Annotated in this window: 102 protein-coding genes and 1 tRNA gene (2 of these 103 cut by a window edge); 53 read left to right on the forward strand and 50 right to left on the reverse strand. The window is 64.8% G+C overall.

Going from position 1 to position 113098, the window contains the following annotated elements:
- From mglC to BN1136_RS10560, 5 genes are all read right to left on the reverse strand, one after another.
- Positions 1–395, reverse strand: partial view of a galactose/methyl galactoside ABC transporter permease MglC gene (mglC, locus tag BN1136_RS10540; RefSeq protein ID WP_043764024.1) — the 5' end (the start) only. 616 nt of this gene lie to the left of the window's left edge; only the first 395 of its 1011 coding nucleotides appear in the window; its start codon is at positions 393–395; its stop codon lies off the left edge, out of view.
- Between the two features lie 14 nt (positions 396–409).
- Complete coding sequence (gene mglA, locus BN1136_RS10545; protein ID WP_043764025.1) at positions 410–1930, reverse strand: galactose/methyl galactoside ABC transporter ATP-binding protein MglA; 1521 nt, start codon at positions 1928–1930, stop codon at positions 410–412.
- Positions 1931–1984: 54 nt separating this feature from the next.
- A complete protein-coding gene (mglB, locus tag BN1136_RS10550; RefSeq protein ID WP_043808467.1) occupies positions 1985–2971 on the reverse strand; it encodes a galactose/glucose ABC transporter substrate-binding protein MglB in 987 nt (328 codons plus the stop codon).
- A 218-nt stretch (positions 2972–3189) separates the two neighbouring features.
- Positions 3190–6264, reverse strand: a complete 3075-nt coding sequence (locus BN1136_RS10555) for a beta-galactosidase (protein ID WP_043808468.1) — start codon at positions 6262–6264, stop codon at positions 3190–3192.
- A 667-nt stretch (positions 6265–6931) separates the two neighbouring features.
- On the reverse strand, positions 6932–7936 hold the full coding sequence (locus BN1136_RS10560; RefSeq protein ID WP_043764033.1) for a substrate-binding domain-containing protein: 1005 nt from the start codon (positions 7934–7936) through the stop codon (positions 6932–6934).
- A 216-nt stretch (positions 7937–8152) separates the two neighbouring features.
- Here BN1136_RS10560 and galE point away from each other — a divergent pair, with 216 nt between their 5' ends.
- From galE to bacA, 6 genes are all read left to right on the forward strand, one after another.
- A complete protein-coding gene (gene galE, locus BN1136_RS10565) occupies positions 8153–9166 on the forward strand; it encodes a UDP-glucose 4-epimerase GalE (RefSeq protein ID WP_043764034.1) in 1014 nt (337 codons plus the stop codon).
- A 49-nt stretch (positions 9167–9215) separates the two neighbouring features.
- Positions 9216–10262, forward strand: a complete 1047-nt coding sequence (locus BN1136_RS10570) for a UDP-glucose--hexose-1-phosphate uridylyltransferase (protein ID WP_043764035.1) — start codon at positions 9216–9218, stop codon at positions 10260–10262.
- On the forward strand, positions 10259–11407 hold the full coding sequence (galK, locus tag BN1136_RS10575) for a galactokinase (RefSeq protein WP_043764036.1): 1149 nt from the start codon (positions 10259–10261) through the stop codon (positions 11405–11407). Before BN1136_RS10570 ends, galK begins: the two co-directional genes overlap by 4 nt.
- Complete coding sequence (locus BN1136_RS10580; protein WP_043764037.1) at positions 11404–12414, forward strand: galactose-1-epimerase; 1011 nt, start codon at positions 11404–11406, stop codon at positions 12412–12414. Before galK ends, BN1136_RS10580 begins: the two co-directional genes overlap by 4 nt.
- Before the next feature lie 22 nt (positions 12415–12436).
- The gene (locus BN1136_RS10585; protein WP_043764038.1) at positions 12437–13432 is read left to right on the forward strand and encodes an aldo/keto reductase; all 996 of its coding nucleotides are present in this window, start codon (positions 12437–12439) and stop codon (positions 13430–13432) included.
- Between the two features lie 263 nt (positions 13433–13695).
- A complete protein-coding gene (gene bacA, locus BN1136_RS10590) occupies positions 13696–14511 on the forward strand; it encodes an undecaprenyl-diphosphate phosphatase (RefSeq protein ID WP_043764039.1) in 816 nt (271 codons plus the stop codon).
- Between the two features lie 64 nt (positions 14512–14575).
- On the opposite strand, the gene BN1136_RS10595 is transcribed toward bacA, so the two are convergent.
- From BN1136_RS10595 to BN1136_RS10605, 3 genes are all read right to left on the reverse strand, one after another.
- Positions 14576–15241, reverse strand: coding sequence for a ChrR family anti-sigma-E factor (locus tag BN1136_RS10595; RefSeq protein ID WP_043764040.1), 666 nt, complete (start codon positions 15239–15241; stop codon positions 14576–14578).
- Positions 15234–15803: a sigma-70 family RNA polymerase sigma factor gene (locus tag BN1136_RS10600; protein WP_043764041.1), complete on the reverse strand. Its 570-nt coding sequence runs from the start codon at positions 15801–15803 to the stop codon at positions 15234–15236. Before BN1136_RS10600 ends, BN1136_RS10595 begins: the two co-directional genes overlap by 8 nt.
- A 120-nt stretch (positions 15804–15923) precedes the next feature.
- The gene (locus tag BN1136_RS10605) at positions 15924–16490 is read right to left on the reverse strand and encodes an LON peptidase substrate-binding domain-containing protein (RefSeq protein ID WP_043764042.1); all 567 of its coding nucleotides are present in this window, start codon (positions 16488–16490) and stop codon (positions 15924–15926) included.
- 314 nt (positions 16491–16804) lie between these two features.
- Here BN1136_RS10605 and argS point away from each other — a divergent pair, with 314 nt between their 5' ends.
- The 13 genes from argS (at position 16805) to cysG (ending at position 32954) form a co-directional block, all read left to right on the forward strand.
- Positions 16805–18550: an arginine--tRNA ligase gene (gene argS / locus BN1136_RS10610; RefSeq protein ID WP_043764043.1), complete on the forward strand. Its 1746-nt coding sequence runs from the start codon at positions 16805–16807 to the stop codon at positions 18548–18550.
- 3 nt (positions 18551–18553) lie between these two features.
- Positions 18554–19402 carry an SPOR domain-containing protein gene (locus BN1136_RS10615; RefSeq protein ID WP_043764044.1) on the forward strand — a complete coding sequence of 283 codons (849 nt, stop codon included), beginning with the start codon at positions 18554–18556 and terminating at the stop codon, positions 19400–19402.
- A gap of 185 nt (positions 19403–19587) precedes the next feature.
- Entirely contained in the window at positions 19588–20121 is a 534-nt protein-coding gene (gene hslV / locus BN1136_RS10620; protein ID WP_042078734.1) for an ATP-dependent protease subunit HslV, read from the forward strand.
- A 54-nt stretch (positions 20122–20175) separates the two neighbouring features.
- A complete protein-coding gene (gene hslU, locus BN1136_RS10625; RefSeq protein ID WP_043764045.1) occupies positions 20176–21504 on the forward strand; it encodes an HslU--HslV peptidase ATPase subunit in 1329 nt (442 codons plus the stop codon).
- Between the two features lie 160 nt (positions 21505–21664).
- Complete coding sequence (locus tag BN1136_RS10630; RefSeq protein ID WP_043764046.1) at positions 21665–22297, forward strand: TetR/AcrR family transcriptional regulator; 633 nt, start codon at positions 21665–21667, stop codon at positions 22295–22297.
- A 162-nt stretch (positions 22298–22459) separates the two neighbouring features.
- On the forward strand, positions 22460–23428 hold the full coding sequence (gene hlyD / locus BN1136_RS10635) for a secretion protein HlyD (RefSeq protein ID WP_043764047.1): 969 nt from the start codon (positions 22460–22462) through the stop codon (positions 23426–23428).
- Positions 23425–25197, forward strand: coding sequence for an ATP-binding cassette domain-containing protein (locus tag BN1136_RS10640; RefSeq protein ID WP_043764048.1), 1773 nt, complete (start codon positions 23425–23427; stop codon positions 25195–25197). Before hlyD ends, BN1136_RS10640 begins: the two co-directional genes overlap by 4 nt.
- 26 nt (positions 25198–25223) lie before the next feature.
- The gene (locus BN1136_RS10645) at positions 25224–26309 is read left to right on the forward strand and encodes an ABC transporter permease (RefSeq protein ID WP_369440779.1); all 1086 of its coding nucleotides are present in this window, start codon (positions 25224–25226) and stop codon (positions 26307–26309) included.
- A gap of 2 nt (positions 26310–26311) precedes the next feature.
- A complete protein-coding gene (locus tag BN1136_RS10650) occupies positions 26312–27400 on the forward strand; it encodes an ABC transporter permease (RefSeq protein WP_043764049.1) in 1089 nt (362 codons plus the stop codon).
- Between the two features lie 300 nt (positions 27401–27700).
- Positions 27701–30247, forward strand: coding sequence for a nitrite reductase large subunit NirB (nirB, locus tag BN1136_RS10660; RefSeq protein ID WP_043764051.1), 2547 nt, complete (start codon positions 27701–27703; stop codon positions 30245–30247).
- A 106-nt stretch (positions 30248–30353) separates the two neighbouring features.
- On the forward strand, positions 30354–30671 hold the full coding sequence (gene nirD / locus BN1136_RS10665) for a nitrite reductase small subunit NirD (RefSeq protein WP_043764052.1): 318 nt from the start codon (positions 30354–30356) through the stop codon (positions 30669–30671).
- A 57-nt stretch (positions 30672–30728) separates the two neighbouring features.
- Positions 30729–31541: a nitrite transporter NirC gene (gene nirC, locus BN1136_RS10670; RefSeq protein ID WP_043764053.1), complete on the forward strand. Its 813-nt coding sequence runs from the start codon at positions 30729–30731 to the stop codon at positions 31539–31541.
- Between the two features lie 12 nt (positions 31542–31553).
- Positions 31554–32954, forward strand: coding sequence for a siroheme synthase CysG (cysG, locus tag BN1136_RS10675; protein WP_043808471.1), 1401 nt, complete (start codon positions 31554–31556; stop codon positions 32952–32954).
- A 32-nt stretch (positions 32955–32986) separates the two neighbouring features.
- Here cysG and pdxR read toward each other — a convergent pair whose 3' ends face one another.
- Positions 32987–34465: a MocR-like pyridoxine biosynthesis transcription factor PdxR gene (pdxR, locus tag BN1136_RS10680; RefSeq protein WP_043764054.1), complete on the reverse strand. Its 1479-nt coding sequence runs from the start codon at positions 34463–34465 to the stop codon at positions 32987–32989.
- A 273-nt stretch (positions 34466–34738) separates the two neighbouring features.
- On the opposite strand from pdxR, the gene BN1136_RS10685 reads away from it, so the two are divergent.
- From BN1136_RS10685 to BN1136_RS10700, 4 genes are read left to right on the forward strand one after another with little or no spacing between them, the layout of a single operon-like run.
- Positions 34739–35605, forward strand: coding sequence for a transporter substrate-binding domain-containing protein (locus BN1136_RS10685; RefSeq protein WP_043808473.1), 867 nt, complete (start codon positions 34739–34741; stop codon positions 35603–35605).
- A gap of 49 nt (positions 35606–35654) precedes the next feature.
- A complete protein-coding gene (locus BN1136_RS10690; RefSeq protein ID WP_043808477.1) occupies positions 35655–36296 on the forward strand; it encodes an amino acid ABC transporter permease in 642 nt (213 codons plus the stop codon).
- Between the two features lie 12 nt (positions 36297–36308).
- Complete coding sequence (locus tag BN1136_RS10695) at positions 36309–36974, forward strand: amino acid ABC transporter permease (protein WP_043808479.1); 666 nt, start codon at positions 36309–36311, stop codon at positions 36972–36974.
- Positions 36967–37731: an amino acid ABC transporter ATP-binding protein gene (locus BN1136_RS10700; RefSeq protein ID WP_043764057.1), complete on the forward strand. Its 765-nt coding sequence runs from the start codon at positions 36967–36969 to the stop codon at positions 37729–37731. Before BN1136_RS10695 ends, BN1136_RS10700 begins: the two co-directional genes overlap by 8 nt.
- A gap of 67 nt (positions 37732–37798) precedes the next feature.
- Here the strand turns inward: BN1136_RS10700 and BN1136_RS10705 are convergent, their stop codons facing one another.
- Positions 37799–38563, reverse strand: a complete 765-nt coding sequence (locus tag BN1136_RS10705) for an SDR family NAD(P)-dependent oxidoreductase (RefSeq protein ID WP_043764058.1) — start codon at positions 38561–38563, stop codon at positions 37799–37801.
- Positions 38564–38595: 32 nt separating this feature from the next.
- A complete protein-coding gene (locus BN1136_RS10710) occupies positions 38596–39321 on the reverse strand; it encodes a sulfite exporter TauE/SafE family protein (protein ID WP_043764059.1) in 726 nt (241 codons plus the stop codon).
- Positions 39322–39506: 185 nt separating this feature from the next.
- On the opposite strand from BN1136_RS10710, the gene BN1136_RS10715 reads away from it, so the two are divergent.
- Positions 39507–40826, forward strand: a complete 1320-nt coding sequence (locus BN1136_RS10715) for an aspartate aminotransferase family protein (protein WP_043764060.1) — start codon at positions 39507–39509, stop codon at positions 40824–40826.
- Between the two features lie 114 nt (positions 40827–40940).
- Positions 40941–42365 carry a magnesium transporter gene (mgtE, locus tag BN1136_RS10720; protein ID WP_043764061.1) on the forward strand — a complete coding sequence of 475 codons (1425 nt, stop codon included), beginning with the start codon at positions 40941–40943 and terminating at the stop codon, positions 42363–42365.
- A 78-nt stretch (positions 42366–42443) separates the two neighbouring features.
- Here mgtE and BN1136_RS10725 read toward each other — a convergent pair whose 3' ends face one another.
- Complete coding sequence (locus tag BN1136_RS10725) at positions 42444–44297, reverse strand: methyl-accepting chemotaxis protein (protein WP_043764062.1); 1854 nt, start codon at positions 44295–44297, stop codon at positions 42444–42446.
- 143 nt (positions 44298–44440) lie between these two features.
- Between BN1136_RS10725 and rraA the strand changes: the two genes are divergently transcribed.
- A complete protein-coding gene (rraA, locus tag BN1136_RS10730; RefSeq protein ID WP_042077135.1) occupies positions 44441–44926 on the forward strand; it encodes a ribonuclease E activity regulator RraA in 486 nt (161 codons plus the stop codon).
- Between the two features lie 272 nt (positions 44927–45198).
- Here the strand turns inward: rraA and BN1136_RS10735 are convergent, their stop codons facing one another.
- The 3 genes from BN1136_RS10735 to BN1136_RS10745 form a co-directional block, all read right to left on the reverse strand.
- Positions 45199–45873, reverse strand: coding sequence for a 7-cyano-7-deazaguanine/7-aminomethyl-7-deazaguanine transporter (locus BN1136_RS10735; RefSeq protein WP_043764063.1), 675 nt, complete (start codon positions 45871–45873; stop codon positions 45199–45201).
- 151 nt (positions 45874–46024) lie between these two features.
- Positions 46025–46312, reverse strand: coding sequence for a DUF3630 family protein (locus BN1136_RS10740; RefSeq protein ID WP_043764064.1), 288 nt, complete (start codon positions 46310–46312; stop codon positions 46025–46027).
- 10 nt (positions 46313–46322) lie between these two features.
- Positions 46323–47750: a protein adenylyltransferase SelO gene (locus BN1136_RS10745; RefSeq protein ID WP_043764065.1), complete on the reverse strand. Its 1428-nt coding sequence runs from the start codon at positions 47748–47750 to the stop codon at positions 46323–46325.
- Positions 47751–47855: 105 nt separating this feature from the next.
- Here BN1136_RS10745 and BN1136_RS10750 point away from each other — a divergent pair, with 105 nt between their 5' ends.
- Positions 47856–48158: a c-type cytochrome gene (locus BN1136_RS10750; RefSeq protein ID WP_043764067.1), complete on the forward strand. Its 303-nt coding sequence runs from the start codon at positions 47856–47858 to the stop codon at positions 48156–48158.
- Between the two features lie 92 nt (positions 48159–48250).
- Here BN1136_RS10750 and recQ read toward each other — a convergent pair whose 3' ends face one another.
- Positions 48251–50086: an ATP-dependent DNA helicase RecQ gene (recQ, locus tag BN1136_RS10755; protein WP_043764068.1), complete on the reverse strand. Its 1836-nt coding sequence runs from the start codon at positions 50084–50086 to the stop codon at positions 48251–48253.
- A gap of 132 nt (positions 50087–50218) precedes the next feature.
- Here recQ and BN1136_RS10760 point away from each other — a divergent pair, with 132 nt between their 5' ends.
- Both BN1136_RS10760 and BN1136_RS10765 read left to right on the forward strand, forming a co-directional pair.
- Positions 50219–50683 (forward strand): thioesterase family protein, encoded by a 465-nt coding sequence (locus BN1136_RS10760; RefSeq protein WP_043764069.1) that lies wholly within the window; start codon positions 50219–50221, stop codon positions 50681–50683.
- A 123-nt stretch (positions 50684–50806) separates the two neighbouring features.
- Entirely contained in the window at positions 50807–51334 is a 528-nt protein-coding gene (locus BN1136_RS10765; protein WP_043764070.1) for an AbiTii domain-containing protein, read from the forward strand.
- A gap of 261 nt (positions 51335–51595) precedes the next feature.
- Here the strand turns inward: BN1136_RS10765 and BN1136_RS10770 are convergent.
- The 9 genes from BN1136_RS10770 to BN1136_RS10810 form a co-directional block, all read right to left on the reverse strand.
- Positions 51596–51672: transfer RNA gene (locus BN1136_RS10770), tRNA-Pro, on the reverse strand.
- Positions 51673–51813: 141 nt separating this feature from the next.
- On the reverse strand, positions 51814–52539 hold the full coding sequence (locus BN1136_RS10775; RefSeq protein ID WP_043764071.1) for an MOSC domain-containing protein: 726 nt from the start codon (positions 52537–52539) through the stop codon (positions 51814–51816).
- An 84-nt stretch (positions 52540–52623) separates the two neighbouring features.
- Complete coding sequence (locus BN1136_RS10780) at positions 52624–53466, reverse strand: ABC transporter permease subunit (RefSeq protein WP_043764072.1); 843 nt, start codon at positions 53464–53466, stop codon at positions 52624–52626.
- A 73-nt stretch (positions 53467–53539) separates the two neighbouring features.
- On the reverse strand, positions 53540–54445 hold the full coding sequence (locus BN1136_RS10785) for an ABC transporter permease subunit (RefSeq protein ID WP_043764073.1): 906 nt from the start codon (positions 54443–54445) through the stop codon (positions 53540–53542).
- Positions 54442–55596: a polyamine ABC transporter ATP-binding protein gene (potA, locus tag BN1136_RS10790; RefSeq protein WP_043764074.1), complete on the reverse strand. Its 1155-nt coding sequence runs from the start codon at positions 55594–55596 to the stop codon at positions 54442–54444. Before potA ends, BN1136_RS10785 begins: the two co-directional genes overlap by 4 nt.
- Positions 55597–55671: 75 nt before the next feature.
- Entirely contained in the window at positions 55672–56751 is a 1080-nt protein-coding gene (locus BN1136_RS10795; RefSeq protein WP_043764075.1) for a polyamine ABC transporter substrate-binding protein, read from the reverse strand.
- A 126-nt stretch (positions 56752–56877) separates the two neighbouring features.
- Positions 56878–57975, reverse strand: coding sequence for an extracellular solute-binding protein (locus BN1136_RS10800; RefSeq protein ID WP_043764076.1), 1098 nt, complete (start codon positions 57973–57975; stop codon positions 56878–56880).
- Positions 57976–58028: 53 nt separating this feature from the next.
- Complete coding sequence (locus BN1136_RS10805) at positions 58029–59390, reverse strand: aspartate aminotransferase family protein (RefSeq protein WP_043808482.1); 1362 nt, start codon at positions 59388–59390, stop codon at positions 58029–58031.
- 258 nt (positions 59391–59648) lie between these two features.
- On the reverse strand, positions 59649–60980 hold the full coding sequence (locus BN1136_RS10810) for a glutamine synthetase family protein (protein ID WP_043764080.1): 1332 nt from the start codon (positions 60978–60980) through the stop codon (positions 59649–59651).
- 462 nt (positions 60981–61442) lie between these two features.
- Between BN1136_RS10810 and BN1136_RS10815 the strand changes: the two genes are divergently transcribed.
- The 9 genes from BN1136_RS10815 to malZ all read left to right on the forward strand — a co-directional run bounded on the left by BN1136_RS10815 (position 61443) and on the right by malZ (position 70049).
- Positions 61443–61829 (forward strand): TraR/DksA family transcriptional regulator, encoded by a 387-nt coding sequence (locus tag BN1136_RS10815; RefSeq protein ID WP_043764081.1) that lies wholly within the window; start codon positions 61443–61445, stop codon positions 61827–61829.
- A 162-nt stretch (positions 61830–61991) separates the two neighbouring features.
- Positions 61992–62855, forward strand: a complete 864-nt coding sequence (locus tag BN1136_RS10820; RefSeq protein ID WP_043764082.1) for a type 2 periplasmic-binding domain-containing protein — start codon at positions 61992–61994, stop codon at positions 62853–62855.
- Between the two features lie 91 nt (positions 62856–62946).
- Positions 62947–63393, forward strand: a complete 447-nt coding sequence (locus BN1136_RS10825; protein WP_043764083.1) for an Mpo1 family 2-hydroxy fatty acid dioxygenase — start codon at positions 62947–62949, stop codon at positions 63391–63393.
- Between the two features lie 21 nt (positions 63394–63414).
- Positions 63415–63894: a CreA family protein gene (locus BN1136_RS10830; RefSeq protein ID WP_043764084.1), complete on the forward strand. Its 480-nt coding sequence runs from the start codon at positions 63415–63417 to the stop codon at positions 63892–63894.
- 77 nt (positions 63895–63971) lie between these two features.
- Complete coding sequence (locus BN1136_RS10835; protein ID WP_043764085.1) at positions 63972–64961, forward strand: 2-hydroxyacid dehydrogenase; 990 nt, start codon at positions 63972–63974, stop codon at positions 64959–64961.
- A 102-nt stretch (positions 64962–65063) separates the two neighbouring features.
- Entirely contained in the window at positions 65064–66425 is a 1362-nt protein-coding gene (yegD, locus tag BN1136_RS10840) for a molecular chaperone (protein WP_043764086.1), read from the forward strand.
- 210 nt (positions 66426–66635) lie between these two features.
- A complete protein-coding gene (locus tag BN1136_RS10845; RefSeq protein WP_043764087.1) occupies positions 66636–67055 on the forward strand; it encodes an META domain-containing protein in 420 nt (139 codons plus the stop codon).
- A gap of 69 nt (positions 67056–67124) precedes the next feature.
- Positions 67125–67973, forward strand: coding sequence for an HDOD domain-containing protein (locus BN1136_RS10850; protein ID WP_043764088.1), 849 nt, complete (start codon positions 67125–67127; stop codon positions 67971–67973).
- 246 nt (positions 67974–68219) lie between these two features.
- Positions 68220–70049: a maltodextrin glucosidase gene (malZ, locus tag BN1136_RS10855; protein ID WP_043764089.1), complete on the forward strand. Its 1830-nt coding sequence runs from the start codon at positions 68220–68222 to the stop codon at positions 70047–70049.
- Between the two features lie 116 nt (positions 70050–70165).
- Here the strand turns inward: malZ and BN1136_RS10860 are convergent, their stop codons facing one another.
- Positions 70166–70699, reverse strand: a complete 534-nt coding sequence (locus BN1136_RS10860; RefSeq protein ID WP_043764090.1) for an ATP--cob(I)alamin adenosyltransferase — start codon at positions 70697–70699, stop codon at positions 70166–70168.
- A gap of 94 nt (positions 70700–70793) precedes the next feature.
- Entirely contained in the window at positions 70794–71909 is a 1116-nt protein-coding gene (locus tag BN1136_RS10865; protein ID WP_043764091.1) for a DUF5610 domain-containing protein, read from the reverse strand.
- A 179-nt stretch (positions 71910–72088) separates the two neighbouring features.
- On the opposite strand from BN1136_RS10865, the gene trmA reads away from it, so the two are divergent.
- The 4 genes from trmA (at position 72089) to BN1136_RS19880 (ending at position 75729) form a co-directional block, all read left to right on the forward strand.
- Positions 72089–73195 (forward strand): tRNA (uridine(54)-C5)-methyltransferase TrmA, encoded by a 1107-nt coding sequence (trmA, locus tag BN1136_RS10870; RefSeq protein WP_043764092.1) that lies wholly within the window; start codon positions 72089–72091, stop codon positions 73193–73195.
- Positions 73196–73349: 154 nt separating this feature from the next.
- On the forward strand, positions 73350–74057 hold the full coding sequence (rstA, locus tag BN1136_RS10875) for a two-component system response regulator RstA (protein WP_043764107.1): 708 nt from the start codon (positions 73350–73352) through the stop codon (positions 74055–74057).
- Between the two features lie 116 nt (positions 74058–74173).
- Complete coding sequence (gene rstB, locus BN1136_RS10880; protein WP_043764093.1) at positions 74174–75499, forward strand: two-component system sensor histidine kinase RstB; 1326 nt, start codon at positions 74174–74176, stop codon at positions 75497–75499.
- A gap of 53 nt (positions 75500–75552) precedes the next feature.
- Positions 75553–75729 carry a hypothetical protein gene (locus BN1136_RS19880; RefSeq protein WP_081843914.1) on the forward strand — a complete coding sequence of 59 codons (177 nt, stop codon included), beginning with the start codon at positions 75553–75555 and terminating at the stop codon, positions 75727–75729.
- A gap of 89 nt (positions 75730–75818) precedes the next feature.
- On the opposite strand, the gene BN1136_RS10885 is transcribed toward BN1136_RS19880, so the two are convergent.
- The 3 genes from BN1136_RS10885 to rpmE form a co-directional block, all read right to left on the reverse strand.
- Positions 75819–77075, reverse strand: coding sequence for a malic enzyme-like NAD(P)-binding protein (locus BN1136_RS10885; RefSeq protein ID WP_043764094.1), 1257 nt, complete (start codon positions 77073–77075; stop codon positions 75819–75821).
- A 179-nt stretch (positions 77076–77254) separates the two neighbouring features.
- On the reverse strand, positions 77255–78688 hold the full coding sequence (locus BN1136_RS10890; protein ID WP_043764095.1) for a DUF2867 domain-containing protein: 1434 nt from the start codon (positions 78686–78688) through the stop codon (positions 77255–77257).
- Between the two features lie 116 nt (positions 78689–78804).
- Positions 78805–79020 carry a 50S ribosomal protein L31 gene (gene rpmE, locus BN1136_RS10895; protein WP_010676078.1) on the reverse strand — a complete coding sequence of 72 codons (216 nt, stop codon included), beginning with the start codon at positions 79018–79020 and terminating at the stop codon, positions 78805–78807.
- A 147-nt stretch (positions 79021–79167) separates the two neighbouring features.
- Here rpmE and priA point away from each other — a divergent pair, with 147 nt between their 5' ends.
- Positions 79168–81375, forward strand: coding sequence for a primosomal protein N' (priA, locus tag BN1136_RS10900; protein ID WP_081843915.1), 2208 nt, complete (start codon positions 79168–79170; stop codon positions 81373–81375).
- Here the strand turns inward: priA and BN1136_RS10905 are convergent.
- The gene (locus BN1136_RS10905; protein ID WP_043764109.1) at positions 81372–81911 is read right to left on the reverse strand and encodes a TetR/AcrR family transcriptional regulator; all 540 of its coding nucleotides are present in this window, start codon (positions 81909–81911) and stop codon (positions 81372–81374) included. The two genes, priA and BN1136_RS10905, sit on opposite strands and share 4 nt — an antisense overlap.
- A 92-nt stretch (positions 81912–82003) precedes the next feature.
- Between BN1136_RS10905 and BN1136_RS10910 the strand changes: the two genes are divergently transcribed.
- A complete protein-coding gene (locus BN1136_RS10910; RefSeq protein ID WP_043764110.1) occupies positions 82004–82456 on the forward strand; it encodes an HPP family protein in 453 nt (150 codons plus the stop codon).
- 55 nt (positions 82457–82511) lie between these two features.
- Here the strand turns inward: BN1136_RS10910 and ompA are convergent, their stop codons facing one another.
- From ompA to ilvG, 6 genes are all read right to left on the reverse strand, one after another.
- Positions 82512–83633: a porin OmpA gene (gene ompA / locus BN1136_RS10915; protein WP_043764096.1), complete on the reverse strand. Its 1122-nt coding sequence runs from the start codon at positions 83631–83633 to the stop codon at positions 82512–82514.
- Between the two features lie 246 nt (positions 83634–83879).
- The gene (ilvA, locus tag BN1136_RS10920) at positions 83880–85412 is read right to left on the reverse strand and encodes a threonine ammonia-lyase, biosynthetic (protein WP_043764097.1); all 1533 of its coding nucleotides are present in this window, start codon (positions 85410–85412) and stop codon (positions 83880–83882) included.
- 3 nt (positions 85413–85415) lie between these two features.
- Positions 85416–87257: a dihydroxy-acid dehydratase gene (gene ilvD / locus BN1136_RS10925; RefSeq protein WP_043764098.1), complete on the reverse strand. Its 1842-nt coding sequence runs from the start codon at positions 87255–87257 to the stop codon at positions 85416–85418.
- A 146-nt stretch (positions 87258–87403) separates the two neighbouring features.
- Positions 87404–88348, reverse strand: a complete 945-nt coding sequence (locus tag BN1136_RS10930) for a branched-chain amino acid transaminase (RefSeq protein ID WP_043764100.1) — start codon at positions 88346–88348, stop codon at positions 87404–87406.
- A gap of 12 nt (positions 88349–88360) precedes the next feature.
- On the reverse strand, positions 88361–88630 hold the full coding sequence (ilvM, locus tag BN1136_RS10935) for an acetolactate synthase 2 small subunit (protein WP_043764101.1): 270 nt from the start codon (positions 88628–88630) through the stop codon (positions 88361–88363).
- On the reverse strand, positions 88627–90273 hold the full coding sequence (gene ilvG, locus BN1136_RS10940; RefSeq protein ID WP_043764102.1) for an acetolactate synthase 2 catalytic subunit: 1647 nt from the start codon (positions 90271–90273) through the stop codon (positions 88627–88629). The genes ilvM and ilvG overlap by 4 nt, the downstream gene beginning before the upstream one ends.
- A gap of 385 nt (positions 90274–90658) precedes the next feature.
- Here ilvG and BN1136_RS10945 point away from each other — a divergent pair, with 385 nt between their 5' ends.
- The 3 genes from BN1136_RS10945 to BN1136_RS10955 all read left to right on the forward strand — a co-directional run bounded on the left by BN1136_RS10945 (position 90659) and on the right by BN1136_RS10955 (position 94151).
- Positions 90659–92176, forward strand: coding sequence for a YifB family Mg chelatase-like AAA ATPase (locus tag BN1136_RS10945; RefSeq protein WP_043764104.1), 1518 nt, complete (start codon positions 90659–90661; stop codon positions 92174–92176).
- 120 nt (positions 92177–92296) lie between these two features.
- Positions 92297–93196 (forward strand): acyltransferase, encoded by a 900-nt coding sequence (locus BN1136_RS10950; protein ID WP_043764105.1) that lies wholly within the window; start codon positions 92297–92299, stop codon positions 93194–93196.
- 7 nt (positions 93197–93203) lie between these two features.
- Positions 93204–94151 carry an acyltransferase gene (locus BN1136_RS10955; RefSeq protein ID WP_043808485.1) on the forward strand — a complete coding sequence of 316 codons (948 nt, stop codon included), beginning with the start codon at positions 93204–93206 and terminating at the stop codon, positions 94149–94151.
- Here BN1136_RS10955 and BN1136_RS10960 read toward each other — a convergent pair.
- Together BN1136_RS10960 and BN1136_RS10965 are read right to left on the reverse strand one after the other, a co-directional pair.
- Positions 94094–94579, reverse strand: a complete 486-nt coding sequence (locus BN1136_RS10960; RefSeq protein WP_167332250.1) for a 2-thiouracil desulfurase family protein — start codon at positions 94577–94579, stop codon at positions 94094–94096. The genes BN1136_RS10955 and BN1136_RS10960 overlap by 58 nt on opposite strands.
- Positions 94579–95229: an NUDIX hydrolase gene (locus tag BN1136_RS10965; RefSeq protein ID WP_043764255.1), complete on the reverse strand. Its 651-nt coding sequence runs from the start codon at positions 95227–95229 to the stop codon at positions 94579–94581. The genes BN1136_RS10960 and BN1136_RS10965 overlap by 1 nt, the downstream gene beginning before the upstream one ends.
- Before the next feature lie 74 nt (positions 95230–95303).
- On the opposite strand from BN1136_RS10965, the gene BN1136_RS10970 reads away from it, so the two are divergent.
- The 5 genes from BN1136_RS10970 (at position 95304) to phnE (ending at position 100382) form a co-directional block, all read left to right on the forward strand.
- Positions 95304–95939 (forward strand): nicotinamidase, encoded by a 636-nt coding sequence (locus BN1136_RS10970; RefSeq protein ID WP_043764253.1) that lies wholly within the window; start codon positions 95304–95306, stop codon positions 95937–95939.
- Between the two features lies 1 nt (position 95940).
- A complete protein-coding gene (gene pncB / locus BN1136_RS10975; protein ID WP_043808487.1) occupies positions 95941–97119 on the forward strand; it encodes a nicotinate phosphoribosyltransferase in 1179 nt (392 codons plus the stop codon).
- Between the two features lie 124 nt (positions 97120–97243).
- On the forward strand, positions 97244–98089 hold the full coding sequence (locus BN1136_RS10980; protein ID WP_043153390.1) for a putative selenate ABC transporter substrate-binding protein: 846 nt from the start codon (positions 97244–97246) through the stop codon (positions 98087–98089).
- The gene (locus BN1136_RS10985) at positions 98086–98847 is read left to right on the forward strand and encodes a phosphonate ABC transporter ATP-binding protein (RefSeq protein WP_043764113.1); all 762 of its coding nucleotides are present in this window, start codon (positions 98086–98088) and stop codon (positions 98845–98847) included. The genes BN1136_RS10980 and BN1136_RS10985 overlap by 4 nt, the downstream gene beginning before the upstream one ends.
- Positions 98835–100382 (forward strand): phosphonate ABC transporter, permease protein PhnE, encoded by a 1548-nt coding sequence (phnE, locus tag BN1136_RS10990; RefSeq protein ID WP_052365706.1) that lies wholly within the window; start codon positions 98835–98837, stop codon positions 100380–100382. The genes BN1136_RS10985 and phnE overlap by 13 nt, the downstream gene beginning before the upstream one ends.
- Positions 100383–100461: 79 nt before the next feature.
- Here phnE and BN1136_RS10995 read toward each other — a convergent pair whose 3' ends face one another.
- The 9 genes from BN1136_RS10995 to rph all read right to left on the reverse strand — a co-directional run bounded on the left by BN1136_RS10995 (position 100462) and on the right by rph (position 109974).
- A complete protein-coding gene (locus BN1136_RS10995) occupies positions 100462–101070 on the reverse strand; it encodes a thiol:disulfide interchange protein DsbA/DsbL (RefSeq protein ID WP_043764114.1) in 609 nt (202 codons plus the stop codon).
- Positions 101071–101204: 134 nt separating this feature from the next.
- Positions 101205–102194, reverse strand: a complete 990-nt coding sequence (locus tag BN1136_RS11000; protein WP_043764115.1) for a serine/threonine protein kinase — start codon at positions 102192–102194, stop codon at positions 101205–101207.
- Between the two features lie 128 nt (positions 102195–102322).
- Positions 102323–103771 carry a cytochrome c oxidase accessory protein CcoG gene (gene ccoG / locus BN1136_RS11005; RefSeq protein ID WP_043764116.1) on the reverse strand — a complete coding sequence of 483 codons (1449 nt, stop codon included), beginning with the start codon at positions 103769–103771 and terminating at the stop codon, positions 102323–102325.
- Between the two features lie 197 nt (positions 103772–103968).
- Complete coding sequence (locus BN1136_RS11010) at positions 103969–104232, reverse strand: YihD family protein (RefSeq protein WP_005306857.1); 264 nt, start codon at positions 104230–104232, stop codon at positions 103969–103971.
- A 31-nt stretch (positions 104233–104263) separates the two neighbouring features.
- Entirely contained in the window at positions 104264–105418 is a 1155-nt protein-coding gene (locus BN1136_RS11015; RefSeq protein WP_043764117.1) for a GGDEF domain-containing protein, read from the reverse strand.
- 153 nt (positions 105419–105571) lie between these two features.
- Complete coding sequence (gene cueR, locus BN1136_RS11020) at positions 105572–105961, reverse strand: Cu(I)-responsive transcriptional regulator (RefSeq protein ID WP_043764118.1); 390 nt, start codon at positions 105959–105961, stop codon at positions 105572–105574.
- Complete coding sequence (locus tag BN1136_RS11025; RefSeq protein ID WP_043764119.1) at positions 105958–108369, reverse strand: heavy metal translocating P-type ATPase; 2412 nt, start codon at positions 108367–108369, stop codon at positions 105958–105960. The genes cueR and BN1136_RS11025 overlap by 4 nt, the downstream gene beginning before the upstream one ends.
- Before the next feature lie 159 nt (positions 108370–108528).
- The gene (pyrE, locus tag BN1136_RS11030) at positions 108529–109182 is read right to left on the reverse strand and encodes an orotate phosphoribosyltransferase (RefSeq protein ID WP_043764120.1); all 654 of its coding nucleotides are present in this window, start codon (positions 109180–109182) and stop codon (positions 108529–108531) included.
- Positions 109183–109257: 75 nt separating this feature from the next.
- Positions 109258–109974: a ribonuclease PH gene (rph, locus tag BN1136_RS11035; protein ID WP_043764121.1), complete on the reverse strand. Its 717-nt coding sequence runs from the start codon at positions 109972–109974 to the stop codon at positions 109258–109260.
- Between the two features lie 146 nt (positions 109975–110120).
- Here rph and BN1136_RS11040 point away from each other — a divergent pair, with 146 nt between their 5' ends.
- The gene (locus BN1136_RS11040; RefSeq protein WP_043764122.1) at positions 110121–110984 is read left to right on the forward strand and encodes a YicC/YloC family endoribonuclease; all 864 of its coding nucleotides are present in this window, start codon (positions 110121–110123) and stop codon (positions 110982–110984) included.
- 187 nt (positions 110985–111171) lie between these two features.
- Here the strand turns inward: BN1136_RS11040 and BN1136_RS11045 are convergent, their stop codons facing one another.
- Both BN1136_RS11045 and waaA read right to left on the reverse strand, forming a co-directional pair.
- Positions 111172–112050, reverse strand: a complete 879-nt coding sequence (locus BN1136_RS11045; protein WP_043808492.1) for a DMT family transporter — start codon at positions 112048–112050, stop codon at positions 111172–111174.
- Positions 112051–112185: 135 nt separating this feature from the next.
- Positions 112186–113098: the 3' portion of a lipid IV(A) 3-deoxy-D-manno-octulosonic acid transferase gene (waaA, locus tag BN1136_RS11050; protein ID WP_043764123.1), read on the reverse strand. It continues 353 nt past the right edge of the window; 913 of the gene's 1266 nt are visible here — the last part of the coding sequence; its start codon lies beyond the right edge, outside the window; the stop codon is at positions 112186–112188.

The raw sequence follows: 113098 nt of genomic DNA on the forward strand, positions 1-113098 counted from the left end.
ACGTTCAGGTAGGCCACGATCAGGCCGTTGATGAGGCCGATCAGGGCACCCACGGCGCAGACCAGCAGGATCACCGCCGGGATGGGCACTTCACCCAGGCTTGGGAACACCTTGTTGACGTTGGTCAGGGCCTGCAGCATGGTGGCCGCAATGAGCGCAGCCAGGCCGACCTGACGACCGGCCGACAGGTCGGTCCCCTGAGTGATGATGATGCCCGCCACCCCCAGCGCGATGATGATCCGCACCGAGGACTGGGTCAGGATGTTGCTGAAGTTGGTGAGACTGAGGAAGGAGGGCTCCTTGATCACGATGACCATGAGCAGCACCAGCAGTACCACATAGATGCCGTTCTCTTTGAGCGCCTGCATCAGATTGAATTTTTTAGCCGACTCCATAATGTCTTCCTGTCTTATAGGTACAGAGATGCCAGGCGCAGGATCTCGCTCTGGTCAGTTTCTTTGGTGTTGACGATCCCCGCGACCCGGCCATTGCTCATGACCAGGATGCGATCCGTGATGCCGAGCAGTTCGGGCATCTCGGAGGAGATGATGACGATCCCCTTGTCCTTCTTCGCCAGCTCGAGGATGAGCTGGTAGATCTCGAACTTGGCCCCCACGTCGATGCCGCGGGTCGGTTCATCCAGCATCAGGATCTCGGGCTGGGTCAGCAGCCAGCGGCCGATGATGACCTTCTGCTGGTTGCCGCCGGAGAGGCTGCCGATCTGGGTCTGCTGGGTCGGTGTCTTGACCCGCATGGAGTCGATGACCCACTGGGTATCGCTCTTCATCTTGTTGTCGCTGAGCAGCCCCATGGAACCCTTGTAGTTGTCCATGTTGGCGATCAGGGAGTTGAAGGCGATGTCGAGACGGGAATAGATACCGGTGGAGCGCCGTTCCTCGGTCACCAGGGCGAAGCCATTCTGGATCGCCTCGTGGGCATTGTGGTTCGCCACCTCTTTGCCGTGCAGCTTGATGGTCCCCTCGCTGCGTTCGCGGATGCCGAACAGGGTCTCGACGATGTCCGTGCGCTTGGCCCCCACCAAACCGGCGATGCCGAGGATCTCCCCCTTGTGCAGGTTGAAGGTCACGTCCTGGATGGAAGGCTGGTTCTTGGCCGTCAGGTGCTCGACTTCGAGGATCACCTCTTTGGGCTGGTTGGTTTTCTCCGGGAAGCGCTGGGTCAGCTCGCGACCGACCATCATGCCGATGATCTGATCCATGGTCATGCCCTTGAGTGGCTGGGTCGCCACCCACTGCCCATCCCGCAATATGGTGATCTCGTCACAGAGCTGGAAGATCTCTTCCATCTTGTGGGAGATGTAGACGATGCCGCAGCCCTTCTCCTTGAGCTTGTTGATGATCTTGAAGAGGTGGTTGACCTCTTTCTCGGTCAGGGAGGAGGTGGGCTCGTCCATAATGACGATCTTGGCGTCATAGGAGAATGCCTTGGCGATCTCGATCATCTGCATCTGGGAGACGGAGAGGGTACCGACCTTGACCCTGGGGTCGATGTCGATGTCCAGTTCGTCGAAGATCTGCTTGGTCTCTTCATACATCTTGCCGTGATCGATGAACCACCCCTTGGTGGGGTAGCGGCCGAGCCACATGTTGTCCATCACGGTGCGTTGCAACACCAGGTTCAGCTCCTGGTGGACCATGGAGACACCGTTCTCCAGCGCCTCCTTGGAGGAGGTAAAGTTGATCTCCTCCCCCTTGAAGAAGATCTTGCCCTCATCCTTCTCGTAGATGCCGAACAGGCACTTGAGCAGCGTGGACTTGCCTGCGCCATTCTCGCCCATCAACGCATGCACAGAATGAGGACGGACCCGTAAATTGACTTTATCGAGTGCCTTGACGCCAGGGAAACTCTTACTGACGTCAATCATCTCCAACAGCCATTCTGATTGTTGCCGTGTTGTCATATCAGCCATCACATCTGGTTGGAACAGAGGGCAAGGGGATCACCCTTGCCCGGGAGGAGGGAATTACTCGAACTGGGACAGGTTGTCTTTATCCACGCCCACGTAAGGAACACGCACGATCTTGTTGTCGATCTTCCAGTTGGTGCCTTCACCGGCCGGCTTGCCTTCCGCCAGGTTCTTGGACAGATCGAAGGTCGCCTTGGCCTGGTTGGCCGCGTCGTTCAGCACGGTACCCGCCATGGCGCCGCTCTTGACCATGGCCAGGGCTTCCGGCAGGGCGTCAACGCCGAACACCGGGATGGCGCTCTTGCCTTGTGCCTTCAGGGATTCCACAGCGCCCATCGCCATGCCGTCGTTGTTGGCGATGACCACTTCGATCTTGTTGGCGTTCGGGCCGGAGATCCAGGCGTCCATCTTGTCCTTCGCCATGGCGGTATCCCACATACCGGTATCCATGTGCAGCTGCTCGGTCTTGATGCCGCCGTCGTTCAGGGTCTTGACGACGTAGGTGGTGCGGGCTTCTGCATCCGGGTGGCCAGGCTCACCCTTGAGCAGCACGAACTGGATGACGCCATCCTTGTTCAGATCCCAGGCCGGATTGGCTTTCCAGTGCTTGGCGATCAGCTGGCCCTGGATGATGCCGGACTCTTTGGAGTCGGTGCCCACGTAGTAGGCCTTGTCATAGCTGGCCATGTCCGCCGCGCTCGGTTCCTTGTTGTAGAACACGACGGGGATCTCGTCGGCACGGGCCTTTTCGATCACGACAGAGGCCGCAGCCGGGTCGACCAGGTTGATGGCCAGCGCTTTCACACCCTTGGCCAGCAGGACGTCGATCTGGTCATTCTGCTTGGATTGGTCGTTCTGGGAGTCGTTCATCAGCAGCTCGACACCCGGGTTGGCTGTCGCTTCCTTCTCGATGGCCTTGCGCACCACGGCCATGAAGTTGTCGTCATACTTGTAGACGGTGACACCGATACGGGTATCGGCCTGGGCTTGGGCTCCCGCCATCAGTCCCATCAGCAAGGTGGCAACTGTCGTGAGTTTTTTCATTGTTATGCTCCGATCTCTATCTGTTTTTGTAGGGAATGCTGTACACCATGTGAACTGGCGCCAGCCTAATGTAATCAGTTTGTTGTGTGACGGTCTGTGATCATGGCAACAAAATGAAAACGTTTACACTCTGTTACATAGCGACAATGTTGTTAAAAATTAAATAGTTATGCCCACAACAGCCTCCTTCGAGGCCTTGCCATAAGAGACTAGACTATCTAGCGCAAAATGCAGTTCCAGCTGTAACTTCCAGGCAACAACCAGAATTCGGGCCGCACACTCTGGCTCCAGGAGTCATCCCCGCCCACCCCCATATGGAAGCCATCGAGGCAGAGGTGAGTCCCCCCCAGGGCCACCAGATCGGTCTGGTGACGGGCCTGAGCGAGCTGCTGCTGGCTGTAGCGGCTGACGCTGAAGTGGAAGCGTCCCTCCACCGCCAGATCCCCCAATTGCAGCTGACGGGTATCGCAGCGCAGGCCGTTGTCGGTCGGGAAGACATAGGGGGTGTGCAGGGCCGAGGCGGGCCGTTGCCAGCGCTGCACGTCGGCGGCCAGCAGCCTGTCCGGGTAATTCTCGTGGGGACCGCGTCCCAGCCAGCTCACCTCGTCACCGTCAGCCAGCTCGTCAGCCAGCCAGAGCCGGGCGCCGATGCGCGGCAGGGAGGGCATGTCACCGGCCACCTCCACTTCGATGGCGAGGTGCATGGCTCCGTCGCTGGCAAACTTGTGGTGCCAGCGGGTCAGCAGCTTGAGTTCGGCCCCGACGAAGTAGCCGTGTCGCACCGTCACCGTCCCTTGATCAGGGCTCACCGTCAGGTCGAGACAGCGGTGCGCCAGTGCGTTGAGCCCGGCCTCCTGCCAGCGAGCGATCCAGGCGTTGGGATCGGCGTGATCCGCCTCGCTGGTACCGATGTCGTTGTCGAGTGGCGCCCGATAGAAGTGGTCGGCAATAGCGTCTTTCAGCCGCTCCCGGCCCTGCTTCTGCCAGCTCGCGACTCGGCCGCTGGCCTTGTCGAGCCGCCACTCTCCCCCTGTCGTACGCACTTGCCAGTGATCACCCTGTTCGCTCAGGGTGGCGGGGCTGAACGCCGCCGGAATGGCCAGGGGCGTCGGCAGCATGCATTGCTGGCGCGCCACCTCGTGCCCCGCCTCGGCCCAGGCCGTGGCGCCGTGCTGTACGATGGCGAGATCCAGCCACGCAAGGCTCCCCGCCGCAAAGGCAGGCAAGCGCTCCAGCAGGGTCAGGGTCACGCAGGCCAGGGGCGCCAGCTCAAGCGAGCACTCACCCTGACTCACCACCACGCCGTCCTCGCACAACCGCCAGTGCAGCGTTTCGTTGTCCGTCCTGCGGAACAGGTACTCGCTGGTGATCGCGACCTTGAGCGGCTGCTGGCTGGCCAGGGTCAGCACGAAGGGCTGCTGGGCACGCTTGGCCTCGAACAGCGACGGATGGGGCGTGCGATCGGGGAACAGCAGGCCGTTGCAGCAGAACTGGCGGTCATTGGGGGTATCGCCGAAGTCTCCCCCATAGGCCCAGAAGTGGCGGCCGTCGTCGGTCTGCTTGTCCAGCCCCTGATCGACCCAATCCCAGACGAAACCGCCCTGCAGGCGGGGGTGATCACGAAACGCCTGCCAGTAGTGGGCATAGCCTCCCAGGCTGTTGCCCATGGCGTGGGCGTATTCACACAGGATCAGCGGCCGGGTCTCCCCAGGCAGGCCGATCCACTTGGCCAGCGCCCACTTGGGCACGGCCGGGAAGGGTTGATCCTGATGGGTCCGGGCATACATGGGGCAGATGATGTCGGTGGCCGGGGTATCGGCTCCGCCCCCCTCGTACTGCACGGGACGGCTGGGGTCGCTGCCCTTGACCCACTGGTACATGGCGTCGTGGGCCGGGCCGTAGCCGGATTCATTGCCGAGGGACCAGATGATGATGCTGGGGTGGTTGAAGTCCCGCGCCACCATGCGGGTGACCCGCTCGAGGAAGGCGGTGCTCCAGGCGGGATCCCGCGCCAGCCTCCCCATGGGGGTCATGCCGTGGGTCTCCAGGTTCGCCTCGTCCACCACGTAGAGACCGAGCCGGTCGCACAGGCGATAGAGCTCGGGGTGGTTGGGATAGTGAGAACAGCGCACCGCGTTGAAGTTGTGCCGCTTCATCAGCAGCAGATCCTGCTCCATGTCGGCAGGCGTCACCGCATGCCCCGTGGCGGGGTGGTGCTCGTGGCGGTTGGCACCGCGAATGAGCAGGGGCTGGCCGTTGACCCGCAGCAGACCGCCGCGGATCTCCACCGCCCGAAAGCCCACGTCATAGGCCTCGCTCTCGATGGACTCCCCCTGCTCGTCCAGCAGGGTCAGGGTCAGACGGTAGAGATGGGGGGTCTCGGCGCTCCACTTGTGCGGTGCCGCCACCTCCAGCCAGAACTCGCTCCTGTCTCCGTAGGCCCCCTTCTCGTCGATGGCCCCGGTGCCGAGCGGCTGGCGTCGCTCGGCGATCAGCGTCTCACCGAAATAGAGCCTGGCCTCCACAGCCAGGCCGCTGCCCTCATTGACCTGCAGATCGATCTTGAGGTGTGCATCCCGGTAGCAGGCGTCCAGCACCGGCGTCAGCCGTACGTCCAGCAGGCGGCGCTCGGGTTTGTGCAGCAGGCTGACGGAGCGGAAGATGCCGCTCATGCGCCACATGTCCTGATCCTCCAGGTAGGAGCCATCGGACCAGCGCAGCACCAGGGCCGCCAGCCGGTTTTGCCCGGCCTGCAGGAAGGGAGTCAGATCGAACTCGGCGGGCAACCGGCTGTCCTGGGAGTAGCCGACCCAGCGGCCGTTGCAGAACAGGTGGAAGGCGCTGTCCACCCCGCCGAAGATGATCCGGGTCTGGCCATCAGCCAGCCAGTCGGCCGGCAAGTCGAACACGCGGGAGTAGCAGCCGGTGGGATTCTCGGCGGGCACCCGGGGCGGATCGCAGGGGAAAGGGTACTTGATGTTGGTGTAGATGGGCACATCGGTCACAGGCCGCAACCCTGGGTAGGCCGCATCCAGCTGCCAGTTGCCCGGCACCAGGATAGCGGTCGCGTCCCCCAGATCCTCGTTCACCCAGGACTCGGGCACCAATTCCGGCGCATCGAAGAAGGAGAAGCGCCACTCGCCGTCGAGCAGCAGGCAGGAGGGGGAAGGCAAGCCGGCCCGCGCCTCGGCCTCGTCACGCCAACTGGACAAGGGGGTATGGGCGGGCAGCCGATTCACCGACGTAATCGCCTGGGTCTGCCAGTCCTGACGGGCCACTATCTCCCTGAGCATCTCTTTCTCTCCCTGCATGAGCACTGAAAACCATTGCAGTGTAGGGAAGTTTTGGCCGTGGTTCGGCGATCTCGCTCACAACGATGTAAACGATTACACTTATTTTGTTAAGTAAAGCGGAGTAAAAATAGGATAAATGCAGGTAAAAGCCCGTTCCGGTCAGCACGGGGGTAAAAAGCGGGGATTCACGGCTCGGAGACCGGGAGCTGATGGTTGATAAAGATGCGGGCAGGGATGAGTGCTTGACGCCGCCATCCCGCCGCCGGGGTGACCGCGTCGGACAGGGGATCGGAGCCGCCGCGCAGAGGCAGGGGGCGAACGACCACCTCTTGTTACTGCCATCCCCACACCCGGGCCGCAATAGTGGCAGGGGAGCAACACCTAGGTGGATCTCGTGAAAGGGCAATACGATGCCCACCGCCCGGTGGCGGCATCCGCCGTGAGATCGGGGCAGAAGGACAGTACGTGGCTCGGTGCGCTGGCGACAGGCGAGGGCGCCCCGTCACCACCAGGTAGCTACGTCAGTCCTCAGATCTGGGCCGAGAACGGTGCGCAGATATAAACGCAGGCGGCAATCAGGGAGGCGAGGCCGCCACCCCGTCACCAGGGTGGCGGCAACGGGGTCGGGACCGCATGGCAGGCTTGAAAGAAGGTGGGCAGCCCGGGATCAGAGCCTGACGGGCGCCACTGAGTGGCGGTTGATCAGGGTCGGGGTGTAGATGCGGCTCTGCACCGACTCGCCCTCCCCGGCGGCGAGTTGCAACGCCAGCTTGGCCGCCTGGGCCGCCATCAGCTCGATGGGATAGCGCATGGTGGAGAGCTTGGGCCGCAAGTATCTCGCGTAGATGATGTCATCGAACCCCACCACAGAGACCTCTTCCGGCACCTTGAAGCCGTTGTCCGCCAGCACCGAGATGGCCCCCGCCGCCATGGCATCGTTGTAGGCCACCACCGCCGTGATGGGCAGCCCCTTGGCCAGCAGGTTGAGCATGGCGCGCTCACCACCCTCTTCATTGGGCATGCCGCTCTCCACCAGCTCGGGATCGGCGCTCAGTCCCGCCTCCGCCAGCGCATCCTGATAGCCCTGATGGCGCAACAGGGCATCCTCGATGGCGTGATCCGAGCTCAGGAAGGCGATGTGGCGATGACCCAGATCCAGCAGATGGCGGGTCGCAGTCGCCGCCCCCAACCGGTTGTTGAGGGCGATACAACGCCCCCTCAGGCTCGGAATGTCGCGGTTGATCAGCACCATGCCGGGCGCCCGCAGGGCATAGTCGATGAGCTCCTCGTCGTCGAGCGCCTTGCTGTGCACCACCAGCGCCTCGCAACGCTTGCCGATGAGCAGCTCGATCGCTTCCCGCTCCTGCTGGGCACGGTGAAAACCATTACCCATCAGCAGGTGCAGCCCCTGCTCCACCGCCACCGCGGCCACCCCCTTGACCAGGGCACCGAAGAAAGGATCCGCCACGTCGCCCACCACCACGCCCATGGTGTCACAGGTCTGGCTGACCAGAGCCCGGGCGTTGGCATTGGGGGTGTAGCCCAGTTCGGCCATGGCTTTCAGCACCACCTCGCGGGAGGCGGCGCTGGCCTTGGGTGAGTTGTTCATCACCCGTGAAACCGTTGCCACCGAAACGTTGGCCAAACGGGCGACATCCTTGATGGTGCTCATGCTGTTTTCACTTATTTCACGGTTCGATAGATCGCATTATACCGGTCAATGTCCCTGATAACAGTGGAAAAAGTCATATCTCGACATTCATGACGACAAAAAATGGTGTAATCGTTTACACATATTTGTTAAGCGGCTCACAGTTTGCCCGTCTGCCCCTCGGCTAGACTCCTCCTCAGGCTTTTCCTGTGTGAGGAAACAAGGGTGGAGAAGAGGATGAAAGTACTGGTGACCGGCGGTTGTGGCTATATCGGCAGCCACACCTGTCTGGCCCTGCAGGCCGCGGGCATGGAGCCCGTGGTGGTGGACAATCTCTGCAACAGCAAGGCCGGCGTGCTGACCCGTGTCGCCGCCATCAGCGGGCAGGCTCCCCGCTTCTATCAGGGGGACATCCGCGACTCGGTCCTGCTGGATCGCATCTTCACCGAACAGGAGATAGGGGCGGTGATCCACTTCGCCGCCCTCAAGGCGGTCGGGGAGTCGACCCGCATGCCGCTGGACTACTACGACAACAACCTCGGCGGCACCCTGGTGCTGCTGCAGGCGATGAAGCGTGCAGGGGTGCACAACCTGGTCTTCAGCTCGTCGGCCACCGTCTACGGCGACCCGGCCAGTACCCCCATCAAGGAGACGTTCCCGCGCAGCGCCACCAACCCTTACGGCCGATCCAAGCTGATCATCGAGGAGATCCTCGAGGATCTGCAACGGGCTGAACCGCACTGGAGCATGACCCTGCTGCGCTACTTCAACCCGGTCGGGGCCCACGAGTCCGGCACCCTGGGGGAAGATCCCCAGGGCATTCCCAACAACCTCATGCCGTTTTTAACCCAGGTCGCCATCGGCCGCCGCGACAGCCTCTCGGTCTTTGGTAACGATTACCCTACCGTGGACGGCACCGGAGTACGCGACTACATCCACGTGATGGATCTCGCCGAGGGGCACGTCAAGGCGCTCCACCACTGCGCCGGCCGGGGGGGCGTCCACCCCTACAACCTGGGCACGGGCCAGGGCCAGAGCGTGCTGCAGATGGTGGCGGCGTTCGAGGCAGCCTGCGGCCGTCCCCTGCCCTATCGCATCGAGCCCCGGCGCCCCGGCGACATCGCCGAGTGCTGGGCAGATCCGGCCAAGGCCGCACGGGAACTGGACTGGCACGCCAGCCGGGATCTCGCGACCATGTGTGCCGACAGCTGGCGCTGGCAGTCCGCCAACCCCAATGGTTACGAGGAGTAGGCCCAGGCCTGCGCCTCCGGATTTCTTCAACTCATAGACTGGAGTGATGATGTTCAACCCCGTTGATCACCCCCACCGCCGCTTCAACCCGCTGACCGGCCAGTATGTGCTGGTCTCTCCCCACAGGGCCAAGCGCCCCTGGCAAGGCCAGGTCGAAAAAGTCAGCCAGGCGCCGAGCCAGGCCCATGATCCCGACTGCTTCCTCTGCGCGGGCAACAAGCGGGTCACTGGTGACATCAACCCCGAGTATCAGGGCACCTTCGTCTTCACCAACGACTTCGCCGCCCTGATGCAGGACACCCCGCCGAGCGATGCGGCGCCGGATCCCCTGCTCAAGCTGGAGGCTGCCCGCGGCACCAGCCGGGTCATCTGCTTCTCGCCGGATCACGGCAAGACCCTCCCCGAGCTGCCCCTGCCCGCCATCGAGGGGGTGATCACCACCTGGATGGATCAGGTGGCCGAGCTGTCTGCCCAGTGGGAGTGGGTACAGGTCTTTGAAAACAAGGGCGCCGTCATGGGCTGCTCCAACCCTCATCCTCACGGCCAGCTGTGGGGCAGCGACTTCCTGCCCAACGAGATCGCCCGGGAAGAGGAGCACCAGCGCGCCTGGCTGGCCGAGCACGGCCGCCCGCTGCTGGTCGACTATGTGGAGCGGGAGCTGGCGGATCGCTCGCGCATCGTGGTGGAAACGGAACACTGGCTCGCTGTGGTCCCCTTCTGGGCCGCCTGGCCGTTCGAGACCCTGCTGCTGCCCAAGCGCCACGTCCCCTCCCTGCTCGACCTCACTCCCGAGCTGCAGCAGGACCTGGCCATCGCACTCAAGGAGCTCACCAGCCGCTACGACAACCTGTTCGAGTGCAGCTTCCCCTACTCCATGGGCTGGCACTTTGCGCCCCCCCGCTCCGATTGCCCCGAAGCGTGGCAGCTGCATGCCCATTTCTACCCGCCTCTGCTGCGTTCGGCCACGGTGCGCAAGTTCATGGTGGGCTTCGAGATGCTGGCCGAGACCCAGCGCGATCTGACGCCGGAGCAGGCCGCAGAGCGCCTGCGCGCCCTTTCCCCCGTTCATTACAAAGCCAGTGAGGTGACCCCATGACCCCGAGCCAACGCGTCAGCGCCGTCTTTGCCGAGCAGTTTGAGCAGCAACCCGATCTGCTGGTGCGCGCCCCGGGCCGCGTCAACCTCATCGGCGAGCACACCGACTACAACGACGGCTTCGTGCTGCCCTGTGCCATCGACTACGAGACCTGTGTCGCCATCGGCCTGCGGAATGACAACCTGGTGCACGTGATCGCCGCCGACTACGGCAACCAGCGCGACCTGTTCGATCTGGACAAACCCATCACCCATCACCCGGATCAGCGCTGGAGCGATTACATCCGCGGGGTGGTGAAACATCTGCAGGGGCGCGGTTATGCCCTGCGCGGTCTCAACCTGGTGGTCTCCGGCAACGTACCCCAGGGAACCGGGCTCTCCTCCTCCGCTTCCCTGGAGGTGGCCATCGGCCAGGCCTTCAAGGAGGCCCAGGGGCTCGACATCAGCCAGGCGGAGATCGCCCTCAACGGCCAGCAGGCGGAGAACCAGTTCGTCGGCTGCAACTGCGGCATCATGGATCAGATGATCTCCGCGAGCGGCGAGAAGGATCACGCCCTGCTGCTCGACTGCCGCTCCCTCCAGACCCGTCTCATCCCCATGCCCGCGGATCTGGCGGTGCTCATCGTCAACTCCAACGTGCGCCGCGGCCTGGTGGACAGCGAATACAACACCCGTCGCCAGCAGTGCGAGAGCGCCGCCCGCCATTACGGGGTCAAGGCGCTGCGCGACCTGGATCTGGCGACCCTGGAAGCGGGCAAGGCCGGGCTGGACGAGGCCTGCTATCGCCGCGCCCGCCACGTGGTCGGGGAGAACGCCCGCACCCTGGCGGCCGCCGATGCGCTCGCCTCCGGCGATCTGGTGCGCCTCGGCGCCCTGATGGCCGAGTCCCATGCCGCCATGCGGGATGACTTCGAGATCACCGTGCCCGCCATCGACGGCCTGGTGGAGATCATCAAGGCCGAGATCGGCACCGAGGGGGGCGTGCGGATGACTGGCGGCGGCTTCGGTGGCTGTGTGGTCGCCCTGCTGCGCCCCGAGAAGGTGGCCGAGGTGATCGCCGTGGTCGAGGCCCAATACCCGGCCAAATTCGGTCTCAAGGCGGACTGCTACGTCTGTCGCGCCAGCGCCGGGGCAGGCAAGCTATGACCTCCTTCGAACTGGAAAACGAGGAGGGGCTGCGCCTGCGCGGCCTCGACTTCGGGGCCACCCTCACCTCCCTCAGCCTGCCGGTGGCCGGTGTGCGGCGGGAGGTACTGCTGGGCTGCAGCGATGCCGCCTACCCCCACCAGCAGGTGTGGCTGGGGGCCGTGGCTGGGCGTTTCGCCAACCGCATCGGGGGGGCCGAACTGGTGCGAGGGGACGACCGCTGGCCCCTGGACGCGAATCAGGGGGCCAACTGCCTGCACGGCGGGAGCGAGGGCTTTCACCGCCGCCACTGGCAGATCAAGGAGCAGGAGGCGGACAGGGTCAGGCTGGTGCTGATCTCCCGGGCGGGGGATCAGGGCTTTCCCGGCAATCTGAGAGTGACCCTGGAGTACCGTCTGGAGCACCACGATCTGGTGGTCGACTTCAGCGCCAGCACGGATGAGGCGACCCCGGTCAGTCTCACCAGCCACGCCTACTTCAACCTGGACGGGGGCGGCGACATCCGCAGTCACAGCATCAGCCTCAACGCCGACCGCTTTCTGCCCACCGACGAGCAGAGCCTGCCGCTGGCCATCACTCCGGTGGAGGGTCCCTTCGATCTGCGGGCTCCGCGCCTCATCGGCCAGGAGTGGATGAGCCATCCCCAGCAGCGGCTGGCCAAGGGGTATGATCACGCCTTCCTTCTCAACACCGACCCAGCCCCCCATCAGGGCAATGCCCTGCCCGACAGCCCCGATCAGCCCTGGGCGGCCAGGGTGGTCTCGGGGGATGGCAAGCTGGCGATGGTGGTGCACACCAACCAGCCCTCTCTGCAGTTCTACAGCGGCAACTGGCTGGCCGGCACAATGGATCGCAACGGCCAGCCTTATCGGGACTACGACGGTTTCTGCCTGGAGGCGCAGCAGCTGCCCGACAGCCCGAACCGGCCGGCTCTCGGCGATCCCTGGCTGCTGCCGGGGGAACGCTATCGCCACCAGACCCGCTACCGCTTCTTCCCCAGCCCCTGATCCGAACACGCAAGGAGTCGTTATGGATGAACACTACCTCGCCGCGCCCGACCGCTACCAGCGCCAGGCCTATCGACCCGCCGGTCGCCACGGTCTGCGCCTGCCCGGTATCGGTCTCGGGCTCTGGCACAACTTCGGGGAAGGATGCGACCCCGCCACGGCGAAAGCCATGGTGCACCGGGCGTTCGATCTGGGCATCACCCACTTCGACCTCGCCAACAACTACGGGCCGCCGCCAGGCAGTGCCGAGATCACCTTCGGCAAACTGCTCAAGGGCAGCCTGGCGCCGTATCGGGACGAGCTCGTCATCGCCAGCAAGGCGGGCTACGTGATGTGGGACGGCCCCTACGGGGATGGGGGCAGCGCCAAATACCTGTTTGCCAGCCTGCACCAGAGCCTGCGCCGGCTCGGCCTCGACTACGTGGACATCTTCTATCACCACAGACCCGACTCCCGCACCCCGCTGGAGGAAACCTGCCAGGCGCTGGCGCTCATGGTGCGCCAGGGCAAGGCGCTCTATGTCGGCCTCTCCAACTACCCGGCCGAACTGGCGGCGAAGGCCGCGACCCGGCTGGCGGAGCTCGGCACCCCCTGCCTGGTCAACCAGCTCAAATACTCCCTGTTCCAGCGCGACATCGAGGCCGAGACCCTGCCGGTTTGCCGCGAACACGGCATGGGCGTGGTCGCTTTCTCCCCCCTGGCCGGCGGGCTGCTGAGCGATCGCTACCTGGCCGGCATTCCCGCCGATTCGCGCGCCGCCAGCGGCAGCCCCTTCCTCAAGCCCGAACAGCTCACCGAGGACAGGCTCGCCAGGATCCGTGCTCTGCACGAACTGGCGCAGCAGCGGGGACAACCCCTGTCACAGCTCGCGCTGCAGTGGGTGTTGCGCGACCCCGTGGTGAGCTGCGCCCTCATCGGTGCCAGCAACCCGCAGCAGATCGCGAGCGCCGTCGACGCCCTGGCACAGCCGCCCCTGGAGGAGGCCCTGCAGCAGCAGATCCTGTCCGTGCTGGGGTAACGGGATGAGCCGCCGGCCCGAGCCGTCAGTCCGCACAAAAGGTCATGTCAGACAATGACGTGACCATGGCGGCGCCGGCCCCGCGCCCCGGAAAACAGGAGCGCTACCTACCCCGCCCCTCTCCCACAAGAGGGGTCGGCCAGGTTCGCAGACACAGCCCCCAATAATCTCTGGTTGCCCGCGCGATTTTCCGCCATCATTGGCCGCCCCGACCCTGATCGGGGCTGATTTTATCCAGACCCATCAACCAAGAGATCTGCACCATGACCGAATCCTACGCCCTGTTTGTCGCCTTCGTGCTGGGCATAGTGGAAGGCCTGACCGAATTTTTGCCCGTCTCCTCCACCGGCCACATGATCATCGTCGGCCACCTGCTCGGGTTTGAAGGCCCCAAGGCCGCCACCTTCGAGGTGGTGATCCAGCTGGGCTCCATCCTGGCGGTGGTCGTCATGTTCTGGCGCCGCCTGTTTGGCCTCATCGGCATTCATTTCGGCCAGAAGCCGCCGCAGGGCCAGGCCACCCTGACGCTGGTGCACGTCATCCTCGGGATGCTGCCCGCCGTGGTCATCGGGCTGCTGGTCCACAGCTGGATCAAGGCCTATCTGTTTGGCCCGGAGACGGTGATGTATGCCCTGGTGGCCGGCGGCATCCTGCTCATCATCGCCGAGAAGTTCCGCCCTGCGGTGCGCGCCGAGACCCTGGACGACATCAGCTACAAGCAGGCGTTCGGCATCGGCCTGTTCCAGTGCCTGGCGCTCTGGCCCGGCTTCTCCCGCTCCGGCGCCACCATCAGCGGCGGCATGCTGATGGGGATCAGTCGTCATGCGGCGGCCGAGTTCTCCTTCATCATGGCGGTGCCCATGATGATCGCGGCCAGCGGCCTGGACCTCTACAAGAGCCGCGACTTCCTCTCCATGGCCGATTTCCCCATGTTCGCGGTGGGCTTCGTCACTGCCTTCGTGGTGGCCATGATCGCCATCAAGACCTTCCTGGCGCTGATCCGTCGCCTCGACTTCATCCCGTTCGCCATCTACCGCTTCGTGGTGGCCTTCGCCGTCTACCTGGTCTTCGTGGCCTGACAGACTGCGAAACGCACAACAAAAAAGGGACCTCTTGGTCCCTTTTTTCATGATGGCGGGCGCCTCAGTAGAGGCGATGACTGATGCCGTTGAGCAGCCGCGACAGCCCCTTGGTGAACTGCACGGGCGCGTTCTGCACCGTATAGCAGAGGCAACCGTCCGGCGTGTGCGGGCTGTGGGCATGGCTGGCGTCGCGCCAGATGAAGTCCCCCGCCTGATAGCGGGTGTCGCCATCTTCGATGGTGCCCGCCAGCAGCAGGGTCAGCTCATAGCCCTTGTGGGTGTGCTCCGGAATGCGCCCTCCCGCCTCGATGTGCAGCAGGCTGGCGCGAGCCCCCATCTCGTCGAGCGGCAGGCTGTGCTGACGAATGGCGCCGAGGTGGCGCCACCTGGGGTCATGGTGCCTGGCCAGCACCCGTGGCAGGCGGTAGCTCTGGCCCGCCACCCTCAGCTCGGGGGCCGTCTGCCCATGCCGCTCGCGTGTGCTCACAGGGGGAGCGGGTTGCTGCAGTATCCCGGCGAGCATGGCATCGAACCCGGGCGGCAACGCCTCGTCCGGTTCGTCGGGCATCAGGTGCTCCCGGGCCAGCTCCTCTTCGCACTCCTTGACCCGGGCGGCGCAATCGGGGCAGAGCTCGCAATGGGCGGAGACGCCGACGGCCAGCGGCAGGGGCAGCTCGTCGGCGGCAAAGGCGCGCAGCATGAGTGCAGTCGGATGGGTCTTAATCATGGCCTTGCTCCACTTGTTCCTTCAGTTTCTGTAATGCCAGACGGAGGCGGGACTTGATGGTGCCGAGCGGCACGCCGAGCCTGTCTGCCAGCTCCTGCTGGGAGAGCTCCTGCAGATAGAGGCCGCGCACCACCTGCTGCTGCGGTTCCGGCAGGGTGGCCACATAACGGGCCATCTGGCGAGTCAGCACGGCGTCTTCGCCGCCGCTCAGGTGCTCCTCCTCCGCCCTGAACTCCAGCAGGGGCCACAGCTCCTCGGCGCAGAGCTCCTCCTTGCTGGCACGGCGGCGGCGCAGCATGTCGAAGCTCTGGTTGCGCATCACCGTGTAGATCCAGGTGGTCGGCGCCCCCTTGTCGGGGTGGTAGAGGCGTGCCTTCTGCCAAACCAGCAGCATGGTCTCCTGGACCAGCTCCATGGCGTTGGCCTCGCTGCCGAGGTGCCGCAGCCCATAGCCGCGGATGCGCGGGGCGAAGTGGTGAAACAGGGTGGCGAAGGCAGCCTTGTCGCCCTGCTCCGCCACACGGATGAGAAGAGAAGTCAGATCGCCATCTGGGTTATCCATGGGGGGCGATGTCCTGCGTGGAGCCGATTGTGGTTGGCCAGTATATGCCATTGCGCCATCCCTCGCGTGTCGTGGTCTTCACCAATACGCGCGGGAAGGGAAAAGGATCACCCTGACGTGTCAGTGGCTCGCGACCAGCAGGCCACTCAGCAGGGAGAGGGCGGGCTGGTTGTCCTTGGCCGCCACCAGCCACTGCTTCTGCTCCACCGGGATGGGCAGCACCTCCAGCCAGCGCTGGGCCACCCAGCTCGCGTCCTCCCAGTCCGGCGCGGGGTAGAGAGCGGCATACTCGGGGTAGTCGTTGAACACGTCCTGCAGCGCCTTGGCCAGGGAGTGCTGATCGGCCTTGAGCCGGGCGCTCTGCCAGGGGGGCAGGGGTTCCACCTCGCCGACCCGCAGGCCGTCGGATTCCTGCCACAGATCGGTGATCCTGACCCGCTCCACGCCGAGCACGGTAATGCCGAGCAGGCCGTCCGGCAGCAGATCGAAGTCGATGATCCGCACCCGGGTGGCGATGGGATACATGTTGCGCAGCGCATCGGGCTGACGAGGGTCCAGCATGCAGAGCGCAAACTCCCTCTCCCGGGACTCGGCGACCATGCGCTGGTAGCGGGACTCGAAGATGCGCAGCGGCATGATGCCGCCGGGCAGCAGGTGAGCAGAGAGCGGGAACAGCGCCAGTTTCATCGAAATCGTCCTCCATCGGCTTCCTCTAAGGATACGACCGTCGTGCGAGGCGGGATCATTCAGATCGAATCGGTCTAAATAACCTCTTAACAATCAGGGGAAAATAGCCTGGACAAGCCGCTTCGATATGCAGTAGAAATGGATAACCACCACTTATCCAAATCAATATCCTGCAATGTGGTGGAAAATGCAGTGAAATATCCGCCACACCCATGGGTGCGGGCCGTTCCTATAGTTTTCTCGGCCCGATGCGGGTAAAATTCACGCCCTTATCCAGTCTGTCATTTTTCGACGCGCAACCTCGGTGGTCAGTTATGAAAGAGCATATTCATCATCTACTTGAACAAACGGTAGCCAATCTCAAGTCAGCGGGCATCCTGCCGGCGGACCTGGAAGCCCGGGTGCAAGTAGACCGATGCAAGGAAAAGGCTCACGGTGACCTGGCCACCAACCTGGCCATGCTGCTGGCCAAACCGGCCCGCAAGAATCCCCGCGAGCTGGCCGCCGCCATCATCGAGCACCTGCCCGCCTCCGATCTGATCGCCAAGGTCGAGATCGCCGGCCCCGGCTTCATCAACTTCTTCTTCGACCCCAGCTGGCTGGCCGGTCAGGTCGAGGCCATGGTGACCTCCGCCAACGCCAACGTGAAACTGCCGACCGCCCAGACAGTGGTGGTGGACTACTCCGCCCCGAACGTGGCCAAGGAGATGGCGGTGCACCACATCCGCTCCACCGTCCTCGGTGACGTGGCCGCCCGCGCCCTGGAGTTCCTCGGCCACAAGGTGATCCGCGCCAACCACATCGGCGACTGGGGCACCCAGTTCGGCATGCTGATCGCCTATCTGGAGAAGATGGCCAACGAGCACGCCTCCGACATGGAGCTGCGCGATCTGGAAGCCTTCTACACCCAGGCCAAGCGCCACTACGACGAAGACGAAGCCTTCGCCGAGCGCGCGCGCAACTACGTGGTCAAGCTGCAGGGCGGTGACGAGTACTGCCGCGCCATGTGGAAGAAGCTGGTCGACATGACCATGGAACAGAACCAGCGCAACTACGACCGCCTGAATGTCTCCCTGACCAACAAGGACATCATGGGCGAGTCCATGTACAACGACATGCTGCCCCAGATCGTGGCCGACCTGAAGGTCAAGGGCCTCGCGGTCGAGAGCGAAGGCGCCACCGTGGTGTTCCTGGACGAGTTCAAGAACAAGGATGGCGAGCCCATGGGCGTCATCATCCAGAAGAGCGACGGCGGCTTCCTCTACACCACTACCGACATCGCCTGTGCCAAGTACCGCTATGAAACCCTGGGCGCCGACCGTGTCATGTACTTCATCGACTCCCGTCAGCACCAGCACCTGATGCAGGCCTGGACCATCACCCGCAAGGCGGGCTATGTGCCGGAATCCGTGCCCCTCGAGCACCACGCCTTCGGCATGATGCTGGGCAAGGATGGCCGTCCCTACAAGACCCGCTCCGGCGGCACCGTCAAGCTGGTCGACCTGCTGAACGAGGCGGAAGAGCGCGCCGCCGCCCTGCTGGAGAGCCGCAACAGCGACCTTTCCGCCGAGGAGAAGGCCCAGGTGGTTCATGCCATCGCCATGGGTGCGGTCAAGTACGCGGATCTCTCCAAGAACCGCACCACGGACTACATCTTCGACTGGGATCTGATGCTGTCGTTCGAGGGCAACACCGCGCCCTATCTGCAGTACGCCTACACCCGCATCCAGTCCATCTTCCGCAAGGCCGGCGTCGATGCCGATACCCTGAGCGGCAAGGTGATCCTGGCCGAAGAGGCGGAAGAGACCCTGGCCCAGAAACTGATCCAGTTCTCCGACGCGGTCAATGGCGTGGCGGACAAGGGGATGCCGCACCTTCTGTGCACATATCTCTATGAATTGTCTGGCAACTTTATGACCTTCTACGAAGCCTGCCCGATCAACAAGGATGGCGTCGACGAGGCCACTCGCCAGAGCCGTCTGCTGCTGTGTGCGGCCACCGCCAAGGTGCTCAAGCTGGGCCTGGGCGTGCTGGGCATCCACACCCTGGAGCGCATGTAATAGATGGCGACCCGGGATTACGTCGGCAACAGCCCGCGACGCCGGGCGGGTGGCCGTAACATCAAGAAAGCGGCCCCTCGCCGCTTTCCTGTTATCCCGGCACTGCTGGCCGGGGCCCTGGTGGTCGGCTTCGGCGCCTTCCTCTACCTCATCAACGGCAAGGGGGCCGACGCCCCCACCATCGAGGAACAGGTAAAGGCGAACAAGCCCAAGGCGCAGGGCAATGGCCTGCCCCAGGAGAAGTGGAGCTACATCGAGCGGCTGGAGAACAAGCAGGTGGACGTCATCGAGCCGCCGCCCCAGCCGGGCGTGCTGCCGCCACCGCCCGCGCCGACCGTCACCCTGCAGCCGGAGACACTGCCGCAGCCGGTGCCGACCGACATTCCCCAACCGGGCACCCCCATCGGCCAGACGAAGCCCTATCAGCCGCAGCCGGTGCAGCCGACCAAGCCGGCCACCGCCGCCCCGGTCGCCAGCGCCCGGGAGCAGGTGATCGACCAGAAGGCCGAACGTGAACGGATGGAGCGGGAGATCCGCGCCGAGCTGGAACGGGAACGGGCCGAGGCCGCCAGGGCCCAGGCAGCGACCCAGTCTGCACAGACGGCAGCTGCCGACGGCGGCCGCTACATGATGCAGTGCGCCGCCCTGCGCTCCCAGGACTCCGCGGAGTCGCTCAAGGCGCGCATCGCCTTTACCGCCGGACTCTCCTCCAGCCTGCAGGTGATCAACGGCGCCAACGGCACCGTCTACAAGGTGATGGTGGGCCCCTTCAACGGCAAGGCGGCGGCCGACGCGGCCAACCGCAAGCTGCAGGGCTCCGGCATCAGTGGCTGCATCCCCAGGAAGGGGTGATCGCTGCGTCCATGCACAGGGCCGGGTGGCAACACCCGGCCCTGTTTCTTTCGACGCCCTCCTGGCGCCCATCTCCCCCTCCCCGCCATCCGCACAATAAACAGGCTTGAAAAGCCGGTGCGCCATCCCCATCTTTGTTGCCATGCACAGTCAGGCCGTCATTCGGCTCAAGCGAGGTAAATGAAGTGACTACCATAGTTTCAGTTCGCCGCAACGGTCAGGTCGTCATCGGTGGCGATGGCCAGGTTTCCCTTGGCAACACCGTCATGAAGGGCAATGCCCGCAAGGTTCATCGCCTCTACAACGGCAAGGTGCTGGCAGGTTTCGCCGGCGGCACCGCCGATGCCTTCACCCTGCTCGAGCGCTTCGAAGCCAAGCTGCAGGCCCACCAGGGCAACCTGGAGCGCGCCGCCGTGGCGCTGGCCAAGGACTGGCGCACCGATCGCGCCCTGCGCCGCCTTGAGGCCCTGCTGGCGGTCGCCGACGAGCACAAATCCTTCATCATCACCGGCAACGGTGACGTGGTGCAGCCGGAGCACGATCTCATCGCCATCGGCAGCGGCGGCAACTTCGCCCAGTCCGCCGCCATCGCCCTGCTGGAGAACACAGATCTGGATGCCAAGAGCATCGTCGAGAAGGCCCTCAAGATTGCGGGCGACATCTGCGTCTTCACCAACCAGCACCACACCGTCGAAGTGCTGGACTACAGCGCCAAGTAAGCGCCCCCCAATCTCCAGGGGCGGCCACGCCGCCCCCGACACAGGAATCCCATCATGTCCGAGATGACCCCGAGAGAAATCGTCCACGAGCTGGACCGGCACATCATTGGTCAGGCCGATGCCAAGCGCGCGGTGGCCGTGGCCCTGCGCAACCGCTGGCGCCGCATGCAGCTCAATGAAGAGATGCGCCACGAGGTGACCCCGAAGAATATCCTGATGATAGGCCCGACCGGCGTGGGCAAGACAGAGATCGCCCGCCGCCTGGCCAAGCTGGCCAATGCCCCCTTCATCAAGGTCGAAGCGACCAAGTTCACCGAAGTGGGCTACGTGGGCAAGGAAGTGGACAGCATCATCCGCGATCTGACCGATGTCGCCATCAAGCTGGTGCGCGAGACCGAGATGGAGAAGATGAAATACCGCGCCGAGGAAGCTGCCGAAGAGCGCATCCTCGACGCCCTGCTGCCGAACCCGCGCAACAGCTGGGGCGAGGAGGAGAAGGCCGACAACTCCAACACCCGCCAGATCTTCCGCAAGAAGCTGCGCGAAGGTCAGCTGGATGACAAGGAGATCGAGCTGGACCTGGCCGCTTCCCCGATGGGCGTCGAGATCATGACCCCGCCGGGCATGGAAGAGATGGCCAACCAGCTGCAGGGGCTGTTCCAGAACCTGGGCCAGAACCAGAAGAAGAAGCGCAAGGTCAAGGTCAAAGAGGCCATGAAGGCGCTGATCGAAGAAGAAGCGGCTCGCCTGGTCAACCCGGAAGAGCTGAAGCAGAAAGCCATCGCCTCCGTCGAGAACAACGGCATCGTCTTCCTCGACGAGATCGACAAGATCTGCAAGCGCGGCGAGAGCTCGGGCCCGGATGTCTCCCGCGAGGGGGTCCAGCGCGACTTGCTGCCGCTGGTCGAGGGCTGCACCGTCAACACCAAGCACGGCATGGTCAAGACCGACCATATCCTGTTCGTCGCCTCCGGCGCCTTCCAGATCGCCAAGCCGTCCGATCTCATCCCCGAGCTGCAGGGCCGTCTGCCGATCCGGGTCGAGCTGACCGCGCTGACCACCGAAGATTTCGAACGCATCCTGACCGAGCCGAACGCCTCACTGACCGATCAGTACCAGGCGCTGATGGCCACCGAAGGGGTCAAGATAGAGTTCACCAAGGATGGCATCCGCCGTCTGGCCGAGGCCGCCTGGCAGGTCAACGAGCGCACCGAGAATATCGGTGCCCGCCGTCTGCACACCGTGATGGAGCGCCTGATGGAAGACATCTCCTACGACGCCTCCGAGAAATCCGGTGAAACCTTCGTCATCGACACCGCCTACGTCAACGCCCACCTCGGCAAGCTGATTGAAGACGAGGATCTGAGCCGCTTTATTCTGTAAGGCCCGCTCCTCACGTTATCCAAACGCCTCCCTTTGTGGAGGCGTTTTTATTTTCTTTCTCTCTCCCTCCCTGCTCAAAAAAGTGCTTCCTTCATTATCGGACTTGATTTATACATACGTATAACTTCGTGTATTATTTGCACACCATGGGGATAACACAGTGCACCCGACCCGGCAAAAACTGCTCGATACCGGCCTCGCCATCGCCACCGACAAGGGGCTGCGCGGCCTCACGGTGCGCGAGCTGGCGGCCGCCGCCGGGGTAAACCTCGGCTCCTTCGTCTACCACTTTGGCAATCGCGACGCCTTCATCGACGAGCTGGTGGAGCTCTGGTACGCCCCCCTCTTTGATGAGCTCAAGGCGGTGGCCGCCCGCGGCGCCTACCCCGATGCCCTCACCCAGTTCGAGGCCACCATGCAGGCGCTGATCGCCCTGGTGGGGCGCCAGCGCGGCTTCATCAACCACCTGTTCGGCGATGCCCTGGCAGGGGAAGGCGCCGCCCAGCGCTTCCTGCTCAGCCTGCCGCGCCGCCACCCCCTGCTGCTGCTCGAGCAGGTACAGCGTGCCCAGGCCGAAGGTTCGCTGGTGGCGGGCAACCCGGTGCAGCTGATGATCTTCATCATGGGGGCGGTCGGCCTGCCCCTGGTGATCGCCGGTGGCGGGCGCCAGCTCGGCTGGTTGCCCGAGCAGGCTGCCCCCTTCCTCGCCCAAATCGACAACCCCGAGGCCGCCCAGCAGCGGCTGGTCTGGGCCCTGCGCGGCCTGCGCCGTCCCCAAGGAGAACCCCTATGAAGCAACGCATCGCACTCCTGGCCGTGCTGCTGACCCTGCTCAGTGGCAACCTCGGGTGGCAAGGAGATCGGGTATGAAACAACGTATTGCACTCCTGGCCGTGCTGCTGGCCCCGCTCAGTGGCTACCTCGGGTGGCAGGGCCGCCCCGAAGGAGATCGAGTATGAAGCAACGCATCGTACTGCTGGTCGTGCTGCTGACCCTGATCGGAGGCTATCTCTGGTGGCAGGGGCGGCCCGCCGACGGCTCCGTCCTCTACGGCAACGTCGACATCCGCGACGTGAACCTGGCGTTTCGGGTCGGCGGCCGGGTCAGCGAGGTGCTGGTGGACGAGGGGGACGCGGTGCAGGCCGGCCAGTTGCTGGCTCGTCTCGACCCGGCGCCGCTGATCCATAGCCGCGACAGCGCACGGGCCAACCTGGCCGCGCTCACCGCCGCCAACGCCTTGATGCACAAGGGGTATCGCAGCGAGGAGACGGACCGCGCCCGGGCGTCCCTCAGTGCCGCCGAGGCCGCGGCTCTCGAGGCCGACAAGCAGTGGCGCCGCCAGCGCGCCCTGGCCGCCACCGGCGCCGTCTCCCGCGGCCAGCTCGACACCGCCCGCTCCCAGCGGGATCAAACCCGGGCCCAGGTACGCGCCGCCCGCGAGCAGCTGGCCCAGCTCGAGACCGGCTACCGCCCCGAGGAGATCGCCCAGTCCGATGCCCAGCTGGAAGGGGCCAAGGCGGCGCTTGCCAGCGCCGAGCTGGCCCTGGCGGACGCGGCCCTGACCGCCCCGAGCGACGGCATCATCCTCACCCGCGCCGTCGAGACGGGCAGCATGGTGCAGGCCGGCGCCACCGCCTTCAACCTGTCACTCACCACCCCGGTCTGGGTGCGCGCCTACGTCGAGGAGCCCTGGCTCGGCCACTTCCCGAGCGGCGCCAGGGTGCAGCTCACCACCGACTCACGGCCGGACAAGCCCTATCAGGGGGTGGTGGGCTTCGTGTCGCCCAGCGCCGAGTTCACACCCAAATCGGTAGAGACGCCGGACCTTCGCACCCATCTGGTCTACCGGCTGCGCATCGTGGTGCAGGATCCGGACCCGGCCCTGCGCCAGGGGATGCCGGTCACCGTCAGGCTGGCCCCATGATCGCCGCCATCCGGCTCGACGGGCTGACCAAGCGCTTTGGCGAGCGGGTGGCGCTGGATGCCATCTCGGCCACCATACCGGGCGGCGGCATCACGGGCCTGGTGGGGCCGGACGGGGCGGGCAAGAGCACCCTGCTGCGCCTGCTCGCAGGCCTGCTGGTGCCGGAGGCCGGGCAGAGCCGGGTGCTCGGGCTCGATCCGGTGCAGGAGGGCGATGCCTTGCGCCAGCGCCTCGGCTACATGCCCCAGCAGTTCGGCCTGTATGAAGATCTCAGCGTGCTGGAGAACCTCACCCTCTACGCCGACTTGCGCGGCGTGGTGGAGCCCGAGCGCAGCCCGACGTTTGCCAGGCTGCTCGCCTTCACCGATCTCGCCCGCTTCACCGCCCGCCCGGCGGGCAAGCTGTCGGGGGGGATGAAGCAGAAACTCGGGCTCGCCTGCGCCCTGCTCGGCCAGCCCGAGGTGCTGCTGCTGGACGAACCCGGGGTCGGGGTCGACCCCATCAGCCGCCGCGCCCTGTGGAAGATGGTGCGCGAGCTCGCCCAGGGGGGCATGACGGTGCTCTGGAGCACCGCCTATCTCGATGAGGCGGAGCTGTGCGATCACGTGCTGCTGATGGCAGAGGGCGCGGTGCGCACCAGCGGCACCCCGGCGGATCTGATGGGGGCCATGGCGAGCCGCTGCTGGCTGCTGGAGGCGGGCAACCTGGACGGGCGGGCCCGGCGCGCCCTGCTGCGCCGGGCCCTGGCCCACCCGGCGGTGATGGACGGCGCCGTGGCCGGGGAGCGGGTGCGCCTGCTTCTGCGCCCCGATGCAGCACCGCCTCCCCTCGGCGAGCTGGGGCTCTCCGAGGGAGCCTTCGCACCGACCCCGGCCCGGCTGGAGGATGCCTTCATCGATCTGCTCGGCGGCGGGCCGGGCGGGGAGTCGAGCCTGGCCGCCACCATGGCCGAGGCCGAGCTGCCGCCGGGGGTCTCCCCCGAGGCGGTGATCGAGGCGCGCCACCTCACCAAACGCTTCGGGGACTTTGCCGCCACCGACGACGTCAGCTTTGCGGTGCGCCGGGGCGAGATCTTCGGCCTGCTCGGCCCCAACGGGGCGGGCAAGTCCACCACCTTCAAGATGGAGTGCGGCCTGCTGCGCCCAAGCGGCGGCCAGGCCCTGGTGACCGGCATCGATCTCGCCCACAGCCCGTCGGCGGCGCGCCAGCACCTCGGCTACATGGCCCAGAAGTTTTCCCTCTACAAGCAGCTCACCGTGGCCCAGAACCTGTCGTTCTTCGCCGGCATCTACGGCCTGTTCGGCCGCGCCCAGCAGGCGCGCATCGACGCCATGGTGGAGGCCTTCGCCCTCGGCCCCTGGCTCGGCCAGCAGGCCGAGGCCCTGCCGCTTGGGCTGCGCCAGCGCCTCTCGCTCGCCTGCGCCCTGCTGCACGCGCCGCCGTTGCTGTTTCTCGACGAACCCACATCTGGGGTCGATCCGGTCACCCGGCGCGAGTTCTGGTCCCACATCAACGCCCTGGCCGATCACGGGGTGACCGTGCTGGTCACCACCCACTTCATGGACGAGGCGGAGTATTGCGACCGCATCGCCCTCATCTACCGCGGCAAGCTGCTGGCCCTCGGCACCCCGGACGAGCTCAAGGGACAGGCGGCGCAGGCCATGCCCGTCAATTCGTCACACACCATGGCCTTACCCACCACCTCTTTGCCCACCATGGAAGAGGCCTTTATCACCCTGGTCGAGCGGGCCAGCGAGGAGGACGCATAAGCATCAGCCGCCGCCGTCTGCTGGCCCTGTGCCGCAAGGAGTCGCTGCAGATCGTGCGCGACCCGAGCAGCATACTGGTCGCCTTCATCATGCCGGTGGTGCTGCTGGTGGTGATGGGCTACGCCATCAACCTGGACGTGGACCACCTGCGCCTCGGGGTGTGGCGTGCCGACGGCGGGGCGCCGGCGATCCGCTTCGAGCAGGCCCTGCGCGGCTCGACCGCGCTGGAGGTGCACGGGGACGCGAGCAAGGAGGCGCTGCTCGGGAGCCTGGCGCGCGGCGAGATCCGGGGGTTGCTGGTGATCGACGAGGGCTTCTCCCGCGCCCTGGCGGGCCAGGGGGGCAGCGCGCCGCGCATCGCCCTGCTCACCGACGGCTCCGAGCCCAATACGGCTAACTTCGTCACCAACTATGTGCAGGGGATCTGGCAGGGCTGGCTTCTCACTGAGGGCAAGCCCCGGAGCCAGCCGGTGGAGCTGCGCACCCGCGCCTGGTTCAACCCGGCGCTGGTGAGCCGCAACTTCCTGGTGCCGGGCTCCATTGCCGTCGTGATGACCATCATCGGCGCCCTGCTCACCTCCCTGGTGGTGGCCCGGGAGTGGGAGCGCGGCACCATGGAGGCCCTGCTCGCCACCCCGGTGACCAAGGCCGAGCTGCTGCTCTCCAAGCTCATCCCCTACTACGGGCTCGGCATCGCCGCCATGTTCATCTGCCTGCTCTTCTCGGTGGTGGTGATGGGGGTGCCCTGGCGCGGCTCCCTGGCCGTCCTGTTCCTGGTCACCAGCCTGTTTCTCGGCAGCGCCCTGGGGCTCGGGCTGTTTCTCTCCACCGTGATGCGCAGCCAGTTCAACGCCGCCCAGGCGGCCCTGACGGCGGCCTTCCTGCCGGCCATGATGCTCTCGGGCTTCGTGTTCGAGATTGCCAGCATGCCGCCGTTGCTGCGTGCCATCACCCACCTCATTCCGGCCCGCTACTTCGCGAGCTCCCTGCAGACCCTCTATCAGGCGGGCAACGTGCTCTCGATCCTGCTGGTCAACGCCCTCTGTCTGTTGCTGCTGGCCGCGTTCTGGCTGGCCCTCACCGCCCGCAAGACGCGGCGAACCCTGGAGTAACCATGCTGACTCGACTCTGGTGGCTGGTGCGAAAAGAGCTCTCCATCCTGCTGGGCAACACCCAGGGGCGCTTCCTGCTGATCATGCCGGTGCTGCTGCAGACCGCCCTGTTCCCGTTCGCCGCCACCCTGGAGGTGACCGGCAACACCCTGGCCGTCTACAACCAGGATGGGGGCGCCGAGAGCCGCGAGCTGCTGGAGCGCCTGACCCATATGCCCGCCTTCACGACCGTGCAACCGGTGGCGGGCGATCCCGGGGTGACGGCGGCGATCACAGAGCAGCAGGCCCTGCTGGCGCTGATCATCCCCGCCGATTTCTCGCGTCGGCTGGCCCGGGGAGAGCGCGCGCCGCTGCAGCTCATCGTCGACGGGCGCCGCTCCAACGGCGGCCAGGTGGCGGCGGACTACATCAACCAGGTGATCGCCCGCTGGCAGAGCGAGGGGCGCGGCGCCCCCGAGCTGCTGGTGCGCCACCTCTACAACCCCAACATCGAGTTTCGCTGGCACGTGCTCCCCTCTCTGGTGGCCATCATCACCACCATCGGCTGCCTCATCGTCACCGCCCTGTCGGTGGCGCGCGAACGGGAAGAGGGTACCTTCGACCAGCTGCTGGTCTCCCCCCTCACCCCGGGCTGGATCATGGCGGGCAAGGCGGTGCCCGGCATCCTGGTAGCGGTGGGGCAGGGCACAATCGTCGCGCTGGCGGCCAGCTTCGTCTACGCGGTGCCGTTTTCCGGCAGCCTGACCCTGCTGCTGGCCGGCATGATCTGCTACGGTCTGGCGCTGGCCGGCATCGGGCTCTTCATCTCGTCCCTCTGTTCGACCCAACAGCAGGCGTTTCTCGGGGTCTTCTGCTTCATGGTGCCGGCGGTGATCCTCTCGGGCTACGTCTCGCCGGTGGAGAACATGCCGCAAGTGTTCCAGTGGCTGGCCGCCATCGACCCCCTGACCCACTTCATCGTGCTGCTCAAGGGAGTCTTCCTGAAGGGGCTCGGCTGGTCGGCGGCCTGGCCCCTGCTCTGGCCCCTCATCGCCATCGGTGGCATCAGCCTCTCCCTCGCCCTCGCCCTGTTCCGCCGCCACATCGCCTGACGGTGTCGATGCTCCACCAGGAGACTCGATGCAGAGTCTCCTGGTTCATGACGGCAATTTTCATCTTTTCCGTCAGGCAGATAAGGCCTCGCCTCCTCACCTTTCCCCCTTCCCTGACTGCCCTGATAGGGCTCCTGAATGAGCCTTCAATATACCCATTTATGTATATGCTTGAATTTTCGAACATTACCCCTGAAGAGATATATAAACAGACACTTGATTTGCATCAATTGCCCACCTCCCCTAACTGGATAGCCTAACGTCAGATTGATGTTTTATTACTCCAAACTTGAGGCAACCATGAGCAAAGTCAGACTGGTCGTTGTAGGCAACGGCATGGTGGGGCACCGCTTCATCGAAGAGTTGATCGAGCGGGCCGAGCCGGGCCGATACGAGATCACCGTCTTCGGTGCAGAACCACGCCCTGCCTACGATCGCGTCCACCTCTCCTCCTACTTCTCTCACCACACCAGCGAAGATCTCTCCCTCGTCAAACCCGGCTTCTACGACAAGCACGGCATCCGCCTGCTGCTCGGCGAAGCGGTGAAAAAAATCGACAAAACGGCCCGCGAGGTGCACTCCAACAAGGGCACTGTGGTCGGTTACGACAAGCTGGTACTGGCCACCGGCTCCTACCCCTGGGTGCCGCCCATTCAGGGCAGCCAGCACCACGAGTGCTTCGTCTATCGCACCATCGAGGATCTGAAAGCCATCCGCAGCGCCGCCAAGAGCGGCAAGAGCGGGGTGGTGATCGGGGGCGGCCTGCTTGGCCTCGAAGCCGCCGGTGCCCTCAAGGCGCTGGGTCTCGAGACCCACGTGGTGGAGTTTGCCCCGGTACTGATGGCCGAGCAGCTCGACGGTCAGGGCGGCCAGCTGCTGCGCCGCAAGATCGAATCCATGGGCGTGCAGGTGCACACCAGCAAGAGCACCAGCGAGATCCTGATGCATGGCGGTGAGCAGGCGAAACACCGCCTCGCCTTCGCCGACGGCAGCCAGCTTGAAGTGGACGTGGTGGTCTTCTCCACCGGCATCCGCCCGCAAGACACCCTCGGTCGCTACGGCGATCTCGCCATCGCCGAGCGCGGCGGCATCGTCATTGACGATCACTGCCTCACCTCCGACCCCGACATCTATGCCATCGGCGAGTGCGCCGCCTGGCAGGGCCGCTTCTTCGGCCTGGTGGCCCCGGGCTACAAGATGGCCCAGATCACCGTCGACCACCTGCTGGGCGGCGACAGCCGCTTCGAAGGGGCTGACATGAGCGCCAAGCTCAAGCTGCTCGGCGTCTCCGTCGGATCCATCGGCGATGCCCACGGCCGCACCCCGGGCAGCCACAGCTATGTGTTCCAGGACGATCAGGCCGGCGTCTACAAGAAAATCGTGGTGAGCGAAGACAACAGCTGCCTGCTCGGCGCCGTGCTGGTGGGTGACGTGGAAGATTACGGCAACCTGCTGCAGATGATGCTCAACGCCCTGCCCCTGCCGAGCCACCCGGATACCCTGATCCTGCCTGCCTACGCTGGTGCCAAGCCGACCCTGGGGGTGGATGCCCTGCCGGAAAGCGCCCAGATCTGCTCCTGCTTCGACGTCTCCAAGGGGGACATCGCCCAGGCCGTCGCCGAGGGTCACACCACCCTCGCCGCCATCAAGCAACACACCAAGGCCGGTACCGGCTGCGGCGGCTGCGTGCCCCTCATCAGCCAGGTGCTCAACGCCGAGCTGGTGAAGCAGGGCATCGAAGTCAACAACCACCTCTGCGCCCACTTCCCCCACTCCCGTCAGGAGCTGTTCCACCTGGTCAAGGTGGAGGGGATCAAGAGCTTCGACGAGCTGCTGGCCAGGCATGGTCAGGGTCATGGCTGCGAGGTGTGCAAGCCGACCGTCGGCTCCATCCTTGCCTCCTGCTGGAACGACTACGTGCTGAGCCCGCTCAACACCCCGCTGCAGGACACCAACGACATCTTCCTCGGCAACATGCAAAAGGACGGGACCTACTCCGTCATCCCGCGCATGGCCGGCGGCGAGGTGACCCCGGAAGGGCTGCTGGCGGTGGCCGAAGTGGCCCGCGACTACAAGCTCTACACCAAGATCACCGGCGCCCAGCGCATCGGCCTGTTCGGGGCCCAGAAAGATGATCTGCCCGCCATCTGGCGCAAGCTGCTGGCGGCGGGTTTCGAGACCGGCCAGGCCTACGCCAAGGCGCTGCGCATGGCCAAGACCTGTGTCGGCAGCACCTGGTGCCGCTTCGGCGTGCAGGACAGCGTCGGCCTCGGGGTCTTCCTCGAGAACCGCTACAAGGGTATTCGCACCCCCCACAAGATGAAGTTCGGTGTCTCCGGCTGTACCCGCGAATGTGCGGAAGCCCAGGGCAAGGACGTCGGCATCATCGCCACCGACGCGGGCTGGAACCTATATGTGGGCGGCAACGGCGGCATGAAGCCGCGCCACGCCGACCTGCTGGCGTCTGACCTCGACCGCGAGACGTTAGTCCGGTTGATAGACCGTTTCATGATGTTCTACGTCATGAGCGCCGACAAACTGCAGCGCACCTCGGTCTGGCTCGGCAATCTGGAAGGGGGCGTCGACTACCTGCGCGAGGTGATCGTCGACGACAAGCTGGGGCTGGCCGACACGCTGGAGCGCGATATCCAGACCCTCATCGACAGCTACGAGTGCGAATGGTCGCGCACCCTCAACGAAGAGCAGGCGTTGCAGCGCTTCAGCCACTTCATCAACAGCGACAAGCGCGATCCGGACGTCCAGTTCGTTGCCGAGCGTGACCAGCACCGACCGGCGACCCCGGCCGAGCGCATCCCCGTCTACCAGATCGAGGTGGAGACCAAATGATGACACTTGCCTGCCAACTCAACGACATCCTGCCTGGCACCTGTGTTTGTGCCCTGCTGGAAGGTCGCCAGCACCTGTCTGTTCCGCTCGATGTGGAGGTTCAATCATGAAACTTGCCTGCCAGCTCAACGACATCCTGCCGGGCACCGGCGTCTGTGCACTCATTGAAGGACGCCAGATCGCCCTGTTCCGCCCGAGCGCGGCGGCCGAGGTGTTCGCCATCGACAACCGGGATCCCTTCTTCGCCGCCAACGTGCTGTCGCGGGGCATCCTCTGCGAACACGACGGCGAACTCTGGGTGGCCAGCCCCCTCAAGAAGCAGCGCTTTCGCCTGAGGGACGGCCACTGTTTCGACAACCCTGCGATGTCGGTACAGAGCTATTCCGTTGAAGTGCGCGACCAGCAGGTCTGGGTCGCCGTCTAAAGCCGATTTCACTCTCTTTCGGGCTGCCTGCGGGCGGCCCTCTTGAAGGAAACAAAGATGTATACCGAAACCATCAACAAGTGCGCCGCCAACGCGGCCCGCATCAACCGCTTCGAGCGCAGCGACAAGCTCGGCTTCTGGCTCAGCTCCGCCATGGCGGGGGCCTATGTGGGCCTTGGCATCATCCTCATCTTCACCCTCGGCAACCTGGTGGATCCCACCGTCCGTCCGCTGGTAATGGGGGCCACCTTCGGCATCGCCCTGACCCTGGTCATCATCGCCGGCTCCGAGCTCTACACCGGCCACACCATGTTCCTCACCTTCGGGGTGAAGACGGGCAAGATCACCATGGCTGACCTGCTGCGCATCCTGCCCCAGACCTGGGCGGGCAACCTGCTCGGCTCCATCGCGGTGGCGCTCATCTACTCCTACGGCGGCAGCCTGCTGCCGGATGCGGGCAGCCTGGCCCACAAGGTGGCGCTGGCCAAGACCCAAATGCCCGCGATGGTGCTGTTTATGAAAGGGATCCTCTGCAACTGGCTGGTCTGCCTCGCCATCTGGATGGCGCTGCGCACCGAAGGGGCCGCCCGCTTCATCGCCATCTGGTGGTGCCTGCTGGCCTTCATCGCCTCCGGCTACGAACACTCCATCGCCAACATGACCCTGTTCGCCCTCTCCTGGTTCGGCGCCCACTCCGAGGCCTACACCCTGGGCGGCATCGGCCACAACCTGCTGTGGGTGACCCTGGGCAACACCGTCTCCGGCGTCCTCTTCATGGGTCTGGGCTACTGGTATGCCACCCCCAAGGCTGAACGCCCTGTCGCGGTGACCGACGCCACCAGCACCGCCAGCCAGACCCAAACCGCCTGATCAGGAGGCCCCATGGACTACTTGCCCATCTTTTGCCAACTCGACAACAAACCCGTGCTGCTGGTCGGCGGCGGCGAGGTAGCGGAGCGCAAGGCACGCCTGCTGCTGGATGCCGGCGCCCTCCTCACCGTGGTCGCTCCCGAGCTCGACCCCGAGCTGGCTGAACTGGCTGCCAACGGGAGCATCGAGTGGCTGGCCGGCGAATTCGCGCCGCAGCAACTGGCGGGCAAGTGGCTGGTGGTGGCCGCCACCGATCGGCGCGAGGTGAACGCCCTGGTCTACCAGAGCGCAAATCAGGCGCGGATCTTTGCCAACGTGGTGGATGATCCCAAGCGCTCCAGCTTCATCATGCCATCCATCATCGATCGCTCGCCCCTGATGGTGGCCATCTCCTCCGGCGGCAAGGCGCCGGTGCTGGCCCGGCTGCTGCGGGAGAAACTCGAAGCCATGCTGCCCCAGCACCTGGGCGCCGTGGCGACCTTTGCCGGCAGCCTGCGGGATAGGGTCAAGGCGCGCTTTGCCACCATGGGGGAGCGGCGCCGCTTCTGGGAGCGGCTGCTCGGGGCCGATCGCCTCGGTCAGGCGCTGGCGCGGGGCGATCACGCCTCCGCCCACCAGCTGGCCGATACCCTGTTTGCCGAGGAGAGCAAGGCTCACGGCGAGGTGGTGCTGGTCGGTGCCGGCCCCGGGGATCCGGGTCTGCTCACCCTGCACGCCCTGCGCCAGATGCAGCAGGCGGATGTGGTGGTCTATGACCGCCTGGTCTCCGACGAGGTGATGGCGCTGGTGCGCCGCGACGCCAAACGCATCTTCGTCGGCAAACAGGCAGGCAACCACTGCGTGCCCCAGGAGGGGATCAACCAGCTCTTGCTGGACGAGGCGAAGAAGGGGCAGCGGGTGGTACGGCTGAAGGGAGGCGACCCCTTCATCTTCGGCCGTGGCGGCGAGGAGCTGGAAACGCTCGTTGGTACTGGCATTGGCTTTCAGGTGGTGCCGGGGATCACGGCGGCGAGCGGTTGCGCCGCCTACGCCGGCATTCCCCTGACCCACCGGGATCACGCCCAGAGCGTGCGCTTCGTCACCGCCCACGGCAAGGGGGGGGCCCAGGATCTCGACTGGCCGTTGCTGGCAAAAGACAGGCAGACCCTGGTGTTCTACATGGGGCTCTCATCCTGCGCCACCATCCGCGAGCAGCTGCTGGCCCACGGCAAGGGGGGCGACACCCCGGTGGCGCTCATCGAGCGCGGCACCCAGCCGAGCCAGCGGGTCATTCGCGGCACCCTGGACCAGTTGCCCGAGCTGGCGGTGGGGGTCGAGAGCCCGGCGCTCATCATGGTGGGATCCGTGGTGACCCTGGCCGATCAGCTCGCCTGGTTCGGCACCAGCCCCACCTCAATGCAGGCCAGCGCCTGACACGAGAAGCGCCTCATCGAGGCGCTTTTTTTTCACACCGTCAGGCCGCTTCGGCCTGTCTCCTTGTCCAGCGCCTCGGCCAGCAGGCGGACGCCGGGCACGATCGCCTCCTCCTCGATGGCATGAAAACCGAGCCTGAAGTAGTGACGGGCGGGCGCCTCATCCAGGAAGTGGTGTACCCCTGGCTCGATCAGCACACCGTTGTGGGCCGCCCGCCAAGCCAGCCGCAGGGTGTCGACCCCTTCGGGGGCACGTAGCCAGAACGCGCTTGCCCGGCTCTGGTTGCGCACGCAACCGGACAGATGGCGTTCAAGGGCTGCGTCGAGCGTCTCCCAGCGACGGGCGCTCTCCTCCCGATAACGGCGCAGGAAGGAGTCGTAGTGCCCCTGGGCGAGAAAGTGCGCCATCTGATACTGGATATTCGCCGGCGGATGGCGGTACATCAGCCGCCGTAGGGCTCGCAGCTCGTCCACCAGCTCGGCCGACGCTACCAGAAAACCGAGGCGAAGGCCCGGTGCCAGCGCCTTGGAGAGGGAGCTGACATAGATGACCCGGCCACTCCCGTCGCTGGCCTTGAGGGCCGGGCGCGGATAGGCCTCGATATTGGTCTCGGAGTCAAAGTCGTCCTCGATGATGAACTGATCGTGCCGTTCGGCATGTTGCAGCAGTTGCCGGCGCCGGGCATCGCTCATGCTCACCCCCGTCGGCGCCTGATGGCTGGGGGTGACATACCAGCAGTCGCAGGCAGACGAGGCAGGCCGCAGCACTATCCCCTCCCCATCGACCTCGTGAGGGACTACCTGCGCCTGCTGGAGCGTGAAGGTGTTGACGGCCTCGCGAAAGCCGGGATTTTCGACGCCGATCCGTGTGCCCGCCCCGATCAGCAACTGGGCGATCAGGCTCAGGGCGTTCTGGGTGCCCAGGGTCAGCAGGATCTCGTCGGCCCCGGCCAGGATGCCCCGCTTGGGCAGCACCCGGGTGCGCAGCTGCTCGATCAGCATGGGGTTGTCCTGATCCACCTGGTCGTACAGCCACTCGTGATCCCGGCACCCGCCCATGACCTGACGCGCCGCGGCACGCCACTGCTCCATGGGAAAGTGCGCGCTGTCGGGCTGGCCGTAGATGAAGGGGTAACGGTACTGCATCCAGCGGGCCGGTTTGGTGACGGCGACCAGCTCGGAGGGGTGCAGTCGCAGGCGGCTGCCCCAATCCGGGGCAACCTCCCCTTCTTGCACCTCGATGGGGACCGCCGACGTGGGCTGGTAGCGGGGATCCACGAAGTACCCGCTGCGCGGGCGACTGATGAGGTAGCCCTCATCCCTGAGCCCCTCGTACACCAGGGAGACGGTGTTGCGCGACACGCCGAGCTGCTCGGACAGGCTGCGGCAGGAGGGCAGGGTCTCGTCGGGCACGAAGCGTCCCCCCAGGATAGAGCCGATCAGCGCCTCGCGTAGCTGCTCCTGCAACCCCCGCTCCTCACAAAATTCGATACGCAGACTGTGTTCGATCATGGGGTGTTCCTCCGGCTTCCTGCCAAAGAGGACGCGATGCAAGAGACGTGCCTCGCTGCCCCCATCGTCCCCGGCATCTGGCTCTATCCCTCTCAAACGCCCCGCGATAAAAGTGAAAAGGCAGGGGGCTGGTCTCACTATCTGCACGATTATGCAGATAGTCGCACCTATTCTGCATAAACATAGCGTCCAGTCGGTCTCGTCATGGCAGTGGAGTGTTCCATCTTTTTGGCCCCCTGCCACACAATCAACGACTTACAGGGAAGTACTGCCATGCAAAGACACCACGTCAAACACCCGATCGCCACCCTGCTGGGGGGCCTGTTGCTCGCCTTCAGCCTGACCAGTCACGCCGCCGATCTCCCGGAGATTGAGAAGGCCGGGGTGCTCAAAATCGCGACAGAAGATGACTATGCGCCGTTCAACTTCATGAAGGACGGGGAACCGGAGGGTTTCCACAAGGAGGTGCTTGCCGAGCTCCAGAAATACGCTACCGGCTTCAAGCCGGAGCAGAGCATTCTGCCATGGACGGGATTGCTGGCCGCCGTTTCTGCCGGCCAGTATGACATCGCCATCACCGGCGCCCTGATCACCGACGAGCGCCTCAAGGTGTTCGACTTCATCGCCCCCGTCGCCTCGGCCCAGCACTACTACGTCAAGCGCGCCGGGGATGACCGCATCAAGGGGGTGGCGGATCTCAGCGGCAAGACGGTCGGGGTCCAGGCAGGCAGCGCGCTGCTGGCCCGTTTGCCTGAGCTGGAGGCCATGCTGGCCAAGCAGGGAGGCAAGCTCGGCGAGGTGGTGGAGTATCAATCCTACCCAGAGGCCTACGCCGATCTCGCCAACGGCCGCCTCGACTACGTCATCAACGCCGTCATCTCGGTCAACGATCTGGTCAAGACCCGCCCCGGCGTGTTCGAGAAGGGGGAACCCGTCTCCGGCAACGGCTTCGTGAGCTGGCCCGTGCCCAAGAACAACCCCAAGCTGCTGGCCTTCATGAACGGCTTCGTCAAACACCTCAAGGAGAGCGGCAAGCTGCAGGCCCTGCAGACCAAGTGGTTCGGTGAATCCTTCGATGCCCTGCCGGACGAAGCCATCACCACGGTGGCCCAGTTCCACCAGCTGGCCGGATTGAAATAGTCCTGACCGGGCCGGCGTCCGTGCCGGCCCCCTTCTGCGAGGAACGTCCATGGATTGGAGTGCGTGGAAACTGCTGTTTGAGGGGGCCCTGACCACCCTCTGGATCTCCGGCACCGCGATCGTGCTGGGCGTCACCGCCGGCCTGCTGATCGCCCTGCTGCGTAGGGCCAGGATACCGCTGCTGGACCCTCTGCTGGCGTGCTACATCAGCCTGGCCAGGGCCACCCCCCTGGTCACCCTGGTGCTCTTCCTGTTTCTCTCCCTGCCCGCCCTGGGCATACAGCTGAACAAACAGGTGGCCGCCATCCTGGCCCTGACCCTCAATACCGCGGCCTTCAATGCCGAGATCTGGCGCTCGGCCCTGAACAATTTCTCGCGCAACCAGCACGAGGCCGCCCTGGCCGTCGGCATGACGGACCCCGTCTTCTTTCGCCGCATCATGCTGCCCCAGCTGGTCACCGTCAGCCTGCCCGCCCTGGTCAACGAGATGTCCTCGCTCATCAAGAGCAGCCCCGCGATCGCCGTCATCGGCCTGGTGGACCTGACCCGGGTCACCAACCGGATCGCCTCGGTGACCTACGAGCCCCTGCCCCCCATCCTCGGGGCCGGCCTCATCTACGTGCTGATGATCGCCCTGCTGGTCAAGGCGCAGCACATCGCCGAGCGGCGCGCTCATCACCTCGCCATGTAACAGGAGTGCGACATGAACGAATGGGAGATCATCTGGCAGGCCCGCGGTACCTTCCTGACGGGCTTTCTCAACACCCTGGAGATGTTCGCCCTCTCCACCCTGCTCGGGTTGCTCTTCGGCGTCCTGCTGCTCTATCTGCTGGAGGGGCCGGATCACCCGCTGCGCCGGTCGATCCGCCTGCTGATCGACGCCATGCGCACCGTGCCCTTCCTGATCCTGGTCTACCTGCTCTACTACGGCCTGCCGGGGATCGGCTTTCGGCTCTCAGCCGACCATGCCGGCCTGCTCGCCCTGACGCTCTACCACGGCGCCTACTTCGCCGAGATCCTGCGCAGCCAGCGGCTGATCATGCCCGCCGGTTACATCGAGGCCGCCCAGGCCCACGGCTTTCGCCACTTCACCCTCTATCGCCGCATCATACTGCCGTCGGTACTGATGAGCGCGCTGCCGCTGCTCGGCAACCAGTTCATTCTCTGCCTCAAGGACACCGCCTTCCTGTGCATCATCACGGTGCGCGAGGTGACGGCGGCGGCCAACACGGTGCAGTCGACCTACTTCATCCCGCTCAAGGCGTTCGCCGTGGCCATCCTGCTGTACTGGCTGGTCACCCTGGCCATCGAGTTCGGCATTCGCCGGGCGGGCCGCCTTGGCCAGCAACGAGGACTCCAGCATGTCTGAACACGCCGCCATCACCATCCAGAAGCTCTCCAAGCACTTCGACAACGTCGAGGTGCTGCGCGATATCAACCTGACCGTCAAGAAGGGAGAAGTGGTCAGCATTCTCGGCTCGTCCGGCTCCGGCAAGTCGACCCTGCTGCGCTGCATGAACTGGCTCGAACAGCCGGATCGAGGCGCCGTCTACCTGGGGGATCAGCGCCTCGGGATCGATCCCGCCAGCGGCAAGCCCATGGGCAACCGCCAGCTGGCGGCCCTGCGCGAGCGCATCGGCATGGTCTTCCAGAGCTTCAACCTGTGGCCGCACCTGACGGTGCTGCAGAACGTGACCGAGGCGCTGTGCCACGTGAAGAAGCTGCCGCGGGAGCAGGCGGTCACCATAGCCCGCACCCAGCTGGAGAAGGTCGGCATGCTGGAGAAGGCGGGCGCCTTCCCCATCACGCTCTCCGGCGGCCAGAAACAGCGCGTCGCCATCGCCCGCTCCCTGGCCATGAGCCCGGAGGTGCTGCTGTTCGACGAACCCACCTCGGCCCTCGACCCCGAGCGGGTGGGCGAGGTGCTGGCGGTGATGAAGGCGCTCTCCGCCGAAGGCTACACCATGGTGGTGGTCACCCACGAAATGGAGTTTGCCCGCGCCGTCTCGGATCAGGTGGTGTTCCTGGAGAAGGGCAAGCTGATCGAGCAGGCGCCGCCGGAGGAGTTCTTCCTGCGCCCCCGTTCGGAGCGGGTGCGCCAGTTCCTGCAGACGGTGCGTCAATGAGGTGGCCGGCTGGAATGCAAAGAGGCACGCATGGCGTGCCTCTTTTCGTTTCGGTCTTTGCCCGGCCTCAGATCGGGTCACGATCGATGGCGAACGGAGACCAGGCCTGGCGGGTCGGCATCACCTCGACCCGGTTGATGTTGACGTGGGGAGGCAGGGTCGCGATGTGGAACATCTGCTCGGCGATGTCGTCAGCCGTCAGTGCCGTGGTGCCGCGATAGAGCCGCTCGGAGGCGCCCTGATCCCCTTTGGTGCGCACCAGGGTGAACTCGGTCTCGGCGATGCCGGGAGCGAGATCCGTGACCCGCACCCCGGTGCCCAGCAGATCGCAGCGCAGGTTGTAGCTGAACTGCTGGACGAAGGCCTTGCTGGCACCATAGACATGGCTGCCCGGATAGGGCCACTGGCCGGCGATCGATCCCACGTTGATGATGGAGGCCCCCGCTGCGGTGGCGATCAGAGTAGGCAGCAGGGCGTGGGTCACGTTCACCAGCCCGGTGATGTTAGTGTCGATCATGGTGTGCCAGTCCGCCAGCTCAACCCGCTGCGCCGGCTCGGGCGCCAGGGCCAGCCCGGCGTTGTTGATCAGTACGCCGACGGTGCGAAACGCCTCGGGCAGCCCCTCCACCAGGGCACGGACCGCCCCGGCATCGCGCACGTCCAGCTCGGCCGGGTAGACAGGCGCCAGGGGCGCCAGCTCATCGGCGAGCGCCTGCAGCCGGGCGAGGCGCCTCCCCGTGATGATGACGGCCCAGCCGGCCCGGGCAAATCGGCGGGCCGCCGCCTGACCAAAACCGGACGTGGCGCCGGTGATAAACGCAATCTTGTTCATGGTTGCTTCCTTGTCATAGTGGATTGTCTTGTTCACGGCGCCGGGTGCAACAGCACTCCGAACGCCAGCAGGATCAGCAGCAGTGCGGACCAGCGTCTGAGGCTCGTGGTACCGTGGCGGCGAAACAGCCAGGCGCCGACCCTGTCCCCCAGCAGCGAAGGCAGCCACAGCTGGGCGGCCAGGGTCAGCCACCCCTCCCCGAGCAGATCCCCGCCCCCGAGCGCCAGCAGTGAGAGCAGGCTGCTGCAGGCGAAGAAAAGGATGGCGGTGGCCCGCTGAGTCTCGGGACGACAGGGCTGGTTGAGCAGGTAGTACATCAGGGGTGGGCCCCCCGCCGAGGCGCAGGTCATGGCGAGGCCGGAGGCCATCCCCACGGGGAGCGCCAGGCGCGGCATCCCGCCAGGCAGTTGCCAGCGAGTCAGCAGCATCAGGCCCCCCAGCAGGGCGATGACCCCGGCCATCAGGTGCAGGCCGCTCGCGGGCAGCGCCTGCAACAACCAGACGCCGGCCGGCAGGGAGAGCACCATGCCGAGCAGCAGGGGCGCCAGCAGCGCGGGCTCGCGGTGCCGCCATGCCCAGGGCAGGGCACCGAGGACGCAGACCAGGTCCAGCAACAGGGCCGTCGCCACCGCCTGGGGCACGGGCAGCACCCAGGCCAACCCCAGTCCCATGATCACGGCGTAGCCAAAGCCGCTGAAACCGCGTACCAGGCCGGCCAGTGCCGCCAGCAGCAGAAGGGGGAGCAGGGTGGGGAGCATATGACCTCCGGTGATCGCCTCCCCCCACTCTAGGGAGGGCACACCTCCACCCCTAGGGCCAGACGCAGGGCGGCCTTGGGACACAGGCTGGCCCCATGGCGCGGCGGCGCTGGCCCTATCGCCGCCCCGGCCCGCTCCTTACTCTGGGCTGACACCTTGCCCGCACGCATCCCAAGGAGGCCAAGATGACGCACGGCAGCGAAACCCCAGTCACCAATCAGCAGGTCTGGCAGCTCGACAGGGAGTATGTGTTTCACTCCTGGTCGGTACAGGGAGGGCTGGACCCTCTCGTGATCGCGGGGGGCAGCGGTTGCACCCTGTTCGACCACGACGGCAAACACTACCTCGACTTCAGCAGCCAGCTGGTCAACACCAACATCGGCCACCAGCACCCGGCGGTGGTGGCCGCCATCCAGCAGCAGGCGGCCACCCTGGCCACCATAGCGCCGGCCACCGCCAACCTGACCCGCGGCGAGGCGGCCAAGCGCATCGTGGCGCGCGCGCCAGCCCGCTTCAACAAGGTGTTCTTCACCAACGCGGGGGCGGATGCCAACGAGAACGCGATGCGCATGGCGCGCATCTACACCGGCCGCAGCAAGATACTGTCGGCCTATCGTTCCTATCACGGCAACACGGGCGGGGCCATCGTCGCCACGGGGGACTTCCGCCGCCTGCCCAACGAGTACGCCCAGGGGCACGTCCACTTCTTCAACCCCTATCTCTACCGCTCCGAGTTCGGCGCCCGGGACGAGGCCGAGGAGTGTGCCCGCGCCCTGCACCATCTGCGCCGCACCATAGAGTGCGAAGGGCCCCACACCATTGCCGCCATCCTGCTGGAAACCGTGCCCGGCACCGCCGGGGTGCTGGTACCGCCCCCCGGCTACCTGCCCGGGGTACGCGCCCTGTGCGACGAGTTTGGCATCCTGCTGATCCTGGACGAGGTGATGGCCGGTTTCGGCCGTTGCGGCAGCTGGTTCGCCTTCGAACAGTTCGGGGTGGAGCCGGATCTGATCACCTTTGCCAAGGGGGTCAACTCCGGCTATGTGCCCGCCGGCGGCGTGCTCATCTCGGCCCCCGTCTCGGCCTATTTCGAGGATCACTACTTCCCGGGGGGGCTGACCTACTCCGGCCATCCCCTGGCCATGGCGGCCATCGTCGCGACCCTGGACGCCATGACGGAGGAGCAGATGGTCGAGCAGGCGACCCGAACCGGTCGCGAGCTACTGGGCCCCGGCCTGCGGCAGCTGGCGCAGAAGCACGAGGTGATCGGCGAGGTGCGCGGCCTCGGTCTGTTCTGGGCCCTGGAGCTGGTGTCGGACAGGGCGCGGCGCACCCCGCTGCCGGCGGATCGCATGGGGCAGATCAAGCGGGCGCTGATCGAGCGCGGCCTGCTGCCCTTCGTGGTCGACAATCGCATCCATGTGGTCCCGCCCTGCGTCGTCAGCGCCGCCGAGGTGGAGACGGGTCTCACCATCCTGGATCAGGTCCTCGCCCTGCATGCCTGACCCCGAGGCGCCCCCTGGGGGCGCCTTCCTCTTCTTTCTGTCATCCGCCGCCAGCTCCATTCTGGTATCCTAGTGACCATTTCCGACCCGATCCGTCACCAGGAAACCGCTTCTATGTCCCTTTCTACCCGCAATGGAGCCAAGCAGCGCGAACAGGATCGTTACCGCATCCTGGCCCTGCTGCTGGCCGACGACGACCTCACCGACAGCCTGCGCGACGCCGAGACACCGCTCGATGCGGTGCTGCGCGAACGGGCCGACGAGATCGCCACCATGGTCAACCGCCTGCCGGCGGCCGACATCGCCGACGCCGTCGAGTCACTGCCGCCGGACGAGCGTCACGCCCTGTGGGCGCTGGTCGATCCGGACAGGCGTGGCCAGGTGCTGGTCGAGGCGTCGGAAACCGTGTGGGACAGCCTCATCAGCGGCATGAGCGACAAGGCGCTGCTGCACGCCCTGAGCACCCTCGACATCGACGATCAGATCTACCTGGGGCAATACCTGCCCCGCAACCTGATGGGGCGGCTGCTCACCTCCATGGCCCCCATGGACAGGGAGCGGGTGCGGGAGGTGATCCGCTATGGCAAGCACACAGTCGGCGCCATGATGGACTTCGAGCTCATCACGGTGCGTCCCGATGTCAGCCTCGCCACCGTGCAGCGCTACCTGCGCCTGCGCGGCCAGATCCCGGACAACACGGACAAGCTGTTCGTCACCGACAGGCGCAACCGGCTGCAGGGGGAGCTGCCGCTCACGACCGTGCTGCTGCACAAGCCGGAAACCAGGGTGAGCGACGTGATGGAGCAGGACCCCGTCACCTTCGACCCGGAGGACAACGACGAGGCGGCGGCCCGCACCTTCGAGCGGGACGATCTCGTCTCCGCCGCCGTGGTGGATGCCAAGGGCAAGCTGATGGGCCGGCTCACCGTCGCCGAGGTGGTGGACCTGGTCTATGAGGAGAGCGACACCGATCTGCGCCGCATGGGGGGGATCAGCGAGGAAGAAGACGTGTTCGCGCCGGTCGCCAAGGCGGTCAAGACCCGCTGGGCCTGGCTGGCCATCAACCTCTGCACCGCCTTCGTGGCGTCGCGGGTGATCGGCCTGTTCGAGCACACCATCTCCCAGCTGGTGGCGCTGGCCGCCCTGATGCCCATCGTCGCCGGCATCGGTGGCAACACAGGCAACCAGACCATCACCATGATAGTGCGGGCCCTGGCGTTGCAGCACATCCAGACCGGCAACGTCTCCTTCCTGTTGTGGCGCGAACTGGGGGTGGCCCTGATCAACGGCCTGGTGTGGGGCGGCATCATGGGCATCGCCACCTTCCTGCTTTATCAGGATGCGGCGCTGGGGGGCGTGATGACCCTCGCCATGATCCTCAACCTGCTGGTGGCGGCCCTGATGGGGGTCATCATCCCCATGACCATGAGCCGGCTGGGGCGCGACCCGGCGGTGGGGGCCAGCGTGATGATCACCGCCATCACCGACACCGGCGGCTTCTTCATCTTCCTGGGGCTGGCGACCCTCTTCCTGCTCTGACACTCGCCCATCGCCCATGAACAAGGGAGCCATTATGGCTCCCTTTTTCATGCAGCTGGCGTTATGCAGGTGACGGGGTCACACCCGGTACTGCTCCACCGCCCGGTTCAGCACCCTGGCCTGTTCGCTCAATCCCTGGCTGGCACGGGCATTCTCCTCCGCCATCTGGCTCGACTCCCCCGCGATGTCGCGGATATTGCTGACGTTGCGGTTCACCTCGCCGGCCACCAGGCTCTGCTGCTCGATGGCGGCGGCGATCTGGGTGCTCATGTCCATGATGCGGGTAACATCCTGGGTGATCTGGCCGAGCAGCTCTCCCGCCAGGGTCGCCTGCTGCACGCTCTGGCCACCCTGCTCCCGGCAATCCGCCATCCTCGTCACTATGTGGCCGGTCTGCTGCTGCAGCGAGCCGATGATGACGGCGATCTCCTGGGTCGACTGCTGGGTGCGGATGGCAAGGCTGCGCACCTCGTCCGCCACCACCGCGAAGCCACGGCCCTGCTCCCCCGCCCGCGCCGCCTCGATGGCCGCGTTGAGCGCCAGCAGATTGGTCTGATCCGCGATCCCCCGGATCACCTCCAGTACCGAGCCTATGGTCTCGCTCTCCCGCTGCAGCTGGCTCACTTCGCCTGAGGCCTGCTCCAGCTGGGTTGCCAGGGTGTGGATCTGGTGGATGGTCTGCTCGACCGCACCGCGCCCCTCGCTGGCCTTGTGGTTGGTGGCCGCGGCATCGTTCGCCGCCTGCTCCGTGCTGCGGGCGATCTCCTCGATGGTGGAACCCATCTCGGTGGAGGCCGTCGCCACCTGATCCGTCTCCAGCAGCTGGCGCTGCGCGCCCTCGCTGGTGCGGTGCACGTTGCCTGCGAGGTGCTCCGCCGCCCCGGTCAGGGTGTGCACGCTCTGCTTCACATCCCCGATCAGGTGGCGGAAGCCATCCAGCATCACATCCAGATTGCCCGCCAGCTGCGCCATCTCGTCATCCCCCCGCAGGGCGATGCGCAGGCGCAGATCGTTGTCCTGGCGGATGCGATTGACCGTGTCATTGACCCGCGCGATAGGCCTGTCGATGCTGCGTCCCAGGAGCACGCTCATGAAGCCGATGACCAGGATGATCAGAGCACCGCAAGCCAGCATCAGGCGGTTGAAGCCCTTGGTCTGGCTGGCCAGTTCACTCTCTATCTGCTGACCCACCCTGCCGAGGGTCTGCTCGGCCTGTTGCACCTGGGCGCGCATCTGGCCGCGCAGACCGGCCTCCTCGCTCAGCCCCAGCTGCTGCATCCCCTGCACCAGGGCCACGAAGTCCTGGCGATACTGTTCGCTGGCCTGCTCCAGCTCGGTGCGCTGCTCCTCAGGCAACGCGCTCAGCCCCTGCTGGAAATCCTTGTGCAGGGTCTGGAAGCGATCCAGATACTGGATGTCGGTGCGCAGCATGAAGTCCTTCTCCGCCCGCCTCAGCTGCAGCATGGTGATCAGCAAGCCCTGCTGATCCTGCACCTTGAGGGCCTCCTCCACCCTGTGCACCGCCGCCCGCAGCCTGCCATAGAGGCCGTCCTCCGGCCCCAGGCCAATCTTCTTCTGCTGGGTGACCAGTTCGTTGAAGGCCTTGCCATAGGCGCTGACCCGGCCATCCAGCCCGGTCAGTTCGGCACGGGCAGCACCGAGGTTGTCATCCTCCCCCAGCGCCCTGTCGAGCCTGTGGATCTCCGTCAGCACGGTGTTGAACCGCTCGGTGACGGCCGGATCCTTGTGTAACAGGAAGTCCTGCTCTATCCGCCTCAACTGCAACATGGACAACTCGAGGCCGTCGACGCTGCGCTGTGCCTCCATCATGTGCCGGCTCTCCTTGCTGGCGTAGAAGAAGAGTCCGCTCAGGGTCAACATGGCCGTGGCGACAAGAACGGTATTCAGTATCAGCTTGTGACGGATCAGCACGATAAACCTCGGGATCAGGGGGTGGACTGCATCGGGCGCGTGCAGAATACGTTATCCATATGTCCGTTCAAGGAATATTCATTGAAATGCCACCCCCACTCCTTATACTGGATCCACCTGTTTCCAGCGGTGGATCTGACACAATGGAATACAACACTTCAGAACTGTGCGACATCTATCAGGACATGGTGGATGTACTCGAACCCATGCTCTGTTCCTTCGGTGGTCGTGCCTCTTTCGGCGGCGTCATCACCACGGTCAAATGCTTCGAATCCAACGGCCTCATCCGTGAGCTGGTCAAGGAGAATGGCGCCGGTCGCGTGCTGCTGATCGACGGTGGCGGCTCCATGCGCCGGGCGCTGATCGACAGCGAGATTGCCACCACGGCGGCGGAGAACGAGTGGGAAGGGATCGTCTGCTACGGCTGCGTTCGCGAGGTCGACATTCTGGAGGATCTCGACATCGGCATTCAGGCCCTGGCCGCCATCCCGGTCGGTGCCGACAGCAAGGACATCGGTGAGACCGATCTGCCGGTCAACTTCGGCGGTGTCACCTTCCTGCCGGACGATCATCTCTACGCGGACACGACGGGGGTGATCCTCTCCCCCGATGCCCTCGACATCGAGTGATCGGATGGAGACGAAGAATGGGAGCCTGGGCTCCCATTTTTTATGCCTGTCGTTCACCGAAAACAGGCAAAAAAAGAGGGCCAGTAAACTACTGGCCCCTTAACTGGAAGCAATGTGAGCAATGTCGTGCCTTCACAAGAAGTCCATCACGTTGGAACAAATGAAGTCTTTCCCGGAAAACAAGTTAACAATAATCATTCTCATTTAACTGTGCAAGCCTTATTTGTGAAAAGCGCAAAAAAAATGACCACAGGTGACTGTGGTCATTTTCGTCAGGCCTGGCGTGCCGTCGTCTGCAAGCCAGCCAGGCTGGCGTCGCCCACCAGCTTGTGGCTGAGGTAACGCAGCAACACGCCGTAGAGCGGCACAAACAGGCCCAGGCTTATCAGCAGCTTGAACACGTAATCCACGGTGGCGATCTCGACCCAGTGCTCGGCCATGAAGGGATCCGTGCTGCGCCAGAAGGCGATGCTGAAGAAGGTGATGGTGTCTACCAGGTTGCCAAACAGGGTGGAGGCGGCCGGCGCGACCCACCAGGCTTTCAGCAGGCGCAGGCGGTTGAACACCACCACGTCCATGAACTGGCCCACCAGATAGGCCATAAAGCTGGCCAGGGCGATGCGCGCCACGAAGAGGTTGAACTCCGCCAACTGGCCGACGCCCTGGAAGCCCCCTTCGAAGAAGAGCACCGAGAGCACGTAGGAGATGGCCAGCGCCGGCAGCATCACGGTCTGGATGATCCTGCGCGCCAAGCCGGCGCCGAAGATCCGCACCGTCAGATCGGTGGCCAGGAAGATGAACGGGAAGCTGAACGCACCCCAGGTGGTGTGGAAGCCGAAGATGGTGATCGGCAGCTGCACCAGATAGTTGCTGCTGGCGATGATCAGGATGTGGAACAACGAGAGACGCACCAGCGCCGTCTGGTGCTGAGCAGGGGTCAGATTCATATTGTGACCTTTTTGGTTAATGGGGTTAGGGAACCCATATCGCCACCATGGCGATAATCGAGGGGCGGGATTATACGCCCCCAAATTGATAGTTCAATCTTTATGCGGCTATTTCGAACAGTGGCGACTCACATTCGGAACCGGCCAGGGGTCAGTTCCCGTATTGCCGGGCGAGCCAGAGCAGCGCCTCGATGTCCGCCGGTTGCACCGCCGCCAGCCAGCAACCGCTGTGGTGTTCGAACTCGAGCCGAAGGCGGCTCCCCTCAAACTCCAGCAGCCAGCCGTGACGATCGGCCCCCCACTCCCGCTCGAGCGCCACCAGCTCCCATTCCTGCAACAGGGCTTCGGCCAGCACTGGAAAACTGTCCCAGTCGAGCGCCGGGCACGTCAGCATCACCACCCCGGCCTCTTTGTCTATCTGCGTGATCCGCCAGTTCATTCCCGGTTCCTCAACTGCTGCAAGAGAGTTCGCCGCCGCAATACCAACCCGGATGCGGGGTCGCCAGGTCCTCGTATTCGGGCTGCTCGTCAAAGGGGTGCTGCAAGGCCGCAAAGAGCCGCTCGAGCGGTTCCATGTCGCCCCGCTCGGCCGCGTCGATCACCTGCTGGGCCAGGGCGTTGCGCAGCACATACTTGGGATTGAGTGCGTCCATCCGTGCCTTGCGCTCCCCATCCTCGCTCCCTTCCCGAGCAAGGCGAGCCCGATAGCTTTCGAGCCATTCCTGCCAGGCGGCCGGGTCCGGCAACAGCGCCAGCAGGCTGGCGGGCCATGCCCCCTGCGTGGCCAGCATCCCCAGCCGGCGCAGGAAGAGGTGATAGTCCACCCCGTGCGCCGCCAGCAGCCGGAACAGCTCGCGGAACAGCGCCGGATCCTCCTCTTCCCACACCGCCAGCCCCAGCTTGGCGCGCATCAGCTCGGAGTAGTGCAGCATCAGCTGGTGCTCGTACTGGGCCAGGGCCGACGCCAGGGCGTCCCCCTCGACGTGACCGGCCAGCGCCTGGGCCAGCTTCTGCAGGTTCCAGTAGCCGACCGCCGGCTGCTGATCCAGTGCATAGCGGCCGCCCGGGTCCGAGTGGTTGCAGACGAAGTCCGGCACATAGGCATCGATGAAGCCGTAAGGGCCGTAGTCCAGGGTCAGCCCGAGCAGGGACATGTTGTCCGTGTTCATCACTCCGTGGCAGAAGCCCGCCGCCTGCCACTTGGCGATGAGGCGAGCGGTGCGGCGCACCACCTCGGCAAACAGCTCGGCGCCATCGCTCAACTCGGGGAAGTGGTGACGCAGCAGGTAATCGATCAGCAAGGGGATCTTCTCTCCCTGCCCGCTCCAGGCGAAGTACTCCACATGGCCGAAGCGCAGGTGGCTGGGTGCCGTGCGCAGCACGGTCGCCCCCGTCTCCACCTGCTCCCGGTAGACCGGCTCCTGGCTGCCCACCAGCACCAGGGCCCGGGTAGTGGGAATGCCGAGGGCATGGAGCGCCTCGGAGGCGAGATACTCGCGGATGCTGGAGCGCAGCACGGCGCGGCCGTCGCCGAAACGGGAGAAGGGAGTCTTGCCCGCCCCCTTCAGGTGCAGATCCCAGCGGCTGCCGTCCGGGGCCAGCTGTTCACCCAGCAACAGGGCGCGGCCATCACCGAGGCGCGGGCTGTAACCGCCAAACTGGTGGCCCGCATAGACCTGTGCCACCGGCTGCATGCCGGGCAGGGGCTGACCATGGCCACAGCAGGCGAGCCAGTCGGCTGCGCTGACCCCATCCAGCCCCAGCTCCCGCAGCAACTCCTGGTTGAGGTGCAGCAGCCTGGGTTCATGCAGGGGTTGGGGTGCCACGGCTTCGCAGGCCCAGGGCAGTTCGGTGGCGAAAGTGTTGATCAGCTTCATGGTGATGGCGGTTATCCCTGCGTATGCTCGTGTCACTCTGTTATACCGCCGTCAGCCTCTCCGGGCTAACGGACGATCGCGATTATTCATTTCAAGGAGAAGAAGATGCCAAAGTGGGTCTATACCCTGCCCCTGCTGGCGCTGGCCTGGGGACATCATGCCAGGGCAGCCGACATCGACGCGGGCAAGGCCAAGGCCGCGCTCTGCGCCGCCTGCCATGGGGCAGAGGGCAAGGCGAGCGTGCCCGTCTATCCCCACCTGGCCGGCCAGAATGCCGCCTATCTGGTGAAGCAGTTGAAAGCCTTCAAGGATGGCAGCCGCAAAGAGCCCCTGATGGTGCCCTTCATGGCGGCCCTGGCCGAGGCGGACATGGAGAACCTGGCAGCCTATTACGCCAGCTTGAAATAACTCGCCTTACCCGGGCGACCCCGGCCCTTCCATTGCCAAAGAGGGGGTATAACAGTGCCATCCATGCTTGCGAGGGAGGCCGGGGTCACTGACTACCGCCGGCAGTGCTCGATGATCAGGTCCATAAAGGCCTCTCCGAAGCGTTCCAGCTTGCGGTGGCCGACGCCGTTGATCGCCAGCATTTCGTCTTCCGTCATCGGCATCAGCTGCGCCATCTCCACCAGGGTGGCATCGTTGAACACCACGTAGGGCGGCACCTCCTCATCCTCGGCGATCTGCTTGCGCAGGGCCCGCAGCTCCTTGAACAGCCGCTTGTCGTAGTTGGCGCTGTCGAGCAGGCCGTTGCGCTTCTCCTTGCGACTGGAGATAGGCTGCAGGCGGGGCACCGCCAGTTCCAGCTTCACCTCGCCGCGCAACACGGGTCGGGCCGCCTCGGTGAGCTGCAGCACCAGGTTGCGGGTGATGTTCTGGGTCAAGAGCCCCTTGTGGATCAGCTGGCGGATCACGCTCATCCAGTATTCGTGGCTCTGATCCTTGCCGATGCCGTAGGTCGAGAGCTTGTCGTGGCCGTGATCCTTGATGCGCTGGTTCAGCGACCCGCGCAGCACCTCGACCACATAACCCACACCGAAATTCTGCCCCACCCGCCAGACGCAGGAGAGCGCCTTCTGGGCATCTTCGGTACCGTCATAACTTTTGGGCGGATCGAGACAGATGTCGCAGTTGCCGCACGGCTTGTCGTTGTACTCGCCGAAGTAGTTGAGCAGCACCTGGCGACGGCAGGTCTGCGCTTCGGCAAAGGCGGCCATCACGTTGAGCTTGTACTGCTCCACCTGCAGCTGCTGCGGGTTCTCGATGTTGTCGAGCAGGCGGCGAACCCGACCGATGTCGGCGGGATCGTAGAGCAGCAGCGCCTCGGCCGGGGTGCCGTCACGGCCGGCACGGCCGGTCTCCTGATAGTAGGATTCGATGTTCTTCGGGATGTCATAGTGCACCACGAAGCGCACGTTGGGCTTGTCGATGCCCATGCCGAACGCCACCGTCGCGACCACGATCTCGACGTCATCCTTGAGGAAGGCTTCCTGGGTCTGCTGGCGCAGCTCCAGCGGCAGACCGGCGTGATAGGGCGCCGCCTTGCAGCCGTGACGGGAGAGCCGCTCGGCCACCTCCTCCACCCGGTTACGGCTGGAACAGTAGACGATGCCACAGTTGCCCTTCTGGCTCTGCACGTAGCGCAGCAGCTGTTCGGCCGCCTTGAACTTCTCCACCAGGCTGTAGCGGATGTTGGGCCGATCGAAGCTGGCGGTGTGGATATAGGGATCGTTCAGCTCCAGCCGGTGCAGCATGTCGCTGCGGGTCGCCTCGTCGGCGGTGGCGGTGAGCGCCACCACGGGCACCTGGGGGAACCACTGCTTGAGCCGCCCGAGCGCCGCGTATTCGGGGCGAAAATCGTGACCCCACTGGGAGACGCAGTGGGCCTCGTCGATGGCGAACAGACCGAGGGGCAGCTCCGCCAGCCGATCCATGAACTCGTGCTGCAGCAGGCGTTCGGGGGAAACATAAACCAGCTTGATCTCGCCGCGACGCATGGCGGCGAAGTTCTGGATCATCTCCTCCCGACTCAGAGCCGAGTTGATGTAGACCGCCGCCACACCGTTGGCACGCAGGCTGTCCACCTGATCCTTCATCAGTGAAATCAAGGGGGAAACCACCACTCCGAGTCCGGGCCGCAGCAGTGCCGGGATCTGGTAGCAGAGCGACTTGCCGCCGCCGGTCGGCTTGAGCACCAGGGCATCACGCCCTGCCACTATCTGCTCGATGATATCGAGCTGGCCAGGCCGAAACTGCTGATAGCCGAAGACCGCCTGCAGCAGGGCAAGGGGGGTCTCTGGCTGGGCGTCAGGCAGGGTTTCGGCAATCGCGGTCATGGGCTCTCCTTTGGGGTCGCCATTCTAAAGCAGCCGCCGCCCACAATAAACCTGCCATTGCGACTGTTAAGGAAGTGTTGCAGACTGGCTGGAGTTTTTACTCTGCTTTGATGACAGGGATCGGGATCAAGGATGAAACAGATGCTCAAGAAGATGGCGCTCAGTGGCATTGCCAACCTGTTTGCCGAGAAGATGCCGTTCAACAAGCTGATCGGCATGCAGGTCACCCACTACGACTTCGACAAGGTCGAACTGCGCATCAGGATGGAGGAGAAGCTGGTCGGCAATCCCTTCCACAACATACTGCACGGCGGCGTCACCGCCAGCCTGCTGGACGTGGCCGGCGGCATGATAGTCGCCGCCTCCTGCATCGACGAGCTGGAAGACTTCTCCCCCAGCTACCTCAAGGAGCGCTTCTCCCGTCTCGGCACCATCGATCTGCGGGTGGACTATCTGCGCCCGGGCCGGGGCAACGAGTTCATCGCCACCGCCCACATCATCCGCGCAGGCAGCAAGGTCGCTGTCGCCCGGATGGAACTGCACAACGAGGAAGGGACTCATATCGCCTTTGGTACCGGCACCTACCTGGTCGGCTAACGGCAGTTATTGCATAAAAAATGCACTGACAAGCCGATTTTAATCATTAGAATTGCTACCCCCTCCCCCGTTCAGGGTCCATACTGAAAGTCGGGATTGTGTGCAGAGGGAGGATTGCAGACGATGAGTGCGATACTGGCTACCCAACCATCCAGAGCCTTGTTGACACAGCTCGAGGCCATGCGCGAACAGGTGCAGACGCCTGAGTGCCGTCACTGGTTGGAACAGGAGCTGGAGGGGTATTCTCTCTGTTCACCCCTGCCGTGGTATCGGATCATTGCCTGTCGGCAACGCGGTCACTTCCTGAATCTGAAGACGGGGAAATATCTGACTTGCCACATCGGCAGCCAAACGCTAAGCCAACGCGACCTGGCCCAAATTCAGTTCATCTATGCCCGTGAACCCGCCGCCCACTATTTGCTGCGTCATGATTCCCATATCGAGCCCTGGCCGGACCAACTGCTGGAAGCGTATCGAGAACAGTTGATCCCCGACCATCTCTGCCTGCAGGCCTGGCATGAGCCAGTGTCTTCGCTGCGTTCACAACTGATGGAGGGAATAGCACATTTCATTAGTGAGTACCCGAAGCATGCGGCTCTGCAAGCCCAACACGGCTTCAAGGCATTGCGGCATCAACACTGGCACATCTGAGCACGCGCCTGGCGCGCAAGGAGGGCACCATCGACAGGACCCACAACGAGATTGCCACAATCTAGAGTGCCGGAGTCAGGATCAGACTCCACCAGCGGGCCACCGAGCGGTGGCCCTTTTATTGTCCGGCGCAGAACAGCTCGGCAGGCAAGACAGGAAAGCATCACATACCATCGGACGGCGGCCAGCGACAGAGCCAGTGTCTCTTGGAGCGAAAGCCAAATACGAAAAGGCCGCTCAATTGAGCGGCCTTTTCTAATGTGGTCGGTGTGAGAGGATTCGAACCTCCGACCCCTTCGTCCCGAACGAAGTGCGCTACCAAGCTGCGCTACACACCGATGTCTGCGGGACGGGAATTTACCGAAAGCCCCGACCCGACACAAGCCTTTTTTTGCATTCGCCACAAAAAAATGGCTTTCCGCTCAACAATCCAGCGCCTTGAGGAAAAAAAGAACGCAGGGCTTCGTCCTGCGGCCTGATCATCCTTGTGGCGGCAACCGGAACTCGGCCGGCCCCAGCAGACGTCGTGACCAATCCGCCACGACCCCATGTTCCAGCCAATGGGCCGCATGCTGCCGCCAGTTCGGGGAGAGCGCCGGGTTGTCCAGCAGCAGTTGCAGATCCTCCTCGTTGCGGGGCTGGTTGAACAGGATGTCGGCGGTGCGCTTCACCGTGAGCCCGGGATAAGGACTGTCCACCAGCAACAGTTCATCCGCCGGTGCCACCCATCCCTCTTCCAGCACCCGCAGCAACCAGCCGCAGCGGCCACTGAGCTGCATCACCTGGGACAGCTGGCCATAGCCGAACCGCTGGTTGAGCTTGAAACAGGGGGAGCGCGGCTGGCTTATCTGGATCAGTGCCTCCCCGAGGCGGTAGACATCGCCGATGCAGGCCTGCGCCTCGATGAGCCCCAGACCAGAGAGATTCTCGCCAAAGGCGGCGGGCTGCCAGGGAGCTCGGGGGGCCGGCAGGCCCAGCGCGGTTTGCCAGGTCTTCCACCAGGCATAATGCTCCGCGGGATAATAGTGCAGGGCCCGGTCCGGGCCGCCGTGATGGCGTTGATCGCTCTGTTCATCCCCCTCCAGACCGGAATAGCGGCACCACAGGGGCGTATGAGACTCGTGCTTGTCGATGGCGCTGACGAGGCCGGGGTCCAGTTCGGGATGGATGTCGGCGCTCTGGCCGATAAAGAGGGAAATCCGCATTCCATGCTCCTGACGGATGGGGGAATGCGGATCTTAGGAGGTGTTGACGCCTGGGTGCAAGGTGCACCGGCGTCAACATCCGGGTCAGGCGACGGCCTGCATCTGGGTGGTCATGGCGATCTCGGCACGGCGGCGTTTTTCCGCCCGCGCCATCAGGTACCAGCTGCCGAAGGTGAACAGCGACACCGACAGCAGGATCAGGCTCGCGATGGCGTTGATCTCGGGTTTCACCCCGAGGCGCACCGCCGAGAACACCTCCATCGGCAGCGTGGTCGAGCCCGGACCAGAGACGAAGCTCGCCAGCACCAGGTCATCCAGAGAGAGGGCAAAGGACATCATGCCGCCCGCCGCCAGCGACGGGGCTATCATCGGGATGGTGATCAGGAAGAACACCTTCCACGGCTTGGCACCGAGATCCATGGCCGCCTCCTCGATGGAGAGATCCAGCTCCCGCAGCCGCGCCGACACCACGATCGCCACGTAGGCGGTACAGAAGGTGGTGTGGGCGATCCAGATCGTCACCATGCCCCGCTCGGCGGGCCACCCCACCAGCTGGGCCATGGCCACGAACAGCAACAGCAGGGACAGACCGGTGATCACCTCGGGCATGACCAGGGGGGCCGTCACCATGCCGCCGAACAGGGTACGGCCGCGGAAGTGCGGGATCCGGGTCAGCACGAAGGCCGCCACCGTGCCGAGCGCCACCGCCGCAATCGCTGTGTAGAAGGCGATCTCCAGGGAGCGGAACACGGACCCGATCAACTGCTTGTTGTCGAGCAGGCCGAAGTACCACTTCATGGACCAGCCCCCCCACACCGTCACCAGCTTGGAGGCGTTGAAGGAGTAGATCACCATGATGACCATGGGCAGGTAGATGAACAGCAGACCCAGCCACAGCATCAGCTTGGCAAAACCAAAGCGCCTCATACTTTACCCTCCAGCTCTTTGGCCTGGTTGCGGTTGAAGAGGGACGATACGGGGATGATCAGCAGCATAGTCTTCATACCTTGCCCTCCAATTCTTTCGCCTGGTTGCGGTTGAAGAGGATGATGGGGACGATCAGCACCGCCAGCATCACCACCGCCAGGGCAGACGCCACCGGCCAGTCACGGTTGTTGAAGAACTCCTGCCACAGCACCTTGCCGATCATCAGGGTCTCCGGGCCGCCCAGCATTTCCGGGATGACGAACTCGCCCACCACGGGAATGAAGACCAGCATGCAGCCGGCGATGATGCCGTTCTTGGAGAGGGGCACCGTGATCTGCCAGAACCGGGTCAGGTTGCGGGCGCCGAGATCCGAGGCCGCCTCCAGCAGGCTCTGATCGTGCTTGACCAGGTTGGCATAGAGCGGCAGCACCATGAACGGCAGGTAGGAGTAAACGATGCCGATGTAGACTGCCAGGTTGGTGTTGAGGATCTGCAGCGGCTCGCTGATGAGCCCCAGGTTCAGCAGCAAACCGTTGAGCAGGCCGTTGTTGCTGAGGATGCCCATCCAGGCGTACACCCGGATCAGGATGGCCGTCCAGGTCGGCATCATGATGAGCAGCAGCAGAACGGTCTGGGTCTCCTTGTTGGCCCGCGAGATGGCGTAGGCCATGGGATAGCCGATCAGCAGGCACAGAATGGTGCTGACCAGGGCCATCTTGAGGGAGCCGAGATAGGCCGCGATATAGAGCTCATCCTCCTGCAGCAACAGGTAGTTGCCCAGGTTGAGCAGAATGGTGAGCTGGCTGTCCGCCCAGCTCACCACGTCGGTGTAGGGCGGGATCGCCACATCCGCTTCGGCGAAGCTGATCTTCACGACGATGATGAAGGGCAGCAGGAAGAAGAGGAACAGCCAGAAGAAGGGGATGCCGATGACCAGCTGGCGCCCCCCCGCCTGTTTGAGTCGTCTCAATGCCTTCATGATTGCAGCACCACGCCGCTGTCATCTTCCCAGTAGAGGAACACCTGGTCATCCCAGGTCGGCCGCTTGCCGTGGCGCTCGGCATTGGCGATGAAAGCCTGAACGATTTTGCCCGAGGGCAACTGGATGTGATAAACGGAGTGGCCGCCCAGATAGGCGATGTCGTAGACCTCGCCCTTGGTCCAGTTGAAGTCCGGGTGCTCTATCTCGTCCGGCTTTTGCAGGCTCATCAGCAGCTTTTCCGGCCGCAGGGCATAGGTGACCTTCTTGTTCTCGGCGCGGGAACTGATGCCGTGGCCCACGTAGATGGGCTGCTCCAGATCCGCACAGGCGATGGTGGCGTGGTCCTGCTCATCCTCCACCAGCAGGCCGTCAAACAGGTTGACGTTGCCGATGAACTCGCACACCAGCCGGCTGGCCGGGGTCTCGTAGATGTCCATCGGGCTGCCGATCTGCTCGATGCAGCCCAGGTGCATGATGGCGATCCGCTCGGCCATGGTCATGGCCTCTTCCTGATCGTGGGTCACCATGACGCAGGTTACGCCGACCCGTTCGATGATCTCGACCAGCTCCAGCTGCATGGTGGAGCGCAGCTTCTTGTCCAGCGCCCCCATGGGTTCGTCCAGCAGCAGCAGTTTCGGGCGCTTGGCCAGGGAGCGCGCCAGGGCGACCCGCTGGCGCTGGCCACCGGACAGCTGGTGCGGCTTGCGGCGGGCATACTGGGTCATCTGCACCAGTTTGAGCATCTCTTCCACCCGGGCGTCTATCTCCGCCTTGGGCAGGCCATCCTGCTTGAGGCCGAAGGCGATGTTCTGGGCCACCGTCATATGGGGGAACAGGGCGTAGGACTGGAACATCATGTTGATGGGACGCTCGTAGGGCGGCATGTCGGTAATGTCGACGCCATCGAGGTACAACCGCCCTTCGGTGGGTCGCTCGAACCCGGCCAGCATCCGCAGCAGGGTGGACTTGCCGGAGCCGGACCCTCCCAGCAGGGCGAAGATCTCGCCCTTGTGGATGTTGAGGGACACGTTGTCGACCGCCAGCGTTTCGTCGAACTGCTTGCTTACCCTGTCTATCTTGACCAGCACTTCTTTGCGTTGCTGGCTGCCCTCGAGGGCTTTCTTGTAGGCACTGGAGGCTATCGCCATTACCAAACTCCCAAAGGTAATACCGGCCGGGGCCGATCCATAAAACAGTCTGGCGCCCCGGGATGGGCGCCAAGGTTAGGTTCCGGACTTGATCCTGGTCCAACTCCGGGTGATCAGGCGCTGCACCGAGCGGGGATGTGCTTCCTGCACATAGAGCCGCTCAAGCACCGCCTGGGGGGGATAGACTGAGGCATCCTCGCGGACGGCCTTGTCCATGAACTCTCCCGCCTTGATGTTCGGGTTCGCGTAACCCACATAGTCGCTCACCTTGGCGATCACTTCAGGCTCGAGAATGTAGTTGATCAGGGCGTGGGCCTCTTTCACGTTGGTGGCATCGGACGGGATCGCCATCATGTCGAACCAGAGGTTGCCGCCCTCCTTGGGGATGCTGTAGGCAATCTCGATCCCCTTGCCCGCCTCCTCGGCGCGGGACGCCGCCTGCAGGATGTCGCCGGAAAAGCCCGCCGCCACGCAGATGTTGCCGTTGGCGAGATCGCCGATGTACTTGGAGGAGTGGAAGTAGGCCACATAGGGGCGCACCTTGAGCAGCTGCTCCTCGGCCCGCTTGAGGTCTGCCGGCTCATGGCTGTTGGGGTTGAGCCCCAGGTAGTTGAGCGCCGCCGGGATCATCTCGTCCGCCGAGTCGAGGAAGGCCACCCCGCACTGGGAGAGCTTCTTCATGTTTTCCGGCTCGAAGAGGGTGGCCCAGGAGTCGATCTTGTCGACCCCCAGCACCGCCTTGACCTTCTCGACGTTGTAACCGATGCCGTTGGTGCCCCACAGATAGGGCACGGCGTACTGATGGCCAGGATCCACCTTGTCGAGCTGCTTGAGCAGCACGGGATCCAGGTAGCTCAGGTTTGGCAGCAGGGCGGGATCCAGTTTCTGGAAGGCCCCCGCCTTGATCTGCTTGGCCAGGAAATTGTTGGAGGGCACGACCAGATCGTAACCGGTACGGCCGGTCAGCAGCTTGCCTTCCAGCGTCTCGTTGGAGTCGAACACGTCGTAGACGGTCTTGATCCCGGTCTTCTGCTGAAAGTCGCTGAGGGTGGTCTCGCCGATATAATCGGACCAGTTGTAAAAATGAACCACAGGGGCTGCCTGGGTCAGATTTGCAAACCCCAGGGTCAGGGCCAGCGTTGCCATCTTGGTCATGTGCACGTATCAGTCCTCATGTGTGTGATTTTGCCAGTCGCGTGTCCATACGCGCCGTCCAACCTGTCGGGTGGTCACTCCCCTCCCGGCCGAACTGCGGACCGGGAGGGGTACTGCTCGTCTTGCTTACTTGCCTGACTTGATCTTGGTCCAGCTGCGGGTCATCAGACGCTGCACCTTGGCCGGCAGATCCGGGAAGGTGTAGATCTTCTTGAGGGTGTCAGCCGTCGGGTAGATGCCCGGATCGTTGCGGATCGCCTCGTCCACCAGCGGAGTGGCCGCCTTGTTGCCGTTCGGGAACTGCACCACGTTGGTGATGTTCGCGATCACGTCCGGCTTCATCAGGTAGTTGATGAAGGTGTGGGCTGCCTCGACGTTCTTGGCATCCGCCGGGATGGCGATCATGTCGAAGAAGCTGCCAGCCCCCTCCTGAGGAATGGTGTAAGTCAGGCTGACACCGTTCTTGGCCTCGGCAGCACGCGCCTTGGACTGTTGCAGGTCACCAGAGTAACCCACCGCCACGCACAGGTTGCCGTTGGCCAGATCCGAGATGTACTTGGAGGAGTGGAAGTAGGCTGTGTAGGGGCGGATGGAGAGGAACAGCTCCTCGGCCTTCTTCAGCTCGTCCGGCTTCTGGCTGTCCGGCTTGAAGCCCAGGTATTGCAGGGCTGCCGGCAGCATTTCGGTCGGCGAGTCGAGGAAGGAGACACCGCACTCCTTCAGCTTGGCCATGTTCTCCGGCTTGAACACCAGATCCCAGGAGTTGACCGGCGCATCCTTGCCCAGCACGGCTTTCACCTTCTCCGCATTGTAGGCATAGCCAATGGTGCCCCACAGGTAGGGAATGGAGTACTGGTTGCCCGGGTCGCTCGGATCGAGCGCCTTGAGCAGGTCAGCGTCCAGGTTCTGCCAGTTGGAGAGTTTGGACTTGTCCAGCTTCTGGAAAACGCCCGCCTTGATCTGCTTGGCCAGGAAGGGGTTGGACGGGACGACGACGTCATAACCCGAACTGCCCGCCAGCAACTTGGCTTCCAGTACCTCGTTGCTGTCGAACACGTCGTAGACCACCTTGATGCCCGTCTCCTTCTGGAAGTTGTCCAGGGTATCCGGCGCGATGTAGTCGCTCCAGTTGTAGACGTGCAGCACCTTCTCGTCGGCCATCGCCCCGGAACTCATCATGACCAGCGCCACGGAGGCAGCCATCATTCCCTTTTTAAAAGACATAGTCCTTGTCTCCTAAGCAAATTGTATGCGTAAGCCAACCTGCCTCGCGCAGCCTATCCCCGCAGCTTCTCAGCCGTCAGGTCCAGACTGAGCCTGGCCAGTTTGACCAATTCATCCACCTGTTCCTCGGTGATCACCAAGGGGGGCGATATGATCATGGTATCGCCGACGGCCCTCATCACCAAGCCATTGTTAAAACAGAACTCCCGACAGGTCATCCCGGCGTGGAGTTCGGCCGGGAAGCGACGTTTCGTCTGCTTGTCCTGCACTATTTCCAGCGCGGCCACCAGGCCTTTGCCCCGGGTTTCGCCCACCAGCGGATGGTCGGCCAGCTCTGCCCAGCGGCGCTGCAAATAGGGGCCGATACTATCATGAACGCGCTTAACTATGCTCTCACTTTGCATAAGCTGGATGTTGGCAATGGCCACGGCGCAGGCCACCGGATGACCGGAGTAGGTGAAGCCGTGGTTGAACTCGCCCCCCTCCTCCACCAGCACCCTGGCGACCCTGTCCCCGACCATCACGGCCCCCATCGGCAGATAGCCCGAGGTGATGCCCTTGGCCAGGCACATGAGGTCCGGTTTTATGCCGAAGCCCTCGCTGGCAAACCAGTGACCGGTACGCCCGAAGCCGCAGATCACCTCGTCGGCGATGAGCAGGATGCCGTACTGGTCGCAGATGCGCTGGATCTCGGGCCAGTAGCTTTCTGGCGGGATGATGACGCCACCGGCGCCCTGGATGGGCTCGCCGATAAAGGCGGCCACCTTGTCCACCCCCAGCTCCAGGATTTTCTCCTCCAGCTGGCGGGCCCGGGCCAGCCCGAACTCGTGGGCGCTCATGCCCTCCCCCTCACCGAAGTGATAGGGCTGATCGATGTGCACTATGCCGGGAATGGGCAGCCCGCCCTGGGCGTGCATCCCCTTCATGCCCCCCAGGCTGGCCCCAGCCACTGTGGAGCCGTGGTAGGCGTTGTGGCGGCTGATGATCACCTGCTTGTCCGGTTGTCCCTTGCTGGCCCAGTAGTGGCGCACCATGCGCAGCACGGTGTCGTTGCACTCGGAGCCCGAGCCGGTGAAGAAGACGTGGTTGAGGTGCGGGGGCGTGATCTCGGCCAGCAGGGTCGCCAGCTCGGCGGCAGGGGGATGGCTGGTCTGGAAGAAGAGATTGTAGTAGGGCAGCTCCTGCATCTGCCGGGTAGCGGCGTCCACCAGCTCCTGGCGGCCGTAGCCCATGTTCACGCACCACAGACCCGCCATCCCGTCCAGGATGCGGCGCCCGTCGGAGTCTTCCAGATAGACCCCTTCGGCCTTGGTAATGATGCGGCTGCCCTTCTTGTTCAGGGCCTGAAAGTCGGTGAAGGGATGCAGGTGGTGGCTGGCATCCAGTTGCTGCCACTCACGAGTGGTCTGCTTCATTGCTTGCTCCTCGGTTCCTTCGATTCGGCGGCATGGCCGCCAATTGATGAGGGCGCAGGCGATCGATCCCCGGTCACAGCCTCTCGCGGGTAGATCGCTTCATTGCCTGCTCCTCGATTCCTTTCCATTCGGCAAGCGCCGTCACCCGGTTATTGAAGGCGTCGGCCACCCCGGGTCACGGCGACCCGCGGGTATGTTGTGCTCTTGCCTGCTTGCGTCGTGACTGGGGGAGAGGCCCTGGCCTCTCCCGGGATGGGGTCACACGTTCAGCAGCAGGAACTCCCGTTCCCAGCGGCTGATCACCCCGAAGTAGGTCTCGTACTCCTTGCGCTTGACGGCGACGAAGGCGCGGGTGAAGCGTTCGCCCAGCATCTCCTTGATGGGCTCGCACTGCTCGAGATGGCTCAGCGCCTCCTCCAGGGAGCGGGGCAGGCTGTAGGGCAGCTCGTAGGCGCTCGATTTCATCTCCGGCAGCGGCTCCAGCTTCTCCATCATGCCGAGGTAGCCGCAGGCCAGGGTGGCGGCCAGGGCCAGATAGGGGTTCGCATCTGCACCGGCGAAGCGGTTCTCGACGCGACGGGCATTGGGCTCGGAGAAGGGCACGCGCAGGCCGCAGGTGCGGTTTTCCACGCCCCACTGCACGTTGCGCGGCGCGCTCTCACCGAAGGTGAGACGGCGGTAGGAGTTGACGTTCGGTGCCAGCAGGGCCGTCACCGCAGGGGTGTATTTCTGCAGGCCGGCGATGAAGTGCATGAACAGGGAAGAGTTGCCCCCCTCGCTGGTACCGAACAGGTTGTTGCCGTCCATGTCCTCCAGGCTCTGGTGGATGTGCATGGCGGACCCTGGTTCGTTGCTCATGGGCTTGGCCATGAAGGTGGCGTAGATGCCGTGGCGGTGGGCGGCTTCGCGCATGGTGCGCTTGAAGAGGAACACCTGGTCGGCGAGATCGATGGCATCTCCGTGCAGGAAGTTGATCTCCATCTGGGCGGCGCCTGACTCGTGGATCAGGGTGTCCACCTCCAGCTCCTGGGCTTCGCAGTAGTCGTACATGTCCTCGAAGATGGGATCGAATTCGTTGACCGCATCGATGCTGAACGACTGGCGGGCGGTTTCCGGGCGGCCGTTGCGCCCCACCGGCGGCACCAGGGGATAGTCAGGATCTTCGTTGCGGGTCACCAGGTAGAATTCCAGCTCCGGCGCCACCACGGGCTTCCAGCCCTGTTTCTCGTAGAATGACAGAACCCGGCGCAGTACGGAGCGGGGGGCGATGTCGATGAGCTTGCCGTTGACGTCGAAACAGTCGTGGATCACCTGAGCGGTGGGTTCCAGCGCCCAGGGCACGAAACGAATGGTATTGGGATCGGGATAGAGCTGCATGTCCCGCTCCAGCGGGTCGATCATGCTGTCATCATCCGGGTACTCGCCGGTCACCGTCTGGGTGAAGATGACCTCGGGCAGCCGCATGCCCCCCTCTCGCAGAAATTTGTTGGCTGGAATGATCTTGCCTCGGGCATTGCCGGTGAAATCCGGGAACAGGCACTCCACTTCCGTGATGCGATTGCTCTCCATCCAGCCCTTGATACTGTCCATGTTAAACCCCGACTCTACGGTTGTCATTGGCAAGGGTGTCTAATATAAGGAACACCCTTGTTAAGAAAATGTAAGCGACCACACCATAAAAGCCCGCGATAAAGGCCTTTGTCAAGCAGCGGTGTTTAAAAAACTATAAATAACGGCCTGTATAATGACCAGGGCGGCACCAAATACTAAACACTCTGTGTCACGATGAGCCCACTGCAAGCCTGATGCCAACGAAAGGCTGGGTCCGCACGAAACTCAGTCACACCCTGTCGGAGGAAGCCCATTTCTTTGCAAGTGCGCACACTCTTTATCCGATCTCCTTTGCATGCCTGCATTTTTTTGGTACAAGGCCCGCCCTGATTTGCACTCTCCTGCATGGATTTGGTGCAAATCGGGATACAAGGGCTTGGTCTGCAGGCAGACAGCCCCCATACATGGGAAAAATTGGGAAACTGACTGGTAGCAAACCATATGTGTGATTTCATGACTGAAGACCAGCTGGCCTTTTACAAGGGCCAGATCGAGGGGCAGATCGTCGAGCTCGAAGAACGTCTCAACTCCCAGGCCAGCCAGGCTATCGCCACCGATACCAACGAGATGGCCGACGAGATCGATCGTGCCAGCGTCGAGGAGGCCCGTCGTCTGGAGCTGAACCGCATCGAGCACGACAAGCTGCATCTGCGCAAACTGAAGGGAGCGCTCAAGCGCATCAATGACGGGGATTTCGGCTATTGCGAATCCTGTGGCGACGAGATTTCCCTCAAGCGACTGCAGGCTCGGCCCGAGTCCCGCTTCTGCGTCGAGTGCCAGAGCACCAAGGAATTCAACGACACCCACGTGTTCCGCCGCGTCGCCTGATGCGTCGGGTGGCCCATGCCGGTGCGGCATGGGCCACCCGCAGGCTTTCTCGACCGAGCCAGGCCTGACAACACCTGATTCCCTGCTCACGGCGTCACAGCAAGAGTGTGGAAACTTCTGTTAGACTCCGGGCAAGTCCCGGACTCTACAGGAGAACAAAGCGTGAAATGGCTCATCAGGCTGTGCTTGTGCCTGCCACTGCTGGCACAAGCACAGACGTTCACCGTCAAGGTCCCCAGCCGGCCGATCAACGACCTCGACAACGAGTACCAGCTCAAGCTGCTGGAACTGGCGCTCAACCGCGCCGGACAGCCCTACAAGCTGGAACGGGTCGAGCTCAACCTCAATCAGTACAGCCTCCAGCAAGCCCTCGCCAGGGGCAAGACCATCAATGTGTTCTGGATGGGCACCTCCAGCGCCCTCGAATCCTCCCTGATCGCCGTTCCCGTTCCGCTGTTTCGCGGGCTGGAAGGACTGCGCCTCTCCTTCATTCACGCCAATGCCCAGGAGAAGTTCAACCAGATCAATACCCTGGAGGATCTCAAGAAGCTGAAGGCGGCACAGGGGGTGGGGTGGGCCGACAACAAGATCCTGGAGCAGGCGGGCATTCCCACCTATGCGGGGCGCTACAGCAACCTGTTCCGCCTGATGAATGACGGCGACAAGCTGGACTTCTTCCCGCGCGGCCTGGTGGAGATCTTTGCCGAGCGCAGCGAGCTGGTGGCGCAGTATCCCAACCTGGTCATCGATCAGCATCTGCTCATCCGCTACCCCTTCGCCGAGTTCTTCTTCGTCAGTCCAGAGGCCCCCAAGCTGGCCAAGGCGATCCAGACAGGGCTGGAACGGGCCTATGCCGACGGCAGCTTCATGAAATTCTTCCACGAGAACCCCAGGATCCGCGAGGCCCTGGCCAGCGCCAACCTGGATCAACGGGTCACCATCTCCCTGCCCAATCCCGACATGACCCCCTTGCTCAGGCGAATACCGGCCCAATATTGGGAATATCCGCCCCAGCAAGGGCAGTAGCACTACGCCACCGTCGGGAATATGCCTTCCGGCGCGGGCAAACCAGCGGCTCGAAGGGATCTCATTCAAACAGCAGCGCCAGGGAGGTGCCATGAAACGACTCGACGAATGGTTCAGCGACTACGGCCAGAGCCACCAGCACCCGGTCAACGTGGCCATCCACAAGCTGGCGGTGCCCGGCATCTATCTCTGTTCCCTGGCCCTGCTGTGGTGCCTGCCTGCCGGGCCGCTGCCGCCGTCCCTCAACTGGGCGGCGCTGGCGGCCATCCCGGTGCTCGCCTTCTACCTGCAGCTGTCGTTTTCGCTGTTTGTGGGCATGGCGGCGCTGACGTCCCTTGGGCTGGCACTCTGTTACACCTGGCAAGGCCCGCTGCTGTGGCCCGCCCTCGGCGGCTTCCTGCTGCTCTGGGTGGCCCAGTTCGTCGGTCACAAGATCGAGGGCAAGCGCCCCTCCTTCCTTGCGGACCTGCAATTCCTGCTGGTAGGCCCCGCCTGGGTGCTGGCCAGCCTCTATCGTCGTTTGGGCATTCCCTACTGAGGAGTGCCGACAGGAGACACCATGACACACCCTCATCCCCTCAGCCGCGCCCTACCCCTGCTGCTGGGCATGCTCTGTGCAACCCCGGTGCTGGCCGACAAGGCAGACCCCGTCGGCGAGGTGAGCACCGCCTTCAAGCTGGTCGGCCCCAATCACAAGATCCTGGTGGAGGCGTTCGACGACCCCAAGATCGCCGGCGTCGCCTGCTATCTGGCCCGCCCCAAGACCGGCGGTGTCAAGGGCGGCCTCGGGTTGGCGGAGGATCCCTCCCATGCCTCCCTGTCGTGCCACCAGATCGGCCCCATCACCCTGCCTGCCAGGCTGAAGGCCGGGGAAGAGGTGTTCGATGTCAGCACCTCCCTGGTGTTCAAGGAACAGAAGGTGGTGCGCTTCTACGACGAGAAGCGCAATGCCTTGGTCTACCTGACCTACAGCACCAAGTTGGTGGATGGTTCTTACAAGAGTGCCGTGAGCGCCGTGCCCATCATGCCGTGGGGCTGATACCCCACCATTTATCCCGTGCTCAACACCTCAAGTTGTTGTAATTTAACTACATCATTATCTGCGGAGAGCGCACCATGAGAGTCGCCGTTTTCAGTACCAAGAGCTACGACAAGGAACACTTCCACCAGGCCAACAGCCAGTACGGTTTCGATCTGGAGTTCTTCGACGTGCGGCTGGAGGCCAAGACGGCCCGGTTGGCCCACGGCTTCCCCGTGGTCTGCCTGTTCGTCAACGATGATGCCGACCGCGAGGTACTGACCGAGCTGGCACAGTACGGCACCAGGGTCATCGCCCTGCGCTGCGCCGGTTACAACAACGTGGATCTGGCCGCCGCCAAGGAGCTGGGCCTGAAGGTGGTGCGGGTGCCCGCCTACTCCCCCGAGGCCGTCGCCGAGCACGCGGTGGGCCTGATGATGACCCTCAACCGCCGCATCCACAAAGCCTACCAGCGCACCCGCGACGCCAACTTCTCCCTGGAGGGGCTGGTCGGCTTCAACATGCACGGCCGCACCGCCGGCATCATAGGCACCGGCAAGATCGGCATCGCCACCCTGCGCATCCTCAAGGGCTTCGGCATGCGCCTGCTGGTGAGCGATCCCTACCAAAACCAGGCGGCCATCGATCTGGGCGCCGAATACGTGGACCTCGACACCCTGTTCCGCCAGTCCGACGTCATCAGCCTGCACTGCCCCCTGTTCAAGGAGAACTATCACCTGCTGAACAAGGAGGCGTTCGCCAAGATGAAGGACGGGGTGATGATCATCAACACCAGCCGGGGCGGCCTGCTCGACTCCAACGCCGCCATCGAGGCCCTCAAGACCGCCCGCATCGGCGCCCTGGGGCTGGACGTCTACGAGGAGGAAGAGGATCTCTTCTTCGAAGACAAGTCCAACGAGGTGATCACCGACGACGTCTTCCGCCGCCTGTCCGCCTGCCACAACGTGCTGTTCACCGGTCACCAGGCCTTCCTGACCCGGGAGGCGCTGCACGCCATCGCCGACACCACCCTCAGCAACATCCAGGCCATCGAGAGCCAGGGGCGCAGCGACAACGAGGTGGAGTAAACCCGCCGCCTCTTTCGCTCGCCATTCAGCTGCGCCGGGTTGTGAGACCCGGCGCCTTCGGGTAGGCTACCAGCCCTTTTTTGCTCAGGAGTCTGGCCGCCCATGTTTATCGGATTTGATTACGGTACCTCCAACTGTGCCGTCGCCGTGATGGAACAGGGCAGCCCCAGGCTGCTGACCCTCTCCGGTTCCCATTACCTCCCCTCCACCCTGCACGCTCCCCACCGGGATGCCATCGCCGGCCTCCTGGCCGAAGGGCTGGCCCCCGTCCAGCAGAGCGAGTACCTCAAGCTGCGCGGCCCCGTGGTAACCCGGGCCCAGGCGGTGCGCCGCCAGATGCGGGAAGAGGGGCTGATCGACGAACTCAGCTTCGGCGGAGCTGCCCTGGAGCGCTACCTGGAAGAGCCGGACGAGGGCTACTACATCAAGTCGCCCAAATCCTTCCTCGGGGCCTACGGCCTCAAGGCTCCCCAGATAGCCCTGTTCGAGGACATCGTCTGCGCCATGATGCTGCACGTGCGCCAGCAGGCGGAACAGCAGACGGGCACCCCCGTCCGTCAGGCAGTGATCGGCCGGCCCGTCAACTTCCAGGGGCTGGCCGGGGAGGAGAGCAACCGCCAGGCCATCGCCATTCTGACCGAGGCAGCCCGCCTCGCCGGGTTCGAGCGGGTGGAGTTCCTCTATGAACCCGTGGCCGCCGGCTTCGAGTTCGAGGCGCGCCTCACCGAGGATGCGGTGGTGCTGGTGGTGGATATCGGCGGCGGCACCACGGACTGCTCAATGCTGCGCATGGGCCCGAGCCATCGCGACCGGCTGGATCGCGACGGCGACCTGCTCGGCCACAGCGGCCAGCGCATCGGCGGCAACGACTTCGACATCCGCCTGACGGTGGAGGGCATGATGCCGCTGCTCGGCATGCACGAGACCCTCAAGACCGGCAAGCCGCTGCCCCACCCCCTGTTCTGGGACGCGGCCGCCATCAACGACGTCAGCGCCCAGAGCCGCTTCTACAGCCTGGATACCGCCCGCCAGCTGCAGGATCTGCAGCTCGACAGCCAGCCCGGCAGCAAGCTGCCCCGCCTCGCCAGCCTGCGGGCACACAAGCTGAGCCACCAGCTGGTGTGGCGCGCCGAGCAGGGCAAGATCGCCCTCTCCGACCAGGCGCTCAATCACCAGACCCTGAACGAGCTGGAGAAGGGGCTGGAAGCCGAACTCACCCGCGACCAGCTGGCCAGCGCCTCGGCTCCGCTGCTGGAGAAGATTGGCGAGCTGATGGATGAGGCGATCAACGCCGCCGGCGTCCAGCCGGATCGCATCTTCATCACCGGCGGCAGCGCACGCTCTCCCCTCATCAAGGCCTTTATCCAGCAGAAACTGCCCAGGGTACCGCTGGAAGGGGGGGACGACTTCGGCTCGGTCGCCTCCGGCCTCGCCCGCTATGCCGAGCGGCTGTTTGCCGCCTGATGGCCAGGCCCGTCAAGACGCACGGATAACATGGGGCCACGTTGTGGCCCCTTTTGCTGATAACGGGCCTCGCCCGGGGCGAGTGTTGCCATTTACCGACACCCCCCTTTTCTGCGGGGCGACAGAAGCGGTCGGGCGCGCCCCCCCGCGATCTGCCTCCGGCGCCCCGGTGCGGGTATGCTTGCCATACCCACCACCGGAGCCCCTTCAATGCCCAGATACCTGCTACTGCTGCTCGCCCTGCTTCTGCTCAGCGCCTGCAGCAGTACACCCCGCTTCGCCTCGCAAGATCTGCAGCACCATCACTGGGTGCTCGACCGGCTGGATGGCCAGGCCATCGCCAGCAGCCGCGTCAATCCGCCTGACATCGAGATCGGGGAACACTTCACCGTCAATGGTATCGCCGGTTGCAACCGCTACTTCGGCCAGGGTCATCTCGAGGGTGACAGGCTCTGGGTCACCAGCCTCGGCAGCACTGCCATGGCCTGCCCCCCCGGGCTCGATCTGGTCGAACAGGCCGTGCTCGCCACCCTGACCGAAGGCGCCACCCTGAGCGGCACGCCCCAGACCCTGATCCTGCAGGGGAAACGGCACCGTTTGGAATACAAGCTGCAAGACTGGGTGTTCTAAGGGTCACAAAACCGCTCACCGACAGGAACAACTGGCCAGGCTGTGGCACAATATGAGGCATTGTTAGCAATGGAGGCTGCCTCAGCCATGTCGATGGATCGCCTGTTTGGCAAGATCAAGCAACTGCCCACAATCCCCAAGCTGCTGCACGAGCTGATGCAGAGTTTCAACGATGAAAATGCCCGCATCGACGAGATCGCGGCCAAGATCGCCATGGACCAGGTGATCAGCGTCAAGGTGCTGCGTATGGCCAACTCGGCCGCCCTGCGTCGGGGCAACGAAGTGACCTCCATCGAGCAGGCGGTGATCCGGCTCGGCTTCAACCGCCTGCGCTCCGTGGTGGTCGCCTCCGGCATCATCAGCAGCTTCAAGGCGCCTCCCGGCTTCGACAAGAACCGTTTCTGGACCCAGACCTTCCAGGTCGCCACCATAGCCCGCACCCTGGCCCAGCAGACCAGGGCCGTGGATCCGGAGACCGCCTTCACCTGCGCCCTCATTCACAACATCGGCGAGCTGCTGATCCAGAGCACCCTGCCGGAGGAGGCCGGGCTGGTCAATCTGGCCATCGAGAAGGGGAGCAGCCGGGTCGAGGCCCAGCGGGAGATGCTGGGTTACGACTATGCCCAGCTCGGTGCCGAGCTGGCGCGACGCTGGAACCTGTCGACCGCCTTCGTCGACGCCATCGCCCAGCAGCTGGACCCCCTCTCCCACGATCCGGTCAGCAAGGAGGCCGTGCTGATCCGGCTCGCCGTCTTCGTCTCCTTCGCCTGGCACGCCGGCGTTCCGGCCCAGGCCATCATCGCCCGCTTCCCCAAACCCCTCGCCGACCAGCTCGGGCTGGATCCCGCCACCCTGGCGGATCAGCTCGAACAGCTGCACGAACAGGGCAATGCCCTGGCCGATTTGCTGACCCAGTAGATGTACAACGGCCGATCAGCAGGAGCCGGATCCCCGTCTCATTCTGGCGGATCAGCTCGACCTGCTCCACGAGCAGGGGAATGCCCTCGCCGACTTGCTGACGCAATAGGCCGACGGATGACAGCACAGCGGAGCCGGTTCTGCCGGCTCATTCTGGCCCGTCGTCACATACACCACCCCATGGACAGGCTAAGATGGCCCGAGCCGATCGCCTGATCCTGTAGCCTCTTTGACACAGTAGACACCATGACCCATCCCTTCCTGTTTCACCCCCAGGCAGCACCCTGGTTCAAAGAGAGTGCCGACACCCTGCAGCTCACCCTGTTCAGCGAGCTGGACGCCCCCATCCGCGAGGTGTGGCTGCGCCATGAGCCGGACAACGAGGAGTACCTGGTCGCCATGACGCCCATCTCCACCCGGGACAGGCTGCAGGTCTGGCAGGTCGAGCTGCCCCTCGCCCGGGGGCAGGACATTCACCTCTACTGCTTCAAGTGCCTCACCGACGAGGAGCAGTGGTGGCTGCACGGCGCCGGCGTCAGCGCCGCCATGCCGCCGCGGGAGCAACATTTCCGCTTCAACAGTCTCCACCAGCCGCCGGCCTGGGTCCAGGATCAGGTCTTCTACCAGATCTTCCCGGATCGCTTCTGCAACGGCGATCCGTCCCTGAGCGTCAAGCATCACGAGTACGAGTACCGCGGCAAGGCGGTCATCAGCAAGGCGTGGGGCGAACCGGTCAGCCGCCACGAGGAGGGTCACGGCGCCTGCGAATTCTACGGCGGGGATCTGGCGGGCATCGACGCCAAGCTGCACTACCTGCAGTCCCTGGGGGTGACGGCGCTCTACCTCAACCCCATCTTCGATTCGCCGAGCAATCACAAGTACGATACCCAGGACTACTTCAAGGTGGATCCGCACCTCGGCACCAACGCCCGGTTTGCCGAGCTGACCCGCAACCTGCACCAGCGCGGCATGAAGATCATCCTGGATGCGGTGGTCAACCACACCTCCACCGAGCACCCCTGGTTCTGCCCGCCCCTGGGGGCCCAGAGCAACCCGGACTCCCCCTGGCGCAGCTTCTACACCTTCGACCAGGAGGGGGATTACGTCAGCTGGAAAGGGATACGCAGCCTGCCCAAGCTGGACTTCTCCAGCGAACAGGTGCAGGACGCCGTCTATCGCGCCGACGACGCCATCCTGCGCTACTGGATGCGGGCCCCCTACCAGATCGATGGCTGGCGCTTCGACGTCATCCACATGCTCGGGGAGCGTGGCACCGCCGAGGGCAACCGCGGCCATGTGCGCGCCATCCGCAGCGCGGTGAAGCAGGAGAACCCCGACGCCTACGTGCTCGGCGAGCACTTCTTCGAGGCGAGCCAGTGGCTGCAGGGGGACCAGGAGGACGGCGCCATGAACTACTACGGCTTCGCCCACCCCATCCGCGCCTTCCTGGCGGGGCAGGACATCGCCTACCACCCCATCAGGATCAGCGCCACCGAGCTCGACCACTGGCTCAAGCTGGCGCGGGCCCACATCCCGTTCAAGAACCAGCTGGCCCAGTTCAACCTGCTGGACAGTCACGACACCGCCCGCTTCCTGCACCTGCTGGGAGAGGACAAGCAGCGGATGCGGCTCGCCGCCACCCTGCTCATCACCTACATCGGCGTGCCCTCCATCTACTACGGCGACGAGGTGGGACTCTCCGGCGGCAACGATCCGGACTGCCGCCGCTGCTTCCCCTGGGACACCACCGACTGGGATCACGTGCTGCACGACCACTATCGCCGCCTGATCCAGCTGCGCCGCCAGCGCCCGGCCCTGCGTCGGGGAGACATCCAGACCCTCTACGCCGGCCCCCACAGCTATGTGTTCGCCCGCACCCTGCAAAGCGATCAGGTGCTGGTGGCCTGCAACCGCCACCCCACGGAGCCGCGCACCATCAGCCTGCCCCTGTGGCAGACCGCCAGCCCCGCCAGCCGCTTCACCGACGCCTTCAACGGCGACAAGTTCGAGGTGGTGCAGGGGGAGGTGCAGCTCACCATCCCGGCCAACTCGGCCAGGGTGCTGCTCTCGAGCTGAACCGGCAGACTTGCCCTGACATAAAAAAACCGGCGCCTTGGGCGCCGGTTTTTTTATTGCGTATTTGGCCATGACTCGCGGCTCCGGCCGCAGCCAGGCACTGGCGACGACCGCCCTCAGTAGTTGATGCTGACGTAAGGCACTTCGGTCACGTCCCACGCCTGCTTGAGGTAGACGGTCAGCACGAAGAAGAAGTTGGCCAGCAGGTTGGCGAAGCGGTAGAGGATGGGATCGAAGCGCACACCGCTCTCTTCCAGCCGCACCAGCAGGCGCACCACCTTCTTGCTGCCGCAGCGGCACAGGTGCAGGGTCGGGATGGGCTGGGGCCCCTGGGGCAGCACGAAGCCGGTGACCCGGCCGCGACTCGCCTCGTTGTAGTGATCGTAGCGCCCCTTGAGCCAGTCCAGATCCTCCTCGAAGATGCCGAGCCGGCCCCGCACCGAGCCGTTGAGGTTATAGATGAGCCGCTGCAGCACCGCCAAATCCGCCAGCACGGGCCGGGTGTCCTCATCCGCCACCAGATGGGAGAGCACTGCGCCCACCTGGCAGCAGAGCTCGTCGGTGGCGATCTCGTAGTCGCACTGGAACTGGGTCTCGAAGATGAAGGGGTAGCAGAGCTCGCGCTTGTCTCTTGGCTTCTTGGGGTTCATGGCATCGCCGGGCAGGGGAAAAGGGCAGTGTGCCAGCCCGGGGGCGGGCTGGCAAACCCAGCGCCCCCGCCGACATCACGGGGGCGTTGCCAGACTAGCCGGTCGCCATCTGCTGGCCGAGCAGCCTCATCGCCTCCAGCATCCGCTGGTTGAAGCCCATGAAACCGGCACCCTGGGTCGCCCCGTCCTGGCCCCGCGCCGCCAGCACGGCAGGGGTCAACGCCTGCTGCTGGGCGGTGGGCAACAGGGCATCCGCCTGCTGCTGCATCTGGCTGAGCCTCGGCAGATAGTCCGCCAGAGGCTTGAGGCTCTCCTGCAGGGAGTGGGCCCCCTGGTACGCCTGGCTCAGCTTGGCCGACTGCTTGAGCTTGAGGGAGTAGGAGACCAGCTGACTGTCGTCCAGCTGCAACCCCGCCAGCCTGTCGGCCAGCGTCTTGTCGTCGCCGCTTCCGAAGAACTGGCCGGCCAGCTCGTCCAGCCCCTTCACCAGGTTGCCGATGGCATCCATTTCGGCGCTGTCGAGCTCCCCCTCCAGGGAGAAATCGAAACTCTGGCTCGATTTGAGGCTGATCTGGCTGCCATCGTGGCGGGACTTGAACTGCCAGCTGTCGCTGAAGCGCAGCATCACCTTGTCCCCGTCCCGGGTCTCGATCTCGAGGAAGGCCTGCTGCCGGCTGGCCATCTTGGCCGCCCCCAGCTCCGTGGTCGACACCTCGCCGAAGAACTCCTTCTCGAAGGACTCCAGCCCCTCCTGGATCAGCTTGTAGCTCTGATCCATGCCGGTCTTGATGTCATCGTTTTCCGCCCAGTCGCCAAGCTGCTTCCTGGCGTCGCCGAAGCCCTTGTCCACCCCCTTGCGAGCCTGGGCCATCATCTCGGCCAGATCCTCGTCACTCTTGCCATCCGCCCGTGCCGCCCCCAGCCGCCCGGTGACGAACTGCAGCACGTTGTCCGCCACGGCTTCGTAGTCGAACAGGGTCTCGGGCGTGACCTCCTGGGGCTCCTGCACCTTGGGCGCCTTGTAGCCCTGGCCGTTGATCTCCAGCGCAAATTGCAGCGCCTGCTGGATCAGCACCTGAGCCCACTTCGGAGGCTTGTTCAGGGAGACCTCCTCCCCCTTGTCCGCCGCTTTCGACGCCGTCTGTTGAGGCGATTTGGGAGCAATGCCCACTCCCTTGGGTTGGGCTGCGCCCATGCCATCGATCTGCATCATCACTCTCCCGCCTATAGTGGTGGATCGGTTATCGGCCCGACTGGCCACTTCTTGACCACAAAAAACTTGGACAATCCGCGACGGCCTTTTAAAATCCCCACCCTTTGGTTGGCTGCTGCCTGGCTGCAGCCTTCCCCGGTTTTTACCCGGCTCAGCCCGGCGCACGCGAGGTATCCATGACCCAATCCCAGCGAACTCCTGCCGACTACCAGGCCCAGCTCGACGAGAAGCGCGATCGTCTCACCGGCATGTTCGCAGGCTTCAACCCGCCCGTGCTGGAGGTGCACGCCTCCCCCGCCGAGCACTACCGGATGCGCGCCGAGTTTCGCATCTGGCACGAGGGGGATGACCTCTTCCACTGCATGTATGCCCCGGCCACCAAGGAGATCATCCGGGTCGACCAGTTCCCCACCGCCAGCCGCCTCATCAACCGGCTGATGCCGGTGTTGCTGGAAGGGCTGCGCCCGCACCCGGTGCTGCGCCGCAAGCTGTTCCAGATTGACTATCTCTCCACCCAGTCCGGCCAGATCTGCGTCAGCCTGCTCTACCACCGCAAGCTGGAAGCCGAGTGGCAGCAGGCCGCCGACGCGCTGCAGGCCGATCTGCGCGCCAAGGGATTCGATCTGCAGCTGATCGGTCGTGCTCACAAGCAGAAGATCTGCCTGGGGGAGGAGTTCGTCATCGAGCGTCTGACCGTGCAGGGGAGCGAACTCGTCTACAAGCAGGTGGAGAACAGCTTCACCCAGCCCAACGCCGCCATCAACGAGCAGATGCTGGGCTGGGCCCTGGACGTGACCAGGGGGAGCGAGGGTGACCTGCTGGAGCTCTACTGCGGCAACGGCAACTTCTCCATCGCCCTGGCGCAGAATTTCAGCAAGGTGCTGGCCACCGAGATCGCCAAACCGAGCGTGGACTCCGCCCAGTTCAACATCGCCGCCAACGGCGTCGACAACCTGATTATCCTGCGCATGTCCGCCGAGGAGTTCACCATGGCGATGCGCGGCGAGCGGGAGTTCAACCGCCTCAAGGGGGTCGACCTCTCCACCTACCGGTGCAACACCATCTTCGTCGACCCGCCCCGGGCCGGTCTGGACGACGCCACCGTCAAGCTGGTGCAGGACTACGACAACATCCTCTACATCTCCTGCAACCCCGAGACCCTGGAGGCCAACATGCAGGTGCTGGGCGAAACCCACGAGATCGCCCGTTTCGCCCTGTTCGATCAGTTCCCCTGGACCCACCATATGGAAGCCGGCGTCTATCTCAAGCGCAAGGCGGGCTGATGCCGCCGGGGCACAGCTCCCCGCTCGACCAGCAAGACAAGCACAGGGCCCTCGGGCCCTGTTTGTTTTGATTAGTTATCCCGGTGCAGAGGGTCGGCACAGCCGTTATGCTGGCGACACGCGCATTCGCGCCATGACCGGGGGCCACGCCACCATGCCACGCGTTCTGTTTGTTGAAGACGATCCCGACATCGGCCAGCTCATCAGCAGCTGGCTCGGCCGCCACGACATCGAGGTCCTGCTGGAGACCCGGGGCGATCGGACGCTGGCCAGGGTGGAGGCCGAGCAACCCGATCTGGTGCTGCTCGACATCATGCTGCCGGGCCAGGACGGCCTCTCCCTGTGCCGGGATCTGCGCCCGCGCTTCGGCGGTCCCATCGTCATGCTCACCTCGCTCGACAGCGACATGAACCAGATCCTGAGCCTGGAGCTGGGGGCCAACGACTACATCCTCAAGACCACGCCGCCCCCCGTGCTGCTGGCCCGGCTGCGGGTCCAGTTCCGCCAGCACGGACAGAGCCAGCAGGCCGTGGCCCCCGCCGCCCCGCCCCAGCGTCTGCAGTTCGGCCGCCTGCAGATCGACGGGCCGGGTCGGGACGTGCGCCTCGATGGCGACAGCATCCCCCTCTCCACCGCCGATTTCGATCTCTTGTGGGAGCTGGCCTGCCACGCCGGCCAGATACTGGGGCGGGAGGCGCTGTTTCGCAGCCTGCGGGGGCGCGACTACGACGGCCAGGATCGCAGCATGGACGTGGCCATCTCCCGCCTGCGCCGCCGGCTCGGGGATGACAGCAACAACCCGACCCGCATCAAGACGGTGCGCCAGAAAGGCTACTTGCTGGTGCCCCACGCCTGGGAATAGGCAGTTACCGAATGGCCTTGATGCTCTCTGCCCCCTTCTCCCCTGGCGGGAGAAGGGTTGGGGATGAGGGGACAACAAGGCAATGCCCGACCCAATCCAGGCAAGAGGAGAGCCCGATGCGACGCCTGTTTATCCAGTTCTATCTGCTGCTGATCGGCTGCTTCGCCCTGGCCATCCTGCTCATCGGCATGGTCTATCAGGTCAGCGCCGAGCGGGCGGGGGACCGCTATCTGGAGCGGATGATGCAAGGCTCCCTCGGCCTGCTCACCGGCGAGCTAGCCCGGCTGCCGCCAGAGCACTGGCCGGCCCGCGCGGCGGAGCAGAGTCGCCAGCTCAATCTGCCGCTGCAGATCGGGAGTCTCACCAACCAGCTCCTGGCCCGGGAGGATCAGGCCTTCCTCGAGGCGGGCAACATCGTCATCGTGGAGGAGGATGACACCTTCCTGCAGCGCATTCCCGGCACGGATCGGGTGCTGATCGTCGGCCCCGTTCCCTATCTCTCCTATCTGCATGAGCTGCACTGGGTGGACGTGGGCCTGCTGCTGCTCATCGGCCTCTCCCTCGGTCTGCCCATCCTGCTCTGGCTGCGCCCACACTGGCGCGGCCTGCAACGGCTGGAGCAAGCCGCCCGCCGGGTCGGCGACGGGGATCTCTCCTGCCGCACCGGCCTGCCCGCCAGCAGCAGCCTGGGCCGGGTCGGCCGCACCTTCGACCAGATGGCAGAACAGTTGCAGGCCATGCTGGCCAGTCGCAAACAGCTGACCGACGCCATCGCCCACGAGCTGCGCACCCCGCTGGTTCGGCTGCGCTACCGGCTCGCCATGCTGGCGTCGCCCCCCTCGCCCGAGGAGCAGCAGGGGCTGGAGCGGGATCTCGGCGCACTGGATGCACTCATCGAGGAGATGCTCACCTACGCCAGGCTCGATCGCCCCGAGCTGCCGCTGCAGTGCAGCGAGCTGGAGCTGGGCCACTGGGCCCGGAGCCGTCTCGCCGACTGGCAGGCCCTGCAGCCGCAGAAGCGCCTCTCCCTCGACGCCCCCGACCAGCCCCTGCCCTGGCACGGCGACGTCCGCCTGCTGGATCGGGCGCTGGAGAACCTTATCGGCAACGCCCTGCGCCACGCCACCAGCCGGGTCAGCCTGCGCATGGCGCGGCAGGGTGACGACTATCTGCTGGAGGTGAGCGATGACGGCCCCGGCATCGATCCGGCCCTCGCCCCCCAGATCTTCGAGCCCTTCGTGCGCCTCGACCAGAGCCGGGACAGGCGCACCGGCGGCGCCGGCCTGGGGCTCGCCATCGTGCGCAGCATCGCCCGCCACCATGGCGGCGAGGTGCAGCTGCTGCCCTGCAGCAGCGGTGCCCGTTTCTGCCTGACCCTGCCCGTACATTTGGATACAAACCGTCACCAGTCCCTCACTGAACCCCAGACGCCGTCGCCCTAGGATGAAGCCATGGAGAAAGACTCCATGCCATCAACCGAATGAGGAACTGGAATATGAACAAGCTGATCCCCCTGAGCCTGGCCGCTGTCTTCGCCCTGACCTCCGGCTTCACCATGGCTGCCACCCCGACCAAGGCCGCCGCTCCCCACGCCACCCAGACCAAGGTCGTGAAAAAGCACCACAAGGCCGCCAAGGCGCCGACCGTCCAGGTGGCTCCCAAGACCAAGTAATCCATACACCAGCGTCCCGCAATGAAAAAGGGGCCCCATCACGGGGCCCCTTCTGTTTTACCGGTTGCAAGCCTGAAGCCCGATGGACCTCAACCCAGCATGTAGTCTGCCGGCAGTGCGATGCGGGCGACCCCGGATTCCACCGCCGCCAGCGCCACGGCGCGGGCGACCCGTGGCAGCAGACGGGCATCCATCGGCTTGGGAATGACGTACTCCTTGCCGAAGGTGAGCTCGCTCACGCCGGCGGCGCTCAGCACCTCGGCCGGCACCGGCTCCTTGGCCAGGGCGCGGATCGCCTCGACCGCGGCGATCTTCATGGCGTCATTGATGCGGCTGGCGCGCGCGTCCAGGGCACCGCGGAAGATGAAGGGGAAGCAGAGCACGTTGTTGATCTGGTTCGGGTAGTCCGAGCGGCCTGTGCCCATGATGAGGTCGCCGCGCACCGAGTGGGCCAGGGCAGGCTTGATCTCGGGATCCGGGTTGGAGCAGGCGAAGATCACCGGGTTGGGGGCCATCAGCGCCACCGCCTCGGCGGGCAGCACGTCCGGGCCGGAGACGCCGACGAACACGTCGGCCCCGTCGATCACGTCCATCAGGGTGCGCAGGGGGGTGTCGTTGGCGAAGCGCTGCTTGTACTGGTTCAGATCGGTGCGACCGCTGTGGATCACCCCCTGGCGGTCCAGCATGAAGATGTTCTCGGGCGCCGCACCGCACTTGATCAGCAGGTCCATGCAGGCGGTGGCGGCCGCACCGGCCCCCATGCAGACGATGCGGCTGGTGCCGATCGCCTTGCCCTGCACTTCCAGGGCGTTGAGCAGGCCGGCGGCGGTGACGATGGCGGTGCCGTGCTGGTCGTCGTGGAAGACCGGAATGTCGCAGCGGGCGATCAGCGCCTCTTCAATCTCGAAGCACTCGGGGGCCTTGATGTCTTCCAGGTTGATGCCGCCGAAGGTGTCGGCGATGGCAGCGACCGTGTCGATGAACTGGGCGCTGGTCTCGTGCTTCACCTCGATGTCGATGGCGTCGATGCCGGCGAAGCGCTTGAACAGCAGGGCCTTGCCCTCCATCACCGGCTTGGAGGCCAGCGGGCCCAGGTTGCCCAGCCCCAGGATGGCGGTGCCGTTGGAGATGACGGCCACCAGGTTGCCCTTGCCGGTGTAGCGGTAGGCATCGGCCGGGTTGGCGGCGATCTCGCGCACCGGCTCGGCGACGCCCGGGCTGTAGGCCAGCGCCAGATCGCGGGCGGTCTCGGCGGGCTTGGTGAGGGCGATGGCGATTTTGCCCGGGACGGGCTGGGCGTGGTAGTCGAGTGCTTGTTGACGAAGATCGTGACGCTGATCGGACATGGGGGACCCCGATACGGAAATGAATGAGTGGTGCATTGGCTCGCCCACGGGCGAGGGCTGGGGATCATAATGAAAACCGCCGGGCTTTCACAGCAGAAAATATCGCCAAACAACGCCGACCAGCCACTCGGCAGCATGTACCACCAGCCGCATCTACCCAATTAGATATAGATTCGTTTTCAATCCATCACCGGGATACCGGCCCTCTCCTCCGCCTGACGGGCGATGGCCTCCGTCATCCCCTGGAAGATGAAGAGGTGGAACGGCAGCATGGCGAGCCAGTAGGCCAGTCCCCAGGCCCCCTGGGGGTGCCAGTGGGCCGTCACCCTGAGCCGGGTGAGCCCGGACTCCAGGGGCTGGATGTTGAACTCCAGCCGCCCGACGCCCGGGGCCTTCATGTTGAACAGCAGATCCAGCCTGCGCCCCTCGTCCACCCCGAGGATCTGCCAGGAGTCCAGCATGTCCCCCTTCACGAAGCGATCCGGGTTGGTGCGCCCCCGGGTCAGGGCCGGGCCGCCGACGAGGTGATCCATCCACTCCCGCACCACCCAGAGCTCGTTCATGTAGAAGTAGCGCTGCTCGCCCCCCAGTTGCTGCAACACCTGCCACACCACCTCGGGGGCGGCGAGGCAGTCGGCCTCCCCGCTCGCGGTGCGGTCGTAGAAGCCGTATTCGGGATGGCGCCAGCGCAGGCCGAGCGGCGTCTCCTCCCCCTGCTGCTCGGCGCCGAGCCTCTGCTCCAGGGCCAGGCTCTCCGTCAGCGCCTCGTCGAAGCTGAGCAGATGCTGGGGCAGCAGGGTGCGCAAGGGGCCGTCATCCGCCGGAATGTCGTGCTTGAGACCCCCTACCAGCGCCTTGGCGATGGGTTGGGGCACCGAGGTGGCGAATTGCAGCCACCAGGCAGAGAGGCGCGGGCTGAGGAACGGCAGCGGCACTATGGGGCAACGCTTGCCGATGTGGGCGGCGAATTTCTGCAACTGCTGCTGATAGCTGAGCAGCTCGGGCCCGGCGGCGTTGAAGATCTGGCCGTCCACCCCCTCTGCCCCCACCAGCCCGGCCAGATAGTGCAGCAGGTTGGAGAGGGCGATGGGGGGCGTGCGGGAGCGCACCCACTTGGGGGTCACCATCATGGGCAGGTTGAACACCAGATCCCGCATCACTTCGAACGCGGCCGAGCCGGGCCCGATGATGATGCCTGCCCGCAGCTCCACCGTGGGCACGCCGGCATCCCGGAACAGCTCGCCACAATAGCGGCGGGAATTGAGGTGGCGGCTGTTGCAGGGCTCGGGCTGGATGGCCCCCAGATAGATGATGCGCCGCACCCCGGCTGCGCGGGCGGCGGCGGCGAAGTTCTTCACCCCCTGCTGTTCCAGCCGGTGAAAGCCGGCCCCCGCCCCCATGGCGTGCACCAGATAGAAGACGGTGTCGACCCCGACGAGCGCAGACGACAGGGTGGCGGGCTTGAGGCTGTCGGCGAGGCGAAACGCCACCCCCTCCGGCAGGCGGCAGGGACGACGCGCCCCGGCGATGACCCTGTACCCCAGCCCCTGCAGGTGGGGCACCAGGTAGGATCCTATGTACCCGGCCGCTCCCATCACCAGACATGTGCGCATCGACTCTTCTCCCTTGGTTGAGCCCACACCATAGGGCATAGCGAGGAATTACAGAACGCCGACCAATAAAAAAGGCGCCCATTGGGCGCCTTTTTCAGAATGCTTCAGAAGCAAGATTACTTCTTGGAGGTCAAGCCACCGAAACGCTTGTTGAACTTGTCTACGCGGCCGCCGCTAGAAACTTCTTTCTGCTTGCCGGTGTAGAAGGGGTGGCACTCGGAGCACACGTCCAGGTTCAGATCTTTACCGATGGTAGAGAAGGTGTTGATGACGTTACCGCAAGAGCACTTGGCGGTGATGGCTACGTAGTCAGGGTGGATACCAGCTTTCATGGACAACCTCAATTATCAGGCCGTGTCGCCATCCGATCTCTTGTCGGACACCACACGATTGTTGAACACAGTTTCAAAGGCTGCGAATAATATAGGAAATGCCTGAGATCAGGCAAGTGGCTTCGCAGAAAAAATAGGCAACATCTGGTGAATTCTTCCCAACCCCTGGATCTGGTTCGTGTGGCCGTGCCGGTGCCGTTGCGCCGTCATTTCGACTATCTCTCCCCCCTGCCCTTGCCTGCCCCCGGCTGTCGGGTCGAGATCCCCTTCGGCCCCCAGACTCTGGTCGGTCTGGTGGTGGATCACCCCGCCGACAGCCAGGTGCCGCGCGACAAGCTCAAACCCATCAAGCGCGTGCTCGACAGCGCCCCCGTGCTGGGGCCGGATATCCTGGCGCTGATGGCCTGGAGCGCCAGCTACTACCAGCACCCCCTGGGGGAGGTGCTGCCCCACGCCCTGCCGGTGCTGGTGCGCAAGGGGGAGCCCGCCGCCTATCGGGAGCTGGAGTTCTGGTTTGCCACCGAGGCGGGCATGGCGCTCGATCTCAACGATCTCAAGCGGGCGGCCAAGCAGCAGCAGGCCCTCGCCCTGCTGCGCAAGGGGCCGCAGACGCCGTCGGCCCTCAAGCAGGAGGAAGTCCAGAGCGCTGCCCTCACCGCGCTGGAGAAGAAGGGGCTGCTGGAGAGGCGCTCGCTGGAGCCGAGCCACGAGGGTGACTGGGCCGCCCGCTTCGAGCCGGGGGAGGGGCTGCGCCTCAACGGCGAGCAGGCGCTGGCGGTCTCTGCCGTCACCAGCCAGAGCGACAGGTTCGGTGCCTTCCTGCTGGATGGCATCACGGGATCCGGCAAGACCGAGGTTTACCTCAGCATCCTCGAGCCCCTGCTCCAGGCGGGCAAGCAGGCTCTGGTGATGGTGCCGGAGATTGGCCTCACCCCGCAGACCATCAACCGCTTTCGCCGCCGCTTCAACGTGCCCGTGGTGGCGATGAACTCGGCCATGAACGACAGGGAGCGGCTCGACGCCTGGCTGGCCTGCCGCGACGGCGGTGCCGCCATCCTGATCGGCACCCGCTCCGCGGTGTTCACCCCGTTTCACGACCTCGGCATCATCATCATCGACGAGGAGCACGACGGCTCCTTCAAGCAGCAGGACGGCTTTCGCTACCACGCGCGGGATCTCGCGGTGATGCGCGCCCACCGTGCCGGCATTCCCATCCTGCTCGGCTCGGCCACCCCGTCCCTGGAGACATTGCACAACGCCCGCAGCGGCAAGTATCACCACCTCAGCCTGACCCGGCGCGCCGGCAACGCCCAGACCGCCCGCCAGGTGATCCTGGACATCAAGAACGTGCGGCTGCAGGCCGGCCTCTCACCCCAGCTGGAGCAGCTGATGGCGGAGCATCTGGCGGCCGGCAACCAGGTGATGCTGTTTCTCAACCGCCGTGGCTATGCCCCGGCCCTGATCTGCCACCAGTGCGGCTGGAGCGCCGCCTGCGAGCGCTGCGACGCCTGGTACACCTGGCACCAGGCCGGGCGGCGGCTGCACTGCCACCACTGCGACAGCGTGCGCCCGCTGCCCCACCACTGCCCGGAGTGCGGCAGCAACGAGCTGATCGGCTCCGGGGTAGGCACCGAGCAGCTGGAGCAGCTGCTTGGCACCGTTTTCCCGCAATATCCGGTGGTACGCATCGATCGGGACAACACCCGGCGCAAAGGGGAGCTGGAGACCCACCTCGGCGACATCAAGGCGGGCAAGTACAAGATCCTGATCGGCACCCAGATGCTGGCCAAGGGTCACCACTTCCCGGACGTGACATTGGTTGGACTGCTGGATGTGGATGGCGCGCTATTCAGCGCCGATTTTCGCGCCGCCGAGAAGCTGGCCCAGCTCTACACCCAGGTGGCGGGCCGGGCCGGTCGCGCCAGCAAGCCGGGGTTGGTGGTGCTGCAGAGCCACCACCCGGAGCACGCCCTGCTGCAGGATCTGACCCAGAACGGTTACGGCCACTTCGCCGACACGGCGCTCAAAGAGCGCCGCCTGCTGGGGCTGCCGCCGTTCAGCCATCAGGGGCTGTTTCGGGCCGAGGCCAACGGCCGGGACGAGGTGCAGTTGTTCCTCATCCGGCTTGCCGATACCCTGCGCAGCGCCCGCTATCCCCAGGTGCAGGTGCTCGGGCCCATCAGTGGCTTCATGGAGCGCAAGGCGGGCAAGTTTCGCATGCAGTTGCTGGTGCAGGGGCCCAGCAGGGCACCGCTTGCCCAGCTGCTGGACTGGGCGGTGAAAGAGCTGGAGGCCTGGCCCGAGACCAAGAAGGTGCGCTGGAGCCTGGATATCGATCCCACCGAGCTGAACTAGGGCCCCTCTGTCAGCACCGTGTGCGCCAGCCCCCTGGCCTGTTCCAGGGCCAGGGGCTGCTGATAGCTGTGGGCCATCACCACGGCCCCCTCCAGCAGCAGGCACAGGCCCGTCGCCTGCGCTGCGGTGCACGCGAGCACCTCCCTGACCCAGTACAGCAGGGCCTGCTTGTGCGCCACCACCAGCTTGCGCACCGGATGGCGCGGGTCGGAGAACTCGGCGCTGGCGTTGATGAAGTTGCAGCCGTAGAAGTCGCTGCGGCCAAACCAGTCGGCAAAGCCGTCGAACAGCGCCTGCAGCCTGGCCTCCCGGCCAGAGACCCCCTCCATCCTGGCGTCGAGCAGGGCAAAAAATTCCGTATCCCGCGCCATCAGCACGGCCTCGATCAGGGCGTCCTTGGTGGGGAAGTGGCGATACAGGGTGCGCTTGGTGCTGCCCGCCTCGGCCCAGATGCGATCGATGCCGGTGGCGTGAAAGCCGTGGCGGTTGAACAGCCGATAGGCCGTCGTCATCAGTTGCTGGCGTTTCTCACTCACCTTGATTTCCCCCTTGAAGTACACCGATCTGTCTACCTAATGTCGCCATCAGGGTCAAGAGACCCTTCATCCACGAGGAGACAGAGATGGAGATGCAACGATGGAGAGCGGCCATGCTGGCCGGGGCGGGCGCCAGCACGGCCATCGCCGTGCTCGGCTGGCTGGATCTGGGCTGGCAGTGGACCCTGCTGATGGCACCGTTCGGGGCGAGCTGCGTGCTGCTCTTTTCCCTGCCGGACAGCCCGCTGGCCCGGCCGCAGAACGTGCTGGGAGGGCATCTGCTCTCGGCGATCCTGGGGTTGCTGGTGCAACTGCTGCCCCTGCCCATGGAGCTCAAGCTGGCCCTGGGGGTCGGTCTCGCCGTCGCCCTGATGCAGGGCCTGGGAGTGATCCATCCCCCCGCCGGCGCCAATCCGCTGGTGGTGCTGCTCACCGCGCAATCCTGGCCCTTCCTCTGGCAGACGGTGCTGCCCGGCGCCCTGCTCCTGATCCTCATGGCGCGCGGCGCCAGCTGGATGAAGCAGCGGCCGCTGCGAACCCCATGATCGACGAGGGGGCCCTGGGGCCCCCTCGTCGTTGTCACCGCCCGGTGGTCAGGGCCTATTCGGCGACCTGAGACACCCCGGTCAGACGCACCTCGACCCGGCGATCCGGTGCCAGACAGGCGATCATCTGCGCCTTGGCACCGTCCGGGCAGTTGCCTCCGGTCACCGGAGAAGACTCGCCGCGCCCCTCGGCACGCACCTTGTCCGCAAACAGTCCCTTGGCGATCAGGTAATCCGCCACGGTACGGGCACGCTGCTCGGAGAGCGTCTGGTTGTAGGCATCGGACCCCAGCCGATCGGTATGACCGATCACCGTCGCCACCCCATCCTTCGGATTGGCGGCCAGGATATCGGCAAACAGCTTGTCGAGGGCCTGGCTCGCGGCCGGCTTCAGGGTCGCCTTGTTGAATTCGAACAACACGTCGGAATCCAGGCTGAATTGCTTCTCCACCAGCACGGGTGCCGGGGCCGGCTCGGGGGCCGGCGTCGGTGCCACCGGCTCGTCACCCACCTGGCCGAAGCGGTAGAGCATGCCGACCGACAGCAGGCCGTTGTCCAGCTCTATACCGGACTCACCGGGAGAGGTCTTTCCGAGCGGCGTGGTGTACTGGTATTCGAGGCGGGCGGCCCAGTCGCGGTCGATCGAATACTCGAGCCCCAGCGCCCCCACGAAGGCGGCGCCGTTGTAGCTGCCACTGCCCGAGTCAGACAGCGCGTTGACGCCATCGTTGTACCAGGCGTTGATGGAGCTGTCCGTCCAGGCGTAGGCACCGCCCAGACGGCCATAGATCTCCAATGCCTCGGTCGCCGGGAAGCCGATCTTCATGGTGGCCTGGATCATCTGGGCCTTGGCCTCGCCCTCCAGCCCGGAATCGATGCCATTGCCCGAGTAGTGCCGGTCGACCTTGTACTTGCCGAGCCAGTCATAGCCCAGCTCGATGGCCACGTTGCGGTTGACCTGATAACCCACGAAGGCCCCCAGCCCCAGGTCGTCACTGTTCTCGTTCACCTTGGCGGCGTCCAGCAGGTCTTTGATGTCGGAGTCGTAATCCGCCCCGAAATAGTTGGACCAGCCGGCCTTGCCGCCGACATACCAGGTGTTGTCCTGGGCGGCGGCCTGCACCGTCCCCGTTGCCATCAGAGCGCCGATCAGGACGGCGAGCGTAGATCTGTTCATGGATGAGCCCCTGCAATGAATTGTTATGACGCGACTGCGCCTCTCTTCCCTGACGGGGCCCCGAACCCAAGCCCCGTATTCAGAGTATCCCATCTGCAACCAGCCTCAAACGACCAGGGACTCAGGAGTGTGATATTGGCGACATTATCGACAGTCATCCCCCCCCATCCTCCGGGTGGGTCAGGCGGCTGCCCATAAAAAAACGAAGAGCCAGGCTCTTCGTTTTGGATCGAGTGGTAATTGCCGTCACTGGCGGCTCTGGCTCGCCAGGAACAGCCGGTAAGCGGGATCCTCGCTCACCTCTTTCCAGCCGTAGCCAATCTTGTGCAGGTAGTCGTGGAAGGCCGCCACGTCTTCGTCCGGCAGCTCGAAGGCACACAGCACCCGGCCGTAGTCCGCACCGTGGTTGCGGTAGTGGAACAGGCTGATGTTCCAGCGACACCCCAGGGTCTCGAGGAAGCGCATCAGGGCCCCCGGCTGCTCCGGGAACTTGAAGCTGTAGAGCCGCTCACCGAGGGGCCGGGCCGGGCGGCCGCCAATCATGTAGCGCACGTGGTTCTTGGCCAGCTCGCTCTCGGTCATGTTGACCACCGGATAGCCGTTGCCTTCCAGCTGCTGCTGGATCTGGCCGAGCTCCTCATCGCCGCCGGTGAGGCGCACCGAGACGAACAGGGAGGCCTGCACCGCATCGGCGTAGCGGTAGTTGAACTCGGTCACCATGCGGGGTCCGAGTTGACGGCAGAAGTCGAGGAAGGCCCCCTTGCGCTCGGGGATGGTCACCGCCAGCATGCCCTCGCGCTTCTCGCCGATCTCGCAGCGCTCCGACACGTAGCGCAGGCTGTGGAAGTTGACGTTGGCGCCGGAGAGGATGGCCGCCATCCGGCCGCCCTTTACCTGCTCACGCTCGCTGTAGGCCTTGAGGCCTGCCAGCGACAGAGCACCGGACGGTTCGGCGATGGCGCGGCAGTCGTCGAAGATGTCCTTGAGCGCGGCGCAGATCTGGTCGTTGGAGACGGTCACCACCTCGTCCAGATACTGGTTGCACAGGCGAAAGGTCTCCTCGCCGATGCGCTTGACCGCCACCCCGTCCGCAAACAGGGAGACCCGCTCCAGGTTGACCGGCGTGCCGGCCTCCATGGCCGCTTTGAGGCAGGCGGAACCCTCCGCCTCCACCCCGATCACCTTGACGTCCGGCAGCAGCTGCTTGATGTAGACCGCCACCCCGGCGGCCAGGCCGCCGCCACCCACCGGCACGAAGACGTGGGTGAGATGGGTGTCCTGCTCCAGCAGCTCCTTGCCGATGGTGCCCTGCCCGGCGATCACCTCGACGTCGTCGAATGGCGGGATCAGGGTGTAGCCCTCCAGCTCGGCGAGGCGGCGGCTCTCGCCGTAGGCCTCGTCGAAGCTGTTGCCAAACAGCAGCACGTTGCCGCCCTGGCGGCGCACCGCGTCGATCTTGATGTCCGGCGTGGTCTGGGGCATCACGATGATCGCCTTGATGCCGAGCTTGGCCGCCGACAAGGCCACCCCCTGGGCGTGGTTGCCAGCGGAGGCGGCGATGACGCCGCGCTCCTTCTGCTCCTGGGTCAGGGTAGCGATCTTGTGGTAGGCGCCGCGCAGCTTGAAGGAGTGGACCGGTTGCAGATCCTCCCGCTTCAGGGCCACGTGGTTGCCGAGCCTGTCGGACAACTTCTTCAGGGTTTGCAAGGGGGTGACCCGCGCCGCCTCGTAGACGGGGGAGAGCAGCACCTTGCGTAGATAATCCGCCGCAGAGACCATGGCTTATTCCCCCAGCATCGAGCGATCGCGCACCGCACCCTTGTCGGCGCTGGTGGCAAACATGGCGTAGGCGCGCAGGGCAAAGGAGACCTGACGCTGACGATCGACCGGCTTCCAGCCCCGGGCCTCGACGGCGACGCGGCGGGCGGCCAGCACGCTGTCGGCCACCTCCAGCACCATGCTGCGGGCCGGGATGTCGATGTTGATGATGTCGCCATCCTCCACCAGACCGATAGTGCCGCCGGAGGCCGCCTCAGGGGAGACGTGGCCAATGGAAAGGCCCGAGGTACCGCCGGAGAAGCGGCCATCGGTGATCAGCGCACACGCCTTGCCGAGGCCCATGGATTTCAGATAGGTGGTGGGGTAGAGCATCTCCTGCATGCCCGGGCCCCCTTTCGGCCCTTCGTAGCGGATCACCACGACTTCGCCAGCCTTGACGGTGCCGTCCAGGATGCCGGTCACGGCGCTCTCCTGGCTCTCGAATACCCGGGCCGGGCCGCGGAAGGTGAGGTTCTCCTCGTCCACCCCGGCGGTCTTGACGATGGCCCCGTTGAGGGCGAGGTTGCCGGCGAGCACGGCGAGGCCCCCCTCCTGGCTGTAGGCGTGTTCGAAGGAGCGGATGCACCCCTCGGCACGGTCCAGATCCAGCTCGGGCCAGCGGCAATCCTGGCTGAACGCCTTGGTGGTGCGGATCCCGGCCGGGCCGGCGCGGTAGAAGTCGTGCACGTCCTTGTCATCGCAGCGGCTCACGTCGTACTGCCCCAGCAGCTCGACCAGGGTGGTGCCGAGCACGTTGCGAGCGTCGCCGTGTACCAGGCCCGCCTTCTCCAGCTGGCCCAGGATGGCAACCACGCCGCCGGCGCGGTGCACGTCTTCCATGTGGTATTTCTGGGTGGAGGGCGCCACCTTGCACAGCTGGGGCACCTTGCGGGACATGCGGTCGATGTCGGCCATGGTGAAGTCGACGCCCGCCTCCTGGGCCGCCGCCAGCAGGTGCAACACGGTATTGGTGGAGCCGCCCATGGCGATGTCCAGGGCCATGGCGTTCTCGAACGCCGCCTTGGTGGCGATATTGCGCGGCAAGGCACTCTCGTCATCCTGCTGGTAGTAGCGGTTGGCCAGGGCCACGATGCGCTGACCCGCCAGCTTGAACAGCTGCTCGCGATCCGCGTGGGTCGCCAGCAGGGAGCCGTTGCCCGGCTGGGAGAGGCCCAGGGCCTCGGTCAGGCAGTTCATGGAGTTGGCGGTGAACATACCGGAGCAGGAGCCGCAGGTGGGGCAGGCGCTGCGTTCGATCTGATCGCTCTGGGCGTCGGAGACCTTGGGATCGGCGCCCTGGATCATGGCGTCCACCAGATCCAGCTTGATGATCTGATCCGACAGCTTGGTCTTGCCCGCTTCCATGGGGCCGCCGGAGACGAAGATCACCGGGATATTGATGCGCAGGGCGGCCATCAGCATCCCCGGGGTGATCTTGTCGCAGTTGGAGATGCAGACCATGGCGTCGGCGCAGTGGGCGTTGACCATGTACTCCACCGAGTCGGCGATGAGTTCGCGGGACGGCAGGGAATAGAGCATGCCGCCGTGGCCCATGGCGATGCCGTCATCCACGGCGATGGTGTTGAACTCCTTGGCGACCCCGCCGGCGGCCTCGATCTCCCGGGCAACCAGCTGACCCAGATCCTTGAGGTGGACGTGACCGGGCACGAACTGGGTGAAGGAGTTGACCACGGCGATGATAGGCTTGCCGAAATCCTGATCGGTCATGCCGGTGGCACGCCAGAGGGCGCGGGCCCCGGCCATGTTACGTCCGTGGGTGGTGGTGGCGGATCTCAACTTCGGCATTGTCTCTACTCCCTGAATGCCCCTGGGGCGCATTGTCTTTCAACATGAATGTGTGATTCGCGGATCGGGAATCGATCCTGGTGAGGGCACCGCCGGGCGCCCTCACCGGAAGCGACTCGGGGAGGCGTATGGCCTCCCCGCGCACGTCAGTCCGCCACCGGGGTCAACCAGCCCCACTTGTCCTCGGTCTGGCCGTTGAACAGGCCGAAGAAGGCGTTCTGCAGCTGCTCGGTCACCGGGCCGCGGCAGCCGGCGCCCACCTGCATCCGATCCACGGAGCGCACCGGCGTCACCTCGGCAGCGGTGCCGGTCATGAAGATCTCGTCCGCCACATAGAGCGCCTCTCGGGGCAGCGCCTGCTCGCGCACCTCGTAACCCAGATCCCGCGCCAGCGTCATGATGGTGTCGCGGGTGATGCCGGGCAGGATGGCCGCGGTGGCGGGCGGGGTGAACAGCACGCCGTTTTTCACCAGGAAGAGGTTCTCCCCCGCCCCTTCGCTCAGGTAGCCGTTCACGTCCAGCGCCAGCCCCTCGGCGAAGCCGTTGCGCCTGGCCTCGCGGCTGATGAGCTGGGAGGAGAGATAGTTGCCACCCGCCTTGGCGCCGGTGGGGATGGTGTTGGGAGCGAGCCGGTTCCAGGAGGTGACGCACACATCCACCCCGTTTTTCAGCCCCTCTTCCCCCAGATACGCGCCCCACGGCAGGGCGGCCACCATCAGGTCAGCCTTGGCATCCAGCGGTGGATGCAGCCCCAGCCCCACGTTGCCGACAAAGGCCAGCGGGCGCAGGTAGCCGCTTTTCAGGCCGTTCTCGCGCACCACGGTGCGGCAGGCTTCATTCACTTCGGCCTCGCTGTAGGGAACGTCCATCCAGTAGATCTTGGCGGAGTCGAACAGGCGGCGGGTGTGCTCCTGCAGGCGGAAGATGCAGGCGCCCTTGGGGGTATCGTAGGCACGCACCCCTTCAAACACCGAGGAGCCGTAGTGCAGGGCGTGGCTCATCACGTGCACCTGGGCATCCTGCCAGGGGACCAGCTTGCCGTTGAACCAGATGAATTTCGGTTGGGTAGCGGATTGGGAAGGCTGTGACATTGGCTTGGCTCCTTAAGCGCTGATCCGGGGTTGCTGTTCCAGTGCATCGACCCGGGAGACATCCACCAGCTTGACCAGCTGGCTCCACAACTGCTGGATGGGACGTACCGACTCGACAGTAACCGTGATCCGCAGCTGTTGGCAATCCTGCTCCGCTCTCGTTTCCATAGTGAGGGCGCAGAGGTTGAAACCGCGGTGACGGACCACCCGCAGCACCCGTTCCATCACTTCGGGTCTGGGCTGGGCGTGGATGTGCAGAGTGTGCTGGTTGTGCTGGTTCATGGGCGTTGCTCCATCATCTTGTGGTTGGCGACTCCTGGCGGTACCAAGGGCCAGACATTTTCTTCCTCTGAAATGGCCACATGCAGCAGATAGGCCGTGTCGCTCGCCAGCAGGCGATCCAGTGCCGGGGCTATCTCCTCCTTGCATGTGATGGTCTCGCCCGGAATGCCGAAGGCGGCGGCCAGGGCGACGAAGTCGGGGTTGTCGGAGAGGATGGTCTCGCTGTAGCGGCCGTCGAAGAACAGCTCCTGCCACTGGCGCACCATGCCGAGGCGCTGGTTGTCCAGCAGCACCATCTTCACCTTGAGCTGGGCGCGGCGGATGGTGCCGAGCTCCTGCACGTTCATCATGAAGGAGCCGTCGCCGCTCACCAGCACCACCTCGTCTTCGGGGCGCGACATCTTGGCGCCGATGGCGGCGGGCAGGCCGAAGCCCATGGTGCCGAGACCGGCGCTGGAGAGGTGGTTGCGCGGGCTGGTGAAGCGCATGTGCTGGGCCACCCACATCTGGTGCTGACCCACGTCGCAGGCGACCACGCTGGTGTCAGGCAGCCGGCTTGAAAGCTCTTTGAGCAGGGCCGGGGCGTAGATGGCCTGACCCGGATGGTCGTAACGGAAGGCGTACTCGTGGGCCATGGTGGCGCAGTGCTCGCGCCAGGGCTCGATGGCCAGGGTCATGGCCAGGGCCGGCAGCACCCGCTTGAGATCCGTGGTGATGCCCACCTCGGCGGCGCGGCGCTTGCCAAACTCGGCGGCGTCCACGTCCAGGTGGATCACCTTGGCCTCGGGGGCGAACTCCTCCAGCTTGCCGGTCACCCGATCATCGAAACGGGCGCCCACCACCACCAGCAGGTCGCACTGCTGCACCGCCAGGTTGGCGGCCTTGGTGCCGTGCATGCCGAGCATGCCCAGATAAACGGGGCTGTCGGGGTCGAGCGCACCTATCCCCTTGAGGGTGGTGACCGCCGGCATGCCGGTCGCGGCGGCAAAGTCGCGCAGCTGCTGCTCGGCGTTGGCCATGCCCACCCCGCCACCGACGTAGAGCACGGGGCGCTCGGCAGCGGCCAGCAGGGTACGGGCGACCATCAGCTCGGCCGGGTTGAGGGGCTCGGGATCCTCCACCGCAAACAGCGGGCTCTGGGCCGGCACCGCGGCCAACTGCACATCCTTGGGCAGATCGATCAGCACGGGACCGGGGCGCCCTTCGCTGGCGATGGCGAAGGCCTCGGCAATCACCTGAGGCAAATCCGCCACGTCCGTCACCATGAAGGAGTGCTTGGTGCAGGAGAGGGACATGCCGAGCACGTCGACCTCCTGGAACGCATCCGTGCCCACGGCGGCGCAGGGCACCTGGCCGCTGATGGCCACGAGCGGCACCGAGTCGAGCAGCGCCTCCGCCAGACCGGTCACCAGATTGGTGGCGCCGGGGCCGGAAGTGGCGATACAGACCCCCACCTGGCCGGAGGCGCGGGCATACCCCACCGCGGCCATGGCTGCCCCCTGTTCGTGGCGGCAGAGCTGATGGGCCAGACCGCCGTCATACAGGGCATCGTAGACCGGCATGATGGCTCCGCCCGGGTAACCAAACACCTGGGTCACACCCTGTTTCTTGAGAGCCTGTACCAAAAACTGCGCGCCGTTCATGTGGAAAATCCTGTCCTTTGGTCGAAAAAAAACCCCCGGGCCGTGAGGCTCGGGGGTCGCTTTGTTTCGTTCTGTCCGGTGGTGGGTCTATCCCTTGTTCCGTGCAGCCAAACGAGCCCCGAGCGGTGAGATAATAATCACCACTAGGACCACAATAATGCTGACGAAACGGGAGGCCATGCTCATAGTTACAACCGGAAATCCTGTGAAATGGGGGCGGTTTATGCCGCGAATGGCTATTAGAACTAGCACGGTGATTTTTATTGGGCAAGCACTTTTTACCTGACAAGACTCTGATTTTCCCTGTCAGTAAACACGCAATGCGGAACAAAAAACCAATAAAATATGGTTAATCAGCATATACATCAAACCAAGGACGGGATTTATGTCATTAGCTGTTGTTTATAGCCGTGCCAGCCTGGGGATAACGGCGCCGCAAGTCACGGTGGAGGTGCACCTCTCCAACGGCCTGCCCGCGTTCAACATGGTGGGTCTGCCGGAAACCTCGGTGAAGGAGTCGCGGGATCGGGTACGCAGCGCCCTGCTCAACGGCAACTTCGAGTTCCCGAGCAAACACATCACGGTCAATCTGGCTCCCGCCGATCTGCCCAAGGAGGGGGGCCGTTTCGATCTGGCCATCGCCATCGGCATTCTCGCGGCTTCCAAGCAGATACCGGCAAAATACCTTCTCGATCACGAATTTTTGGGAGAGCTGGCCCTGACCGGCGAGATCCGCCCCGTGCTCGGTGTGCTGCCCGCCGTGCTCGCCTGCCGCGACGCAGGGCGCACCCTGCTGGTTCCGCGGGAAAACGGCCCGGAGGCTTCGCTCATCCAGGACGCCGAGGTACGCACCGCCCATCAGCTGCTGGCCGTTACCGCCTGGCTGGCGGGTCAGTACGAGCTGCCGCTGCCGGATCCCCAGAGCGCGGAAACCCTGCCCGACGTGCCGGATCTGCAGGACGTGATCGGCCAGTCCCAGGCGAAGCGGGCGCTGGAGATCGCCGCCGCCGGCAGCCACAACCTGCTGTTCATCGGCCCGCCCGGTACCGGCAAGAGCATGCTGGCCAGCCGATTGCCCGGCATTCTGCCGCCGCTGAGCGAACAGGAGGCGCAACAGACCGCCGCCATCCACTCCATCGGCGGCCTAACCCCGCGGGCCGGTCACTGGCACCACAGGCCCTATCGCACACCGCACCACAGCGCCTCGGCAGTGGCGCTGGTGGGCGGCGGCAGCCACCCGAGGCCCGGCGAGATCTCCCTGGCCCACAACGGGGTGCTGTTTCTCGACGAGCTGCCGGAGTTTGAACGCAAGGTGCTCGACTCCCTGCGCGAACCGCTGGAGACGGGCCACATCACCATCAGCCGCGCCGCCCGCCAGGTGGACTTCCCCGCCCGCTTCCAGCTGGTCGGTGCCATGAATCCCAGCCCCTGCGGCCACTATGGCGATGGCCAGACCCGCTCCAGCCCGGATCAGGTGCTTCGCTACCTCGGCAAGCTCTCCGGCCCCTTTCTCGACCGCTTCGACCTGACGGTGGAAGTACCGCTGCTGCCCAAAGGCAGCCTCACCGGCAAGGCCGAGCGGGGGGAGCCGAGCCGGCAGATCCGCGAGCGGGTGCTGGCGGCAAGGGAGCGCATGATCGCGCGCAGCGGCAAGCTCAACAACCTGCTGGATAGCCGTGAAATCGAAGCCGTTTGCCGACTTTCACCGCCAGATGCCGAGTTTCTTGAGAATGCGATCCAGAAGCTCGGGCTCAGCATCCGGGCCTGGCACCGCATCCTGCGGGTGTCGCGCACCATCGCCGACCTCGCGGGGAGGCCCGTCATCGAGCGGGAGCATCTGATCGAAGCGCTCGGCTATCGCGCCATGGATCGGCTGCTCTCGCGCCTGCGCAGCGGCCAGTGAGCGAGGGGCCAACCCCTCAAGCGGGGATGCCTTCCATGGTCTAGTCGTGCCTCGGCTGATATTATGGCCACTGATCTGACCACTTGGTTGCCATCCACCGACACGAAAACGGATTCCGCCATGCCCAACAAGCTGATAGAGCGACTGCGCGGCAGCCTCTCGACCCTGCTCTATTTCATCAACACCCTGTTCTGGTTTGCCCCCGTCCTGCTGCTTGGCCTCATCAAGCTGCTGCTGCCCATCAACGGGTGGCGCACCCTCTGCAACGCGCTGCTGGATGGCTGCGCCGGCTGCTGGATAGGTTTCAACAACCTGATCCAGAAAACCATCATCAGAACCCCTTTCGAGGTGGTCGGAGTGGACAAAGGGCGCCGGAATGAGTGGTATATGGTGATTGCCAACCATCAATCCTGGGTCGACATACTGGTACTGCAGCGGATTTTTAATCAAAAAATCCCCTTCCTGAAGTTTTTCCTCAAGAAAGAACTGATTTGGGTACCTTTTCTCGGTCTGGCCTGGTGGGCGCTCGACTTCCCCTTCATGCGACGTTATTCCCGTAAATTCCTGGAAAAACACCCGCATCTGAAGGGAAAAGACATAGAGACCACGCGAAAGGCCTGTGCCAAATTCCGCCACATTCCGGTGAGCGTGATGAATTTCGTCGAGGGCACCCGCTTCACCGCCAGCAAGCACGACAAACAGGGCGCACCCTATCGTCACCTGCTGCACCCGAGGGCGGGTGGCGTCGCCTTCACCCTGGCGGCCATGGGGGATCAGCTGCACAAGCTGGTGGATGTGACCATCGCCTATCCGGGCGGCATCCCGAGCTACTGGGACTTCATGTGCGGTCGGGTCAAGGAGATCAAGGTTCGGGTCCGCTTTCTGCCGATCGAACGCAATCTGGTGGGGGATTACTTCAATGACCCCGAGTTCCAACAAGAGTTTCAGCAGTGGCTGAACGGGATCTGGTGCGAGAAGGATCAGACCCTGGGCCAGCTACTGGCGGACAAGACGCAGTAAGACACTCATGCTAAGCCTGCTCCCCGGCCCCCTGGTGCTGCTCATCAGCACCGGCCTGACCATATTGTTTACCGCCCTGTGCGCCAGCCTGATCCTGCTGGTGTCCCTGGCCAAGCTGCTGCTCTCCGTGCCGGCCTTCGGCCGTGCCTGCAGTCGCCTCAACAACCGTTTCATGCGCCTGTGGCTCGGCTGCAACGCCCTGGTGATCCGCCTCACCACCCGCATCGACTGGCAGGTGGAGGACGACACCCGGCTGCGCAAGGATGGCTGGTATCTCATCATCAGCAACCACCTGAGCTGGACCGACATCGTCGTGCTGGGCCATCTCTTCCGCGACCGGCTGCCGGTGCCCAAGTTCTTCATGAAGCACGAGCTCATCTACATCCCGCTGCTGGGGCTCGCCTGCTGGGGGCTGGACATGCCCTTTATGCGCCGCTATTCGAGAGAGTTTCTGCTGCGCAACCCGCACCTGCGGGGCAAGGACATCGAGACCACCCGCAACGCCTGCGAGAAGTTTCGCCACATCCCCACCACCGTCATCAACTTCGTGGAGGGCACCCGCTTCACCGAGGCGAAGCGCGACGCTTCCCGATCCCGCTTTCGCCACCTGATGCCCCCCAAGGCGGCGGGGCTCGCCTTCACCCTGGCGGCCATGGGCGATCAGTTCGACAGCCTGATCAACGTCACCATCAGCTACCCGGACAACACCGAGACCCCCTTCAAGGACTTCCTGATGGGGCGGATGAAGCGCATCCGGGTGCGGATCGAGGAGCTGCCGGTGGACGAGCAACTGGTAGGGGATTACTTCAACGACAAGCAGTTCAAGCGCGGCTTCCAGGAGTGGCTGAACCAGCGCTGGCAGGAGAAGGACGCAATACTGGAAGGCTGGCAGCGGGCTCAGGCGCCCGTCCCATTGACCGCCAAGGAGAGCGCCGACGCCAGTTCGGGCAGTTGATCCTCGCTGAACACGGCGATGCCGTGGCGGCGCAGCAGGGCGGTGGTCTTGCCCTCTCCCGCGACCGAGACCCCTTCGAAGCGGCCGTTGTAGATACGGCCGCTGCCGCAAGAGGGGCTCCCCTCTTTCAGCAGGGCGAAGCGAATGCCCTGCTGCTGGCAGAGCGCCAGCGCCAGGGCGGCGCCGCGATCGAACTCGGTCGTCACATCCAGCCCACTTTCGGTGACCACAGACTCACCCTGCCGCTCGGCAGGCGGTCGCGGGGTAGGCAGCCCCCCCGCCACCTCGGGACAGAAGGCCAGCACCCGCCCCTCGGCACCGAGCTCCCTCAGCCAGTCGCTGACGATGCCCTTGCTGCGGCCGTCGTAACGCACTGGCTGACCCAGCAAACACGCGCTCACCAGCACCTTGGGCACGCAGACATCCATCATGCTTCCGCTCCATTCATCACCTGGTCGAACATCACGCAGCAGGGGTTCTCCAGCCGGTAGAGGATGGCGGGCCGCTGTTTGCCGGTGCGCTTGCGGCCGGTGTCCGTCAGGATGTCGGCCCGGTGGATCCGCTTGCGAAACGCTGCCGTGTTCATGGGGGTCTGCAGGATGATTTCGAAGGCACGCTGCACCTCGGAGAGGGTGAACTCCGCCCCCAGCAAATGCAGCGGAAGGGTGCTGTAACGGCTCTTGATGCGCAGCCGCTCCAGCCCCATGGCGATGAGCTGGGGATGGTCGAAGGCGAGTTGCAGGTCGGGCAGGTCATCCAGAGGGTGCCAGCAGCCGCGCACGGCGCCAGCCTCGGGCTCCGCCAGGCACAGGTAGACGAGGGTGGTGGACCAGCCCCGGGGATCCCGCTCCAGATTGCCGAGGGTACAGACCTGCTCGCTGTAGCACTGCGCCAGCCCCCATTGCGCCAGCAGGCGGTGGCGGGCGGCATCCAGATCCCGATCCCGGGTCTCGTCGATGCGCAGGGCCGGCAGCTGCCAGCAGTGGGCAAAGGGGGGGCGATCCCGGGTTTCGAGGAGCAGTTCGAGCCGCTCCTCGCGCAACCGCAGCACCACCATATCCAGACTCATTCTCGGCATCCTGGTCGACCTGCTCGCCTTCTAATAATGTTTGGTAGATAATATCACAAGAATATTATGTGCAGGAGTCACCCATGGGAACCATCGCCAGCCTGGATATTGATGCGCAGAAGGGGTTTACTCCGCTCTGTCCGAACGAGCTGCCCGTCGCAGGCGGGGATGACATAGTGGCGGCACTCAACGCCCAGGCCGCCCTCGCCACCCTGCGAGTCGGCAGCAAGGACGCCCACCCCGCGAACGCTGCCTGGGTCGTGAGCGAGCCGGCCGCCATGCTGCAACCGCTGACGCTGCCCAACGCCGACCTCACCTGGCCGGCCCATTGCGTGCCGGGCACCCCTGGCTTCGAGCTGCTCGACGGCCTGCCCGCCCCCATCGACTACGACTTCTTCGTCTGGAAGGGGGTCGAGCCGGATCTGCACCCCTATGGCGCCTGCTACCACGACCTGGCCGAGCGTCGCAGCACCGGGCTCGTCGAGTTCCTGCAGGCCCGTGGTGTCAGCACAGTGCTGGTCGGCGGCCTGGCCACCGACTACTGCGTCAAGACCAGCGTGCTGCAGCTGCGCCGCGCCGGCTTCCGGGTCATCGTCCACCTCGATGCCTGCCGCGGCATCGCCCCCGAGACGATCGCCCAGGCCCGTGCCCAGATGATCGAGGCCGGCGCCGAGCTGGCCCAGACTCTGGCCGATGTACAACGCCTGCTGGACGCCTGATATGCCCCCGATCCTCAACAGCCTGCTCGACACCGATGCCTACAAGCTGCACATGCAGCAGGCGGTGTTCCATCGCTACCCGGATGCCGAGGTGGTGGCCGAATTCCACAGCCGCAACGAAGAGGATCTGCTGCCCATGATGGGCGAGATCGAGGAGCAGCTGCGCCTCGCCGGCTCCCTGCGACTGACCCGGCCCGAGCTCGATTTTCTGGCCGAGCGCCCCTTCTTCACCCCGGATTATCTGGATCACCTGCGCCGCAAGCCGCTGGATGCCTCCCTGCTCAAGGTGTTCGAGCAGGATGGTCGCATCAATGTGCGGGTCGAAGGCCCCTGGCAGGACGTCATCCTGTGGGAGATCCCGGTGCTCGCCATCATCAGCGAGATGCGCAACCGCTTCCGCTACCCCCAGTTCGGCGTCAGCCAGGCGCTGGAACGGCTCGACCAGAAGATCGACAGGCTGGAACGGGATCTGAGCCCGGAGGAGATGACCGAGTTCAACCTCATCGACTTCGGCACCCGTCGCCGCTTCTCCCACGCGGTGCAGGATGCAGTGGTGGGCCGCCTCCAGGATCGGCTGCCGGCGTTTCGCGGCACCAGCAACTACCAGCTGGCCCAGAAATACCGGCTGCCGGCGGTGGGCACCCAGGCCCACGAGTGGTTCCAGGCCCACCAGCAGCTCGGCTTCCCGCTGGAACTCAGCCAGCGCGCGGCCCTCACCAGCTGGCTGGACGAGTTCACCAACCATCTCGGCATCGCCCTGACCGACTGCATCACCATGGATGCCTTCCTGCGTGACTTCGACTTCGAGCTGGCGAGCCGCTATCAGGGGTTGCGCCACGACTCCGGTGACCCCGTGGTCTGGGGCGAGAAGGCCATCAGCCACTACCAGCGCCTCGGTATCGATCCCGCCACCAAGACGCTGGTCTTCTCCGACGGCCTAGACCTCGACAAGGCAGTCCGGCTGTTCCGCCACTTCCGCGGTCGCATCAACACCAGCTTCGGCATCGGCACCAAGCTCACCTGCGATCTGCCCGGGGTCACCCCGATGAACATCGTCTTCAAGCTGATGGAGTGCAACGGCGGCCCGGTCGCCAAGATCTCCGACAGCCCGGGCAAGACCCTGTGCCGGGACGCGGACTTCATCCGCAACCTCAAGCAGGCCTTCCACGTCGGGGTATAAGACGCCTTTTTGAGTGCCCCATCTTGCGCACTGCGCCGATGGCCCCCTACCATGACTCACCTGAAAGGTCCGACACCCGTCGGACCTTTCGCTTGTTCGAACGCCAGACCACAAGGAACCACCCATGACCTCCAGATGGATATTCGCCCTCACCACCCTGCTCGCCAGCCTGAGCGCCGTCGCCGCCGAACCGCTGCGGGTCTCCGCCATCCCGGACGAAGCCCCCACCGAGCTGCAGCGCAAGTTTGCCCCCCTGGGTGACTACCTGGCCGAGAAAACCGGCCGCGAGGTGGTGTTCGTGCCGGTCAACGACTACGCCGCCGTGGTCGAGGCGCTGGCCGCCGGCAAGCTGGACATGGCCTGGCTCGGGGGCTTCACCTATGTGCAGGCACACCGCCGTGCCGACAAGGTGGTGCCTCTGGTGCAGCGCCAGGAAGATGCCCAGTTCACCTCCAAGTTCATCGCCAATGCCGACAGCGGCATCAAGACCCTGGCCGACACCAAGGGCAAGGACTTCGCGTTCGGCTCCCCCTCCTCCACCTCCGGCCACCTGATGCCGCGCCACTTCCTGGCCGAGCAGGGCATCAACCCGGAGCGTGACTTCGCCCACGTCGCCTTCTCCGGCGCCCACGACGCCACCGTCGCCTGGGTCGCCTCCGGCAAGGTGCCGGCCGGTGCGCTCAACGCCTCCGTGTGGGAGAAACTGGTGGAAGAAGGCAAGGTCGACACCACCAAGGTCAAGGTGATCTGGACCACCCCGACCTACTTTGACTACAACTGGACAGTGCGTGGTGATATGGATCCGGCCCTGCAAGAGAAGATCAAGCAGGCCTTCCTCAGCCTGGATCCGGCGGTGCCCGCCCAGGCCGAGATCCTCAAGCTGCAACGCGCCACCCGCTTCATCGAGACCAAGCCCGAGAACTACCTGGGCATCGAAGCCGCCGCCACCCAGGCCGGCCTGCTGAAGTGATCGCCGTCGCGCTGGACGGGGAAGGATTGCGGCTCGGCCAGAGCCGCATCCTGCAGCCGTTCAACCTGCAGATAACGGCAGGCGAGTGCGTGGCCATCATAGGGCCGAGCGGCGCGGGCAAGACCAGTCTGCTGCGGCTAATCGGCACCGAGCTGCGCGGCGAAGGCCGGCTCGCCCTCTGGGGCCAGGATCCCTGGACCCTCTCCACTCAGGCCCGCCAGCGGCTGCGCAGCCGGATCGGCATGGTCTGGCAGCAACCGCCGCTGCCCGCCTCCCAGAAGGTGGTGACCGCCGTGCTGGCCGGCCGGCTCGGTCAGTGGTCCCTCGGCCGCGCCCTGCTCTCCCTGCTGCGCCCCTGCGACCCCGAAGGCGCGCGAGCCGAGCTGGCGCGCCTCGGCCTCGCCGACAAGTGGCAACAGCGCTGCGGCGAGCTCTCCGGTGGCCAGTTGCAGCGGGTCGGCATCGCCCGGGTGCTCTATCAGCAGCCGGATCTGATCCTGGCGGACGAACCCGTCTCCGCCCTCGATCCCGTGCTCGCCCAGAGCAGCCTGGATGCCCTGCTGGCACAGGCCCGCGCCCGGGGCAGCACACTCATCGCCAACCTGCATGCGGTCGAGCTGGCGCTCGGCCGTTTCCCCCGCATCATCGGCCTGCGGGAGGGGCGAGTGCTGTTCGACTGTCCGGCGGCGGCCGTCACCCCGGCCATGCTGGCCGAGCTCTACGCCGGTGATGACGAGGCGGCGGCGTGTTCAATTTGACTAGCCGCTGGCGCCATCCCCTGCCCTGGCTGCTGCTGCTCATCGGCTACAGCCTGTGGCAACAGGCCGACGGCTGGCTCGGCCTGTTCGACGGCCAGAGCTGGCGGCAGATGGGCAACTTCCTCGCCACCAGCTGGCCGCCCCGCATGGATCGGGACTTCCTCGTCCTGACCCTGACCGCGACCCTGGAGAGTCTGGCGGTGGCGACATTGGGACTGGCGGGCGCCCTGCTGCTCGGTGTGCCGTTCGCCCTGCTCGGCTCCCGCGCCCTGTCGCTGGCCGAACTGGGGCCGGTGCCCAGCCCGCTGCGCGGCGCCTTTCGGGCCCTCTCGCGCCTCGTCGCCATCGTGCTGCGCAGCCTGCCCGAGCTCATCTGGGCGCTGCTGTTCGTGCGTCTGTCGGGGCTCGGGCCGCTCGCCGCCATCCTGGCCATCGCCGTCAGCTACGGCGGCATGCTGGCCAAGGTCTACAACGAGATCATGGAGAGCGGTGCCCTGCAACCGGCCCGCGCCCTGCTGCTGGGCGGTAGCGGCCGGCTGCAGGCGCTCTGGTACGGCGTGCTGCCTGCGGTGCGTCAAGAGCTGCTCTCCTACACCGTCTACCGCTGGGAGTGCGCCCTGCGCGCCTCCGTCATCATGGGCTTCGTCGGCGCCGGCGGGCTCGGTCAGCAGCTCGAACTCTCCCTGCGCATGTTTGCCGGTGGCGAGGTGGTGACCCTGCTGCTGGCCTTCATCCTGCTGGTGACGCTCGCGGATGGCCTCAGCGCCTGGCTGCGCCACAGCCGCTCCCCCGGCCTGCTGTTGCTGATCTGCCTGGGGCTGGCCGCAGTCCTCGCGCTGTATCAGCTCGACTGGCGCATGCTGAGCTTCTCACTGGGGGGCCTGGGCACCTTCCTGGGGGAGTTTTTGCGACCGGACTGGTCATGGCCCTTCCTCAAGACAGTGGCTATGGGCCTGCTCGATACGGTGCAGATGGCGCTGCTAAGCACCCTCTTCAGCGCCCTGCTGGCCCTGCCGCTGGCCTGCCTCGCGCGCCACTGCTGGCCGCTGCGGCTGCTGTTCAACCTGCTGCGCTCCGTGCCCGAACTCATCTTCGCCAGCCTGCTGGTGATCGCGGTCGGACTGGGGCCGGTGGCGGGCATACTGGCGCTGACCCTGCACACCACCGGGGTGCTGGCGCGGTTGTTCGTGGAGACCCTGGAGAACGCCGATCCCGCCCCCCGCCTCGCCTTGCAGCTGAGCGGGGCCGGCCCTACGGCCTGCTTCTGGTACGGGGTGTTCCCCCTGGTGGCGCGCCAGTGGCTGGCCTACAGCCTCTATCGCGGCGAGATGAACCTGAGGGCCGCCACCATACTCGGCGTGGTTGGCGCCGGCGGCCTGGGACAGCAGCTCTATGTCTCGCTCAGCCTGTTCCGCTACGACCAGACCGCCACCCTGCTGCTGGCCATACTGCTGCTGGTCTGGCTGGCGGAGGCCCTCAGCCGCCGCACCCGCTTGCCGCGCCCGGCCCCCAGCCAGCGGGATTGCCAGATCTGACCCCCGCCTTGCATGGCCCTGATAAACAAAAAGCCCGCCGGTTTGCACCGGCGGGCTTTTTTCACGAGGTCAGTCTGGATCAGTCTTTCTTGGCCAGCAGGAATTGCACCAGCTGGTTGAACTGCTCCTGGGAGGTGATGGATTCGATCTTCACCATGTACTTGCCGTTCACCAGGAAGGCCGGCACGCCGCGCACGTTGTAGCTCTCGGTGTTGCGGTCGAACTGGGAGACCATGCCGGAAACGGCGAAGCTGTCGACAGCACCGTCGAACTCCTCGGCCGGCACGCCGTTGTCCACGAAGATCTGCTTCACGTCACCACGGCTCTGGGGGATCTGGCGCTGGGTGTGGATCTTGTCGAAGATGGCCGGGGTCAGCTTGCCTTCGACGTTCAGCAGGTTGGCGACGGCGTAAGCACGCTGCATCTCGGGCCCCATCTCGCGGCCCAGGAAGGCCACCGGGTTCTTCTTCATGGGTACGCCTTCCGGCAGGCTCTTCGCCAGCTCTTCGGCGATCGGCTCGAACTTGGCGCAGTGCGGGCAGAAGTAGGAGAAGAACTCCATCACTTCAGGCTGGGCGCTGCCGGTCTGGGTGACCACGTCATAGTTGACGCCTTCCTTGAATTGCGGGGCGGCGTGAACCATGGGGATCATCAGCATGGCGGCGAGGAAAAATAGGATTTTTTTCATGACGTTTCCTGTTAAGGGATCACTGTGAGGCACGCCCGGCGAACCGAAGCAGTCCAAGCCTATTGTGTCCCCCTCGTGCCGTCAATGGCAAAGGCAGCCGGGGGAGGCTGGCATGCCTCCCCCGGCGACCTCCCTCACCACTGGGGCATCAGGCTCAAGGGAGGGGCCTTCAGTGCCGCCAGCTGGTCGTGCAGGGTGGCGATCTGCTGGCGCCAGTAGTGTTCGGTGTTGAACCAGGGGAAGTGGCGGGGGAAGGCGGGATCCTCCCAGCGCCTGGCCAGCCAGGCCATGTAGTGGACGATGCGCATGGCCCGCAGTGGCTCGATGAGCGCCAGCTCCCGCGGATCGAACTCCATGAACTCCTCGTAACCTGCCAGCAGGGTATCGAGCTGGAGCTGCTGTTCGTGGCGCTCCCCGCTCAGCAGCATCCAGAGATCCTGGATGGCCGGGCCGGTGCGGCAGTCGTCGAGATCGACGAACAGGGGGCCGTCGCGCCACAGGATGTTGCCGGGGTGGCAGTCCCCGTGCAGGGAGATCCGCGCCACGTCCAGGGTCATGGCGTCACACACGTGCCGGATCAGCTCGTCGAGCACGCCGAAGAACTGCTTGGCCAGGCCGCTTGGCAGCCACTCGCCGGACGCCAGCAACTGACGCGGCTCGTGCAGCATGGTCTCCACGTCCAGGGGGACGCGGTGATGGAACCCGTGACTGGCCCCGACCCTGTGAATGCGGCCGAGATAGCGCCCGACCCACTCCAGCTGATCGAGGTTGTCCACCTCGAACTGGCGGCCGCCGACGCTCTGCCAGATGGCAAAGGGGTAGCCCTGATGCTCCAGCAGGGTCTCTCCGGCGAAGCTGAGGGGCACGGCGACCGGGATCTCCGTCTCCCCCAGGCGGGCGGCGAACTCGTGCTCCTCCAGGATCTGGGCCCGGCTCCAGCGACCGGGGCGATAGAACTTCACCACGTAGCGGCGACGATCCTCGTCCTGAAACTGGTAGACCCGGTTCTCGTAGCTGTTGAGCTCGATGAGGCCGGAATCGATGCGCAGGCCGCTGAGATCGATGGCATCCATGATGAGGTCGGGATTGAGGTCGGAATAGTTGAAACGCATGTCATCCACCATAGGAAAGGGGCGCTGTTGCGCCCCATTCTATCCGATCCGGCCCGGGATGGACGACCCGCCCTCCCGTAAACCGTCACAACCTGCCGATAAAGTTGCCGGTCCGTGCAGGGTGCCCTTTGGCCATCCTGTCACAGCCTGCTGATAAATTTGCTCGGCTGACGCAGGGTACTCTTGCTGTCGTCCGGTGCCGCCCCTTCCCGCTTGAGCACGAACTGGACGTCCAGGGTCGGTCGCTTCAGGTTGAAGGGATCCACCGCCAGGCTCACCGGCAGGGTGAAAATTTCCCCTGGTTTGAGAGTCACTTCCCGCGGCCCGAACCACTGGAACTCGGGCAGCCCCTCCACGTCCAGCCGATAGGTCTGGGACTGCAGGGTCTTGTTGAGGATCTTGAGGGTGTAAGTGTTCTCGATGAGCCCCTCGCTGTTCTCCCGGAACAGCTGGTTGCGATCCCGCAGTATGTCGAGCCCCATAGGCATGATGGACATGGCGTTGTAGACGAAGACCCCCAGCATGACGAGCATCACCAGGCCGTAGCCGATCAGTTTGGGCCGCGCGACCTGGGTCTCGCTGTGGGCCAGCTTGTGCTCGGTGGTGTAGCTGATGAGGCCGCGCGGGTAACCCATCCGATCCATGGTCTGGTCGCAGGCATCGACGCAGGCGCCGCAGTTGATGCACTCGTACTGGAGGCCGTCACGGATGTCGATGCCGGTCGGGCAGACCTGCACGCAGAGATCGCAGTCGATGCAGTCCCCCAGCCCCAGCGCCTTGGGATCGGCCTTGCGACCACGGGCGCCACGGGTCTCGCCGCGCTTGCTGTCATAGCCGACGATGTAGGTGTCCTTGTCGAACATGGCGGACTGGAAGCGGGCATAGGGACACATGTGGATGCACATGATGGCCCGCATCCAGCCGGCATTGCCATAGGTGCAGGCGGCGAAGAACAGCACCCAGAAGATGACCCAGCCACCCGCCTGCAGGGTGAAGAAATCGGGTACCAGCTGGAACACATCCTGGAAGTAGGCGACGAAGGTGAGGCCGGTGCCCAGCGACAGCAGGATCCAGGCCAGGTGCTTGGTCCCCTTGCGGGCCAGTTTCTCGCCGCTCCAGGGCGCCGCATCCAGCTTGCGCCGCTTGTTGGCAGCCCCCTCCAGCTTCTCTTCGAACCAGATGAACATGAAGGTCCACACCGTCTGCGGGCAGAGGAAGCCACACCAGACCCGGCCGAGGAAGGTGGTCACGAAGAAGAGGGCGAAGGCGGCGATCATGAAGACCCAGGCCAGCAGGGTGAGGTCCTGCGGCCAGATGGTGGCACCGAAGATGTGGAATTGCTGGTGCTCCAGATCGAACAGCACCGCCTGGCGGCCATCGTAGCGCAGCCAGGGCAAGGCGACGAAGAGCACGACGAAGAACCAGCCCATGGCCTTGCGCACTCGCTGCCAGTAGCCGGTCTGGGACCTGACGTAGATACGCTTGCCGGGGTTGAACCTGTCGTCACCCGCCTTGAAGGTGTTGGGATTGAAGGTCCCGGTGACGTCACCGGTCACATCCTTGATATCGATCTTGTCCTGGTCCGACATTGCAATACCTTGCTCCACTCACATTGTTATGAAGCCGATTATATCTTAAACAACCTGCTAATTGTGTGGGTTAAATGTATCTATAGTTCGAGTGCCGTCGCAGTTTCAGGTAACAAAAAAGGCCCATAGCCAGTTGACTATGCGCCTCTTTGCAGATTCCCTTGAAACCTTTCTCTCCCCGGGGCAGGGAGACCGGCTTACTTGATGCCGCGGGCCTTGAGCAGGGCTTCCTTGAAGTCGGGCACATGATCCTTGGCCAACCCCGGGATCATCGCCTGCTTGTCGGATTCCCGCATCTTGAGGTGGTAGATCAGCATGTCGTCGGTCAGCTCGGACAGGGGGCCTTCAAATCCGGCCTCCTCGGCCAGCTTGGCGACAAACTGCACCAGGCTGAGATCCTGTTCCTTGATCCAGGCGGGCTGCAGCAGTTCGAGCAGCTCTTCGATACGATGACATTGCATAGACGACCTCTTTCAATCTGTCTTGTGAAACTCAGGCAACCTTACCCATCAAGGCTACTTCGATACGATCCCGGCCATTATGCTTGGCCTGGTAGAGGGCCGCATCCGCTTTTTGGACGAGATCGGCGATGGAGTGGTGCGAATCCGGCACCAGAGTCGCCACCCCGAAGCTGCAGCTGACCCGACCCGAGACACGGGACTTGTGGTGGGGAATGCCGAGGGCGCTCAGGGCCGTGCGTACCTGTTCTGCGATCTGTATGGCTCCCTGCATGGTGGTGCAGGGCAGCAACAGGGCGAACTCCTCCCCCCCGTAACGGGCGGCCAGATCATCCTCCCGGCGCAGCACCCCGGCCAGCAGGCTCGCCACCTGCTGCAGGCATTGGTCCCCCAGCTGGTGGCCATAGTGATCGTTGAACTGCTTGAAGTAGTCGACGTCCACCAGCACCAGGGAGAGGGGCGCCCGGGCCCGGTGGCAACGGCGCCAGGCCCGCGCCAGGCTGTCATCGAGGTGGGCCCGGTTGGCGATGCCGGTCAGGCCATCGAGACGGGAGGTGAGCTTGAGGTGCTCCGAAACCGCCTTGAGCTCCGCCACCAGCTCGGCGTTGGAGAAGCTGTGGTAGAGGGAGGCCACCTGATCCCGCCGCAGGCGTCGCAGCAGGGTGGGCAGAAACACGAACAGATAGCCCGCCAGCATGCAGGAGACGATCCGCTCCTGCTCGTTGCCGCCACCCAGTTCGAACAGCATGGCGAGCCCCAGCGGCAACACGGCGCCGTAGAGGGAACGGCGACTGCCGAACAGCATGATGGCGCTGCCGGTGAGGATCAGGCTGGAGAGCATCATCATGGCGGCGCGGTAGGTGTCCGGCAGCTTGCCCATATAAAGCAGTACGCCGAGGGCCCAGATGATGGAGGTGATGGTCACCCCGACAAAGAGTTCTCGCTCCAGCACCGGCAGCGGGAGCTGCGCCAATCCGGGCCGACGCCAGCGCAGGTGCCACCCGCGCCCCAGCAGCAACAACAACACCAGGCCGAGCCAGCCAAATGCTTCCCCGGCGGGCAGGTAGTCGTGGAATAGCAGGCTCCAGCCAAGCGCCAGCAGCGCCAGACAAGGCAGGCTGAAGGAGGCGTGGGTATAGAGCTGGACCATGATGGCCCGCCGAACCTGATGTTTCACACTCTGGGTCAACTGGGGGCTCCCTGTACAATAGCCGCCCAGTCTAACACTCCCCTTTCCTGCTCAACAATCAATCGACCGCTATTAAGAAGCCGCTCAGCGCCTCTCCCGCCTTGTGAGCGCCACGCCCCTCAGGGTGCGGCGCCAGCAGCCGGGGCTCTCCGATCACCCCTTCTCCAGCTCGTCGAGGATGGGGCACTCGGGGCTCGTGTCCCCATGGCAGCAACTCACCACCTCCTCCAAGGCACCGAGCATGGCCTGCAGCCCCGCGATGCGGGCCCGCAGATCGACGATCTTCTCCTGGGCCAGCTTCTTCACCTGGGCGCTGGTTCTGTGCTCGTCCCGGTAGAGTGCCAGCAGCTCCTGACACTCCTCCAGGTTGAAGCCGGTCTCCCGCGCCCGCTTGACGAAGCGCAGTTCCCGCAGGGCACCGTCGCTGTAACTGCGGTAGCCGTTGTCACTGCGCACCGGCGCCGTGATGAGCCCGATGCTCTCGTAATAGCGGATGGTCTTGGCGGTCAGGCCGGTGGCCTTGGCAACCTTGCTGATGTTCATGGATGACTCCTCTTCGATTCGGATGGGCGCCGGCTGCCCGCTCCGGGTTGCCAGCGCTTCAGTAACAGTGAATTGCTCAGTACGGTGATGCTGCTCAGGGCCATGGCCGCCCCCGCCAGTTCTGGGCTGAGATAGCCCAGGGCCGCCAGCGGAATGCCGATCACATTGAACGCGAAGGCCCAGAACAGGTTCTGCTGTATGGTCCGCCAGGTCGCCGCCGAGATGTCGATGGCATCGGCCACCAGCCGCGGATCAGATCGCATGAGCGTGATGGCGGCGGTCTCCATCGCCACGTCGGACCCCGAGCCCATGGCGATCCCCACGTCCGCCGCGGCCAGCGCCGGGGCGTCGTTCACACCGTCCCCCACCATGGCCACCAGCCCGGAGGTCTGCGCCCGCAGCGCCGCGACCTTGTCCACCTTGCCGGCGGGCAGCACGGAGTCGAAGGCTCCGTCCAGCCCCAGCTTGGCGGCGATATGGGCCACCGGCGCTGGCGCATCACCGCTCACCAGCCAGCTCGCGATGCCGCGCCGGCGCAGGGTGGCGATGGCCTCGGGGCTCTCCGGCCTCAGGGTATCGGCCAGGGCAGCGAGGCCGGCGACCACGCCGTCGATGGCCACCCAGACCCGGGTCGCGCCGTCGGCGGGTTGTTCATCCTGCGCGGGTGCTTCGATGCCGAGCTGGGCCAGCAAGGCACTGTTGCCGATGGCAACCCCATGGCCCGCCACCTGGCCGAGTATGCCGGCGCCGACTCGCACCTCTACCGCCTCCGGCTGGGGCAGCGCGGCATCTTTGCCGACTGCCTCGCGCATGGCCAGCGCCAGCGGGTGCTCGCTCGCCTGTTGCAAGGCGGCGGCGAGGCGCAGCTGCTCGTCGCTGCCGCTCCAGCTCGCCAGCACAGGCCGCCCCTGGGTGAGCGTGCCGGTCTTGTCGAAGATGAGCGCCTTGATGGCGTGGGCCTTCTGCAGGGTATCCACGTCTTTTATCAGGATGCCGTGGCGGGCCGCCACCCCGGTGCCGGTGACGATGGCCGCCGGCGTCGCCAGCCCGAGGGCACAGGGACAGGCGATCACCAGCACGGCGACGGCCGCCAGCAGCGCCTGGCCGAAGTCACCACTATAGGCATACCACGCCAGCAGGGTGAACAGGGCGATGGCCATCACCACGGGCACGAACACGGCGGAGACCCTGTCCACCAGCTGTTGCAGCGGGGCCTTGCCCATCTGGGCGCTCTCCACCAGGGCGATGATCTTGCTGAGGCTGGAGTCCTCCCCCACGGTCGTGGCCTCGATCTCCAGCACGCCGGAACGGTTGATGGCGCCGCCCAGCACGGCATCCCCCAGCGCGCGCGGCACCGGCAGGCTCTCGCCGGTGAGGATAGATTCATCCAGTTCGCTCTCGCCGCTCGTTATCTTGCCGTCCACCGGCACCCGCTCGCCCACCAGCACCCGCAGCCTGTCGCCACGCAATACCTCGTCGATGCCGACGCTCTGCCACTCCCCCCCGCGCCAGACGGTGGCCGTCTCGGGGCGCAGGGCCATCAGCTCGCGAATGGCGGACTGGGTGCTGCGCCTGGCGCGCGCCTCCAGCAGCTTCCCGAGGGAGATGAGGGTGATGATGATGGCGCTCGCCTCGAAGTAGAGCTTGCCGCTGGCGGCCGCCCCCAGGGTGAGCAACAGATAGAGGCTGTAGAAGTAGGCGGCGCTGGTACCGGTCGCCACCAGCACATCCATGTTTGCGGAGCGGTTCTTGAGGGCAAGCCAGGCACCGCGATAGAAGCGGGCCCCGATCCAGAACTGCACCGGGGTCGCGAGCACCAGCTCCAGCCAGGCGGGCAGATGCCAGTGCAGCAGGCCGGCCATGGAGAGCATGCCCACCAGCAGCGGCAGGGTCAGCAACGCCGAGATACAGACCTGGATCAGCGCCTGGTGGGCGGCGGCAGACTCCTGCGCCTCCCGCTCCAGCAGTTGCTGGCGGCGGCCGCTCGCCGAACCTTGCGCCAGCTGGGCGTCAAAACCGATCTCCTCGATCCGGGTGCGCAGGGCGGCGGGGGTCTGCATCCCCGGCACCAGCACGAGACGGGCCTGTTCGAGCGAGAAATTGACGTCGGCGGAGATCACGCCGGGCAGCGCGGTCAGCATCTTGTTGAGGCGGGCGGCACAGCCGGCACAGGTCATGCCGCCGATCTGGAAGGTGAGTGTCTCCTGGCCATAGTCGTAGCCCTGGGCCTTGATGCTCTCCAGCACCTCGGGCAGGCGGTCGCCATCGGTCAGGTCGATGGCCGCCTGCTCCAGCGCGAAGTTGACGGTTGCCTTCACGCCCTCCAGCTTGTTCAGGGCAGCAGAAATACGGCTGGCGCAGTTGGCGCAGCTCATGCCGGTCAGCGGCAGTTGAATATGTGTGGTCATGGTGTTCCTCCCCGGAACTGGTCGGCCAATAGAGTGCCGATGAACAAACCTTAACCTTTACTGTAAGGGTAAGCTCAAGCCACGATCTTTACTTTATTTGGCCATGAAAAATGGCGCCACCCCGGCAAGGGTGGCGCCATCTTTCAGGATATGGCTCTATCAGATGCCGTACTGGGCGCGATAGGCCTGCATGGCCGCCAGTTGTGTTGCCAGCTCCGGCTGCTCGGCCTGCTTCTCTTCCAGATAAGCGATGAGATCGCTCATCTGGATGATGGCGATAATGTGGGCGCCGTAGTCACGCTCCACCTCCTGAATGGCTGAAAGCTCGCCCTTGCCCTTCTCCTGGCGGTCCAGCGCGATCAGCACGCCGGCCAGGGAAGCGCCGTTGGCCTGGATCAGATCCATGGATTCACGGATCGCGGTGCCGGCGGTGATGACGTCGTCCACCAGCATGATGCGCCCCTTGAGCGGGCTGCCCACCAGATTGCCGCCCTCGCCGTGATCCTTGGCCTCCTTGCGGTTGAAGCACCAGGGCACGTCCACGTCGTGCTGCTCCACCAGCTGCACTGCGGTGGCGGAGGCGATGGGGATCCCCTTGTAGGCTGGGCCAAACAGCACGTCGAACTCGATGCCGGCATCCATCAGGGCGGCGGCGTAGAAGCGGCCGAGACGGGCCAGATCGCGGCCGCTGTTGAACAGGCCGGCGTTGAAGAAGTAGGGGCTCTTGCGGCCGGATTTCAGGGTGAATTCACCGAATTTGAGAACCTGTTTCTCCAGGGCGAACTCGATAAATTGACGCTGGTAGGCTTTCATTCTGGCTCCTTGCTTGGCTTGTCGTTGTCTTGTGTGGGGGTATAAAAAAACGCGGTCAATGCCGCGTTTTTAAAATCAGGAGAGCGACTGCTTCTGCAGCGCGATGATGTCCATGATGCCGCCCTTGGCGAGGGCCAGCATCGCCAGCAGCTCCTCGTGGGTGAAGGGCTCGGCCTCGGCGGTGCCCTGCACCTCGATGATGCGACCGTCTTCGGTCATCACCACGTTCATGTCGGTCTCGGCGGCGGAGTCTTCCACGTACTCCAGATCGCAGATGGCTTCGCCCTGGAACATGCCGACGGAGACGGCCGCGATCATCTGCTTGAGCGGGCTCTGTTTGATCAGACCCTTCTCCAGCATCCAGTTCAGGGCATCCACCAGGGCGACGCAGGCCCCTGTGATGGCGGCGGTGCGGGTGCCACCATCGGCCTGCAGCACGTCGCAGTCAACGGTGATGGTGTGCTCACCGAGCGCGGTCAGATCCACGGCGGCGCGCAGGGAGCGGGCGATCAGGCGGGAGATCTCCAGAGTGCGGCCACTCTGCTTGCCGGAGGCGGCTTCACGGTTCATCCGGGAGTGGGTGGAGCGCGGCAGCATGCCATATTCGGCGGTGACCCAGCCCTGCCCCTTGCCTTTCAGGAAGCGCGGCACGCTGGTGTCGACGCTGGCGGTGCACAGCACACGGGTGTGGCCGAATTCCACCAGCACGGACCCTTCAGCATGCTTGGTGAAGTGGCGGGTGATGGTTACCGGACGCACCTGGGCGGCGCTGCGATCGCTGGGACGGGACATGGGACTGACCTCTGGGCTGGCTGAATTGGCGCAGGAGTATAAGCCATTGCTACTCAAATATCAGCCGCTAAAACCACGCCGTCGGCTGACGGGGCAGGCCTGGCTGAGTATACTGGCCGCACACTTCATCAAGCCCGGAACAATCAATGATTCACAGCATGACCGCCTACGCCCGCAAGGAACTCAAGGGCGACTGGGGCACAGCCGTTTGGGAAATTCGTTCGGTCAACCAGCGCTATCTGGAGACCTACATTCGCCTGCCGGAACAACTGCGCAGCCTGGAGCCGGTGCTGCGCGAGCGTTTCCGGGCCAAGCTGCAGCGGGGCAAGGTGGAGTGCAACCTGCGCTTCGAGGCCGCCCAGGCTGCCGCCAGCCAGCTCCACATCAATGAAGAGCTGGCCAGACTCATCATCGAGAGCGCCAACTGGGTGATGAAGGAAGCGGGTCAGGGCCAGCTCAACCCGGTGGACGTGCTGCGCTGGCCGGGCGTCATGGCTGCCGCCGAGCAGGACATGGACGCGGTCGCCACCGAGCTGATGGCCGGTTTCGACCTGACCATGGATGACTTCCTCGCCTCCCGCGCCAGCGAAGGGGCCAACCTCAAGGCGCTGATCGAGCAGCGTCTGGCCGGCATTCAGGTGGAAGTGAAGAAGGTGCGCGAGCACCTGCCGCAGATCATCGAGTGGCAGCGCCAGAAGCTCACCGACCGGCTGGCCGAAGCCAAGGTGGAGCTGGATCCGGCCCGCATCGAGCAGGAGATCGTGCTGCTGGCCCAGAAGATCGACGTGGCCGAGGAGCTGGATCGCCTGGAGATGCACATCGGCGAAACCACCAAGATCATGAAGAAGGGGGGCGCCTGCGGCCGTCGCCTCGACTTCATGATGCAGGAGTTCAACCGCGAGTCGAACACCCTGGGTTCCAAGTCCATCAACGCCGAGGTGACCCAGTCCGCCGTCGAGCTGAAGGTGCTCATCGAGCAGATGCGCGAGCAGATCCAGAACATCGAGTGATCCCTCTCCTCGATGCACAGCCCCCGCCATGCGGGGGCTTTTTTATGTCCGCTTCCCACCGAGAACAGCGCCCTGGCTGATGGCAACCCTAGGCGAAGACAGCCTGGCCTTCGCCATCAAACAGAGAGGGCCTGCCATGCAGACCCTCCCGTTTTTCCGAACCACTTAGGTTTGTCGCCCGTTCAGGCTAGACCGGTGACTTCAACCTGCGGCTGCGCAGCAGCAGGGGAAGCTGGTAGAGCACCAGGGCGCCGAGCACCAGGCCCACGCCGGCCAGCTTGGCGCCGCCCAGCGGCTCGTCATAGAAGAGGGTGCTCAGGATCAGGGTCCAAATCGGTTCGAGCAGCATCAGCAGGGCGGCGTGGGCCGTGGTCATCCCACTCAGGGCGTGGGTCAGCAGCCAGTAGCGCAAGGTGGTGGCGATCAGGACGCTCGCCGCAAACCAGCCCCAGATGCCGTGGCTGATGTCGGCGGGCCACTGCTCGGTCAGCAGAGAGAGCAGGGTGCCGAGCAGCCCGGTCACCGCCAGCTGGATGCAGGTGAGCCAGGTGGGGGGAATGGACTGGGCGAAGTGGCGGTGTACCGCGAGCTGGACCCCCAGGGTGGCGGCTGCCGCCAGAAACCAGAACAGGGAGAGCGACACGCCCCAGTGGGTGCTGCTGGAGAGCAGCAGCAGGCCGGCGACGGCGAGCGGCAGGGTGAGCCAGTAGTGGCGGCCGGGTCTGGCCTTGAAGGCAGCCCAGGCGGCGAGCGGCGCCATCAGGGTGGCCACGCTCATGATGAAGGCGCCGCTGCCGAGCGCATCGCTCTGGCTGATGGCGGTGACCCAGAACAGCAGGCTGGCCCCGAGCAGGGTGCCGCACCCGGCAGCCCGCAGCAGCTGCGAGCGGCTGGGCGGCGGCTCCCGCAACCAGGCTAGTGGCAAGAGCAGCAGGGCGGCCAGCAGGAAGCGGCTGCCGATAAAGGCGGCGGTGGGCAATTCGCGGATAGCCTCTTTCGAGAAGAGCCAGCCGGCGGCGGCCAGCAAGGTGACCAGTATCATCAGCAGCAGGGGAACGCGGTTCATCGGGGCATCGCAGGGTGAAGACAGAGGGCAGAGCATAAAGGAAAGAGGGCCGGATTGTCTCCGGTGGATTGCTCAGGGGTTGTGCCCCAGAGCCAGGCTGCGGCAGGGAGGCGGGGCGGCCACCGGGCCGCCCGCTCAGTCGTTCTCCAGGCTGGCGAGGCAGTGAGACAGGGTGCGCGCCAGCGCCCCCTGATTGCGCAGCACCACGGCGCGAGCCTGCTCACCCATCTCCCGGCGAGCGCCGGCATCGCCGAGCAGCCGGCTCACCGCTTCGCCAAGGTCATCGGCATCCGCCACCACGGCGGCCCCTCCCTGGGCCACCAGCTGGCGGGTGATGTCGCTGAAGTTGAAGTAGGCGGGGCCAGTCAGGCAGGGCTTGCCGAGCGCCGCCGGCTCCAGCAGGTTGTGGCCGCCGATCTTCACCAGACTGCCGCCGACGAAGGCCAGATCCGCCGCCGCCAGCATCAGCGGCAGCTCCCCCATGGTGTCACCCAGGTAGATCTTGTCGCTCTCGCCAACCGCACTGCCCGCCGTGCGCCGCACGCAGCCATAGGGGGCGCACAGCTCGGCCACCCGATCGAAGCGCTCGGGGTGGCGGGGCACCAGGATCAGCAGGGCGGAGGGATGAACCTTGAGCACCCTATCGAAGGCGGCCAGCACCTGCTCGTCCTCTCCCTGATGGGTGCTGGCGGCGATCCAGACCGGTCGTGCCTCTCCAAGCTGCTGGCGCAGGGCACGCCCCCTGGCCTGCACCTCGTCGCCAAACTGGATATCGAACTTGATGGAGCCGGTCACCGCCAGCCGGCTACGGTCTATCCCCAGGCGATGGAAGCGATCCGCGTCGTCCTGATGCTGGCAGAGCAGGTGGGTCAGAGGCCGGCTCAGGGCATCGAAGGCCCCCTGGAAACGGGCATAGCGCTGGCAGGAGCGCTCAGAGAGGCGGGCGTTGAGGATGGTCACCGGCAGGTGGCGCGCCTCGCAGGCCGCCAGCCAGTTCGGCCACAGCTCGGTCTCCATCACCCAGAGGGCACGGGGCTTGAAGGTATTC

This window comes from Aeromonas taiwanensis, from assembly GCF_000820165.1.
Taxonomy (GTDB): domain Bacteria; phylum Pseudomonadota; class Gammaproteobacteria; order Enterobacterales; family Aeromonadaceae; genus Aeromonas; species Aeromonas taiwanensis.

Excerpts from the sequence above, each read along its gene's own strand:
- rpmE (WP_010676078.1), bottom strand. The coding sequence starts at position 79,020 with ATGAAAGCTGGTATCCACCCTGACTACGTAGCCATCACCGCCAAGTGC.
- ilvA (WP_043764097.1), bottom strand. The coding sequence starts at position 85,412 with ATGGTCTCTGCGGCGGATTATCTACGCAAGGTGCTGCTCTCCCCCGTC.
- mglA (WP_043764025.1), bottom strand. The coding sequence starts at position 1,930 with ATGGCTGATATGACAACACGGCAACAATCAGAATGGCTGTTGGAGATG.
- BN1136_RS10950 (WP_043764105.1), top strand. The coding sequence starts at position 92,297 with ATGCCCAACAAGCTGATAGAGCGACTGCGCGGCAGCCTCTCGACCCTG.
- BN1136_RS10700 (WP_043764057.1), top strand. The coding sequence starts at position 36,967 with ATGTCTGAACACGCCGCCATCACCATCCAGAAGCTCTCCAAGCACTTC.
- BN1136_RS10885 (WP_043764094.1), bottom strand. The coding sequence starts at position 77,075 with ATGTCCGATCAGCGTCACGATCTTCGTCAACAAGCACTCGACTACCAC.
- BN1136_RS10910 (WP_043764110.1), top strand. The coding sequence starts at position 82,004 with ATGCAACGATGGAGAGCGGCCATGCTGGCCGGGGCGGGCGCCAGCACG.
- BN1136_RS10685 (WP_043808473.1), top strand. The coding sequence starts at position 34,739 with ATGCAAAGACACCACGTCAAACACCCGATCGCCACCCTGCTGGGGGGC.
- BN1136_RS10860 (WP_043764090.1), bottom strand. The coding sequence starts at position 70,699 with ATGAACCCCAAGAAGCCAAGAGACAAGCGCGAGCTCTGCTACCCCTTC.
- BN1136_RS11010 (WP_005306857.1), bottom strand. The coding sequence starts at position 104,232 with ATGCAATGTCATCGTATCGAAGAGCTGCTCGAACTGCTGCAGCCCGCC.
- galE (WP_043764034.1), top strand. The coding sequence starts at position 8,153 with ATGAAAGTACTGGTGACCGGCGGTTGTGGCTATATCGGCAGCCACACC.
- nirC (WP_043764053.1), top strand. The coding sequence starts at position 30,729 with ATGTATACCGAAACCATCAACAAGTGCGCCGCCAACGCGGCCCGCATC.
- BN1136_RS19880 (WP_081843914.1), top strand. The coding sequence starts at position 75,553 with ATGAACAAGCTGATCCCCCTGAGCCTGGCCGCTGTCTTCGCCCTGACC.
- BN1136_RS10595 (WP_043764040.1), bottom strand. The coding sequence starts at position 15,241 with ATGATTAAGACCCATCCGACTGCACTCATGCTGCGCGCCTTTGCCGCC.
- BN1136_RS10740 (WP_043764064.1), bottom strand. The coding sequence starts at position 46,312 with ATGAACTGGCGGATCACGCAGATAGACAAAGAGGCCGGGGTGGTGATG.
- BN1136_RS10890 (WP_043764095.1), bottom strand. The coding sequence starts at position 78,688 with ATGCGCACATGTCTGGTGATGGGAGCGGCCGGGTACATAGGATCCTAC.
- BN1136_RS10830 (WP_043764084.1), top strand. The coding sequence starts at position 63,415 with ATGACACACCCTCATCCCCTCAGCCGCGCCCTACCCCTGCTGCTGGGC.
- BN1136_RS10780 (WP_043764072.1), bottom strand. The coding sequence starts at position 53,466 with ATGAGGCGCTTTGGTTTTGCCAAGCTGATGCTGTGGCTGGGTCTGCTG.
- BN1136_RS10765 (WP_043764070.1), top strand. The coding sequence starts at position 50,807 with ATGAGTGCGATACTGGCTACCCAACCATCCAGAGCCTTGTTGACACAG.
- ompA (WP_043764096.1), bottom strand. The coding sequence starts at position 83,633 with ATGAACAGATCTACGCTCGCCGTCCTGATCGGCGCTCTGATGGCAACG.
- BN1136_RS11045 (WP_043808492.1), bottom strand. The coding sequence starts at position 112,050 with ATGAACCGCGTTCCCCTGCTGCTGATGATACTGGTCACCTTGCTGGCC.
- mgtE (WP_043764061.1), top strand. The coding sequence starts at position 40,941 with ATGTCCCTTTCTACCCGCAATGGAGCCAAGCAGCGCGAACAGGATCGT.
- BN1136_RS10795 (WP_043764075.1), bottom strand. The coding sequence starts at position 56,751 with ATGACCAAGATGGCAACGCTGGCCCTGACCCTGGGGTTTGCAAATCTG.
- ilvM (WP_043764101.1), bottom strand. The coding sequence starts at position 88,630 with ATGAACCAGCACAACCAGCACACTCTGCACATCCACGCCCAGCCCAGA.
- BN1136_RS10850 (WP_043764088.1), top strand. The coding sequence starts at position 67,125 with ATGGAGGCTGCCTCAGCCATGTCGATGGATCGCCTGTTTGGCAAGATC.
- BN1136_RS10835 (WP_043764085.1), top strand. The coding sequence starts at position 63,972 with ATGAGAGTCGCCGTTTTCAGTACCAAGAGCTACGACAAGGAACACTTC.
- hlyD (WP_043764047.1), top strand. The coding sequence starts at position 22,460 with ATGAAGCAACGCATCGTACTGCTGGTCGTGCTGCTGACCCTGATCGGA.
- argS (WP_043764043.1), top strand. The coding sequence starts at position 16,805 with ATGAAAGAGCATATTCATCATCTACTTGAACAAACGGTAGCCAATCTC.
- BN1136_RS10865 (WP_043764091.1), bottom strand. The coding sequence starts at position 71,909 with ATGCAGATCGATGGCATGGGCGCAGCCCAACCCAAGGGAGTGGGCATT.
- BN1136_RS10735 (WP_043764063.1), bottom strand. The coding sequence starts at position 45,873 with ATGAATCTGACCCCTGCTCAGCACCAGACGGCGCTGGTGCGTCTCTCG.
- BN1136_RS10845 (WP_043764087.1), top strand. The coding sequence starts at position 66,636 with ATGCCCAGATACCTGCTACTGCTGCTCGCCCTGCTTCTGCTCAGCGCC.
- BN1136_RS10930 (WP_043764100.1), bottom strand. The coding sequence starts at position 88,348 with ATGTCACAGCCTTCCCAATCCGCTACCCAACCGAAATTCATCTGGTTC.
- BN1136_RS10605 (WP_043764042.1), bottom strand. The coding sequence starts at position 16,490 with ATGAAACTGGCGCTGTTCCCGCTCTCTGCTCACCTGCTGCCCGGCGGC.
- BN1136_RS10825 (WP_043764083.1), top strand. The coding sequence starts at position 62,947 with ATGAAACGACTCGACGAATGGTTCAGCGACTACGGCCAGAGCCACCAG.
- malZ (WP_043764089.1), top strand. The coding sequence starts at position 68,220 with ATGACCCATCCCTTCCTGTTTCACCCCCAGGCAGCACCCTGGTTCAAA.
- ilvG (WP_043764102.1), bottom strand. The coding sequence starts at position 90,273 with ATGAACGGCGCGCAGTTTTTGGTACAGGCTCTCAAGAAACAGGGTGTG.
- BN1136_RS10785 (WP_043764073.1), bottom strand. The coding sequence starts at position 54,445 with ATGAAGGCATTGAGACGACTCAAACAGGCGGGGGGGCGCCAGCTGGTC.
- BN1136_RS10810 (WP_043764080.1), bottom strand. The coding sequence starts at position 60,980 with ATGGACAGTATCAAGGGCTGGATGGAGAGCAATCGCATCACGGAAGTG.
- hslU (WP_043764045.1), top strand. The coding sequence starts at position 20,176 with ATGTCCGAGATGACCCCGAGAGAAATCGTCCACGAGCTGGACCGGCAC.
- nirB (WP_043764051.1), top strand. The coding sequence starts at position 27,701 with ATGAGCAAAGTCAGACTGGTCGTTGTAGGCAACGGCATGGTGGGGCAC.
- cueR (WP_043764118.1), bottom strand. The coding sequence starts at position 105,961 with ATGAACATCAGCAAGGTTGCCAAGGCCACCGGCCTGACCGCCAAGACC.
- rstB (WP_043764093.1), top strand. The coding sequence starts at position 74,174 with ATGCGACGCCTGTTTATCCAGTTCTATCTGCTGCTGATCGGCTGCTTC.
- BN1136_RS10805 (WP_043808482.1), bottom strand. The coding sequence starts at position 59,390 with ATGAAGCAGACCACTCGTGAGTGGCAGCAACTGGATGCCAGCCACCAC.
- BN1136_RS10955 (WP_043808485.1), top strand. The coding sequence starts at position 93,204 with ATGCTAAGCCTGCTCCCCGGCCCCCTGGTGCTGCTCATCAGCACCGGC.
- BN1136_RS10555 (WP_043808468.1), bottom strand. The coding sequence starts at position 6,264 with ATGCTCAGGGAGATAGTGGCCCGTCAGGACTGGCAGACCCAGGCGATT.
- BN1136_RS10965 (WP_043764255.1), bottom strand. The coding sequence starts at position 95,229 with ATGCCGAGAATGAGTCTGGATATGGTGGTGCTGCGGTTGCGCGAGGAG.
- BN1136_RS11025 (WP_043764119.1), bottom strand. The coding sequence starts at position 108,369 with ATGACCACACATATTCAACTGCCGCTGACCGGCATGAGCTGCGCCAAC.
- cysG (WP_043808471.1), top strand. The coding sequence starts at position 31,554 with ATGGACTACTTGCCCATCTTTTGCCAACTCGACAACAAACCCGTGCTG.
- ilvD (WP_043764098.1), bottom strand. The coding sequence starts at position 87,257 with ATGCCGAAGTTGAGATCCGCCACCACCACCCACGGACGTAACATGGCC.
- BN1136_RS10745 (WP_043764065.1), bottom strand. The coding sequence starts at position 47,750 with ATGAAGCTGATCAACACTTTCGCCACCGAACTGCCCTGGGCCTGCGAA.
- potA (WP_043764074.1), bottom strand. The coding sequence starts at position 55,596 with ATGGCGATAGCCTCCAGTGCCTACAAGAAAGCCCTCGAGGGCAGCCAG.
- BN1136_RS10580 (WP_043764037.1), top strand. The coding sequence starts at position 11,404 with ATGACCTCCTTCGAACTGGAAAACGAGGAGGGGCTGCGCCTGCGCGGC.
- BN1136_RS11040 (WP_043764122.1), top strand. The coding sequence starts at position 110,121 with ATGATTCACAGCATGACCGCCTACGCCCGCAAGGAACTCAAGGGCGAC.
- BN1136_RS10585 (WP_043764038.1), top strand. The coding sequence starts at position 12,437 with ATGGATGAACACTACCTCGCCGCGCCCGACCGCTACCAGCGCCAGGCC.
- BN1136_RS10570 (WP_043764035.1), top strand. The coding sequence starts at position 9,216 with ATGTTCAACCCCGTTGATCACCCCCACCGCCGCTTCAACCCGCTGACC.
- BN1136_RS10960 (WP_167332250.1), bottom strand. The coding sequence starts at position 94,579 with ATGGATGTCTGCGTGCCCAAGGTGCTGGTGAGCGCGTGTTTGCTGGGT.
- BN1136_RS10600 (WP_043764041.1), bottom strand. The coding sequence starts at position 15,803 with ATGGATAACCCAGATGGCGATCTGACTTCTCTTCTCATCCGTGTGGCG.
- BN1136_RS10560 (WP_043764033.1), bottom strand. The coding sequence starts at position 7,936 with ATGAGCACCATCAAGGATGTCGCCCGTTTGGCCAACGTTTCGGTGGCA.
- BN1136_RS10705 (WP_043764058.1), bottom strand. The coding sequence starts at position 38,563 with ATGAACAAGATTGCGTTTATCACCGGCGCCACGTCCGGTTTTGGTCAG.
- rstA (WP_043764107.1), top strand. The coding sequence starts at position 73,350 with ATGCCACGCGTTCTGTTTGTTGAAGACGATCCCGACATCGGCCAGCTC.
- BN1136_RS10640 (WP_043764048.1), top strand. The coding sequence starts at position 23,425 with ATGATCGCCGCCATCCGGCTCGACGGGCTGACCAAGCGCTTTGGCGAG.
- BN1136_RS10980 (WP_043153390.1), top strand. The coding sequence starts at position 97,244 with ATGACCTCCAGATGGATATTCGCCCTCACCACCCTGCTCGCCAGCCTG.
- pdxR (WP_043764054.1), bottom strand. The coding sequence starts at position 34,465 with ATGATCGAACACAGTCTGCGTATCGAATTTTGTGAGGAGCGGGGGTTG.
- BN1136_RS10945 (WP_043764104.1), top strand. The coding sequence starts at position 90,659 with ATGTCATTAGCTGTTGTTTATAGCCGTGCCAGCCTGGGGATAACGGCG.
- bacA (WP_043764039.1), top strand. The coding sequence starts at position 13,696 with ATGACCGAATCCTACGCCCTGTTTGTCGCCTTCGTGCTGGGCATAGTG.
- BN1136_RS10650 (WP_043764049.1), top strand. The coding sequence starts at position 26,312 with ATGCTGACTCGACTCTGGTGGCTGGTGCGAAAAGAGCTCTCCATCCTG.
- BN1136_RS10760 (WP_043764069.1), top strand. The coding sequence starts at position 50,219 with ATGAAACAGATGCTCAAGAAGATGGCGCTCAGTGGCATTGCCAACCTG.
- BN1136_RS10710 (WP_043764059.1), bottom strand. The coding sequence starts at position 39,321 with ATGCTCCCCACCCTGCTCCCCCTTCTGCTGCTGGCGGCACTGGCCGGC.
- BN1136_RS10800 (WP_043764076.1), bottom strand. The coding sequence starts at position 57,975 with ATGTCTTTTAAAAAGGGAATGATGGCTGCCTCCGTGGCGCTGGTCATG.
- BN1136_RS10995 (WP_043764114.1), bottom strand. The coding sequence starts at position 101,070 with ATGAAAAAAATCCTATTTTTCCTCGCCGCCATGCTGATGATCCCCATG.
- pncB (WP_043808487.1), top strand. The coding sequence starts at position 95,941 with ATGCCCCCGATCCTCAACAGCCTGCTCGACACCGATGCCTACAAGCTG.
- BN1136_RS11000 (WP_043764115.1), bottom strand. The coding sequence starts at position 102,194 with ATGGTGGATGACATGCGTTTCAACTATTCCGACCTCAATCCCGACCTC.
- mglB (WP_043808467.1), bottom strand. The coding sequence starts at position 2,971 with ATGAAAAAACTCACGACAGTTGCCACCTTGCTGATGGGACTGATGGCG.
- galK (WP_043764036.1), top strand. The coding sequence starts at position 10,259 with ATGACCCCGAGCCAACGCGTCAGCGCCGTCTTTGCCGAGCAGTTTGAG.
- yegD (WP_043764086.1), top strand. The coding sequence starts at position 65,064 with ATGTTTATCGGATTTGATTACGGTACCTCCAACTGTGCCGTCGCCGTG.
- BN1136_RS10750 (WP_043764067.1), top strand. The coding sequence starts at position 47,856 with ATGCCAAAGTGGGTCTATACCCTGCCCCTGCTGGCGCTGGCCTGGGGA.
- BN1136_RS10775 (WP_043764071.1), bottom strand. The coding sequence starts at position 52,539 with ATGCGGATTTCCCTCTTTATCGGCCAGAGCGCCGACATCCATCCCGAA.
- pyrE (WP_043764120.1), bottom strand. The coding sequence starts at position 109,182 with ATGAAAGCCTACCAGCGTCAATTTATCGAGTTCGCCCTGGAGAAACAG.
- ccoG (WP_043764116.1), bottom strand. The coding sequence starts at position 103,771 with ATGTCGGACCAGGACAAGATCGATATCAAGGATGTGACCGGTGACGTC.
- recQ (WP_043764068.1), bottom strand. The coding sequence starts at position 50,086 with ATGACCGCGATTGCCGAAACCCTGCCTGACGCCCAGCCAGAGACCCCC.
- BN1136_RS10695 (WP_043808479.1), top strand. The coding sequence starts at position 36,309 with ATGAACGAATGGGAGATCATCTGGCAGGCCCGCGGTACCTTCCTGACG.
- BN1136_RS10970 (WP_043764253.1), top strand. The coding sequence starts at position 95,304 with ATGGGAACCATCGCCAGCCTGGATATTGATGCGCAGAAGGGGTTTACT.
- BN1136_RS10615 (WP_043764044.1), top strand. The coding sequence starts at position 18,554 with ATGGCGACCCGGGATTACGTCGGCAACAGCCCGCGACGCCGGGCGGGT.
- nirD (WP_043764052.1), top strand. The coding sequence starts at position 30,354 with ATGAAACTTGCCTGCCAGCTCAACGACATCCTGCCGGGCACCGGCGTC.
- BN1136_RS10690 (WP_043808477.1), top strand. The coding sequence starts at position 35,655 with ATGGATTGGAGTGCGTGGAAACTGCTGTTTGAGGGGGCCCTGACCACC.
- BN1136_RS10715 (WP_043764060.1), top strand. The coding sequence starts at position 39,507 with ATGACGCACGGCAGCGAAACCCCAGTCACCAATCAGCAGGTCTGGCAG.
- rph (WP_043764121.1), bottom strand. The coding sequence starts at position 109,974 with ATGTCCCGTCCCAGCGATCGCAGCGCCGCCCAGGTGCGTCCGGTAACC.
- trmA (WP_043764092.1), top strand. The coding sequence starts at position 72,089 with ATGACCCAATCCCAGCGAACTCCTGCCGACTACCAGGCCCAGCTCGAC.
- rraA (WP_042077135.1), top strand. The coding sequence starts at position 44,441 with ATGGAATACAACACTTCAGAACTGTGCGACATCTATCAGGACATGGTG.
- BN1136_RS10815 (WP_043764081.1), top strand. The coding sequence starts at position 61,443 with ATGTGTGATTTCATGACTGAAGACCAGCTGGCCTTTTACAAGGGCCAG.